Source organism: Pseudarthrobacter sp. Y6, assembly GCF_050156205.1.
Classification (GTDB): Bacteria; Actinomycetota; Actinomycetes; order Actinomycetales; family Micrococcaceae; genus Arthrobacter.
Genome location: NZ_CP189574.1, coordinates 1928843 through 2040706, shown reverse-complemented (window position 1 = coordinate 2040706; position 111864 = coordinate 1928843). Strand labels below are relative to the sequence as shown.

Annotated in this window: 105 protein-coding genes, 7 tRNA genes, 1 other RNA gene, 3 pseudogenes and 2 riboswitches (2 of these 118 only partly in view); of the genes and pseudogenes, 32 read left to right on the top strand and 84 right to left on the bottom strand. The window is 65.0% G+C overall.

Annotated elements, in window-relative coordinates:
- The 7 genes from ACQCSW_RS09775 to ACQCSW_RS09745 all read right to left on the bottom strand — a co-directional run.
- Positions 1 to 192: the beginning of a carbohydrate ABC transporter permease gene (locus ACQCSW_RS09775; protein WP_426990548.1), read on the bottom strand. Its footprint begins 693 nt before the window's first position; the window shows 192 of its 885 coding nt (coding positions 1-192); its start codon is at positions 190 to 192; the stop codon falls past the left edge of the window.
- Positions 189 to 1106, bottom strand: coding sequence for a carbohydrate ABC transporter permease (locus tag ACQCSW_RS09770; RefSeq protein ID WP_426990547.1), 918 nt, complete (start codon positions 1104 to 1106; stop codon positions 189 to 191). The genes ACQCSW_RS09775 and ACQCSW_RS09770 overlap by 4 nt, the downstream gene beginning before the upstream one ends.
- Before the next feature lie 3 nt (positions 1107 to 1109).
- Positions 1110 to 2459, bottom strand: coding sequence for an extracellular solute-binding protein (locus tag ACQCSW_RS09765; protein ID WP_426990546.1), 1350 nt, complete (start codon positions 2457 to 2459; stop codon positions 1110 to 1112).
- 132 nt (positions 2460 to 2591) lie between these two features.
- Complete coding sequence (locus ACQCSW_RS09760; RefSeq protein ID WP_426990545.1) at positions 2592 to 3794, bottom strand: ROK family transcriptional regulator; 1203 nt, start codon at positions 3792 to 3794, stop codon at positions 2592 to 2594.
- Positions 3795 to 3975: 181 nt separating this feature from the next.
- Positions 3976 to 5136 carry a class I SAM-dependent methyltransferase gene (locus ACQCSW_RS09755; RefSeq protein WP_426990544.1) on the bottom strand — a complete coding sequence of 387 codons (1161 nt, stop codon included), beginning with the start codon at positions 5134 to 5136 and terminating at the stop codon, positions 3976 to 3978.
- Between the two features lie 17 nt (positions 5137 to 5153).
- The gene (locus tag ACQCSW_RS09750; RefSeq protein WP_426990543.1) at positions 5154 to 6233 is read right to left on the bottom strand and encodes an FAD-dependent oxidoreductase; all 1080 of its coding nucleotides are present in this window, start codon (positions 6231 to 6233) and stop codon (positions 5154 to 5156) included.
- Positions 6234 to 6251: 18 nt separating this feature from the next.
- Complete coding sequence (locus ACQCSW_RS09745) at positions 6252 to 6605, bottom strand: zinc ribbon domain-containing protein YjdM (RefSeq protein WP_426990542.1); 354 nt, start codon at positions 6603 to 6605, stop codon at positions 6252 to 6254.
- Positions 6606 to 6689: 84 nt separating this feature from the next.
- On the opposite strand from ACQCSW_RS09745, the gene ACQCSW_RS09740 reads away from it, so the two are divergent.
- Positions 6690 to 8009: a class I SAM-dependent methyltransferase gene (locus ACQCSW_RS09740; RefSeq protein ID WP_426990541.1), complete on the top strand. Its 1320-nt coding sequence runs from the start codon at positions 6690 to 6692 to the stop codon at positions 8007 to 8009.
- Between the two features lie 73 nt (positions 8010 to 8082).
- Here the strand turns inward: ACQCSW_RS09740 and ACQCSW_RS09735 are convergent.
- From ACQCSW_RS09735 to ACQCSW_RS09675, 13 genes are all read right to left on the bottom strand, one after another.
- Positions 8083 to 8158: transfer RNA gene (locus tag ACQCSW_RS09735), tRNA-Ala, on the bottom strand.
- A 141-nt stretch (positions 8159 to 8299) separates the two neighbouring features.
- Positions 8300 to 8372: transfer RNA gene (locus ACQCSW_RS09730), tRNA-Ala, on the bottom strand.
- A 100-nt stretch (positions 8373 to 8472) separates the two neighbouring features.
- Positions 8473 to 8874 (bottom strand): ribosome silencing factor, encoded by a 402-nt coding sequence (gene rsfS / locus ACQCSW_RS09725; RefSeq protein ID WP_354251589.1) that lies wholly within the window; start codon positions 8872 to 8874, stop codon positions 8473 to 8475.
- Positions 8875 to 8921: 47 nt separating this feature from the next.
- The gene (locus ACQCSW_RS09720) at positions 8922 to 10220 is read right to left on the bottom strand and encodes a hypothetical protein (RefSeq protein WP_426990540.1); all 1299 of its coding nucleotides are present in this window, start codon (positions 10218 to 10220) and stop codon (positions 8922 to 8924) included.
- 7 nt (positions 10221 to 10227) lie between these two features.
- On the bottom strand, positions 10228 to 10914 hold the full coding sequence (gene nadD / locus ACQCSW_RS09715; RefSeq protein WP_426990539.1) for a nicotinate-nucleotide adenylyltransferase: 687 nt from the start codon (positions 10912 to 10914) through the stop codon (positions 10228 to 10230).
- On the bottom strand, positions 10898 to 11128 hold the full coding sequence (locus ACQCSW_RS09710) for a hypothetical protein (RefSeq protein ID WP_426990538.1): 231 nt from the start codon (positions 11126 to 11128) through the stop codon (positions 10898 to 10900). Before ACQCSW_RS09710 ends, nadD begins: the two co-directional genes overlap by 17 nt.
- 75 nt (positions 11129 to 11203) lie before the next feature.
- A complete protein-coding gene (locus ACQCSW_RS09705) occupies positions 11204 to 12556 on the bottom strand; it encodes a glutamate-5-semialdehyde dehydrogenase (protein WP_426990537.1) in 1353 nt (450 codons plus the stop codon).
- Between the two features lie 26 nt (positions 12557 to 12582).
- A complete protein-coding gene (gene proB / locus ACQCSW_RS09700; RefSeq protein ID WP_426990536.1) occupies positions 12583 to 13731 on the bottom strand; it encodes a glutamate 5-kinase in 1149 nt (382 codons plus the stop codon).
- Between the two features lie 10 nt (positions 13732 to 13741).
- Complete coding sequence (gene obgE, locus ACQCSW_RS09695) at positions 13742 to 15331, bottom strand: GTPase ObgE (RefSeq protein WP_426990535.1); 1590 nt, start codon at positions 15329 to 15331, stop codon at positions 13742 to 13744.
- A 116-nt stretch (positions 15332 to 15447) separates the two neighbouring features.
- A complete protein-coding gene (gene rpmA / locus ACQCSW_RS09690) occupies positions 15448 to 15711 on the bottom strand; it encodes a 50S ribosomal protein L27 (RefSeq protein ID WP_056340543.1) in 264 nt (87 codons plus the stop codon).
- 61 nt (positions 15712 to 15772) lie between these two features.
- Positions 15773 to 16081: a 50S ribosomal protein L21 gene (gene rplU, locus ACQCSW_RS09685; protein ID WP_018773353.1), complete on the bottom strand. Its 309-nt coding sequence runs from the start codon at positions 16079 to 16081 to the stop codon at positions 15773 to 15775.
- A 272-nt stretch (positions 16082 to 16353) separates the two neighbouring features.
- Positions 16354 to 17937: a bifunctional hydroxymethylpyrimidine kinase/phosphomethylpyrimidine kinase gene (gene thiD / locus ACQCSW_RS09680; protein ID WP_426990534.1), complete on the bottom strand. Its 1584-nt coding sequence runs from the start codon at positions 17935 to 17937 to the stop codon at positions 16354 to 16356.
- Positions 17920 to 18017: riboswitch (TPP riboswitch) on the bottom strand. It overlaps the preceding gene by 18 nt.
- A gap of 101 nt (positions 18018 to 18118) precedes the next feature.
- Positions 18119 to 21439 carry an Rne/Rng family ribonuclease gene (locus ACQCSW_RS09675; protein ID WP_426990533.1) on the bottom strand — a complete coding sequence of 1107 codons (3321 nt, stop codon included), beginning with the start codon at positions 21437 to 21439 and terminating at the stop codon, positions 18119 to 18121.
- A 454-nt stretch (positions 21440 to 21893) separates the two neighbouring features.
- On the opposite strand from ACQCSW_RS09675, the gene ACQCSW_RS09670 reads away from it, so the two are divergent.
- Entirely contained in the window at positions 21894 to 22568 is a 675-nt protein-coding gene (locus tag ACQCSW_RS09670) for a vitamin K epoxide reductase family protein (RefSeq protein ID WP_426990532.1), read from the top strand.
- Positions 22569 to 22677: 109 nt separating this feature from the next.
- On the opposite strand, the gene ndk is transcribed toward ACQCSW_RS09670, so the two are convergent.
- Genes ndk through ileS form a run of 4 tightly spaced genes read right to left on the bottom strand, consistent with a single transcriptional unit; the run spans position 22678 to position 28287 of the window.
- Complete coding sequence (gene ndk / locus ACQCSW_RS09665) at positions 22678 to 23097, bottom strand: nucleoside-diphosphate kinase (RefSeq protein ID WP_426990531.1); 420 nt, start codon at positions 23095 to 23097, stop codon at positions 22678 to 22680.
- Positions 23098 to 23137: 40 nt separating this feature from the next.
- A complete protein-coding gene (locus ACQCSW_RS09660; protein ID WP_426990530.1) occupies positions 23138 to 23584 on the bottom strand; it encodes a DUF4233 domain-containing protein in 447 nt (148 codons plus the stop codon).
- Between the two features lie 2 nt (positions 23585 to 23586).
- On the bottom strand, positions 23587 to 24945 hold the full coding sequence (locus ACQCSW_RS09655; protein ID WP_426990529.1) for a bifunctional folylpolyglutamate synthase/dihydrofolate synthase: 1359 nt from the start codon (positions 24943 to 24945) through the stop codon (positions 23587 to 23589).
- Between the two features lie 3 nt (positions 24946 to 24948).
- Complete coding sequence (gene ileS / locus ACQCSW_RS09650; RefSeq protein ID WP_426990528.1) at positions 24949 to 28287, bottom strand: isoleucine--tRNA ligase; 3339 nt, start codon at positions 28285 to 28287, stop codon at positions 24949 to 24951.
- Between the two features lie 355 nt (positions 28288 to 28642).
- On the opposite strand from ileS, the gene ACQCSW_RS09645 reads away from it, so the two are divergent.
- Positions 28643 to 29647 (top strand): endonuclease/exonuclease/phosphatase family protein, encoded by a 1005-nt coding sequence (locus ACQCSW_RS09645; protein ID WP_426990527.1) that lies wholly within the window; start codon positions 28643 to 28645, stop codon positions 29645 to 29647.
- A 55-nt stretch (positions 29648 to 29702) separates the two neighbouring features.
- On the opposite strand, the gene ACQCSW_RS09640 is transcribed toward ACQCSW_RS09645, so the two are convergent.
- Complete coding sequence (locus ACQCSW_RS09640; RefSeq protein WP_426990526.1) at positions 29703 to 30491, bottom strand: SDR family oxidoreductase; 789 nt, start codon at positions 30489 to 30491, stop codon at positions 29703 to 29705.
- Between the two features lie 64 nt (positions 30492 to 30555).
- A pseudogene (locus tag ACQCSW_RS09635) lies at positions 30556 to 30714 on the bottom strand (DUF488 domain-containing protein); the annotation flags it as partial.
- Between the two features lie 42 nt (positions 30715 to 30756).
- Between ACQCSW_RS09635 and valS the strand changes: the two are divergent.
- On the top strand, positions 30757 to 33372 hold the full coding sequence (valS, locus tag ACQCSW_RS09630; RefSeq protein ID WP_426990525.1) for a valine--tRNA ligase: 2616 nt from the start codon (positions 30757 to 30759) through the stop codon (positions 33370 to 33372).
- A gap of 343 nt (positions 33373 to 33715) precedes the next feature.
- On the opposite strand, the gene ACQCSW_RS09625 is transcribed toward valS, so the two are convergent.
- The 6 genes from ACQCSW_RS09625 to ACQCSW_RS09600 form a co-directional block, all read right to left on the bottom strand.
- Positions 33716 to 34330 (bottom strand): disulfide bond formation protein DsbA, encoded by a 615-nt coding sequence (locus tag ACQCSW_RS09625; RefSeq protein ID WP_426990524.1) that lies wholly within the window; start codon positions 34328 to 34330, stop codon positions 33716 to 33718.
- A gap of 69 nt (positions 34331 to 34399) precedes the next feature.
- Positions 34400 to 35680 carry an ATP-dependent Clp protease ATP-binding subunit ClpX gene (gene clpX / locus ACQCSW_RS09620; RefSeq protein ID WP_056340575.1) on the bottom strand — a complete coding sequence of 427 codons (1281 nt, stop codon included), beginning with the start codon at positions 35678 to 35680 and terminating at the stop codon, positions 34400 to 34402.
- A gap of 184 nt (positions 35681 to 35864) precedes the next feature.
- Complete coding sequence (locus ACQCSW_RS09615) at positions 35865 to 36524, bottom strand: ATP-dependent Clp protease proteolytic subunit (RefSeq protein ID WP_111909014.1); 660 nt, start codon at positions 36522 to 36524, stop codon at positions 35865 to 35867.
- 37 nt (positions 36525 to 36561) lie between these two features.
- Positions 36562 to 37185, bottom strand: coding sequence for an ATP-dependent Clp protease proteolytic subunit (locus tag ACQCSW_RS09610; RefSeq protein WP_426990659.1), 624 nt, complete (start codon positions 37183 to 37185; stop codon positions 36562 to 36564).
- 237 nt (positions 37186 to 37422) lie between these two features.
- The gene (gene tig, locus ACQCSW_RS09605; RefSeq protein ID WP_111909013.1) at positions 37423 to 38814 is read right to left on the bottom strand and encodes a trigger factor; all 1392 of its coding nucleotides are present in this window, start codon (positions 38812 to 38814) and stop codon (positions 37423 to 37425) included.
- Between the two features lie 85 nt (positions 38815 to 38899).
- Positions 38900 to 38974, bottom strand: a tRNA-Pro gene (locus tag ACQCSW_RS09600).
- Between the two features lie 148 nt (positions 38975 to 39122).
- On the opposite strand from ACQCSW_RS09600, the gene ACQCSW_RS09595 reads away from it, so the two are divergent.
- Positions 39123 to 39196 (top strand) — tRNA-Gly (locus tag ACQCSW_RS09595).
- Positions 39197 to 39255: 59 nt separating this feature from the next.
- Here the strand turns inward: ACQCSW_RS09595 and ACQCSW_RS09590 are convergent.
- The 3 genes from ACQCSW_RS09590 to ACQCSW_RS09580 all read right to left on the bottom strand — a co-directional run bounded on the left by ACQCSW_RS09590 (position 39256) and on the right by ACQCSW_RS09580 (position 41750).
- On the bottom strand, positions 39256 to 40161 hold the full coding sequence (locus ACQCSW_RS09590) for an Fpg/Nei family DNA glycosylase (RefSeq protein ID WP_426990523.1): 906 nt from the start codon (positions 40159 to 40161) through the stop codon (positions 39256 to 39258).
- Complete coding sequence (locus ACQCSW_RS09585) at positions 40161 to 40667, bottom strand: ribose-5-phosphate isomerase (RefSeq protein ID WP_426990522.1); 507 nt, start codon at positions 40665 to 40667, stop codon at positions 40161 to 40163. The genes ACQCSW_RS09590 and ACQCSW_RS09585 overlap by 1 nt, the downstream gene beginning before the upstream one ends.
- Before the next feature lie 66 nt (positions 40668 to 40733).
- Positions 40734 to 41750 carry a hypothetical protein gene (locus ACQCSW_RS09580; RefSeq protein ID WP_426990521.1) on the bottom strand — a complete coding sequence of 339 codons (1017 nt, stop codon included), beginning with the start codon at positions 41748 to 41750 and terminating at the stop codon, positions 40734 to 40736.
- 109 nt (positions 41751 to 41859) lie between these two features.
- Here ACQCSW_RS09580 and pepN point away from each other — a divergent pair, with 109 nt between their 5' ends.
- Together pepN and ACQCSW_RS09570 are read left to right on the top strand one after the other, a co-directional pair.
- Positions 41860 to 44427 carry an aminopeptidase N gene (gene pepN, locus ACQCSW_RS09575; RefSeq protein WP_426990520.1) on the top strand — a complete coding sequence of 856 codons (2568 nt, stop codon included), beginning with the start codon at positions 41860 to 41862 and terminating at the stop codon, positions 44425 to 44427.
- Positions 44428 to 44436: 9 nt separating this feature from the next.
- The gene (locus ACQCSW_RS09570) at positions 44437 to 44910 is read left to right on the top strand and encodes an OsmC family protein (RefSeq protein ID WP_426990519.1); all 474 of its coding nucleotides are present in this window, start codon (positions 44437 to 44439) and stop codon (positions 44908 to 44910) included.
- 79 nt (positions 44911 to 44989) lie between these two features.
- Here the strand turns inward: ACQCSW_RS09570 and ACQCSW_RS09565 are convergent, their stop codons facing one another.
- On the bottom strand, positions 44990 to 45982 hold the full coding sequence (locus ACQCSW_RS09565; protein ID WP_426990518.1) for an epimerase: 993 nt from the start codon (positions 45980 to 45982) through the stop codon (positions 44990 to 44992).
- Positions 45983 to 46113: 131 nt separating this feature from the next.
- Here ACQCSW_RS09565 and ACQCSW_RS09560 point away from each other — a divergent pair, with 131 nt between their 5' ends.
- Positions 46114 to 46806 carry a mechanosensitive ion channel family protein gene (locus ACQCSW_RS09560; protein ID WP_426990517.1) on the top strand — a complete coding sequence of 231 codons (693 nt, stop codon included), beginning with the start codon at positions 46114 to 46116 and terminating at the stop codon, positions 46804 to 46806.
- A gap of 4 nt (positions 46807 to 46810) precedes the next feature.
- Entirely contained in the window at positions 46811 to 47263 is a 453-nt protein-coding gene (locus ACQCSW_RS09555) for a globin (RefSeq protein WP_426990516.1), read from the top strand.
- Between the two features lie 45 nt (positions 47264 to 47308).
- On the opposite strand, the gene ACQCSW_RS09550 is transcribed toward ACQCSW_RS09555, so the two are convergent.
- A complete protein-coding gene (locus ACQCSW_RS09550; protein ID WP_426990515.1) occupies positions 47309 to 47965 on the bottom strand; it encodes a hypothetical protein in 657 nt (218 codons plus the stop codon).
- Between the two features lie 63 nt (positions 47966 to 48028).
- Here ACQCSW_RS09550 and ACQCSW_RS09545 point away from each other — a divergent pair, with 63 nt between their 5' ends.
- The gene (locus tag ACQCSW_RS09545) at positions 48029 to 49009 is read left to right on the top strand and encodes an acyl-CoA thioesterase (protein ID WP_426990514.1); all 981 of its coding nucleotides are present in this window, start codon (positions 48029 to 48031) and stop codon (positions 49007 to 49009) included.
- Positions 49010 to 49117: 108 nt separating this feature from the next.
- Here ACQCSW_RS09545 and ettA read toward each other — a convergent pair whose 3' ends face one another.
- The 3 genes from ettA to ACQCSW_RS09530 form a co-directional block, all read right to left on the bottom strand.
- Positions 49118 to 50800, bottom strand: a complete 1683-nt coding sequence (ettA, locus tag ACQCSW_RS09540) for an energy-dependent translational throttle protein EttA (protein WP_426990513.1) — start codon at positions 50798 to 50800, stop codon at positions 49118 to 49120.
- 46 nt (positions 50801 to 50846) lie between these two features.
- Positions 50847 to 51404, bottom strand: coding sequence for a DUF6993 domain-containing protein (locus tag ACQCSW_RS09535; RefSeq protein ID WP_426990512.1), 558 nt, complete (start codon positions 51402 to 51404; stop codon positions 50847 to 50849).
- A gap of 108 nt (positions 51405 to 51512) precedes the next feature.
- Positions 51513 to 52094, bottom strand: coding sequence for a single-stranded DNA-binding protein (locus tag ACQCSW_RS09530; protein ID WP_426990511.1), 582 nt, complete (start codon positions 52092 to 52094; stop codon positions 51513 to 51515).
- A gap of 214 nt (positions 52095 to 52308) precedes the next feature.
- Here ACQCSW_RS09530 and ACQCSW_RS09525 point away from each other — a divergent pair.
- Positions 52309 to 52381 (top strand) — tRNA-Arg (locus ACQCSW_RS09525).
- Between the two features lie 329 nt (positions 52382 to 52710).
- Here the strand turns inward: ACQCSW_RS09525 and ACQCSW_RS09520 are convergent.
- The 3 genes and pseudogenes from ACQCSW_RS09520 to ACQCSW_RS09510 all read right to left on the bottom strand — a co-directional run.
- Positions 52711 to 52992, bottom strand: a complete 282-nt coding sequence (locus ACQCSW_RS09520; protein ID WP_426990658.1) for a hypothetical protein — start codon at positions 52990 to 52992, stop codon at positions 52711 to 52713.
- Positions 52993 to 53063: 71 nt separating this feature from the next.
- Positions 53064 to 53945: a hypothetical protein gene (locus ACQCSW_RS09515; RefSeq protein ID WP_426990510.1), complete on the bottom strand. Its 882-nt coding sequence runs from the start codon at positions 53943 to 53945 to the stop codon at positions 53064 to 53066.
- 701 nt (positions 53946 to 54646) lie between these two features.
- Positions 54647 to 55343, bottom strand: a pseudogene (locus ACQCSW_RS09510) (sugar phosphate isomerase/epimerase family protein); the annotation flags it as partial.
- 87 nt (positions 55344 to 55430) lie between these two features.
- On the opposite strand from ACQCSW_RS09510, the gene ACQCSW_RS09505 reads away from it, so the two are divergent.
- A complete protein-coding gene (locus ACQCSW_RS09505) occupies positions 55431 to 56519 on the top strand; it encodes a LacI family DNA-binding transcriptional regulator (protein WP_426990509.1) in 1089 nt (362 codons plus the stop codon).
- Between the two features lie 269 nt (positions 56520 to 56788).
- A complete protein-coding gene (locus tag ACQCSW_RS09500) occupies positions 56789 to 57058 on the top strand; it encodes a hypothetical protein (protein WP_426990508.1) in 270 nt (89 codons plus the stop codon).
- On the opposite strand, the gene map is transcribed toward ACQCSW_RS09500, so the two are convergent.
- Positions 57045 to 57812, bottom strand: coding sequence for a type I methionyl aminopeptidase (gene map / locus ACQCSW_RS09495; protein WP_426990507.1), 768 nt, complete (start codon positions 57810 to 57812; stop codon positions 57045 to 57047). The two genes, ACQCSW_RS09500 and map, sit on opposite strands and share 14 nt — an antisense overlap.
- Positions 57813 to 58061: 249 nt before the next feature.
- Here map and ACQCSW_RS09490 point away from each other — a divergent pair.
- Positions 58062 to 58547: pseudogene (locus ACQCSW_RS09490) on the top strand (DNA alkylation repair protein); the annotation flags it as partial.
- Between the two features lie 15 nt (positions 58548 to 58562).
- Here ACQCSW_RS09490 and mptB read toward each other — a convergent pair.
- Positions 58563 to 60119, bottom strand: a complete 1557-nt coding sequence (gene mptB, locus ACQCSW_RS09485) for a polyprenol phosphomannose-dependent alpha 1,6 mannosyltransferase MptB (RefSeq protein WP_426990506.1) — start codon at positions 60117 to 60119, stop codon at positions 58563 to 58565.
- Positions 60120 to 60281: 162 nt separating this feature from the next.
- Here mptB and orn point away from each other — a divergent pair, with 162 nt between their 5' ends.
- The 3 genes from orn to def all read left to right on the top strand — a co-directional run bounded on the left by orn (position 60282) and on the right by def (position 61804).
- Complete coding sequence (gene orn, locus ACQCSW_RS09480; RefSeq protein WP_354251630.1) at positions 60282 to 60914, top strand: oligoribonuclease; 633 nt, start codon at positions 60282 to 60284, stop codon at positions 60912 to 60914.
- 128 nt (positions 60915 to 61042) lie between these two features.
- Positions 61043 to 61115: transfer RNA gene (locus ACQCSW_RS09475), tRNA-His, on the top strand.
- 116 nt (positions 61116 to 61231) lie between these two features.
- On the top strand, positions 61232 to 61804 hold the full coding sequence (gene def, locus ACQCSW_RS09470; protein ID WP_426990504.1) for a peptide deformylase: 573 nt from the start codon (positions 61232 to 61234) through the stop codon (positions 61802 to 61804).
- A gap of 18 nt (positions 61805 to 61822) precedes the next feature.
- On the opposite strand, the gene ACQCSW_RS09465 is transcribed toward def, so the two are convergent.
- From ACQCSW_RS09465 to rnpB, 4 genes are all read right to left on the bottom strand, one after another.
- Positions 61823 to 62620: an HNH endonuclease family protein gene (locus tag ACQCSW_RS09465; RefSeq protein WP_426990503.1), complete on the bottom strand. Its 798-nt coding sequence runs from the start codon at positions 62618 to 62620 to the stop codon at positions 61823 to 61825.
- 125 nt (positions 62621 to 62745) lie between these two features.
- Entirely contained in the window at positions 62746 to 62949 is a 204-nt protein-coding gene (locus ACQCSW_RS09460; RefSeq protein ID WP_426990502.1) for a hypothetical protein, read from the bottom strand.
- A gap of 79 nt (positions 62950 to 63028) precedes the next feature.
- Positions 63029 to 64507, bottom strand: coding sequence for a glyceraldehyde-3-phosphate dehydrogenase (locus ACQCSW_RS09455; protein ID WP_426990500.1), 1479 nt, complete (start codon positions 64505 to 64507; stop codon positions 63029 to 63031).
- 268 nt (positions 64508 to 64775) lie between these two features.
- Positions 64776 to 65162: RNase P RNA component class A (gene rnpB, locus ACQCSW_RS09450), an RNA gene on the bottom strand.
- Positions 65163 to 65218: 56 nt separating this feature from the next.
- On the opposite strand from rnpB, the gene ACQCSW_RS09445 reads away from it, so the two are divergent.
- Positions 65219 to 65983 carry a YaaA family protein gene (locus ACQCSW_RS09445; RefSeq protein WP_426990499.1) on the top strand — a complete coding sequence of 255 codons (765 nt, stop codon included), beginning with the start codon at positions 65219 to 65221 and terminating at the stop codon, positions 65981 to 65983.
- 60 nt (positions 65984 to 66043) lie between these two features.
- On the opposite strand, the gene ACQCSW_RS09440 is transcribed toward ACQCSW_RS09445, so the two are convergent.
- Complete coding sequence (locus tag ACQCSW_RS09440; protein ID WP_426990498.1) at positions 66044 to 66799, bottom strand: zinc ribbon domain-containing protein; 756 nt, start codon at positions 66797 to 66799, stop codon at positions 66044 to 66046.
- 127 nt (positions 66800 to 66926) lie between these two features.
- Positions 66927 to 67850, bottom strand: coding sequence for a Nif3-like dinuclear metal center hexameric protein (locus tag ACQCSW_RS09435; protein ID WP_426990497.1), 924 nt, complete (start codon positions 67848 to 67850; stop codon positions 66927 to 66929).
- Positions 67851 to 67949: 99 nt separating this feature from the next.
- Here ACQCSW_RS09435 and msrA point away from each other — a divergent pair, with 99 nt between their 5' ends.
- The 3 genes from msrA to epsC all read left to right on the top strand — a co-directional run bounded on the left by msrA (position 67950) and on the right by epsC (position 70099).
- Positions 67950 to 68474 (top strand): peptide-methionine (S)-S-oxide reductase MsrA, encoded by a 525-nt coding sequence (gene msrA, locus ACQCSW_RS09430; RefSeq protein WP_426990496.1) that lies wholly within the window; start codon positions 67950 to 67952, stop codon positions 68472 to 68474.
- A gap of 65 nt (positions 68475 to 68539) precedes the next feature.
- The gene (cysK, locus tag ACQCSW_RS09425) at positions 68540 to 69475 is read left to right on the top strand and encodes a cysteine synthase A (RefSeq protein ID WP_354251639.1); all 936 of its coding nucleotides are present in this window, start codon (positions 68540 to 68542) and stop codon (positions 69473 to 69475) included.
- Between the two features lie 39 nt (positions 69476 to 69514).
- A complete protein-coding gene (gene epsC / locus ACQCSW_RS09420; protein WP_058932136.1) occupies positions 69515 to 70099 on the top strand; it encodes a serine O-acetyltransferase EpsC in 585 nt (194 codons plus the stop codon).
- Between the two features lie 16 nt (positions 70100 to 70115).
- On the opposite strand, the gene ACQCSW_RS09415 is transcribed toward epsC, so the two are convergent.
- Positions 70116 to 70949, bottom strand: a complete 834-nt coding sequence (locus ACQCSW_RS09415; protein ID WP_426990495.1) for an oxidoreductase — start codon at positions 70947 to 70949, stop codon at positions 70116 to 70118.
- A gap of 124 nt (positions 70950 to 71073) precedes the next feature.
- Positions 71074 to 72510, bottom strand: a complete 1437-nt coding sequence (gene gndA / locus ACQCSW_RS09410) for an NADP-dependent phosphogluconate dehydrogenase (protein WP_354251642.1) — start codon at positions 72508 to 72510, stop codon at positions 71074 to 71076.
- Positions 72511 to 72682: 172 nt separating this feature from the next.
- On the opposite strand from gndA, the gene ACQCSW_RS09405 reads away from it, so the two are divergent.
- Positions 72683 to 73411 carry a FadR/GntR family transcriptional regulator gene (locus ACQCSW_RS09405; RefSeq protein WP_111909578.1) on the top strand — a complete coding sequence of 243 codons (729 nt, stop codon included), beginning with the start codon at positions 72683 to 72685 and terminating at the stop codon, positions 73409 to 73411.
- A 32-nt stretch (positions 73412 to 73443) separates the two neighbouring features.
- Here the strand turns inward: ACQCSW_RS09405 and ACQCSW_RS09400 are convergent, their stop codons facing one another.
- Genes ACQCSW_RS09400 through ACQCSW_RS09390 form a run of 3 tightly spaced genes read right to left on the bottom strand, consistent with a single transcriptional unit; the run spans position 73444 to position 76243 of the window.
- Entirely contained in the window at positions 73444 to 74532 is a 1089-nt protein-coding gene (locus tag ACQCSW_RS09400) for an L-idonate 5-dehydrogenase (protein WP_426990494.1), read from the bottom strand.
- Complete coding sequence (locus ACQCSW_RS09395; protein ID WP_426990492.1) at positions 74532 to 75302, bottom strand: SDR family oxidoreductase; 771 nt, start codon at positions 75300 to 75302, stop codon at positions 74532 to 74534. Before ACQCSW_RS09395 ends, ACQCSW_RS09400 begins: the two co-directional genes overlap by 1 nt.
- Positions 75299 to 76243: an NAD(P)-dependent oxidoreductase gene (locus ACQCSW_RS09390; protein WP_426990491.1), complete on the bottom strand. Its 945-nt coding sequence runs from the start codon at positions 76241 to 76243 to the stop codon at positions 75299 to 75301. The genes ACQCSW_RS09395 and ACQCSW_RS09390 overlap by 4 nt, the downstream gene beginning before the upstream one ends.
- A 73-nt stretch (positions 76244 to 76316) precedes the next feature.
- Between ACQCSW_RS09390 and ACQCSW_RS09385 the strand changes: the two genes are divergently transcribed.
- Entirely contained in the window at positions 76317 to 77381 is a 1065-nt protein-coding gene (locus ACQCSW_RS09385; RefSeq protein ID WP_426990490.1) for a D-2-hydroxyacid dehydrogenase, read from the top strand.
- Between the two features lie 220 nt (positions 77382 to 77601).
- On the opposite strand, the gene ACQCSW_RS09380 is transcribed toward ACQCSW_RS09385, so the two are convergent.
- The 8 genes from ACQCSW_RS09380 to ACQCSW_RS09345 form a co-directional block, all read right to left on the bottom strand.
- A complete protein-coding gene (locus ACQCSW_RS09380; RefSeq protein WP_426990489.1) occupies positions 77602 to 78951 on the bottom strand; it encodes an MFS transporter in 1350 nt (449 codons plus the stop codon).
- Between the two features lie 179 nt (positions 78952 to 79130).
- On the bottom strand, positions 79131 to 79928 hold the full coding sequence (locus ACQCSW_RS09375; protein WP_426990488.1) for an IclR family transcriptional regulator: 798 nt from the start codon (positions 79926 to 79928) through the stop codon (positions 79131 to 79133).
- A gap of 266 nt (positions 79929 to 80194) precedes the next feature.
- A complete protein-coding gene (locus ACQCSW_RS09370) occupies positions 80195 to 80485 on the bottom strand; it encodes a hypothetical protein (RefSeq protein WP_426990487.1) in 291 nt (96 codons plus the stop codon).
- A 10-nt stretch (positions 80486 to 80495) separates the two neighbouring features.
- Positions 80496 to 80960, bottom strand: a complete 465-nt coding sequence (locus ACQCSW_RS09365) for a GrpB family protein (protein ID WP_426990486.1) — start codon at positions 80958 to 80960, stop codon at positions 80496 to 80498.
- Between the two features lie 85 nt (positions 80961 to 81045).
- A tRNA-Val gene (locus ACQCSW_RS09360) sits at positions 81046 to 81121 on the bottom strand.
- 102 nt (positions 81122 to 81223) lie between these two features.
- Entirely contained in the window at positions 81224 to 82144 is a 921-nt protein-coding gene (locus ACQCSW_RS09355; protein ID WP_426990485.1) for an NAD-dependent protein deacetylase, read from the bottom strand.
- Positions 82145 to 82150: 6 nt separating this feature from the next.
- Positions 82151 to 82645 carry a peroxiredoxin gene (locus ACQCSW_RS09350; protein WP_426990484.1) on the bottom strand — a complete coding sequence of 165 codons (495 nt, stop codon included), beginning with the start codon at positions 82643 to 82645 and terminating at the stop codon, positions 82151 to 82153.
- Entirely contained in the window at positions 82642 to 83061 is a 420-nt protein-coding gene (locus ACQCSW_RS09345) for a DUF3052 domain-containing protein (protein WP_426990483.1), read from the bottom strand. Before ACQCSW_RS09345 ends, ACQCSW_RS09350 begins: the two co-directional genes overlap by 4 nt.
- A gap of 398 nt (positions 83062 to 83459) precedes the next feature.
- Between ACQCSW_RS09345 and aceE the strand changes: the two genes are divergently transcribed.
- The 6 genes from aceE (at position 83460) to ACQCSW_RS09315 (ending at position 91449) form a co-directional block, all read left to right on the top strand.
- Complete coding sequence (gene aceE / locus ACQCSW_RS09340; protein WP_426990482.1) at positions 83460 to 86228, top strand: pyruvate dehydrogenase (acetyl-transferring), homodimeric type; 2769 nt, start codon at positions 83460 to 83462, stop codon at positions 86226 to 86228.
- 185 nt (positions 86229 to 86413) lie between these two features.
- Positions 86414 to 87658: a PucR family transcriptional regulator gene (locus ACQCSW_RS09335; RefSeq protein WP_111909348.1), complete on the top strand. Its 1245-nt coding sequence runs from the start codon at positions 86414 to 86416 to the stop codon at positions 87656 to 87658.
- Positions 87659 to 87745: 87 nt separating this feature from the next.
- Entirely contained in the window at positions 87746 to 88675 is a 930-nt protein-coding gene (locus ACQCSW_RS09330) for an ACP S-malonyltransferase (protein ID WP_426990481.1), read from the top strand.
- Positions 88672 to 89733 carry a beta-ketoacyl-ACP synthase III gene (locus ACQCSW_RS09325; protein ID WP_426990480.1) on the top strand — a complete coding sequence of 354 codons (1062 nt, stop codon included), beginning with the start codon at positions 88672 to 88674 and terminating at the stop codon, positions 89731 to 89733. Before ACQCSW_RS09330 ends, ACQCSW_RS09325 begins: the two co-directional genes overlap by 4 nt.
- Before the next feature lie 81 nt (positions 89734 to 89814).
- Positions 89815 to 90060, top strand: a complete 246-nt coding sequence (locus ACQCSW_RS09320) for an acyl carrier protein (protein ID WP_111909351.1) — start codon at positions 89815 to 89817, stop codon at positions 90058 to 90060.
- Between the two features lie 153 nt (positions 90061 to 90213).
- Positions 90214 to 91449, top strand: a complete 1236-nt coding sequence (locus ACQCSW_RS09315; RefSeq protein WP_354250985.1) for a beta-ketoacyl-[acyl-carrier-protein] synthase II — start codon at positions 90214 to 90216, stop codon at positions 91447 to 91449.
- A 153-nt stretch (positions 91450 to 91602) separates the two neighbouring features.
- Here ACQCSW_RS09315 and ACQCSW_RS09310 read toward each other — a convergent pair whose 3' ends face one another.
- From ACQCSW_RS09310 to ACQCSW_RS09235, 16 genes are all read right to left on the bottom strand, one after another.
- Positions 91603 to 92106 carry a DUF3145 domain-containing protein gene (locus ACQCSW_RS09310; RefSeq protein ID WP_354250984.1) on the bottom strand — a complete coding sequence of 168 codons (504 nt, stop codon included), beginning with the start codon at positions 92104 to 92106 and terminating at the stop codon, positions 91603 to 91605.
- A gap of 274 nt (positions 92107 to 92380) precedes the next feature.
- The gene (locus ACQCSW_RS09305; protein ID WP_426990479.1) at positions 92381 to 93307 is read right to left on the bottom strand and encodes a tyrosine recombinase XerC; all 927 of its coding nucleotides are present in this window, start codon (positions 93305 to 93307) and stop codon (positions 92381 to 92383) included.
- Positions 93308 to 93358: 51 nt separating this feature from the next.
- Positions 93359 to 94543 (bottom strand): DNA-processing protein DprA, encoded by a 1185-nt coding sequence (dprA, locus tag ACQCSW_RS09300; protein ID WP_426990478.1) that lies wholly within the window; start codon positions 94541 to 94543, stop codon positions 93359 to 93361.
- A gap of 13 nt (positions 94544 to 94556) precedes the next feature.
- Positions 94557 to 96101: a YifB family Mg chelatase-like AAA ATPase gene (locus ACQCSW_RS09295; protein ID WP_426990477.1), complete on the bottom strand. Its 1545-nt coding sequence runs from the start codon at positions 96099 to 96101 to the stop codon at positions 94557 to 94559.
- On the bottom strand, positions 96102 to 96458 hold the full coding sequence (locus ACQCSW_RS09290; RefSeq protein ID WP_111909355.1) for a YraN family protein: 357 nt from the start codon (positions 96456 to 96458) through the stop codon (positions 96102 to 96104). It lies immediately after the preceding gene.
- A gap of 123 nt (positions 96459 to 96581) precedes the next feature.
- On the bottom strand, positions 96582 to 96908 hold the full coding sequence (locus ACQCSW_RS09285; protein WP_111909356.1) for a DUF2469 domain-containing protein: 327 nt from the start codon (positions 96906 to 96908) through the stop codon (positions 96582 to 96584).
- A gap of 78 nt (positions 96909 to 96986) precedes the next feature.
- Positions 96987 to 97742: a ribonuclease HII gene (locus ACQCSW_RS09280; RefSeq protein ID WP_426990476.1), complete on the bottom strand. Its 756-nt coding sequence runs from the start codon at positions 97740 to 97742 to the stop codon at positions 96987 to 96989.
- 2 nt (positions 97743 to 97744) lie between these two features.
- The gene (gene lepB / locus ACQCSW_RS09275) at positions 97745 to 98611 is read right to left on the bottom strand and encodes a signal peptidase I (RefSeq protein ID WP_426990474.1); all 867 of its coding nucleotides are present in this window, start codon (positions 98609 to 98611) and stop codon (positions 97745 to 97747) included.
- On the bottom strand, positions 98612 to 99289 hold the full coding sequence (lepB, locus tag ACQCSW_RS09270) for a signal peptidase I (protein WP_426990473.1): 678 nt from the start codon (positions 99287 to 99289) through the stop codon (positions 98612 to 98614). It lies immediately after the preceding gene.
- 84 nt (positions 99290 to 99373) lie between these two features.
- Positions 99374 to 99733: a 50S ribosomal protein L19 gene (gene rplS, locus ACQCSW_RS09265; protein WP_056349088.1), complete on the bottom strand. Its 360-nt coding sequence runs from the start codon at positions 99731 to 99733 to the stop codon at positions 99374 to 99376.
- A gap of 242 nt (positions 99734 to 99975) precedes the next feature.
- Positions 99976 to 100833: a tRNA (guanosine(37)-N1)-methyltransferase TrmD gene (gene trmD / locus ACQCSW_RS09260; RefSeq protein ID WP_426990472.1), complete on the bottom strand. Its 858-nt coding sequence runs from the start codon at positions 100831 to 100833 to the stop codon at positions 99976 to 99978.
- Positions 100834 to 101379, bottom strand: coding sequence for a ribosome maturation factor RimM (rimM, locus tag ACQCSW_RS09255; RefSeq protein ID WP_426990471.1), 546 nt, complete (start codon positions 101377 to 101379; stop codon positions 100834 to 100836). It lies immediately after the preceding gene.
- Positions 101380 to 101492: 113 nt separating this feature from the next.
- Positions 101493 to 101735: an RNA-binding protein gene (locus tag ACQCSW_RS09250; RefSeq protein ID WP_056349097.1), complete on the bottom strand. Its 243-nt coding sequence runs from the start codon at positions 101733 to 101735 to the stop codon at positions 101493 to 101495.
- Between the two features lies 1 nt (position 101736).
- Positions 101737 to 102153 (bottom strand): 30S ribosomal protein S16, encoded by a 417-nt coding sequence (rpsP, locus tag ACQCSW_RS09245; protein ID WP_111909386.1) that lies wholly within the window; start codon positions 102151 to 102153, stop codon positions 101737 to 101739.
- A gap of 212 nt (positions 102154 to 102365) precedes the next feature.
- The gene (locus tag ACQCSW_RS09240; RefSeq protein WP_426990470.1) at positions 102366 to 102803 is read right to left on the bottom strand and encodes a hypothetical protein; all 438 of its coding nucleotides are present in this window, start codon (positions 102801 to 102803) and stop codon (positions 102366 to 102368) included.
- Positions 102804 to 102916: 113 nt separating this feature from the next.
- Entirely contained in the window at positions 102917 to 103792 is an 876-nt protein-coding gene (locus ACQCSW_RS09235; RefSeq protein ID WP_426990469.1) for a VOC family protein, read from the bottom strand.
- A gap of 155 nt (positions 103793 to 103947) precedes the next feature.
- A riboswitch (TPP riboswitch) is annotated at positions 103948 to 104055 on the top strand.
- Between ACQCSW_RS09235 and thiC the strand changes: the two genes are divergently transcribed.
- Positions 104050 to 105867 carry a phosphomethylpyrimidine synthase ThiC gene (gene thiC / locus ACQCSW_RS09230; RefSeq protein WP_426990468.1) on the top strand — a complete coding sequence of 606 codons (1818 nt, stop codon included), beginning with the start codon at positions 104050 to 104052 and terminating at the stop codon, positions 105865 to 105867. (Overlaps the previous riboswitch by 6 nt.)
- 4 nt (positions 105868 to 105871) lie before the next feature.
- Here thiC and ACQCSW_RS09225 read toward each other — a convergent pair whose 3' ends face one another.
- Together ACQCSW_RS09225 and ffh are read right to left on the bottom strand one after the other, a co-directional pair.
- The gene (locus ACQCSW_RS09225) at positions 105872 to 106606 is read right to left on the bottom strand and encodes an alpha/beta hydrolase (protein WP_426990466.1); all 735 of its coding nucleotides are present in this window, start codon (positions 106604 to 106606) and stop codon (positions 105872 to 105874) included.
- Positions 106607 to 106709: 103 nt separating this feature from the next.
- The gene (ffh, locus tag ACQCSW_RS09220; RefSeq protein WP_426990465.1) at positions 106710 to 108290 is read right to left on the bottom strand and encodes a signal recognition particle protein; all 1581 of its coding nucleotides are present in this window, start codon (positions 108288 to 108290) and stop codon (positions 106710 to 106712) included.
- 88 nt (positions 108291 to 108378) lie between these two features.
- On the opposite strand from ffh, the gene ACQCSW_RS09215 reads away from it, so the two are divergent.
- Complete coding sequence (locus tag ACQCSW_RS09215) at positions 108379 to 109782, top strand: glucose-6-phosphate dehydrogenase (protein ID WP_426990464.1); 1404 nt, start codon at positions 108379 to 108381, stop codon at positions 109780 to 109782.
- Between the two features lie 108 nt (positions 109783 to 109890).
- Here ACQCSW_RS09215 and ACQCSW_RS09210 read toward each other — a convergent pair whose 3' ends face one another.
- Positions 109891 to 110229: a P-II family nitrogen regulator gene (locus ACQCSW_RS09210; protein WP_160671771.1), complete on the bottom strand. Its 339-nt coding sequence runs from the start codon at positions 110227 to 110229 to the stop codon at positions 109891 to 109893.
- Complete coding sequence (locus ACQCSW_RS09205; RefSeq protein ID WP_426990463.1) at positions 110226 to 111575, bottom strand: ammonium transporter; 1350 nt, start codon at positions 111573 to 111575, stop codon at positions 110226 to 110228. The genes ACQCSW_RS09210 and ACQCSW_RS09205 overlap by 4 nt, the downstream gene beginning before the upstream one ends.
- Positions 111576 to 111801: 226 nt before the next feature.
- Here ACQCSW_RS09205 and ACQCSW_RS09200 point away from each other — a divergent pair, with 226 nt between their 5' ends.
- Positions 111802 to 111864: the 5' end (the start) of an MFS transporter gene (locus ACQCSW_RS09200; RefSeq protein ID WP_426990461.1), read on the top strand. 1179 nt of this gene lie beyond the right edge of the window; only the first 63 of its 1242 coding nucleotides appear in the window; the start codon lies at positions 111802 to 111804; the stop codon falls past the right edge of the window.

Sequence of the window (111864 nt, the reverse complement as noted above, 5' to 3'; positions counted from 1 at the left end):
GAGCCGGGCCTCATGCCCGGCGGAGGCATCAAGGGACGCAAACACCAGCCAGAGCAGCGGCAGAACAAAGCAGGCACCGATCAGGGTCAGGGACACGTCCGCCGGCGTCCGGGCACGCTGTTGGGCACGGGAAACGGCGCCCGTCCCGGACTGCAGCTGCCCCCGGGCGGAGGTCCCCGCCGTCGTCGTCATGGTTTGCCCTCCCGCAGGAGCCGGACGTAGGCCGCACCGAACACCAGGCCAATGAGGATCAGCACTGACGCCACCGCGGTGCCGTAGCCGATGTCGCCGAACTTGAAGGCCTCCAGGTACGCCAGCACCGGCAGCGTGGTGCTGGCGTTGGCGGGACCGCCCGCTGTCATGACCCAGATGAGGGTGAACACCGCCAGCGTCTGCAGGGTGATGAGCATGAGGTTGGTGGCGATGCTGCCACGGATCATGGGGATGGTGATGAAGGCCAGCCGCTGCCAGCCACCGGCACCGTCCATCAGCGCGGCCTCCGTGACCTCCCCGGGGATGTCATTGAGCGCGGCGCGGTAGACCAGCATGGAGAACGCCGTGCCACGCCAGATGTTGGCAAGCAGAATGGCAACCATCGGGAACGAATACAGCCAGTCGGTCTGTCCGAACCCCAGTCCGCCCAGCAGCTGGTTCAGGGTCCCGTCCCGGCTGAAATAGGCGTAGGCGGCGAAGGCGGCCACGATCTCGGGCAGCACCCACGCAGCCACCACCGCAGTGCCGACGACTGCGGCCACTGGGCGGCGGGCCCGCCGCATCAGCACGGCGATGGTAAGTCCCAGCAGGTTCTGGCCCAGGATGGCCGAGCCGCCCACAAACAGGACGGTCAGGCCAAGCGAGAGCGGCAGCATCGGATCGGACAGGAGCCTGGCGTAATTGTCGAACCCAATCCAGCCGGGGCTGCGGGCATTGCGGCCGGTCAGGGCAGCATTGGTGAATGATGCGTGGAAAGCCCACAGCACGGGGCCGGCCAAAAACACTAGGAGCAGAACCACTGCCGGGACTACCGGGAGCAGCCGCGCCTGGCGCCGGAGTCCGGGGCGACGCCGCCGGTGGCCGGTCTGGTCACGCCTTAGGGAAACCGCCACAGGTTACTTAGCGACCGTCTTGGCCTCACCCACGATGCCCTTCACCGCCGTGTCATAGTCGGCGGCCGCCTGCTCCGGGGATTTCGCCCCGGTAATCACAGCTTCCGTTGCCTCTTGGACGGCCGCCGAGATCCGGGGGTATTCGGCGGTTGCGGGACGGTAGTGCGTAACGGCCACAAGCTCGGACACGTCCTTCACAAAGGGGTTGGCCGCCTGGTAGCCGGAATCTGCGGCGACATCCTTCCGCACGGCGATCTGGGAGCTGGCGACGTTGAACGCCAGGGAGTTCTTCTGGTTCAGGGCCGTCGCGAGGAACTCAAACGCGAGGTCGGGGTTCTTGGTCTCCGCTCCTACCGCCAGGGTCCATCCGCCGGACATGCTGACGCCGCCGGGCGCCTGGCCATTCTGGGTGGGAAAGGCAGTCACTCCCATGTCCTGCCCGTACTCGGCCCATTCGTAGCTGCCGCTTTTCTGCCAGAAGGACGGCGTGTAGGAACCCTCGACTGTGGCGCCCATCTTGCCCTGCGGCAGCCATTCGCCGAAGACCTTCTTCCACACATTCGCGTCGAGGGCCTCCGCCGGTGAGACGGCCAGTTTTTCGTCGTAGAGGGTCTTGAGGAACCCCAACGAGTCGGTGAACCCCGGGGAACCGACCACCCACTTCCTGGCGTCGGCGTCGTAGAGTTCGGACCCGGTTCCGTAGAGCAGTTCGTAGAAGCTTTGCATCACGGTGCCTTCACCTGTGGCCTTGCCGGCGTACATGTTGAACGGCACCACAGTGGCGTCACTGGCCTTGATCTTCCGGGCAGTGTCCAGGATGTCCTGCCAGGTGCGGGGCTCCCAGGGGACGCTGACGCCCGCGGCGGTGAGCACCTTTTTGTTGTACCAGATACCCCGGGTGTCGGTGCCCAGCGGGACCGCGTACGTGCCGCCGTCGTCCCCCAGACCTGCCGCCTTGGCGCCGTCATCGAAGGTATCCCAGTCCTCCCACCCCTCAAGGTGGCTGTCCAGCTTCAGGAGGTACCCGGCGTCGACGTCGGAACGGACCTTGAAGGTGTCCTCATAGAAGACGTCCGGGGCGGTGGAGGTCGAACGGAGGGCGAGGGCAAGCTTGGTGCCGTAGTCGTCGTCGTTCGCCTGGATGGGTTCCAGGGCAACCGTGACGCCCTGGTTGGCGGCTTCAAACTCCTGCTTGGCCGCCTGGAAGAGGGTGTCCAGGGCAGTGAAGGAATCGGTTTTTTGGTAGACCACCTTCAGTGTCTTGGTCTCAGCTTCGGGGCTGGCGGGGGAACACGCCGTCAGCACAAAGCCCGCTGCAGCGATGAGTGAGGTGATTTTGAGGGCCAGACGCATGGTGCTCCATTCAGTCAATGGCTGCCGTCCCCTGTGTCTGCGGGCCCCGGCCGCGGCGATATCCACATGCTAGATGGGGCTCCTGCCACTGGCAAGGAGGCCCCGGTCAGACGTCCGGTTCAGACGTCCGGTTCAGACATCCAGGAGAAGCCGCTGCGCCCGGGGCGCCAGTGTATGCTCCAGGACCAGGCAGGCGGCTCCAATGGCGCCCACGTCCTCACCGACTCCCGTGCCGACAACCTCGATGGTGTGGATCAGGCGGGCCGCGCTGTTGGCGTCCACCAGCGCCGGGATCTTCTCCAGGTAGCGGTCAGAGATCCGGCTCCAGAAGGGTCCGCCGAACACAACCCGTTCCACATCCAGCGTGTTGGTGACCACGGAGACGGCCCGGGCTACCAGCACGGCCGACTTGTCGATGATTGCCAAGGCCTTGGCGTCGCCGGCATCGGCGAGATCGCACAGCTGCGCGAAGCTCTGCTGCACTTCGGCTCCGCTGGTGTGCTTTCCGGAGCCGTTCAGGATGCCGGCGGCAACGGCCTCCGTAACGAGTACCTGAGGGATGGCCGAGGACTTCACGCAGCCGCGAAGTCCGCAGTCGCAGCCCGGACCATCGGGATCCACTACGATGTGGCCGATCTCGCCGGCGTTTCCTGATGTTCCGCGGACCACCTCATCGTTGAGGACGATGCCGCAGCCGATACCGGTGCCCATGTACATAAAGATGAAACTGCCCGAGCCGCTGGGCCCGCCGGCCCATGTTTCGGCGACGGCGGCGCTGGTGACGTCCTTATCCACCAGGACGGAATAGCCGGTGGCCTTGGCCAGGGCGTCCCGAAGTTCCACGCGGTCCCAGCCTGGCAGCAGCGGCGGATCCACCACGGTGCCATTGTCCAGGTCGATGGGGCCCGGAACGGCCAGGCCCAGGCCGGCGATCCTGCTGGTGTCCACGCCGGACTCGGCAACCAGCTGTTCAATCTCGGTGGCCATCGTGGACATTACGGCGGCAGGATCATTCCCGCCGGGTGTTTTGATCCGTGAATGCTGTACAACGGCGCCCACGAGATCGAGGACCACGAACGTGGTGACGGCGGGGTCCAGGTGGACGCCGATGGCATACATGCCGCCCCGGTTGAGGCGAAGCATGGTGCGCGGTTTGCCGGGGCCGCTGCCTTCTTTGCCGGCTTCGACGATCAGGTGCTGGTCCAGCAGGCGGCGGGTAATGTTGGAGATAGTCTGCGGCGAGAGGCCGACAATCTGGGCGAGCTCAACGCGGCTCAGTCCGCCGGATGACCGGCGGATGGCATCCAGGATGACCGTGAGGTTAAAGTCCCCCATGCGCGGAAGATTAGTCCCGCGCCGTGGCGCCGAGGACTGGCGGATTTCTGGCACGGTCTCCCCTAGGTTTTCGGCCGCGTATTCATGATGTCTGAATGGTACGTTACCTCCTGATCAACGCCCAGAGCCGGAGGCGGGGCCGCGCCGCGGCCGGGGGCGCCACCTTGCCGTGCTGGCGCGCCTACGGCCGTCTGGTACTGACCGCCACCGTGAACTTTGGATTGCCGCCCCTCACAGTGGTGGGACCCACCAGCCGCTCCAGCGCCGGGAGGTACTGCAGGTGCCGGTTGAAGACCGTCCACAGCTCACCGCCCGGAGCCAGGACCCTGGCTGCCGCCTCGAACAGTTTGATGCCCGCTCCGGCATGCACACTGGCGCCCAGGTGGAAGGGCGGATTCAACAGGACCAGCTCGGCGCTTCCGGCCGGGAGGGTGCTCATCGCGTCATCCTGGAGGGTGGTAATCCGCTCCTCGAGGCCGTTGGCCCGCGCCGTGGCCCGGGCGGAGGCGACGGCGGCTGCGGACCGGTCCGTGGCTGTGACCCTTGACGCCGGGTTCTGGCGGGCGTACATGGCAGCGAGGATGCCGGTGCCACAGCCCAGATCGATGGCGTGCCGGGCCTGCGGCATCTCCGGGAGGAAGGTCAGGAGGAACCTGGTCCCGATGTCCAGTTTCGCGCCAGCGAAGACGGCGCCGTGCGCAGCAACGTCCAGGTCCAAATCGGCAAGGCGTTCGACGGCGGGACTCCACCCGGGCGCCTCAGTTTGCCGGGCGCCGCTGGCCAGGATGATCCGGGACTTCTGCCGCGCCAGCTGCGGTTGGACCGTCTCGAAGTGGCGTGCCAGGACCGCGTTCATTCCCAGGGACATGTGTTTGATCCGCCCGCCGGCGAGCAGCACCACGTCAGGGGCGGCATAACGCGCCACAGCGGCTGCGATTTCTTCAAGCTCCGCCAGCGTCCGCGGCAGTTGAAGCAGCACCAGCTCCGCGCCGGACAGCAGTTCCTCCCCCAGCGGCAATTGTTCGAACCCCGTGGCGGCAACGGCTCCGGGATCCGCCGCTGCGAGCCCCACGGCCGCAGCGTTGTTCCGCAGGGCGCGCTCCCCCGTGATGAGATCCTCGTGCACACGGACCCGCCGGACACCGAGCGCGCCCAGCGCACCGAGGGTGAGGGCACCGTAGCGGTCGCCGATCACAGTGAGCCGTATATCCGGATTCAGGCCCTCTGCGGCGGCTTCCAGCAGCAGCCGGTCCGTGGCGTCCCAGGCCTGAAGATTCGGGGCTTCGACGTCCGGGTGGCGCCGAAGCGTGCCGAAGATGTCCGCAAGATTGTTCTGTGCCACTGGTTCCTGCCATCTGGTCATGTGCTGGTTGCTGATGCGGTTGGTGCAAGCGCGGGCAGCTTGAGGATGGCCGTGACGGCTGCCCGGCCCGCCCTGTTTGCGCCGATGGTGGACGACGACGGTCCGTACCCCACCAGATGGACGCGCGGCTCGATTGCCACCTGGGTCCCCTCCATGGCGATGCCGCCGCCGGGTCCCCGGAGGTGCAGCGGCGCCAGGTGTTCGAGCTCGGCGCGGAATCCCGTAGCCCACAGGATGACGTCGGCACGGAGCAAGCTCCCATCGGTGAGCCGGACGCCGTCGGGCTCTATGGCGGTGAACATCGGGCGACGGTCCAGCGCACCCCGTTGTGCTGCCGCCCTCAGTGCGGGCGTCCAGATGAGGCCGGTAACGGCCACCACGCTTTGCGGCGGCAGGCCCTGCCGCACGCGTTCCTCCACGAGGGCGACGGCGTTGTGGCCGGCCTGGGCGTCGAACGCGGCGTCACGCCAGTCCGGTACGCGCCGGGTGAACCAGCTTGTGCTGGTCACCTGCGAGACCTCATCCAGCAGCCCGACGGCGGAAATTCCGCCGCCCACCACGATGACATGCAGGCCGCGGAACTCCTCGGCGGAGACGTAATCGGCCACGTGCAGCTGCCGGCCCCTGAACGTGGCTCGGCCCGGGTAGATGGGCCAGAACGGCCTGGTCCATGTGCCGGTTGCGTTGATGACAGCCTTCGCTGACCAGTGGCCGCTGTCGGTGCTGATCCGCAGCCGTCCTGCCGGATCGGCGTCTTCCCTTGCGACGGAGGTGACCTTGACCGGGCGCACGACCTCAATCCCGAGTTCCCGCTCGTAGCCGGCGAAGTACCGGCTCAGGAATTCCGAGCTGGGTTCCGCGGGGTCCACGTCTGGCTTCGCGATGCCGGGAAGGGCGCTGATGCCGTTGACCGTGGCCATGACCAGGCTTTTCCAGCGGTGGCGCCAGGCGCCGCCCGGGCCGTCCTCGGCGTCGAGGACTGTATATTTCTGGCCCCGGCGCTGCAGGTGGTACGCGGCGGAGAGTCCCGCCTGGCCCGCGCCGATGACCACAACGTCGGTGGTTCCGCTGTCCATGCTCGTGACCGGTTTCGGCTAGACCTTCTTCACCACGGAGGATTTGAGCTGCATCGGCCCCACGCCGTCCACCTTGCAGTCGATGTCGTGATCGCCCACGCCGTCCATGAGCCGGATCCCACGGACCTTGGTGCCCACCTTGATGACACCGGAGCTGCCCTTGATTTTCAGGTCCTTGATCACCGTGACCGTGTCGCCGTCGGCGAGGACATTGCCCACGGCGTCCTTGATGACCCGCGGCCCGGACTCTGCCGTCGCCTCCGCCGCCTCGGCGGACCACTCGTGGCCGCATTCCGGGCAGACCAGGAGCGCACCCATCTCGTAGGTGTAAGCGCTGGAGCATTCGGGGCACGGAGGCAACGTCTCATTCACTCCCCCATGATAATCGCGGCACTGCACTGACAGGCGCGCGCCGCCGTCGTACTGTTGGGCCTAGGCAGAAGAAAGGCGAGGACCATGAGAACGGAAAAAGGGGCAGCGTCGCTGCTGGCGAACGCACTGGGCATCGTCCTGGGGACGTCGGAGATACCGCTGAGGCTGCGGGCGTGGGACGGGTCCGAGGCGGGGCCGCCCGACGCCCCGGTCCTCGAATTCAGGTCAGGCCGCGCCCTGCGCCGGATCCTGTGGTCGCCGGGGCAGCTCGGGCTCAGCCGCGCATACGTCGCCGGGGACATCGACGCCCCCGGCGACATCTTTGCGGCCTTCACAGCGCTCAGCTCGGTGGGGAAGTTTGCCGAGCCCGGCCCCTTCCGGCCCCTGACTCCGCGTGAACTGGCCACGCTGGTCAGCACGGCCGTCCGGCTGGGCGCGCTGGGCCCCAACCCTGCTCCGCCGCCGGAGGAAGCAAAGGTCACGAGGAAGGGACGGCTCCACACCCGGCAGCGCGACGCCGCGGCCATCTCGCACCATTACGACGTCGGCAACGACTTTTACGCCGTCGTGCTGGGACCGTCGATGGTCTACTCGTGCGCTGTGTGGGCGGATGGACCCGACGGCGGCGCCGCCCTTGCCGGCCGCGGCCTTCCGGCCGGACTGGATGATGCACAACAGGCCAAGCTGGACCTTGTCTGCCGGAAGCTTGGCTTGAAGCCCGGGATGAGGGTGCTGGACGTGGGCTGTGGCTGGGGCAGCTTCGCTTTGCACGCGGCGCAGCATTACGGCGTCACGGTGGTTGGGGTGACGCTCTCCACGGAACAGGCGGTGCTGGCGCGCAAACGTGCGGCCGACGCCGGTCTGACCGAAAACATCGACATCCGAGTCCAGGATTACCGGGATATCTCCGACGGACCGTTTGACGCCATCAGCTCCATCGGCATGTCCGAACACGTGGGCCGCGAACAGACACCCCACTATGTCGAGGTGCTGCACGGGTTGCTCCGTCCCGGCGGCCGGCTGCTCAACCACGCCATCTCGTGGAACGCCGGCCCCACCAAGCCGGACCCGGATTCTTTCATCCCCCGCTACGTCTTTCCGGACGGCGAGATGATCAGCCTGGGCAAGATGGTCAGCGCGTTGGAGACCGGCGGGTTCGAGGTGTTGGACGTGGAAGCCCTGCGCTTGCACTACGCCCTGACCCTGCGGGCCTGGGTACGCAGGCTCGAAGAGAACTGGGACGAAGCCGTCCGGCTCACCAGCCTAGGCCGGGCGCGGGTGTGGCGGCTCTATATGGCCTCAAGTGCCCTGGGCTTTGAAACCGGGATCACGGGCGTCAACCAGGTGCTGGTCCAGCGTGCCGGCGGGGACGGGCCGCCGCTGCGCCGGACTGACTGGATCTGAGCGCTCACCACTCTGGACACAAAAAATGAGCCGCCCGGCGGGGTGGCTCATTTTGTGGACCTTGGGTCCTGTTTGGTGGAGCTGAGGGGACTCGAACCCCTGACCCCCTGCATGCCATGCAGGTGCGCTACCAGCTGCGCCACAGCCCCAAACTTGCACTCCTCCGGGTTAAGACCGCCCGAAGCAACCTGATTAGCTTAATAGAAATCCTCGCGCGGCGCCAATCGGGAGGGCTTTTGCCTGCAATAAAAAAATCCGCCGGAATCTTTCGATTCCGGCGGATTAACCGGTGGAGCTGAGGGGACTCGAACCCCTGACCCCCTGCATGCCATGCAGGTGCGCTACCAGCTGCGCCACAGCCCCGGACCTTCGTTACTCCGTGGTCTCCCCGGAGCAACTCAAATATCTTAGACCAGCTTTTCCGAAAATTCCAAATCGGGCATATTCGGGCCGGCAAGGCCTGCTATTCGGCGTCGGAAGCCGCAGTCGCCTTGGCTGAAGTGTCATCGCCCAACTGCAGGTCAACTACCGGGCAGTCCTTCCACAGGCGCTCCAGGGCGTAGAAAACGCGGTCCTCTTCATGCTGGACGTGGATGACGATGTCCGAGTAATCCAGCAGTACCCAGCGTCCGCCTGAGCGGCCTTCGCGGCGTACTGGACGAAGGTCCTGCTTGGAAAGCTCTTCTTCGATGCCGTCAACGATGGCGTTGACCTGGCGCTCGCTCGGCGCGGATGCGATGAGGAAGACGTCTGCCAGTGCCAGGCGTTCGCTGACATCGAGCGCCACAATGTCGTGGGCAATCTTGTCTGCGGCTGCCTTGGCGGCTTGGCGGGCAATGGCTATGGATGAATCTGATGCAGTCATGGGACTCCTTGTAGTTTTCTAAAGCTTCGTAAAAGGGCGTTGCCTGGTCAGCTGGAGATACCGCTGACGATGAGGATGACGCCGGAAATAAGGGCCACGATCCCAAAAGCCAGGACGAGGACCTGCATAAGCCTGAGCCGCTTCGCGCGGGCCAGGCCTGCCGTTGCCGCATCCAGCGGCTCCAGCCCATGCGCTGACCGGGCCGGGATGCGCGGCAGGTCATCGAACAGATCGTCCGGCTCCCCTGCTGGCATATCGGCCACGACCGGCTGCACGGGCACGACCCGCTTCGGTTCCGCGGCGGCCCTGGCAGCAGCTTCTGCACGGGCGATCACCCGGGAACGGCCCGAAGCGGCTGCCTCCCCAGAACCCGCGGCTGGCGCCGTTGACGTAGTAAACGGCCGGCGGCCCTTGCCGCCAGGCCGGCCCTTGGATCCGGGCTGGGTCACCACCGGTACATAGGAGGTCGCAGGGGGTTTCATGACAGGACGGTCGACGCCGGGCGCCTGCACGAATTCCAGCGGCGTCACCATGGCTAGGTTGTCGGCCGTGGCCGGGCCAGTCCGGGGAACGGACTGGGTGGCCGCGGCCTGCGTATTGGCAGCCTGCATCGGTGCTGATACTGGCTGTGCAGGGACGGCCTGCTCGGCCAGCTTCTGCTTGGCCATCGCCCGGCGGTTGAGCACTGCCGCACGCTCGGCCAAAGCGATCTGTTCCGCAAGGATGTCCGGATCCACCGCTTCGGGGTCCAGGGAGGCGATGTGTTCCATCTTGGCCAGTTGGTTCATGGCCTGCTCGGCAATGAGTGTGCGGGCTGCGAGCGCCTGCTCCACGCTCATGCCATCCGGAACGCCTTTGCCGTTGGCCCGCACAGCGGGCCCGGCCTTATCGGCGGATACAGCGTTGTCGTGATCTGGCTTCGTTGGGCCCGGCTTGGCTTGGACTGTTTTGGCCTGGCCTGGCTTGGGTTGGCTCGGCGCAGGTTGGCTTGGCAGGGGCTGCCCCATGGGGGCGGGAATGATGGGATTGGCCGAAGTGACGGACTGTTCCTTCAGCTGCTGGAGCCGTAACTGCCTGCGGGTGGGAGGGCCGCCGGCGGAAAGCTGGCCCTCTTTCTCCTCAAGTTCTTTGATGGCACGCAGCGCCGCGCGGTCGCGGGCACGGATCTGCGAGGACCGCTGCGCCTGGGACTGCTCGGGCACAGAGTCCATCGGGGCGTCAGCCGCGCGCCGTTGTTTTGAGGCAGGCGAAACCTGGCCCGGGCCGTTAGACCCGGGAGCCGTGTTCTCATCTCTGGCCTCCCGCAGTTCGCGGCGGCTGCGGACGGGGGGCTGTTCCTGACTCATTGAGGACTCATTCAGTACTGGCTGGCTCGTCTGTTTCGGTAATTCTGACATCCTGGGGATCTGATCCCTCGGCGTACAGACCATATTTGGCGATGTATTGGACCACTCCGTCCGGCACGAGGTACCAGACGGGGTTGTTCCTTGCTACGCGGGCACGACAGTCCGTGGACGAGATGGCCATGGCGGGCACCTCGAGGAGGCTGACGTCTTTGCGGCCCATACCATCAAGGACATGTCCCGGCCGTGTCACGCCCACAAAATGGGCAAGGGACCACAGCTCATCGATGTCCTTCCAGGACAGGATCTGCGCCAGTGCATCCGCACCGGTAATGAAGAACAGATCCGCATCCGGACGCTGGGTCCGGAGATCCCGCAAGGTATCAATGGTATACGTGGGACCGGGCCGGTCAACATCCACCCTGCTGACAGTGAAGCGCGGGTTCGATGCCGTGGCGATCACCGTCATAAGGTAGCGGTGCTCAGGCTCGCTGACCTGCTTGTGCGACTTTTGCCACGGCTGTCCAGTGGGAACGAAGACCACTTCATCCAGGCCGAACTTGGCGGCCACTTCGCTGGCTGCAACAAGGTGGCCGTGGTGGATGGGATCAAACGTCCCACCCATCACTCCCAGCCGCAGCCGCCCTTGCGCACCGTCACGGTGCAGAACACGCGAAATGTCAGTGGCCTTGGCCATGGTCGTGCTTGTTGGGGTGCTGGCGGTGCGGATCGGCGTGCTCTTCCGCTACGGTGTGCCGGTTGCCCAGGTTGGAGTAGGACCACGTCACGAACATCAACACCAGCAGGATGGTGAAAATGGATACGCCGAAGACCCACGGCTCAGCCCACAGCGGAGCGGGTTCGTGTTCTCCGCCTTCGGCGACGGTCATGGCGATCTGCTGGAGCAGCATTTTCTCCCCTAAGGTTCAAGGATATGGCAGCGGATTGTCCCGCTGTTCCGGACTTCTCTCTATATTACCGCGTTGCTACCCGCGGACCTGGCCCTCGCCCTGCACGATCCACTTAGTGGTGGTGAGCTCAGTCAAGCCCATCGGGCCGCGGGCATGAAGCTTCTGCGTGGAGATGCCAACCTCGGCACCCAGGCCCAGCTCGCCGCCGTCGGTAAAGCGCGTGGACGCATTGACGATGACCGCGGCAGAGTCAACCTCGGCGATGAACCGTTCCGCGTTGGCGAGGTCGTTGGTGAGGATTGCTTCGGTGTGGCCGGTAGACCATGTCCGGATGTGCTTGACGGCGTCATCCAGGCTGTCCACCATGGCCACGGCCAGGTCCAGGTCCATATACTCGGTTCCCCAGTCCTCATCCGTTGCCGGCTCGGACTCAATGGATGAAGGCAGGGCTGCGCGGATGCGCTCGTCGGCGTGGAGAGTGACGCCGGCACCGCGCAGCGCGGCGGCGACGGCGGGCAGGACCGTGGACCGCGAATGGACCAGCAGGGTCTCCACGGTGTTGCATACACTGGGCCGCTGGGTCTTGGCGTTCAGCAGGATCTCCACCGCCATGTCCTCGCTGGCAGATTCGTCGATGAAGATATGCACATTGCCCTCGCCGGTCTCGATGACAGGCACGGCAGCGTTCAGCACCACGGACTGGATCAGGTCCCGGCCGCCGCGCGGAATCAGGACATCAACGCGGCCGCGCGCCCGCATCAGCGCATTCGCACCTTCACGGCCGTACTGGTCCACAGTCTGAACGGCGTCCGCCGGCAGCCCGACGGAGTCCAGGGCTTCGCGGAGGATCTGGACGAGTGCTTCGTTGGTGAAGGCGGCAGCAGTACCGCCGCGGAGGATGACGGCGTTCCCGCTCTTGAGGCCAAGACCGGCAATGTCTACCGTGACGTTGGGGCGGGCCTCGTAAATGGCGGCCACCACTCCCATGGGCACGTTGATCTGGCGCAGGCGCAGCCCATTGGGTAGCGTCTGGCCGCGGACCACGTTTCCTACCGGATCCGGCAGGCTGGCCAAGTTCTCCAGGGAAGCCACGAGTCCGTCGATCCGGCTTTCGGTCAGGGTGAGGCGGTCCAGCAGGGCCGCCGACGTGCCGTTGGCTTTGCCGGCCGCAACATCCTTGGCGTTGGCGGACAGGATGAAGTCCTTCCGGTCCAGCAGTGCAGCACCGATTGCCCGGAGGCCACTGTCCTTCAAGGCGCGGTTGGCCCCGGACATCTGGCGGGCAGCCTGCCGTGAGCGGTCAGCGACGGCGTGGACGGCTGCCTCAACCTCCGCCGGAGTGGGGGCACTCCCCTGTTCCGGCCCGGAAGGAACCGCATTCGAATCGTTGGAATTGCCAGGGGCTTGGGAAATCAGTGCCTCAGTCATCCTTCAAGTCTAAGCGAGCGGGCCGCTCAGACCAGAACCAGGTCGTCGATATGGACAACCTCACGGTCGAATCCGCGGCCCAGGGACTCGCCCAGTTCCACTGTGGAGCGGCCCAGCATCTGGGGAAGCTCATCGGAAGAGTAATTAACCAAACCGCGCGCGATGACGGTACCGTCGCCGGCCACCATCTCGACGGCGTCGCCGGCTTCGAAGGTGCCGTCCACCGATGAAATTCCGGCGGGGAGCAGCGAGTAGCGATTGTCCCGCACAGCATGCACGGCGCCGTCGTCAAGAAAGAGCCGGCCTTGGACATGCGCCAGGTGGGCGAGCCACATCATCCGCACGGACTTCCGGCCGCTGTTGACGGTGAACCAGGTCCCCACGTCCTCACCGGCCAGGGCGGCTGCGGCGTTGGCGGTGGAGGTGACCAGCGCCGGGATGCCGGAATCGGCGGCCATGATGGCAGCCTCGACTTTAGTCTGCATTCCGCCGGTGCCTACGCCTGCCTTGCCCGGCTTCCCGATGGTCACTGCCTCAAGATCTTCGGGGCCGTCCACCTGGGGGATGCGCTTGGCGCCCTTGGCGGGCGGGCCGTCGTATATCGAGTCGACGTCGGACAGCAGGATCAGGGCGTCAGCACGGACCAGATGGGCCACGAGCGCTGAGAGCCTGTCGTTGTCGCCGAAACGGATCTTGTGCGTAGCGACCGTGTCATTTTCATTGACCACCGGCACCACGCCGAGGTTGAGGAGGCGGTTCAGTGCACGGAACGCGTTCGCGTGGTGGCTGCGACGCATGAGGTCATCTGCCGTCAGCAGCACCTGGCTGACGGTGACGCCGTGGGCGCCGAAAGCGTGCGTGTAGCGCGCCATGAGCAGGCCCTGGCCCACGCTGGCGGCGGCCTGCTGGGTCGCAAGGTCACGCGGACGCTTCACCAGGCCGAGGGGCGCAAGGCCTGCGGAAATGGCTCCCGAAGAAACCAGGATAATTTCCGTGCCGGCGTTATGTTTGGCGGCCAAGACATCTGAGAGGGCTGTCAGGGACTCTTCCGAGATGCCGCCCTTGATGCTGGTCAGCGACGACGACCCTACTTTGACAACGATCCGGCGGGCCCGGGCGAGCACACTGCGGTCGTCTTTGGGTTCCTCGATGATTACTGCGGAATTTTCGGTCATTTCAGCGGCCTCACTCATCATCTTCAACGTCCAGTCCACCCTCCGTGACCGGCTTGGCAGCGCGGCGGCTGCTGACCGATTCGGTCCAGATGCCGGCCTTGCGCTCGGCTTCGAGCTCGGCGCGGGCGGCGGCCTTGGCATCCTTCCGTTCCTGCTGCTCGTCACGCTTCTGGCCACGGGTGGGGCGGTCGCCGACGTCCGCGAAACGGATATCCGTGCCACGCGGTGATGCGAGCATTTCGGCTCCGGCCATCATGGTGGGCTCCCAGTCGAAGACAACGCCGTCATCTTCGCCGATCACGACTGCGTCGCCCGGCTTGGCGCCCTGCTTGAACAGTTCGTTTTCGACGCCGAGCTTGGCCAGGCGGTCGGCGAGGTAGCCGATGGCTTCCTCGTTGGTGAAGTCGGTCTGCTTGACCCAGCGGACAGGCTTGTCGCCCAGGACGCGGAAGAGCGGTTCGAGGTTCTTTTCCTCGCGGCGGATCTTGAAGCCGGCTTCGTTGACGGCGCGGGGCCGCAGAATCGGCGGCTGGACCTTGGGCGGGGCGGCCGCGAGGGCGGCACGGGCGGCCTGGACGATTTCCGCCATGGCGAAGCCCAGCTGGCGGAGACCCTCGTGGCTGGTGGCCGAGATCTCGAAGACCCGGTAGCCGCGTGACTCGAGTTCGGGGCGGACGAATTCAGCCATGTCCTTGCCGTCCGGGAGGTCCACCTTGTTCAGGGCCACCAGCCGCGGACGGTGGTTCAGCGGAACCACTTCGCCGTCGGCACCCGCGTAGCTCATGTCTACGGAGTACTTGTCCAGTTCGGCCTCGATGATGGCCAGGTCTGCCAGCGGGTCGCGGTCCGATTCCAGCGTGCCGCAGTCGAGCACGTGTACCAGGGCGGCGCAACGCTCCACGTGGCGCAGGAAGTGGTGGCCAAGGCCCTTGCCTTCGCTGGCGCCCTCGATGAGGCCCGGAACGTCTGCAATGGTGAAGCGGACATCGCCGGACTGGACAACACCCAGGTTCGGGATGAGGGTGGTGAAGGGGTAGTCGGCGATCTTGGGCCGCGCGGCGGACATGGCCGCGATCAGGCTGGATTTGCCGGCAGAGGGGAAACCAACAAGCGCGATGTCGGCGATGGACTTCAGTTCCAGCACAATGTCACGGGCGTCACCCTCGATGCCCAGCAGGGCGAAGCCCGGGGCACGGCGCTTCTGCGAGGACAGCGAAGCGTTACCCAGGCCGCCCTGGCCGCCGGCGGCCGCCACGTATTCTGCGCCTTCGCCGACCAGGTCTGCCAGGACGGTGCCGTCCTTGGATTTGACCACGGTGCCGTCGGGCACGGGCAGGATGAGGGTCTCGCCGCTCTTGCCGCCGCGCCAGTCGCCCATGCCGGACCCGCCGTTGGTGGCGTGGCGGTGCGGGGAGTGGTGGTAGTCGAGCAGGGTAGTGGTCTGGTGGTCAACGCGCAGGATGACGTTGCCGCCGTCGCCGCCGTTACCGCCGTCGGGTCCACCCAGTGGGATGAACTTCTCCCGGTGGACGGAGACACAGCCGTGGCCGCCGGTACCGCCGGATACGTGCAGTACTACCCGGTCTACAAAGCTCGCCACGTGGATCTCCTCAGTGCTGTTTCCTGGACGCCCAAGGGCGCCAAGACGATTGTAATGCGGTTAAAAGAATAGTGGAGCGGACCAAATGGCCCGCTCCACCGTTTCAGAACTATTTGTTACTCTGCAGCTGCAGCAGCAACGATGTTGACGACGCGGCGCCCGCGGCGGGTGCCGAACTGGACGGCTCCCGGAGCCAGTGCGAACAGAGTATCGTCGCCGCCACGGCCAACGCCGGCGCCCGGGTGGAAGTGGGTGCCACGCTGGCGGACGATGATCTCGCCTGCGGAAACTACCTGGCCGCCGAAGCGCTTGACGCCGAGGTACTGGGCGTTGGAGTCACGACCGTTGCGAGTGGAACTCGCGCCTTTTTTATGTGCCATTTGAAATGCCTGCCTTTAAATTCTGGGGAATCTGCTGAAGAACCTGAACAGTAACGAAGAGTTACTTGATACCCGTGATCTTGACCTTGGTCAATTCCTGACGGTGACCCTGGCGCTTCTTGTAACCGGTCTTGTTCTTGAACTTCTGGATGACGATCTTCGGACCACGGAGGTCTTCGAGGATCTCAGCCGTAACCGTTACCTTGGCCAGGTCCGCAGCAGCAGAGGTGACTTTGTCACCGTCTACCAGGAGCAGTGCGGGCAACTCAAAGGTGCTGCCGGCTCCACCGGGGACGCGGTTCAGGGTAACGAAGTCTCCAACGGAAACCTTCTCTTGGCGGCCGCCTGCGCGGACAATCGCGTACACCACTTGGGAACTCACTTCTCTCGACGTTTATTACTAAATTTGCGTGCTGAACCCGTTTCCATAATTGGCTGGGCTCTCGCTGTGCCTCAACGCCGTGGGGTCGTAACCCAAGTGTTGGCGTAAGCACCGAAGATCAAGAATACGCTAATTTTGCCTTCGGCCGCAAATGAGGCTGGTTACGGTCCGTTGTCTGTGATAGGACCCACAAGCAGGTACTGCACTGACAATCCAAAACCGTGCCTGACTATCGTACAGGCCGCGCGGGCCCAAGACCGTCAGGCGTGAATACGCGGCGCGTCGAAGAATTCCACTTCGAACCGGCATGACTGCCTGAACGCCACCAGCATCGCCGCACGTTCAGCCGCGGATGCGCCTCGTCCGGCATCATCAGCCAAGGCGATCGCGTCGCGGGTGGCCTGCGCGAAGTCGTCGTCAGCATAGGCACGCAGCCAGTCAGCATAAGGATGCGCCGCCGGTGCAGCGGCAGCCAGGAACTCCGCGTGGAGGGTCTGCCCCACCTCGGCGTACAACCAGAAGCACGGCAGCACCGCCGCCATGAGGACCGCGTAACTGCCGGAGGCCGAGGCTGCCAGCAGGTGGTCCACATAGGACTTGGTGACAGGTCCAAGGACGGATTCCACGGTCCTGGTGCTCAGCCACGTGCGGTGCAGTTCAGATTCGACCTCAAGGCATTGCCGGGCCGACTTTGCCCAGAACAGCTGGGCAGCTTCCGTGGGGGCCAGCGCACTGGCCCGGGCGAGGACGCGCGAATAGCCGTTGAGGTAAATGGCATCCTGGGCGAGGTAATAGGCGAACTGTTCTTCAGCCAACGTGCCGGCCGCAAGGTCGCGGATGAAGTCCAGTCCGTAGATGGCCTCCAGATCCGGTGCCGACGCCCGCCGCAGCGTCTGAGCGAATTCCCCGACTGCCGGAACCTCCTGCATGTGATGGAAGTGGTTGATGGGGCCCTGGCCCCCGCCCACCTCCAACTGGTCCGAGGCCTGCAGCGCGCCAACCAGCCAAGGCTTAACTTTCCGCAGTGCGGCCTCCCAGTCCCCCAGCCTGGCCTGAGCCGTAGCCATGGCCGACGACAGCGAGCAGCCGGTGCCGTGACTGTTGCGGGTGGGGATCCTGTCCCCGCTCACTTCCACCACCTCCTGGGCGAGCAGCCCGGCGGCGTTGACCAGGGCATCCGGGCACGCACCGCCGTCGAGATGGCCGCCCTTGACCAGGACGGTGGCACCGGTCGCGGCGGACAACCGCTGCCCTTGCCCGAGCGCATCAGGCCAATCCCGCGCCTGCGGCTCCCCCACCAGGATGGCCAGTTCGGCCAGGTTTGGGGTGATCAGGTCCGCGAGCGGGAGCAGCCCCCGCAGGGCTGCCTCGGCAGACTCGTGCAGCAGCCGGTCTCCGCTGGTGGCCACCATCACAGGATCAAGAACGACGACGGCGGGACGCACCCTTTCCAGCCAGTCCCGCACCACGCCAATCACCGCAGCGTCGCCCAGCATGCCGATCTTGACCGCGTCGATGGTGATGTCGTCGCTGATGGCATCGAGCTGCTGGCCCAGGAAGGTCGCCGGCGGGACGTGAACCGCCTGGACCCCCTGCGTGTTTTGGACTGTCAGAGCGGTGATGGCCGCCATGCCGTAGCCGCCAAGAGCCGCAATGCTTTTGAGGTCGGCCTGGACGCCCGCGCCACCTGAGGGATCCGAGCCGGCAATGGACAGCACACGGGGGACCTCACGCAGCACCTGGACCGCAGAAGAGCGGCCTAGTGCAGGCCGGACCTCAGCGGGGGTTGCCGTGGTTGGGGGCGTTGCAGGAGGAAGGACAGAAGTTGAAGCCAAAGGAGACATCCCTTCGCCGGTGCTAACCGGACAGGTTCAACGGGTGTGGATCTCAGCCGGCTCTCTGCGCGGCACCCCGTGTCAGTCACCAGCCTAGCGTTCCTCGGGACTTAACGCCGGACGCCCGGACGCAGCCTGTGATCCACAGGCACGTCCGGGCGCCGCTGTATTGGCTCGCCCTAGTGTTCGGTCAGAGCTCCGAGGCCGGAACCCCTACGCCCAGGATGATAGGCGCATTGGTGACCGCCGGCTTGTCAGCCACAGGAGCCCTGACGGGCTCCGGGGCCTTGGCGGCATGCATGTGTCCAGCGGCAGCCCCCGGAACGGCTTCGTGATGCTCCACGGACGTGGCGTTGGCTGCGCCCTGGGCACGACTGGCACTCCGGTTACGCCGCGGACGGCGGGCGCGGGGCTGCTCGGTGTGGTCGGAGTAGTCCTTCTCCGCCACGGCAGGCTGCTGCTGCTGACGGGCAGGTTCGGCCGGCTGGCTTTCAGTTGCCTGGACTGCCGACGGCTTGCTTTCCGCTACAGGGGCCGGCTCGCCAAGGTGGGCGAAGGCCTCCGCGAGGCGGTCAAGTGTCAGGGCAGGTGCGTGCGGATGGTCTTCGTGGTGCTCTACGAACGGCAGCACTACCCGCTCGCCGCCGAACGTCAGCACAGCTGCCGGGCGGCCGTTGGAGTCCGTCTCGGACCGCTCAGCCGGAGCCTGCACCGGCGCAGCGGGCAGCTGGCCCGCGGCGGCTGATGCGTGAGCCACTTCGTCGTCGTGCATGTGCGCAGCGTGGGCTGCGGCCGCAATGTTCGCAAGCGCTGCCCGCGTGGCCTCAGCCTTGGCATGGCGCTCGGCGTCACTCGGTTCCGGGTGGACCGTGTGGATCTGCACCGGAGCTGCCGGTGCAGATTCCAGCGGCTGGCCGCCGCGTCCGCGGCGGCGCTTCCGGTCAGTGCGGCCACCCGGCTGGCTGTCCGGGCGCTGGCTGTCGGTGCGCTGTGTGTCGCTGCGCAGGTTGTCTGTGCGCTGGCTGTCAGGGCGGTGATCCGCGCGCTGCACGTGGTGCTCGGCGGCTACGGTGTTGGCGCGGCGGTGTTCCACGGGGTCGTTGTGGGTGACGATTCCGCGGCCTGCACAGGTTTCGCACTGCTCCCCGAAGACTTCCAGGAGCCCGGTGCCCATCCGCTTGCGCGTCATCTGCACGAGGCCCAGCGAAGTCACTTCGGCCACCTGGTGCTTGGTACGGTCGCGGCCCAGGCATTCCACCATGCGGCGGAGGACCAGGTCGCGGTTGGATTCGAGGACCATGTCGATGAAGTCGATGACGATGATGCCGCCGATGTCGCGGAGACGGAGCTGCCGGACCACTTCTTCAGCTGCCTCAAGGTTGTTCTTGGTGACGGTTTCCTCGAGGTTGCCGCCGCTGCCGGTGAACTTGCCGGTGTTGACGTCCACCACGGTCATGGCTTCGGTGCGGTCGATGACCAGCGAGCCGCCGGAAGGCAGGAAGACCTTGCGTTCCAAGGCCTTGTGGATCTGCTCGTCGATCCGCCACGCGGCAAAGATGTCCTGGTCCTTGGTCCACTTTTCCAGGCGGCCCACGAGGTCGGGGGCAACGTAGGTGACGTAGGCCTCGATGGTGTCCCAGGCCTCTTCACCGGAGACGATCAGCTTCGAGAAGTCCTCGTTGAAGACATCACGGACCACCTTGATGGTGAGGTCAGGTTCGCCGTAGAGCAGCTCCGGCGCGAGGATCTTGGTGGACGTGGACTGGCCTTCGATGCCCTCCCACTGCGCCCGCAGGCGGTTGATGTCGTGCGTGAGCTCCTCTTCCGAAGCTCCTTCGGCGGCGGTGCGGACGATGACGCCGGCGTGCTCGGGCAGGCGGTCCTTGAGGATGCGCTTGAGACGGTTGCGTTCGACGTCGGGCAACTTACGGGAGATGCCGGTCATGGAGCCGCCGGGCACGTAGACGAGGTAGCGGCCGGGCAGGGAGATCTGGCTGGTCAGGCGTGCGCCCTTGTGGCCCACAGGATCCTTGGTGACCTGGACCAGCACGGTGTCCCCGGACTTCAGCGCATTCTCGATCCGGCGCTGCTTGCCTTCGAGGTTAACGGCCTCCCAGTTCACTTCACCGGCGTACAGGACGGCGTTGCGGCCGCGTCCGATGTCAACAAACGCCGCTTCCATGGACGGCAGGACGTTCTGCACCTTGCCGAGGTAGACGTTGCCGATCAGGGAGTCCTGCTGGGTCTTGGAGACAAAGTGCTCGGCCAGGACGCCGTCTTCGAGGACGCCGATCTGGATTCTGTCGTCGCGCTGGCGGACGATCATCTGCCGGTCAACGGATTCACGGCGGGCCAGGAACTCGGCCTCGGTGATGACGGTGCGGCGGCGGCCGGTGTCGCGGGATTCGCGGCGGCGCTGCTTCTTGGCTTCGAGGCGGGTGGAGCCCTTGACGGACGTGACGCGGTTGTTGACCGGCGCTTCGGTCGCGGCGCGCGGCGCGCGGACACGGGTCACCGTGTTGGGCGGGTCATCGCCCTCTCCCCCGGTCAGCTCCAGGTCCTGGTCGCCGCGGCGGCGGCGACGACGACGGCGGGACGTCACGCCCTCATCGGCCTGTCCGGCGGATTCCTCATCTGCTTCTTCGACTGCGCCGTCGTCGCCTTCGGTGTCGGCATCAGCATCGCTGTCGCCGGTGCGGCTGCGCCCGCGGCGGCCACGGCTGCGGCGCCGGCGGCGGCCGTTGGCGTCGTCCTCTTCGCCGTCTTCGGCGTCGTCCGCTTCCGGTTCTTCCACGGCTGCGGCCGGTGCGGGCCGGACCGCGGTGCTGAGGTCAGGGGCCTGGAACAGGACCGACGTGGTGGACACCGGCTCGAGGAACAGTGAACTGAACGGGCTGGCAGGCTGAGCAGCAGGTGGTTCGTCGGCCGGAGCAGCAGCGTTGGCGGGGGCGACGGCGGTTGCTGCGGTTGCGGCGGCCTCCGCAGCAGCGACTTCCTGCGCTTCCGGGGCCGGCGCTGCTGCAGCTTCAGGGGCTGCCTGCTCCTCAGGAGCTCCTTGTTCTGCAGCCGCGGAAGCAACGTCGGGGGCCGAGGTTTTGCGTGTGGCAACGCGGCGACGGCGGACAGGCTTGGTCTCGGCGGCAGCCTCAGGGGCTGCGGCGTCGGCCGCGGGTTCGACGGCGTCAGCCTCCACGGCGGCGGGCTCGGCAACCACGGCGGCGGCAGGTGCTTCCGCGGCTTCAACAGCGAAAGCCGGCAACGGTTCGGCGCTGTCCACCTTCTTACGTGCGCGGGTCCGGCGAACCGGCGCCTTAGGTTCCGGTGCGGCGTCCTCAGCGGCCGGGACCGCGGCGTCTGCTGCAGGCACAGCCTGGGCGGCAGCGTCAGTCACTGGTGCGGTCTCTGCGGCCTTCGGCGCTGCCTTCCGACGCGTCCGGGTGGCCTTCTTGGGCGCTTCCGCAACCTCGACGGCGGCTTCATCATTAACGGCTGGTGCTTGTTCGTTTTCCATATGTGGCAACACTCCTGCCCCTGACGTACCGCCACATCCGGCACCCATTGGGGCACATATTGTCAAAACCCGCAGGCGTTGACAGAAGTCAAGTGGATACTCCCAGGTTCGCACCGGCAGAGGGGTGCGGCAGCCCGTGGGAGCCGTCGGCTGTGTCCTGAAACCCGTTGTTCTACACGCCACAACCAGGTGCCGACCAATGGAATTGCGGGAAGCCGGATCAGAGAATCCGAAGCCTGCCCTGCTCATCATTGGCGGTCTTGAAACAAGCCACCGGACCGGAGTCCGAATGTGGGTCGGCCTCCAGCCATGTTCATTCTCTCACACCCGGGCTGAAAGACGGCGGAACCACGGGCAACGGATCAGTCCGTGAGGCCGCTGACTGAATGCTGCTTCCAGCCAACGGCGTTACAATCGGGGCAAGGAGCACCCGAAGCAAAGGACGCCACACACCATGCCCAGCATTTCCTCCCACGGCACCGACACGCCGGCTGCCTCCCCTGCGGCGGAGCCGTTGCCCGCCACGCCCGGGACTGTGCCGCCGATGGCGCGTAACCGGCCGCTCGGCTGGCTGATGGTCATCACCGGCGCCATCGGCTGGCTGGCCTCGGGAACGCTGGTCCTGGAAAAGCTCGCCGTCCTCGAGGATCCGAATCACGTAACGGCCTGCGACGTTAATCCGTGGATCTCATGCGGTCAGGTCATGCAGACGTGGCAGAGCTCGGTGTTCGGGTTCCCCAACATGTTTATTGGCATCGTCGCGTTCGCCGTCATCATCACCGTGGGCATGGCCCTGCTGTCCGGCGCCACCTTCGCCCGCTGGTACTGGACAGGACTCCAGGCCGGCGTCACACTCGGCTTCGCGTTTGTGGTGTGGCTCTGGTCCCAGGCACTTTACGACATCCACGTCCTGTGCCCGTACTGCATGATCGTCTGGGCCGCGATGATCCCACTCTTCGTCTGGGTAACCATCCGCAACGTCGTCCACGGCATCATCCCCGTCCCGGCCGGTGCGGCAAGGGTTTTCGGCGACTCGGGCTGGATCATCACGGCGCTGCTCTACGTGGCGGTCATCGCCACGATCTTCTTCGCCTTCATCCAGGTGTTTGCCGGAACCTCGGGCTTCTAAGCCGCCCCACAATACGCACAAAAGGCGCGAACTGGCACGTAATACCCTCAAATCTCGGATTTGAGGGTATTACGTGCCAGTTCGCGCCTTTACTTGGTGGGTGCTGGATTTAGTCCTGGAACCAGATCTTGATTTCGCGCTCGGCCGAGTCCACAGAGTCGGAGCCGTGGACCAGGTTCTGCTGGACCTTCAAGCCCCAGTCGCGGCCGAAGTCACCACGGATGGTGCCGGGAGCTGCCGTGGTGGGGTCGGTGGTGCCGGCGAGGGACCGGAAGCCCTCGATGACGCGGTGGCCTTCGAAGATCGCGGCGACAACCGGTCCGCTCAGCATAAATTCAACGAGGGGCTCGTAGAACGGCTTGCCCACGTGCTCTTCGTAGTGCTGCTCCAGCAGTTCCCGGCTGGCCTCAACCTTCTTCAGTTCAGCGAGGGTGTAGCCCTTGGCCTCTATCCGGCCCAGGATGGCGCCACTGAGGTTGCGGGCGACGCCGTCGGGCTTGATCAGTACCAGGGTGCGCTCAATGGTCATAGCTGCTCCAATGCGTAAGGGGGTGGGTTTCGGAACAATTCTACGAGGCTTCCGGGGCGTCCCCGTGCGACGCGTTCCACTCGGCCTGTTCGCGTTCGCGCCGGGCGGCCTCGGAATCGATCCTGATGCCGGTGCGGATTCCATACCACCAGGCCAGGCCGAACAGCGCGCCAACCAGGAACATCATGGGCTCAACGATGCCCGTCAGGATCAGCACAATCTGCAGGACCCAGCCCAGTCCCACGCCCCACGGCTTGGACAGCACCGCACAGGCCAGGATCATCACTACGCTCAGTGCGATGCCGATCCCCAGGATCAGCGCCGGCGGAAACTCACCGCGCTTGAGCCCAAAGACGGCCAGCGTTGCGAAGAACACCACAAACGCCTCAAGCAGCAGGACGGTGGAGGCAAACATCACCTTGGTGGACCGGCGCTTCTTGGGCATTCCCGGACGCCATTCACGTTGGGCCTTGGTCAGCTTGGCCACGGCTAGGCCTCCGTCTTTCCGAGCAGGATCCGGGCTTCCGCCACCAGGGTGATGGACCCCGTGACCAGGACGCCGCCGGAGAGGTCATCGTTGGCTTCGGCGCGTTCCACAGCCCATTCGAGGGCATCGTCGAGTTTCTCCGCGATGTGGATGTTATCTTCGCCGAAGCCCATTTCCACGGCCAGTTCGGCCAGTTCGGCCGCGGGCACTGCCCGTGGCGAGTTGGACTGGGTAAAGCAGTATTCCTGGGCGATGTCGCCCAGGGATTCCTTGAGCTGGCGCAGGATCTCCTCGGCGTCCTTCTCCTTCAGGACTCCCACTACCGGCACAAGCCGGGTGAAGGTGAAGGCCTCCTGGATGGCCTCGGCCGAGACCCTGATGCCGTCCGGGTTGTGGGCCGCGTCCACGATGATGGTCGGTGCCGTGCGGACAACCTCAAGGCGGCCCGGGGACGTGACGGACGCGAAGGCTTCCTGGAGCACCTCGGCGTCAAGTTCCTTCTCGCCGCCGAAGAAGGCCTCGAGGGCTGCCACAGCCACTGCGGCGTTCTGGGCCTGGTGCGCGCCGTGCAGCGGCAGCAGCAGTTCCGGGTACCGGCCGGCGATGCCCTGGATGCTCACCACCTGGCCGCCCACGGCAACCGTCCGGGATTCGACGCCGAACTCGACGCCTTCAAACCGGAACGGGACTGCCACGTCCTTGGCTTTCTCAAGCAGCACCTGCGCAGCATCAACGGGCTGCGAGGCACTGATGAGGTAACCGCCGGGCTTGATGATGCCGGCCTTCTCGTAGGCAATGTCCTCGGTGGTATCGCCCAGCAGGTCGGTATGGTCCAGGGAGATGGGGGTGACCACCGAAACCAAGCCGTCGCCAACGTTGGTGGCATCGGTGATGCCGCCCAGGCCCACCTCGATCACGGCCACGTTGACGGGCTGGTCCGCGAAGATCGCGAAGCCCAGGATGGTCAGGCACTCGAAGTACGTGAGCCGGGGCTCCCCCGCCGCGGTAAGTTCGTCGTCGACGATCTGGAGGTACGGGCGGATTTCGTCCCAGATCCGGACGAACGTTTCATCAGAGACGGGGTGGCCGTCGATGCTGATCCGCTCGGTGACTTTGGACAGGTGCGGGCTGGTGTAGCGGCCGGTGCTCAGGCCGTGCGCGCGCAGTCCGGCCTCAATCATCCGGGCCGTGGAGGTCTTGCCGTTGGTGCCGGTCACATGGATGATCGGGAACGCCTTATTGGGCTCCCCCAGCACGTCCATAGCCCGGAACAGCGGCGCGAGACGCGGCTCCATCTTGTTTTCCGGTGCACGCCCCAGCAGCTCGGCGTAGACACTTTCCACGGAGAATTCGTCAGTCATAGCTCAGGCCTCTGCTTTTTCAACGGTGATGCGTGGTTCGCCTGACTCAGCCGGAACTGTGGCCAGCTCCAGGGTCAGGGTTTCGGTCTTGACCAGCTCGGCGTTCGCCAGCAGTGCGTCCAGCAGGGTGGGAACGGCCGTGACGGTGGTCCGGATCCGGTCGCTCACGTTCAGTCCGGCGTCCTTGCGTGCCTGCTGGATGGCGCGGACCATGTCGCGTGCAGTCCCTTCGGCCTCAAGTTCGGGCGTGACCTCGGTGTTGAGCACCACAAAGCCGCCGCCCGGCAGGACAGCTACGGCTTTTCTGGCAACGGCAGTACCGCCCTCTGACCCTGTCACCACTGTCTCCAGGGTGTATTCCTGGGGTTCCAGCTCCAGGCCTCCGGCGATGACCACTCCAGCATCGGAAACCGACCAGTCACCGGACTTGGCGCCCTTGATGGCCTGCTGGACGTTCTTGCCCAGGCGCGGTCCCGCGGCGCGGGCGTTGACCACGAGCTTCTGCTCGATGCCGAACTCCTCCGGGGAGGCGCTCTCGGCGTCCAGCAGGCGCACGGAGCGCAGGTTCAGTTCATCAGCGACGACGGCGGCGAAGCCTCCGAGGGCATCCGCGCCGGGTGCCACAACGGTCAGTTCCTGCAACGGCAGCCGCACGCGCAGGTTGGCGGCCTTGCGCAGCGAAGATCCGGTGGAGCAGATCTGCTGCACGCGGTCCATCGCTTCCACCAGCGAAGCGTTGGCCGGGAACAGGTCAGCGTCCGGCCAGTCAGCCAGGTGCACGGAGCGGCCGCCGGTGAGGCCGCGCCAGATCTCCTCGGAGACCAGCGGCAGCAGCGAGGCGGCCACGCGGGACACGGTTTCCAGCGCTGTGTAGAGCGCGTCGAACGCGTCAATGCTCTCGTCAAAGAAGCGCTGGCGGCTGCGGCGGACATACCAGTTGGTGAGCATGTCCAGGTAGCTGCGGAGCTCGTCACAGGCACCGGAGATGTCGTAGCTGTCCAGCTGTGCGGTCATGTTGCGGACCAGGTCGCCGGTGTTGGCCAGCAGGTACTGGTCCAGGGTGTCGGCGTAGCCGTCGTACCGGAGCTTCGCGTTGTATCCACGCCCGCCATCGGCGGCGTTCGTGTAGAGCGTGAAGAAGCTGTACACGTTCCACAGCGGCAGGATGACCTGGCGGACGCCGTCGCGGATTCCCTGTTCGGTGACCACCAGGTTGCCGCCGCGCAGGATCGGGCTGGACATCAGGAACCAGCGCATGGCGTCGGAACCGTCGCGGTCCAGGACCTCGGACACGTCCGGGTAGTTGCGCAGGCTCTTGGACATCTTCTGCCCGTCGGAGCCCAGCACGATGCCGTGGCTGATGACGTTCCGGAAGGCCGGACGGTCAAACAGTGCCGTGGACAGGATGTGCAGCATGTAGAACCAGCCGCGGGCCTGCCCGATGTACTCCACGATGAAGTCCGCCGGGTTGTGCGTGTCGAACCAGGCTTCGTTCTGGAACGGGTAGTGCACCTGGCCGTACGGCATGGAGCCGGAGTCGAACCAGACGTCCAGGACGTCCTCCACGCGGCGCATCACGGACTGGCCCTCTTCGGGGGTCCGTGGATCGTCCGGGTTTGGGCGGGTCAATTCGTCGATGAACGGGCGGTGCAGGTCAACCTGGCCGGCCTTGTTCAGCGGCAGGCGGCCGAAGTCGGCCTCGATTTCGGCCAGGGAGCCGTAGACGTCGGTGCGCGGGTATTCGGGGTCGCTGGACTGCCACACCGGGATGGGGCTGCCCCAGTAGCGGTTGCGGCTGATGGACCAGTCGCGGGCGTTGGCGAGCCACTTGCCGAACTGGCCGTCCTTGACGTTGCCGGGGATCCAGTTGATGTCCTGGTTCAGTTCGGACATGCGGTCCTTGAACTTGGTGACTTCCACGTACCAGGAGGACACGGCGCGGTAGATCAGGGGGTTGCGGCAGCGCCAGCAGTGCGGGTAGCTGTGCTCATAGCTGGCCTGGCGGACCAGCCGGCCCTGGGCCCGCAGCACCTGGGTGATGGGCTTGTTGGCCTCGAACACCTGCAGGCCCACGATGTCGTGCAGGTCGCCGTGGCTGAACAGCGGCAGGAACTTGGCGCCTTCATCCACGGAAAGGACCACCGGGATGCCGGCCTCTTCACAGACCTTCTGGTCGTCTTCACCGTAGGCGGGGGCCTGGTGGACGATGCCGGTGCCGTCGGTGGTGGTGACGTAGTCGGCCACGAGGAAGCGCCAGGCGTTCTGGGTGCCGTACTTTTCGGCGTCGCTGAAGTCGTTCCAGAGCGGCTGGTAGGCCAGGCCCTCGAGTTCGGCGCCGGTGTGGGTTGACGTCACGGCGGCCTCGGCGGAGTCCGCATCCTCATAGCCCAGGTCCTTGGCGTAAACAGCCAGCAGGTCAGCGGCCAGGAGGAAACTGCCGGTGACCGGCGCGTCCGGAGACGCCGCCTTGACGCCGTTGGGTCCGGCGGGCAGCACGGCATAGGTGATGGAAGGCCCGACGGCGAGCGCCAGGTTGGTGGGCAGCGTCCAGGGCGTGGTGGTCCAGGCGAGCGCCTGGACGCCCGCGAGCTGCTTCGACAGCTCCGTCTCCCCTGCCGTGATGGGGAACGTCACCGTGACTGTCTGGTCCTGGCGGTTCTTGTAGACGTCGTCGTCCATGCGCAGTTCATGGTTGGACAGCGGCGTCTCGTCCTTCCAGCAATACGGCAGCACACGGTAGCCGTTGTACGTCAGGCCTTTTTCGTGCAGCTGCTTGAAGGCCCACAGGACCGATTCCATGTATTCGACGTTGAGCGTCTTGTAGTCGTTGTCGAAGTCCACCCAGCGGGCCTGGCGGGTGACGTAGCTCTTCCACTCATCCGCGTACTTCATCACGGAGGCACGGCAGGCGTCGTTGAACTTGTCGATGCCCATGGCCTCGATCTGCGTTTTGTCCGTCATGCCCAGCTGCTTCATGGCTTCCAGCTCGGCAGGAAGTCCGTGGGTGTCCCAGCCGAAGCGGCGTTCCACCCGGCGGCCGCGCTGGGTCTGGTAGCGGCCTACGAGGTCCTTGGCGTACCCGGTCAGGAGGTGGCCGTAGTGCGGCAGACCGTTGGCGAAGGGAGGGCCGTCATAGAAGACGAATTCGTTGCTGCCGGGCTGCCCGCCGGGGGCGTCGGCGCTGCGCTGGTCGATGCTGGCCTGGAAGGTGCCGTCCCGGTCCCAGTACTTCAGGATGCGCTCTTCGATCTCCGGGAACTTCACGGAGGCGGAGACACCAGCGGCAGCGCCGCTCGAAACAGTAGCCGAAGGGGAAGCTGAGGCTTTGGGGTAATACGTCATTCTCGACATCCTGGGTTGAGCTGGTGAACCGTTCAGCCGTTGCTGTCCGATTCCGTTCAGGATGCGAGGACGGCTCCTGTGCAGTCCTGGGACTGCACGCTTGCCGCGGTACCACCTCACTTACCGTCACTCCACCACGCTCCGGGGGAGCTGGTGTTACGCCGGCCGCTCATTACTGCTGTGACGGGCTTACCCGTCCGGTTCTAGTGACACCGGCTGCCAGATGCCTGGCGGTCAGTGCGTTCTTCCGGAAGCTCACCGGTGATAGCCGGGTCGTAGCCAGCTTTCAGTCTACTATCGCCGGGCTGTCCACCGCCATTCTCCTGCGCGGTCCTGTTTGCCTAGACTCGTAGCCATGACTGCTTCCGCCCGCCGCTCCACAGCCATGGCTGCGGCCTGCCGTTGGCTGGCACTCCTGGCCACGTTGCCGGTGCTGGTCCTGTCAGTGCTCCGGGCAGTCCCGGTCGAATGGCCGGTGCTCGCAGTCCAACTGCTGTCCTTCACACCGTGGCTGGCGGTTCCCGCTGCAGTGGCCGTGGCCCTGGCGGTTGTGGGGCGGAGCAGGTGGCTGCAGTTGTCCGCCGGCGTGCTGCTGCTGTGCCAGGCGTTCTGGCTTTTCCCTTCGGACACAACGCGTCCTGCTGCTGCGTGGGCTGGCGCCACCGTGCCGCTGACGGTTATGAACATTAATTCAGAGTTCGGCGAGGCCGACGCCGGCGGGATCGTTCGTCTTGTCAGGGATAACGGCGTGGCCCTGCTGACGGTCCAGGAACACACGCTGGGGCTTCAGGACAGACTTTCCGCGGCAGGCCTGGACGTGGTGCTGCCGTACCGGATCAGCGAACCGACTAACGACGCCGGTGGCAGCGCCGTGTACTCGCGCTATCCGATGGAACTGGTCGGCCATGTGCCGGACACCCCGTTCAAGATGCCGACCGTCCGTGTCATGGCTGAGGAGCACGGCGTGGTGGCCGTGCTGGAGGTGACTAACGTCCATGTGCTGCCGCCAGTGGATGTCAGGGTTGCCCAGTGGCGAAGCGACCTGGCGGCGGTGGGCAGGGTGGCCGAACGGCCGGGTAACCGGCTGTTGATCGGTGATTTCAACGCTACGTATGACCACGCCGAGTTCCGGGCGCTCCTTGGCACGGGCCCGGACGGTCCAGGACTGGTTGATGTCGGGACAGCGTCCGGGTCGCGTCTCACGCCCACCTGGCCCATGGAAGGTCCGCTGCTGCCAGGTATTACGATCGACCATCTGGTGACGACACCGCAGGTGGGGAGCACCGGCTACCAGGTCCGGCAGGTGCCGGGAACGGATCACGCCGCAGTCATGGCCACGCTCACCATCCCGGCCACCTAAGCACCGGTCAACCACGCCGCGAGGCCGTCCCGCTGATCACCCGTTTCGGATCAGTTCAGCCTTTGCGGATCAGCTTGTGGTTGGCGGCCTGTGCAACGGGCCGGATCACAATCTGGTCCAGGTTGACGTGGTGGGGCGCGCTCACGGCGTAGCGCACCACGTCTGCGACGTCGGCTGCAGTCAGGGGCTTCTCAACGCCCTGGTAGACCTTCGCCGCAGCGCCCTTGTCACCGAGCCGGTTGAGGGCGAACTCCTCGGTGTGGACCAGTCCGGGGGCCACCTCAATGACACGGATGTTGTGCTCCGCCTCCTCCAGCCGGAGCGCGCCTGTCAGTGCGTGCTGGGCAAACTTGGCGGCGTTGTAGCCGCCGCCGCCCTCGTAGGCCACCAGTCCGGCGGTTGACGTCAGGTTCAGGACAGTGCCTTCGCCGTTGGTGCGGAGCATCGGCAGGAACGCTCGGGTGAGCTTCATGGTGCCGAGGACGTTGACCCGGTACATCCACTCCCAGTCCTCAGTGTTGGCAGCGCCCACCAGGTCAGCGCCCCGCGCCCCGCCTGCGATGTTGATGAGCGTCCCCACGCCCCCCGCTTCGGTGACACGGGCAAGCAGCCCGGTGACGTCGTCGTCCTTGGTGATGTCCGCGGGAATTCCGACGGCGCCGGTTTCAGCTTCCAGCGCGGCCAGCCGTTCGGCGCGGCGTGCCACCGCGAACACCGTCCAGCCGTCCGCCCGCAGTGCCCGCACCGTCGCCTCGCCGATGCCTGTGCTGGCGCCCGTGACGACTGCCGCCCTGTTCTGGAGTGAAGCGTTTTGTGCTGCTGTGTTGCGTGAATCCTCAGTCATGGCACCACCCTAACGGCATCGCCGCTATGGGTGCCCGAGTATGAACTCGAGTAGTACCCGTGCGTGCAATGTCCTTCAGCCAGAGGTCCAGTTGAGCGGCTTCCTTGCTGACCCCGCGGGGCCAGAGCCTGTCCACCAGAACCCGGCAGCCGTCGTCGACCGCCGGCGCGTCATAGATGCGCTTGATCCCAAAAGTCTCCGCCGTTGCGCCCATCTCCCGCATGCTACGGCAGGCCGCGCCACCGGAACATGAAACAATTGCCAGATGGCTGAAGACACTCAGGGTACAGACACGCCCTCCACCGCCCCTATCAACGTTCCGGACAAGCCCGCCCTTGAGGGGCTCGAAGCTGCCCTCACGCAGCGCTGGCTTGCCGAAGGGACCTACAAGTTCAACCCGGACACAACCCGGGAGCAGGTCTACTCGATCGACACTCCCCCGCCCACCGCGTCGGGCTCCCTGCACGTGGGGCACATGTTCTCCTTTACGCAGACTGACGTGCTGGCCCGCTACCAGCGGATGATCGGCAAGAACGTGTTCTACCCCATGGGTTGGGATGACAACGGCCTGCCCACCGAGCGCCGCGTGCAGAACTACTACGGCGTGCGCTGCGATCCGGCCATCCCTTACGACGCCGGCTACCGCGCCCCGTCCCAGCCCGCCAAGAACCAGCGCGATTTCGACGTCGTCTCGCGCCGGAACTTCATCGAGCTGTGTGAAGAACTGGCGGTGGAGGACGAGAAGGTCTTCGAAAGCCTGTTCCAGCAGCTCGGTCTTTCCGTGGACTGGCAGCTGACGTACCGGACCATCGATGACGCCTCCCGCGAAGTCTCCCAGCGCGCCTTCCTGGCCAACCTGGCAGCGGGCGACGCCTACATGGCCGAGGCCCCCACGCTGTGGGACATCACCTTCCGCACGGCCGTGGCCCAGGCGGAACTCGAAGACCGCGAAGTTGCCGGCGCGTACTACCGCTACCCGTTCTTCACTGAAGACGGCGAAAAGATCTACGTCGAGACCACCCGCCCTGAACTGCTGGCAGCCTGCGCCGCCCTCGTGGCAAACCCCGACGACGAGCGGTACCAGCCGCTGTTCGGCAAGAAGGTCACGTCCCCGGTCTTCGGTGTTGAGGTTGAGGTCAAGGCCCACCCTCTGGCTAAGGCGGACAAGGGCTCCGGCATCGCCATGGTATGCACCTTCGGTGACCTCACTGACGTCACCTGGTGGCGGGAACTCCAGCTGCCCACCCGCGCCATCGTGGGCCGGGACGGCCGGATCATCGGCGACACCCCGGACTGGATCACCACCGATCCCGGCCGCGCCGCCTACGAAGCCATCGCGGGCAAGACAGTTTTCAGCGCCAAGGAAGCGGTGGTGGAGCTCCTGGCTGCCGAAGACCTGATCGACGGCGAGCCGAAGAAGATCATGCACCCCGTGAACTTCTACGAAAAGGGCGACAAGCCCCTCGAGGTTGTCACCTCACGCCAGTGGTACTACCGCAACGGTGGCCGCGACGAAGAGCGCCGTGCACGCCTGATTGCGCGCGGCCACGAGATCGACTTCCACCCCGCCTTTATGCGCTCCCGCTTCGAGAACTGGATTTCGGGACTGAACGGTGACTGGCTCGTGTCACGCCAGCGCTTCTTCGGTGTGCCCATCCCCGTCTGGTACCCGCTGGACGCTGACGGCAACCCGCAGTACGACGCGCCCATCGTGCCGTCGGACGAGCAGCTGCCGGTGGATCCCGCCGCCGACGCCGCGCCGGGCTACGACGAGGCGCAGCGCGATGTTCCGGGTGGCTTCACCGGCGACGCCGACATCCTGGACACGTGGGCCACGTCTTCCCTGACACCGCAGATTGTGGGCGGCTGGAGCCGCGACGAGGACCTGTTCGCCAAGGTGTTCCCGTTTGACCTGCGGCCCCAGGGCCACGACATCATCCGTACCTGGCTGTTCTCCTCGGTGGTCCAGGCTGACGCGCTGCAGGACGCTGCACCATGGAAGCATGCCGCCATCTCGGGCTGGATCCTGGACCCGGACCGGAAGAAGATGTCCAAGTCCAAGGGCAACGTGGTGGTTCCCACCGACGTGCTGGACGAATTCGGCTCCGACGCCGTCCGATACTGGGCCACGTCCGCCAAGCTCGGCGCGGACACGGCCTACGAGATTGCGCAGATGAAGATCGGCCGCCGCCTGGCCATCAAGCTGCTGAACGCCTCAAAGTTCGTCCTGAACCTGGGCGCGACGGAGAACTCCGTGGTCTCCACCGATCTTTCGGTCCTGACCAACCCGTTGGACCGCGCCGTGCTGGCCCAGCTGGCCGAGGTGGTGCGTCAGTCCACCAAGGCGTTTGAGAACTACGACTACGCCCGCGCCCTGCAGATCACCGAGAGCTTCTTCTGGCAGTTCACGGACGATTACGTGGAGCTCATCAAGGACCGCGCCTACGGTGCCGCCGGCGACTCTGAGCAGGCATCCGTGCTGGCAGCACTCGCCACCAGCCTGGACACCCTGCTGCGCCTGTTCGCCCCGTTCCTGCCCTTCGCCACCGAAGAGGTCTGGGGCTGGTGGCGCAACGGCTCCGTTCACCGTGCACAGTGGCCCACCGCAGTGGACGTGGACGGCGACACCACCCTGCTCGCCACCGTTGGCACGGCCCTCAGCGGTGTCCGCAAGGCAAAGTCCGAGGCCAAGGTCAAGCAGCGCACCGAGGTGCTCTCCGCCACCATTACGGCTTCCGAATCCCTGGCCACGCAGCTGAAGGCCGGCCTTGGCGACCTGAAGGCGGCCTCGAACGCCCGTGAACTGACCCTCGTGGCCGGCGAGGGCGAACTGACTGTCAGCGACGTTGTCCTGGCCGCTCCGGAGGAGCCCAAGGCCTGACTGGATGTAGCCCCGTTTCGGGGCAACCGCCCCGTTTTTGGGCAAAGGGGAAGCCCCATCAGCGTTTTGCCGTTGGTGGGGCTTCGACTTTTCGGCCATCCTGGTGACGTCTTTGATGGTCTGGCAGGATCCTTGGATCTTCAGGTCTTCCTACCTCGTCACTGGTAGCTTGTATCTGACTTTGCCGATGGCTGCGTCGGATACATATCACTGAATCTTTGGTTCCTGCGTCCCTCTTCTTTCGAAGTGGGTAAGAACCATTGTTGTCCCGACGGTTTGGATGCGCAAGAGCCCCGGAAGAATTACATCAGAGTAGTTCTTCCGGGGCTCTTTGTTGTCGGCGTCAGCCGAATTCGGGGCGTTCGCTGCGGCTGCGCTTGATCTCGAAGAAATGCGGGTAGGAGGCGAGCGTGACGGTGGCATCCCACAGCTGGCCCGCCTGTTCGCCGCGCGGGATGCGGGTCAGCACGGGGCCGAAGAAAGCCGTTCCGTTGAAGGCAACAACCGGCGTTCCGACGTCCTGGCCCACCAACGAGATGCCCTCCTCGTGACTGGCCCTCAGCTGGGTGTCAAAGGCGTCCGTGGTGGCAACGTCTGCCAAGCCGGCCGGGAGTCCGCACTCGGCCAGCGCCTTGCTGATGACAACGCCGAAGTCCTTCTCCCCGCCAAGGTGGATCAGTGTGCCCATGGCGTCGTAGAGCGGCTTCACAATGTGGTCACCGTGCTGCTCCTGGGCCGCGATGATGACCCGGACAGGGCCCCACGCCCTGTCCATGTCTGCGCGGTACGCGGGTTCCAGGTCGCGGCCCTCGTTCAGGACAGACAGGCTCATCACATGCCACACCGTTTTGATGTTGCGGACAGCCTCAACCTCGCCGATCCAGCGTGACGTGATCCAAGCGAACGGGCACAGCGGATCAAACCAGAAATCGGCCTGGTTGATGGTTGCGTCAGTCATGCGTGAGTCCTCTGGTTCCTGGGCGTGCGGGGATGGAAGGCGGAAGTGTCAGGCGGGGTGGCGGACGCGTCAGGCGGACTTGCGTCGCTTGGTCACGTGCGGAATGAGGGTGGGCTCGGCCTTGCTGAGGACAACGTCAGCGGTGATGACCACGCTGGCCACGTCTTCGCGGCTGGGGAGGTCGAACATGACCGGGAGCAGCACTTCCTCCATGATGGCCCGGAGGCCGCGAGCACCCGTGCCACGCTCAAGGGCCTGGTCGGCGATGGCATTGAGGGCGTCGTCATCGAAGACGAGTTCCACGCCGTCGATCTGGAACATCTTCTGGTACTGCTTGACCAGCGCGTTCTTCGGCGTGGAGAGGATCTGGATGAGGGCGTCGCGGTCAAGGCTGGAGACTGTGGTGATCACGGGCAGGCGGCCGATGAATTCCGGGATGAGGCCGAACTTCAGGAGGTCCTCGGGCATAACTTCGCCGTAGGAGTCCACCTTGTTGCTGGCATCGTTGAGTGGGGCGCCGAAGCCAATGCCCTTGCGTCCGGAACGCGAACCAATAATCTCTTCCAGCCCGGCAAAGGCGCCCGCCACGATGAACAGCACGTTGGTGGTGTCGATCTGGATGAATTCCTGGTGGGGGTGCTTGCGTCCTCCCTGCGGCGGAACGGAGGCTACGGTTCCTTCGAGGATCTTCAGGAGCGCCTGCTGCACGCCCTCACCGGAGACGTCCCGGGTGATGGAGGGGTTCTCGCTCTTGCGCGAAATCTTGTCGATTTCGTCAATGTAGATGATGCCCTGTTCGGCCTTCTTGACGTCGTAATCCGCCGACTGGATGAGCTTGAGGAGGATGTTCTCCACGTCCTCCCCCACATAGCCGGCTTCGGTGAGCGCGGTGGCGTCGGCAACAGCAAACGGAACATTCAGCCGCCGCGCCAGTGTCTGGGCCAAGTAGGTTTTACCGCAGCCGGTAGGGCCGATGAGGAGGATGTTGGACTTGGCGATTTCGACGTCGTCGTGGTGGCCGCCCTCGGCGAGGCTGCCGCTCTTAGGGGCGTGGCCGGCCTGGATCCGCTTGTAGTGGTTGTAGACGGCGACGGCGAGCGAACGCTTGGCAGGTTCCTGGCCGATGACGTATTCCTGCAGAAAGTCGAAGATCTCGCGGGGCTTGGGCAGTTCGAAACTTCCCAGATCGGCGACTTCCGCAAGCTCTTCCTCAATGATTTCGTTGCAGAGCTCAATGCATTCGTCGCAGATGTAGACACCGGGCCCGGCAATGAGCTTGCGTACCTGCTTCTGGCTCTTTCCGCAGAAAGAACACTTCAGCAGATCCGTGCTCTCGCCAATCCGAGCCATATGTGAACCCCTTTAGTATCTTGCTGCCAGGCAGCTGTGCACCGTTGCTGAAAAATCCGGACCTGCCTGGGAGGGCCGGCCGTGACAACTTCCACTCTAGGTCACATTCGGCCTCAAGGGTGGAAAGAGAAGGCCGGTGCGGCCCAAAAACAAACTGGACCGCACCGGCCTTAGAAGAGCCTTACTACCTGGTGATTGCCTGCGGCTTCATCTTGCGGGAATCAAGCACCTGGTCAATGAGACCGTAATCCAGGGCCTCGGCGGCGGTCAGGATCTTGTCACGCTCAATGTCGTTGTTGACCTGCTCCGCGGTGCGGCCCGAGTGGTGGGCCAGCGTGTCCTCAAGCCAGGCGCGCATCCGCATGACTTCCGCGGCCTGGATCTCAAGGTCCGAGGCCTGCCCACCCTGGCCGCCGGAGAGGGCAGGCTGGTGGATCAGGACACGGGCGTTGGGCAGGGCCAGGCGCTTGCCCGGGGTGCCGGCTGCGAGGATCACGGCGGCGGCGCTGGCGGCCTGGCCAAGGCAGACGGTCTGGATCTCCGGCCGGATGTACGTCATGGTGTCGTAGATCGCGGTCATGGCGGTGAAGGAGCCACCCGGAGAGTTGATGTACAGCGTGATGTCACGGTCCGGGTCGGTGGACTCGAGGACCAGCAGCTGGGCCATGACGTCATCAGCGGAGGCGTCATCGATCTGGACGCCGAGGAAGATGATGCGGTCCTCGAACAGCTTGGTGTAGGGGTCCTGGCGCTTGAAGCCGTAAGGCGTGCGCTCTTCGAACTGGGGAAGGACGTAACGGCTGGTCGGAAGATTACCGGCAGTCGATCCGAAGTTGTAAGTCATTTTTGTTGCTCCTGATCTAAGTGTTCTAAGTGCCGGGTTACTTCTCGGATGCCGACTCGCCGGACGTACCGCTGGCGGTTCCGCCGCCGCCGGAGACGGAACCGGCGTGGGCGGCGATCTTGTCGAAGAAGCCGTATTCGAGGGCTTCGGGGGCGGTGAACCACTTGTCACGGTCGTTGTCCTTGAGGATGGTTTCCACCAACTGTCCGGTCTGGTCCGCGGTCAGTTCAGCCATGACCTTCTTCATGTGCAGGATCAGCTCGGCCTGGATCTTGATGTCCGAGGCCGTACCGCCGATGCCGCCGGAGGGCTGGTGCATCAGGACGCGGGCGTTGGGGGTGGCGTAGCGCTTGCCCTTCGTGCCGGAGGAGAGCAGGAACTGGCCCATGGAGGCGGCCAGGCCGGTGGCGACGGTGACGACGTCGTTCGGGATGAACTGCATGGTGTCATAAATGGCCATGCCTGCGGTCACGGAGCCGCCGGGAGAGTTGATGTAGAGGTAGATGTCCTTTTCCGGGTTCTCGGCGGACAGGAGCAGCAGCTGCGAGCAGATGGCGTTGGCGTTGTCGTCACGCACCTCGGAGCCCAGCCAGATGATGCGCTCTTTCAGGAGGCGGTTGTAGATGTAGTTGTCCTGGCCGGCCGGATCTACAGTCGCCATCCGGGGGGTCTCTGCGTGCTGTGACATGTGTACTTACCTCTCGCTGGTGACGGTGACATCACTGAACTTCACTACTTGGACACTAACCGGTTTGTGGGACGATTTGTTCGCCGGAATCGCGCTGTTCGCTGACGGCGCACGATCCCTGCGACTGCCCATTACTACTGCCCATTAACGAAGGCAGCCCCCGGACCAGTAGGTCCGGGGGCTGCCTTCAGTCGCACTACCAGGGGCGTGCTAGAACTTCACTGCTGCCGGGTCGTCACTCGGGGTGGCCTCGGTCTCGGCGTTGGTATCTTCAGCGGCCTCGGCCTCAACGGCGGGAGCCTCTTCTTCGCCGCCGGGGCGGACGAAGTCGCTGAGGTCAACAGTCTTGCCGGCGGTGTCGGTCACCGTGGCCTGGCCCAGGACAACAGCCAGTGCCTTCCGGCGCCGGACCTCAGAAACCATCATGGGAACCTGGCCGCTCTGATCGATGATCTGGGCGAACTGGTTCGGGTCCATGCCGTACTGGCTGGCAGCGCTGACGATGTAGTCGATCAGCTCAGCCTGACTGACGTTGACTTCTTCCTTTTCGGCAATGGCGTCGAGGATGACTTCGTTCTGGAAGGCGCGGGCAGTGTTGGCCTTGACCTCTTCGCGGTGCTCCTCGGTGTCGTGTTCGCCTTCACCGTGGCCGTTGCCCTCCTTGAAGTGGGTTTCGAGCTGCTCTTCAACAACGGAGTCCGGAACCGGAACCTCCACGAGCTCAACGAGCTTGTCCAGGACCTTGTCGCGGGCCTCTACGCCCTGCTCAACAACCTTGGACTCGGCGGCCTGCTTGGCCAGGTCCTCGCGGAGTTCGGCCAGGGTGTCGAACTCAGAGGCCAGCTGGGCAAAGTCGTCGTTGGCTTCCGGAAGCTCGCGCTCCTTGACGGCCTTGACAACAACCTTCACCTGGGCGGACTCGCCGGCGTGGTCACCGCCCACCAGGGTGGTTTCGAAGATGGCGTCTTCGTCAACGCTGAGGCCGGTCACGGCCTCGTCCAGGCCCTCGAGCATGGTTTCCGTGCCCACCTGGTAGGACAGGCCGGACGCGGAATCAACGTCGGCGCCGTCAATGGTGGCGGTGATGTCGATGGTCAGGAAATCGCCGTCGGCCGCCGGGCGGTCCACGGACTTCAGCGTGCCGAAGCGGCCGCGCAGTTCATCCAGGGCCTTGTCAACGTCTTCATCGGAGGATTCCGCTGCAGCTACCTCGACTTTGATGCCGGCGTAGTCGGGAAGTTCGATCTCCGGACGGATATCAACCTCGGCGTGGAACTTCAGTTCCCCGTCCGTGGAGCTGGGGTCCGGAACTTCGGTGATCTCCACCTCGGGACGGCTCAGGGGGCGGATGCCGGACTCCTGGACTGCAGCCTGGTACCAGCCGTTGAGCCCTTCGTTGATGGCCGTCTCCAGGACGTAGCCGCGGCCAACGCGCTGGTCGATCAGCTTGGACGGGACTTTGCCTTTACGGAAGCCAGGGACCTGGATCTGCGAAGCAACAGTCTTGTATGCCTCGTCGATGCTGGGCTTCAATTCCTCAAAAGGGACCTCAACATTGAGCTTGACCCGCGTGGGGGTGAGGTTCTCGACAGCGCTCTTCACGGTCTAAGTACTCCTGGGTTTGTGGGATGGGTTTCTGCAAACGCATTTTTCTGCCCGGGCCGCATGCACGGCCCGAGCCGCAGAGTCGGGGTGACAGGATTTGAACCTGCGACTTCCTGCTCCCAAAGCAGGTGCTCTAGCCAAGCTGAGCTACACCCCGTAAGTGCACAGGCAAGTCTACGGTGATCCGGGCGTTCTTTGCACATTTGACACGTGGGGCATGAATTAGGTTTAGTTGTATCCGGCTTCAACAGCCAGCCCGAAGAAACGCAGTACAGCCTGATGCAACAGCTGAGCTGCATTTTTCCGGGGACGTAGCTTAATGGTAAAGCCTCAGTCTTCCAAACTGATTACGCGGGTTCGATTCCCGTCGTCCCCTCCACATAAGCAGGGCCCCTCAGTTGAGGGGCCCTGCTTTTTTGTTTGGCTGACTTTTGTTGGCTACTGCTGGCAGCCGGGGCACCAGTACAGCTTGCGGCCCACCATTTCGGTGATGGCCACCGGCACGGCACAGACCCGGCAGGGCTGCCCTTCTCGCTTGTACACGAAGTGGGCGTCGCCGCCCGAGGGCAAGACCGCCCCTGGTTCCCAGAATCCCGCCGGCGTGGTGATGATCCGCCCGTCGCGGACGCCGTCGGCCATCACTGAGGCCGTGTCGTCCCACAACAGACCGGCAGCGCTGCCGGAGAGTCCAGTACCCGGCAGCCACGGATCCATCCGCTGCCGGAACAGCACTTCGGCCCGGTAGACATTCCCGACGCCGGCAATCACCTTCTGGTCCATCAGCAGCGCTGCGATCGGCGTCTTGCGGGACAAAAGGCCCGTCACAAATCGGGTCCTGTCCGCGGGATGGTTATGCAGCGGGTCCGGCCCCAGCCGGGCCTGGACGGCCCGCGTTTCTGCCTCGGTGATAGCCGCGCAGGTGGTGGCACCGCGCAAGTCTGCCCAGCCATGGCGGCTGACCAGCCGGACGCGCACAGCGCCCCGGGGCTCGGGCGGGCCTGCGTACTCAACCGTCTCGGTTTCGTCGACAATTTCGCGGTCATCGAAAACCTCGCGCTCCCCGATCTTCCGCGGGGCGCCGATGCTGGAGGCCCCGGTGAAGGTCGCGTCGCCGCCGAAGTCCCAGGCACCATAGAGCCCCAGGTGGACGTGCAGCACCACGGCGTGGTCGAAATGCAGGAAGAGGTGCTTGCCGTGGGCGTGCGACTCGGTCAGGACCTTGCCGTCCAGCAGGGCTGCACCGGCCACGAACCGGCCCTGCGGGCTGCTGACGGACAGCGACTCGCCGGTAAAAACGTCCCCGAACTGTTGCGCCAGGCGGCGGACTGAATGCCCTTCGGGCACTACTCGATGACCTCGCCGGTGGATTCGTAAGCCGCAATCTTGCCGATGCGGCGGACGTGCCGCTCGTCGTTGCTGAAGGGCTCAGCCAGGAAGGCCTCGATCAGTTCGGTCGCTTCTTCGACAGTGTGCTGGCGGCCGCCCACGGCCACCACGTTGGCATCGTTATGTTCACGCGCCAGAGTGGCGGTGGAGTGGTTCCAGGCGAGTGCTGCGCGGACCCCCTTGACCTTGTTGGCCGCAATTTGTTCCCCATTGCCCGAGCCGCCCAGGACAATGCCCAGGGCATGGGTTCCTGCCTGCTGGTCAGCCACGACGGCGAGCGCTGCGTTGATGCAGAAGGGCGGGTAATCGTCCAGGGCGTCATATTCCTTGGGGCCGTGGTCCACCACGTCGTAGCCCTTGGCCGTGAGGTGGCTGACCAGGTGGGCGCTGAGTTCCATACCTGCGTGGTCGGTAGCGATATGTACCCGCGGGAAGGCAGGGGAAGAAGTCACAGCAGTATCCATTCGTTTCGGCGCCGGGGGCGAGCAGCGCTGGTTCAGGCCAGGGTCAGATCATCACGGACAAGGCTACTAGGACTCAGACTCCGGAGCACGTTCACCGGACGCGCGCCCCTGCGCCCTGGCAGCCACGCGGGTCAGGACTTCTGCCAGCCGGGCCGCGGATGCCGCGCTGCCGCCGCTGACCGCTAGGTTGCGCCCATCGGTTTGATGAACGACGACGGCGGGGCCGCTGCTGACCAGCATCGCGGCGGTGCCGCTGTGGTTGCGGTAGCCCCACCCGCCGTAGTCGGCGGCTCGGACGTCCGCGGCGCTTGCGGTGGAGATCGCGGCCGCCGGCACATCCATGACCGGCAGCACGCCGGCCACCAGGACACGCAGACCGCGGCGGTCGGCCTTGACGCGGGCGCAGAGGAAAGCAGCGGCCACCACGGCGAGGGCAGCCACCAGGGCCCCGAGCCAGGGCAGCGCCACAGCGATCAGCGCGGCCGGGAACAGGCTGGCCACCGCGATCATCACAAAGACGGAACTGCGCGCGTGCACCCACATCCGGAAGGTGTCTCCGGCAAGCTCCGTGTCAAGCTCGCGGGCGAGGGCCAACTCCAGGGCCCGGTCATCCTCGGACGACCACTGCCTGTCGGCTTTGAACACGAACCCCATGATGACGCCCAGCGACAACGCCGCCCCGCTCCCGAGAGCGAGGACCGTGAGATCCACCCGGGACTCCCGGGCGTCGGCGAGGCCGGCCTGGCCCACCAGCCCGCCCGCGAGGACGCTGGTGATGAACAGGCTCAGGAACAAACCCGTTCCCATCATGATCCGGCGCATAACAGCGGGCCGGGACAGCGGTACCGCCTGGAATAGCACCAGCCAGCCTGAGGCGATGATGAGCAGCGCGCCGCCGCCCGCATAGGCGCCGAACGGGGCAAAGGAGGCGCCGCCGTCGGCCGTCCAGCTGATCGCTACGGGGTCCGGAAGATCGGGCCGCAGCAAAAAGGCGCAGAACACAAAAGCCGCCGCCAAGACCACGGGAAAGCCCACCGCGAAGCGCAGTGCCTTGGTATCCACCGAATCCCGGAACTTTCCCATGCGTTAACGCTACTCCCGCCGGAGGCCGTGACAGAATGACTTCACTGTGCCGGTGCAGGCCACCGCCCCCGGCAACCGCAACCCCTTCTGGAGGCCCCACTTGCCAGGTATGAACCTGACTCGCGCCGAAGCCCGCGAGCGTGCCGAACTCATCAACGTTGACTCCTACGATGTCATTCTGGACCTGACCCGGGGCGAGAAGGTCTTCGGGACCACCACCACGGTGAAGTTCACGGCAGTGCCCGGATCCGCCACGTTTATCGATGCCGTCACCCACGCCGTGCACAGCATCACGCTCAACGGGCGCGCCTTGGACCCTGCGGCTGTCTCCGACGGTATCCGGATCCAGTTGCCGAACCTGGCCGGCTCCAACGAGCTCACGGTGGTGGCCGACGCGCCGTACATGAACACCGGCGAAGGCCTGCACCGTTTTGTGGATCCGGTGGACAACGAGGTGTACCTGTACACACAGTTCGAGGTTCCCGATTCGCGCCGGATGTTCGCGGTGTTTGAGCAGCCTGACCTCAAGGGCACCTTCAGGTTCACGGTCACGGCGCCCTCGCACTGGGATGTCATCTCCAACTCCCCCACCCCTGCCCCGGTGGAGGCCACGCCCGGGGACCACGGCGGTGCCCGCTCGGTCTGGACGTTCGCTCCCACGCCGCGGCTGTCTTCTTATGTCACCGCCCTGATCGCCGGCCCGTACCAGTCGGTCCGCAGCGAAGTGGCCAGTTCCGACGGCCGTGTGATCCCGCTGGGTGTTTTTGCCCGGAAGTCCCTGATGCAGTATCTCGACGCGGACAACATCTTTGATCTGACGCGTCAAGGCTTCGAATTCTTCGAGGTGCAGTTCGGCTTCCCGTACCCGTTCGAGAAGTACGACCAGCTCTTTGTGCCCGAATTCAACGCGGGCGCCATGGAGAATGCCGGCGCGGTGACCATCCTCGAAGGTTACGTTTTCCGGAGCAAGGTGACCGGGGCGCAGATCGAGCGCCGGGCCATCACTGTGCTGCACGAACTGGCCCACATGTGGTTCGGCGACCTGGTGACCATGCGCTGGTGGAACGACCTCTGGCTCAACGAATCCTTCGCCGAATACATGTCCCACCTCGCGGCCGTCGAAAACACTTCCTTCACGAGCGCGTGGACCACTTTCGCCTCGGTGGAGAAGTCCTGGGCCTACCGCCAGGACCAGCTGCCTACGACGCACCCGATCTTCGCCGACATCAACGACCTGCAGGACGTGGAGGTCAACTTCGACGGCATCACCTACGCCAAGGGCGCCTCAGTCCTGCGCCAGCTGGTGGCCTGGGTGGGGCCGGAGCAGTTCATGGCCGGGGTCCGGGAGTATTTCGCCAAGCACGCCTGGCAGAACACCGAGCTCAGCGACCTCATGGTGGAGCTGGAGAAGGCCAGCGGCCGCGACCTGGACCAGTGGGGCCGCCTCTGGCTGGAGACCGCCGGCGTCAATACGCTCAAGCCGGAGCTCTCCGTGGACGACTCCGGGACGCTGACATCCTTCACCATCGTCCAGTCCGCCGTCGACGAGTGGCCCACCATCCGTCCGCACCGGCTCGCCGTCGGGTTCTACAACCTGAACAGCGCGGGCAAGCTGGAGCGCGTGCACCGCGAGGAGCTCGACGTCGACGGCGAGCGCACCGACGTGCCGGCGCTGGCGGGACTGGCGCAGCCTGACCTGATCCTGGTCAACGACGACGATCTCGCCTACGCCAAGGTTCGGCTGGACGAGAAGTCCCTCGCCACGGCAACGGCGCACCTGAAAGACTTCAGTGCGAGCCTGCCCCGGACCTTGGTGTGGAACTCCGCCTGGGATGCTGCCCGCGACGGCGAGACCCCGGCGCGCCGGTACGTGGAGCTGATCCTGGCCAACGTGGCCGCGGAATCCGATTCGTCGGTGATCCTGGTCCAGCTGCGCCAGCTGGCCACCACGCTGAACTTCTATGTGGCTGAGGAGCATCGCGAGGCCGCCACGGTCGCCGCCGTGGACACGCTGTGGGACCTGGCAAGCGCAGCACTTGGCGGGTCCGACGCCCAGCTGCAGTTTGTGAAGTCGTTTGCCCTGCTGGCCCGCAGCTCACGCGAGCTGGACACCGTCGCCGGGCTCCTGGACGGCACAGCGACCTTGGACGGGCTGGCCGTGGACCAGGACCTCCGCTGGGAGCTGCTGGCCTCGCTGGTGGCCGGTGGCCGGCTGGGCCAGGCTGTTATCGACGCCGAACTGGAACGCGACAACACCGCGAGCGGACAGAACGCCGCGGCCCTGGCCGCGGCGGTCATCCCCACCGCCGAAGCCAAGGCCGCCGCCTGGGACTCGATCGTAGTTACGGGAGAACTCTCCAATGCGCTCCAGGGTTCAGCCGTCACTGGCTTCATGCGGGTGCTGGACCGTTCGCTGCTGGAGCCGTACGCGGAAAAGTACTTCGAGGCTGTTCCCGGGATCGTGGCAAACCGCACGCACGCACTCGCCCAGCAGATCGTCGTCGGGCTTTACCCGGCATTGCTGACCACGCAGGCAACGGTAGACCGCACGGATGCTTTCCTCGCCGGCCTTCCGGCAGACAGCGCCGCCCTGCGCCGCATGATGCTGGAAAACCGCGACGGCGTGGCCCGGGCCCTGCGGGCACGCGCGGCCGACGTTCTGCCGGGCGAGCTGTAGGCCCGCGCCATGAGCCTGGGCGAGCACCACTATTCCCTGACGGTGCAGTGGACCGGCAACCTGGGACAGGGAACGTCGTCGTACCGTGGCTACTCACGGGACCACGACATCGTGATCCCCGGGCTGCCGGTCTTGAAGGGGTCAGCCGATCCGACATTCCATGGGGACCGTGAACGCTACAACCCGGAGCAGCTGCTCCTGGCTGCGCTGGCGCAGTGCCACATGCTGTCCTTCCTGCACGTGGCGGTGCGGCACGGGGTGGTGGTGACCGACTATCAGGACGACGCCACCGGTGTTATGCGCCTGAACCGCGATGGCAGCGGACAGTTTGAGTCCGTCACGCTGAACCCGCGGGTGACCGTGGCGGACGCGGCCCATGTGGATCTCGCAGAACAGCTTCACCGCGAAGCCAACGCGGTCTGTTTCATCGCCCGGAGCGTCAATTTCCCCGTGCATCATTCACCCGTAACTGTGGTGGCCTGACAGTCCAACTACGTAGCAGCACATGTCGTTTTGGCGGCTCAAAACGACATGTGCTGCTACTCAGTTCAGGGGGCTGGACTCAGCGGCTTCGAAGAAGCTCCGCTGCGAGCCGCATTTCGGTGGCGGGCGTGAGCCCTGCCTTGCGGTCGCGGTCCAGGCCGCGGCGGCGTTCGTCCGCCAGCGTGTCCGCCAGCGTGTCCTGCCAGGGCCTTATGGCCAGCCCCGCGGCCCTGGCGGCGTGGTTGCTGCGGCTACAGAACCCCTCGTGGCCGGGCGGCAGCCACAGCGGGAGGGAATCCGGTCCGGCCCAGTAGTCGATCCCGCGTTCCAGGAGCCAATCCTCCGGGGCCTTGAGAACCTCGCCCCGGTATTCGGCCACTGTTGTGGCCCCCTCCATGTACTCGCCAAAGGGCACCTGGTCCCCCACGGCGTTCAGCGGCCCGGTCATCCCACGCTGGGCAGCATCGAGGACCCACACCGCGAGGTCCCGCACATCAATCATTTGCGTGGCGTGGCCGGCGATGGCCGGGACCACGGCCGGGCCGTTGTCCCTGGCAAACCTTGCGGGCCAGTAGCCATACCGGTCCGTCCCGTCGCCGGGCCCGCCGATGAGGCCCGCGCGGCAGAGGTGCGCCCTGTCCCCCGCGGCTTCCAGGGTGGCCTGTTCAATCGCTGACTTGGATTCCCCATAGTTCTCCGGAGCGGATTCCGTGCCGGGCGGCAGGGGCACCAACAGCTCAGCGTCCTCAGCCGCTCCCGGCATTGAATGGTCAGCGTAGACGGAGCAGCTGGACACAAACGTCCAGTGGGCAGTCCTGTGGGCCAGGGCTGCCAGCGCCTCCTTGGCCGGAACAGGATGGCGGGCCACGTCAATGACCGCATCCCAGTCCCCAGCCACCTGTGTATAGCTGTTCGCGCCCAGTGAACGGTCCGCTTTTACCCACTGGACACCGTCTGGCGGTTCCGTCGCCGATCCGCGGGCAAGGCAGGTGACTGTGTGACCTGCGGAAACGGCCTGCCGGGCGATTTCAGACGAAAGAAAGGCGGTTCCGCCCAGAATGAGGATGCGCATACGGACACGCTACGGCGCTAGGGTTGAAAGAGAACAGAGCCTTATGCCGCGGGCGAACCTGTGCATGGGCCGACATCATCCCGGCCGCCGCCGGTGACCCCCGAGGAGTTTTGCCCTTTATGTTCAGCACGATGTCAATTGCCCCATCCCTCGCATCCGAGCCCGACGGCGTCAGCATTACGGGCATTGTGATCAGCCTTGGCGTCGGAATCACGATCTGGCTGGTGGCCACCTTCGTAATCTCCCGGATCAGCAAGCGGGTGGCGTCGGGCACCAATTTCTTCAAGAAACCGCACTTCAAGTGGGTTGCCCCCGCCCTCCGGGCCCTGGATCACGAGCGCCGCGTGCAGCGGGCGGAAACCATCGGTTCCCTGCTCAACAGCATCGTGGGAGTTCTGGTGGCCGTGATCACCACCATGTATGTGCTGCAGAACCTGGACATCGATATCGCCCCGCTGCTGACCAGCGTGGGGATCCTGGGTATCGCCATCGGTTTTGGCGCCCAGCAGCTGATCCGCGATTTCCTCGCCGGCATCTTCATCACGATTGAGGACCAGTATGGGATCGGCGACGTGATCGAAACCAGCGAAGTGGTGGGTGTGGTCGAGTCTATGGGGCTGCGCATCACCCGGGTCCGCTCAGAGGACGGCGCCATCTGGTACCTCCGCAATGGCGAGATCCTTCGCGTCGGCAACCGTTCGCAGGGCAACTACGTGCCGGTCCAGGACTCGGCGGTGCAGGACTTGCCGGAGGCCGCGCCGGACACTGCCCTGAGTGCGCCTGCCACCGAGGCGAAAAAGACAGAGCAAAAGGCCGGAGAATAGAGACATGAGCACACCCTCCGAGCCGCAGCAGCCACGCCAGCTTATGCAGAACGATCCATTCAGCCAGCCCGGCTATACGGACAACTTCTACGATGCCGTGGGCGGACACGGGACGTTCGTCAAGCTGATCGATGTCTTTTACGACGGCGTTGCCACGGACCCAGTGTTGCGCCCGATGTACCCGGAGGAGGACCTCGAGCCGGCCAAGCGGCGGTTCCTGATGTTCCTGGAGCAGTACTGGGGCGGGCCCACCACGTACGGCGAGGAGCGCGGCCACCCGCGCCTGCGGATGCGCCACATACCGTTCCGGGTCACACCCGAGGCCAAGGACCGCTGGCTGTTCCACATGCGGACGGCCGTCGATTCCCTGGAACTGCCTCCCCTGCACGAGGGAACACTCTGGGACTACATGGAACGTGCCGCATTATCCATGGTGAACAGCCCCTCGGACGCCTGACGCGGACTTGACGCCTTAGCGCGGACGACGACGGCTGGCCGGGTACTAGAGGCCACTGCCGGTCCGCGCCAGGACGTGGCCGCGCGGACCGCTGAGGCGGAACCAACGGCCCGCCCGGTAGAGCTTCTGGTCCGCGTCTGCGAGGAATCCCAGGGTGAGGGCCGCGAAGGCGGCTCCTGCCGGAAGGCCGGAGTCATCCAGGGCCCGGCCCCACACAGCGGCGCGTGCGTTGTTGACGATCAGTGCCCCCGGCTGGGCCGGCATGATGCCAGCCACTTCGGTGATGCCGGCTTCAGCTGCGCGCCGGAGTTCGGCATCCGAGAACGCACCCACCAGCTCCCAGCCAGTACGCGGCGCGCTGACCCCCGTCCACGATTCGGTGACGGTGGACGCCGGAACCGGCAGCTCAACGTCATCCTCCCCTGCCCTGGCAAGCCGGTCAAGGACGGCTGAGAGCGGCACCGTCACGTCTATCGCGGAAGGTTCCGCCAGCGCCATGGTGCGCAGGCCAAGGATGGTGGGGGTGGATTCACCCAGCAGCCGGGGCCGCAGCACGCACACGTAGGCCGCGAGAACGGAACCTGCGGCCTGAAGCCGGATGGCGCCGTCGTCGACCGTCTTGGCACGGGTGGTGAAGGTGCGCAGATCGGCGAGATCACGCGGATCGGCGAACCGGAAGGACTTCGTAAGTAGGTCAGACACATTAAGAACACTACCGGCTGAAGCTTGGTTGAGCAGCGGCGGGGCGACGTCTAGAGTCAATCCATGACTGAAGCCGAAACCGGACTGCTGGCGCCACCCAGCGGCGACCCCACCGAAACGCTCATCCAACTCCTTAACCTCGGTGAGCTTGAAGGCGCCCGGACCGATGAGGACATCTTCCTTGGTCCATCGCAGCAGCAGCCCCGGCAGCGCGTGTTCGGGGGGCAGGTGCTGGCCCAGTCGCTGGTCGCTTCCATGAGGACGGTGGACCCGGAGCGGTTTGTCCATTCCATGCATGGCTATTTCCTCCGGCCTGGCGACGCCAACAAGCCCATCACGTTCGGTGTCCAGCGCCTGCGTGACGGCCGGTCCTTTTCGGCCAGGCGTGTCCATGCCTACCAGGAAGGAGTGCCCATCCTTTCGATGATCGCGTCCTTCCAGGACCTAGACGAAGGCCTCGACCACGAATCCAAGATGCCCGCCGGCATTCCCGATCCTGAGTCGCTGCCGAGCACGGCCGACCTGCTGGGCAAGTTCGACCACCCCATCGCACAGCATTGGGCTTACGAGCGGCCCTTTGACATCAGGCACGTTGACCCGCCGCTGTACGTTTCGGCCAAGGGCAAGAAGGAGGCCCGGAACGCTGTCTGGATGAAGACGTTCGGGCCCATGCCCGATGATTCAAACCTGCACCGGGCCGCCCTGGCCTACGCGAGCGACTACACGCTGCTGGAATCCATCCTTCGCCGCCACGGGCTGAGCTGGATCACGCCCGGGATGAGTGTCGCCAGTCTCGACCACGCCATGTGGTGGCATCGCCCGGCCCGCGTGGACGAATGGTTGCTGTACGTCCAGGAATCCCCCAGCGCCCAAGGAGCCCGCGGCCTCGCCACGGGCAAGATCTTCAACCGGGCCGGGCAGCACGTTGCCTCGGTAGCGCAGGAGGGCATGGTCCGGGTGCCCACCGACCTGAAAAACAAGGTAGTTGGCGCCTTCCAGTCCAAAGTCCTGGAGCACCAGATCCGCAAGGCCGGGCGGGCCTGACTTTCCAGCAGGCAGCAGAAGGGCCGGCGCCCCTGACGGGGTGCCGGCCCTTCTTTGCGCCGATACCGACCGCGGCCGGTATCGGTCGCGGTCGGTACGGCAGCGGGATCAGTCGCGGGTGAGGCGGCGGTGGGTCACACGGTGCGGCTTGGCCGCATCGGGTCCGAGCCGCTCTACCTTGTTCTCCTCGTAGGATTCGAAGTTGCCCTCGAACCAGTACCACTTGGCGGGGTTCTCCTCGTCGCCTTCGTAGGCCAGGATGTGGGTGGCCACCCGGTCCAGGAACCAGCGGTCGTGCGATACCACTACGGCGCAGCCGGGGAACTCCAGCAGCGCGTTTTCAAGGCTGCTGAGGGTCTCGACGTCGAGGTCGTTGGTGGGTTCGTCAAGGAGCAGCAGGTTTCCGCCCTGCTTGAGGGTCAGGGCAAGGTTGAGGCGGTTGCGCTCACCACCGGAGAGTACCCCGGCCTTCTTCTGCTGGTCCGGGCCCTTGAAGCCGAAGGCGGCAACGTAGGCGCGGGACGGCATTTCGACGTGGCCCACCTGGATGTAATCCAGGCCGTCGGAAACAACTTCCCACAGGGTCTTGTTCGGGTCGATGCCGCCGCGGTTCTGATCAGCGTAGGAGATCTTGACCGAATCGCCGATCTTCAACTCGCCGCCGTCGAGCGGCTCCAGGCCCACGATGGTTTTGAAAAGCGTGGACTTGCCCACGCCGTTGGGGCCGATGACGCCTACGATGCCGTTGCGGGGAAGAGTGAAGGACAGGCCGTCGATCAGGGTGCGGTCGTCGAAGCCCTTCTGCAGGTTCCGGGCTTCCAGGACCAGTCCGCCCAGGCGGGGGCCCGGCGGAATCTGAATCTCTTCGAAGTCAAGCTTGCGGGTGCGGTCAGCTTCGGCAGCCATCTCCTCGTAGCGGGCCAGCCGGGCCTTGGACTTGGTCTGGCGGCCCTTGGCGTTGGAGCGTACCCACTCGAGTTCCTCGGTGAGGCGCTTGGCCTGCTTGGCGTCCTTCTTGCCCTGGACTTCCAGGCGGGCACGCTTCTTCTCCAAGTAGGTGGAGTAGTTGCCCTCGTAGGGGTACAGGTGGCCGCGGTCAACCTCGGCGATCCATTCCGCGACGTGGTCAAGGAAGTACCGGTCGTGGGTTACGGCCAGGACTGCGCCCGCATAGTTGGAGAGGTGCTGTTCCAGCCACAGCACGCTCTCGGCGTCCAGGTGGTTGGTGGGCTCGTCCAGGAGAAGGAGGTCAGGCTTCTGCAGCAGGAGCTTGCAGAGCGCCACGCGGCGGCGTTCACCGCCCGAGAGCAGTGTCACGTCGGCGTCCGCGGGCGGGCAGCGGAGGGCGTCCATGGCCTGCTCAAGCTGGGAGTCGAGGTCCCAGGCGTCCGCAGTGTCAATGGCCTCCTGCAGGTGACCCATTTCTTCGAGCAGGACGTCGTAGTCAGCGTCGGGGCTGGCCATTTCCTCGGAGATCTCGTTGAAGCGCTGGATCTTGCCGTAGATCTCGCCAACACCTTCCTGGACATTGCCCAGGACGGTCTTTTCCTCGTTCAGCGGCGGTTCCTGCAACAGGATCCCCACGGTGTAGCCGGGGCTGAGCCGGGCCTCACCGTTGGAGGGGATGTCCAGTCCGGCCATGATCTTCAGGATGGTGGACTTACCGGCACCGTTCGGGCCAACAACACCAATTTTGGCGCCCGGGAAGAAGGACATGCTTACGTTGTCAAGAATGAGTTTTTCGCCAACTGCCTTGCGGGCATTGGTCATTGTGTAGATAAATTCCGCCATGGTTCCAAATCTAGTGGGTTGGCGGGCTTAACTCACATTCGAGGCGTCAGGCAGCCGCCCCCACGAAGCACTTGCCGCTGGCCAAGGCCGGCAGAACGGTGACAGTGACGTTGCCGTCGCGGACCTGTCCCACCACACAGTCGGTGCCCTCCAGAACAGCGGCTTCAATGGCATCAGCTTCAAGCCCGGTGGGCGTCCGGCTAGCCGACACTTCAAGCGCGGCCGGGGAAATCCCGGCGCCGGTCAGGGCATCGGTCACCTGGACTGTGGCTGGCTTTGGTGTCCCCGCGGCCAGCCTGCCCAGCGCATCCGTCACCGTCTGCTTCATCACGGCCGTGGCCGGGTCCTCCGCCGGGGACGTCGCGGCCGGCTGGGTGGAGCCCGTGGTGGCCAGCCCCGAGGGGGTGGCCACTTCGCCGGGTGCGGCAGCGCCCTGACCGGATCCCGTGGGGGAGCCGCCGGTGCAGGCCACAAGGGCAAGAACCATCAGGAGGCTTCCGGCGAGCGCGGCGGGCGCCCGTCCCGCACGTGACCCAAACCGCCGGGAACGGGTGGTCCGGCTGGTGATTGGGGTTGCCTGCCGGTTGTCCGTCGCGCGATTCATGCCGCCATTCTGCCACGCGGCCAAGCCTGGGACGGAACGGTCCCGGCACGGGCGGACTGCCGGCACCGGGACCGCCCGCGTCCCGTGCGGTATCCAACGCCAGCACTTTCAGACGGTGGATCCGGCGAGCTCGCCTGTTTCAGCGTCCACCGGGATGTGGTTCCCCTCTGCATCCTCGTGGAAGACTGCCAACGCTGCAGCGTCGTCGTCAGCGTGCTCCCCTTCCTCCGGGTCTCCTCCGTCCTCGTCAGGATCGGAGGGGCCGATGCCGCTGCCCTCCGCTGCCGCATCCTGCCCTGCCGCGCCTTTGTCTGAGGCGACGTGCAGTCCGGTGTCGCTGGTACGGATGTAGTTGGCCGAACCCCGCTTGAGGTCGTGCCCCACGGAATCAGCATCGATTTCGGCCGAATGGTAGACCCTGCCGTCCTTCTCCCAGCTGCGCAGCTTGAGCCGGCCAACGACGATGACGCACTGGCCCTTCTTGATGCTGCAGGCCATGTTCCCTGCGAGCTGACGGTAGCCCTGGACGTTGAACCAGTTGGTGTGCGTGTCCACCCAGGTACTGGTAGCGCGGTCAAAGCGCCGCGCCGTTGAACCGAGGCGGAACGAGGCTGTGCCAACGCCGCCCGGAGTTGTGGAGGTCTTGATATCCGTGGCAACGAAGCCCCGGAATGTTTGGTAGTCACTCATCGTCTTGTCCTGTCTCGAAAGGTGGTGCCTTAGCGGCAGAACCAGCTTCCCGCGGACGGCTTCGGGCCGCGAGGGACAACTTCGCGCATGTGCATAACCCTGCCTGAAACCGCCTTGTTGAGGACAAGATCCAGTAGCGGGCTACGCTGACGCGGCTGCACGTCGGGGCAATGTAGACTTTTTATGCGCCGGATTTCTGGTCGTGGCGCCACGTGCCCCAGTAGCTCAGGGGATAGAGCAGCGGCCTTCTAATCCGCCGGTCGGGGGTTCGATTCCCTCCTGGGGCACAAGTTGAAGCGGCTCTGACCCGCGAAAACGCGGATCAGAGCCGCTTTGTTGTTTTGGCAAGCTCAGGCAATCCACCGCTTACCCACCGCTTTGGTCCCCGCCGTTGGCCGAAAGTTCCGCTTGATGCAGTGCTTTGATCGCTTTTTCTCTCGCACGCAGGGCATGCTTTTGCTTGAATCGGTAATTATCCACAGCGGCACGGGCAAGTCCTTGCTCATCCTTCTGCCAGCGAGCGTGCTTTCCACCTGCGAGCAGGTTTCCACCAAAGAATGTCGAACTTGTCGTGCGTCAGGGCGTAGCGCGCCGACCCCGCGGTGTTTTGAACGCTTCACGGCCCGCGGTCGTGGTTATGGAATGAAGATGTGGCCGCCCGTGTCCGCGCTGCACAGCGGGCAGATGATCGTCGTGGAGCGGGACGTGGCCTGTCTGGACGGAGTCGCGGTAGGAGCCCAGGAGTTTGGCCAGGGGGGAGTCCGGCGCGCTTGGCCTTGAGGTCGTACAGGGCGTTGTCGATCGCGGCGAGGGCCTGGTGGACACGCCCGAGCGGCCGAGGCGCCGGCCCAGAGGAGCTTGGTGTAGAACTTGCCGATGTCGTTGGGCGCCCGATGATGCCTTCGGCGACCTCCTTGGCCCAACTTTGATGGTGCCCCTGTTTCTGGGAGGGCTTGGCGGTGGCTTTTACTACGGTGCGGAACGCGTACCTGCGTCCGTGCCCGACCCCGACGTTGGAACGAAGTTCCAGTCGAAAGACCCGTTGTCTCGGAGTGTCATCCGAAGGAACCCGTGAGTGTTGCTGAACCGCTTCACGATGTACGACGGACTGTTAGTGAAGGGGCGGAGACCGATACCTCCCGTGGAAACCTGGAACGCTGTCATCCCGTCACTGACGCACCGGTCAGCGTTGTTCACCGGACATGACCGTTCGTAGTTGTGTTGTGACCCTGACAGGGTCAGGCGGACCCGGTGCTTCCACATCACGTCGATCCATGGCTTGTGGTCAGCGGCCCGCCTATGTTCGTCCGTGTTCGACGTGAAGTACGGTTCGTGGTAAACGACTGCCAGGTGCTTGCCCGCCGCCTCAGCAGCAGCGAGGTCGTTGTCCAGCCACGTCGTCAATTCCCGGGCCTGCACGGGGTTGTACCGCCAGTGCGCGGACGACAGGAACGCGAAGTGCCAGTTCCCGAAGTCCTTCGAGTACGGTTCCCCATTCCCGATGAACCCACGCTGCTGGTTGATCGCAGCCTTCTCCGGAGACCCCGGGCATTCTCCATTCATGAAGTTGTCGAGGTCTTCGTTGCGGCCGGGTTGCCAGTCGTGGTTGGGGGCGGACACCCAGTACAACTTGGGCTTCGTGCCACCCCACAGCGGCGTCCAGTAGTTCACGTAGTCGGCGCAGCTCGGGGTGTCGTACTGGAAGTCCCCGAGCCCTAGGAACGCGTCAATCTCGTTGTTCTGCACGAGCCGGGTGATCGCCGCACCGTTCTTACCGGACGGGCTGTCAGGCTCAAAGGTCTTGACGCCGTTCATGTCACCGACAGCAGCGATCCGAACAGGTTGCGGCACTCCCTCAGCAGTGTTCCCACCGCCGATAGCGAGGGACGCGGCCCAAAGGCCAGTGACGCCTAGGAGGAAAGCGGACGTTCCAGCGATAACACGATTGCGGCGCATGGGCGCGCGCCTCCCTTCGTGGGGGGTGTGTACTACTTCGGGCAAATTGGGGGTACGCCCGGTATGTCTACTTTCAAGTGTAGAACAACCCCGGGACGATCACAGGACATCACGGTTCTGGTCGGCGCACGGGGTCCCGTTCGCGGTGCGGGTACCAGTCCGGTACTTCGTGGTCCGAGTCGCCCACAGCACGTACCACGCGAACACCTACACGACACTGATAACGAGAGTGGAGCGCAGCAGGGTTGTTTCTGCCACGAACAACTCCACCGACGTACACAGCAACCCGAAAGACAGCGCGAGCGTCAACGTCAGCAACTTCTGAACCTCAGTGGGGGCCCGGCGTGACAGCGCGGCGTAGGGGATAACCCGCTGAGTGTTCCCCCATGGCCTCCATATCTGAGTGGATTCGCCTTCCAGAAGCCGCTCCTCAGATGAAGAACGCGCCCCTGTCCGCGAACCCACAGACTGATCCTGACTTCGGCGGTACCGGTACCGGTACTACTCGAGGATGGTAGGAGGACCACCGAGCGCCACGGAGGCCATGTTGAAAGCCTGCCGTGGCGCCAGCAGGAGCCCAGCGCCCTGAATCAGTCTCAGGCGTACGGCAACACGAGTTCCGCGTAGGGTTCCTTGACGGTCTCCACGACAGCGTCGCCGTCGGCGTCCCAGATCTCCTGATTGAAGATTTCAACCTCGACGTCGCCGGTATACCCGGCGTCCCTGACCCAGGTGCTGATCGTGGCGAAGTCGATGACGCCGTCGCCCATAAAACCCCGGGACAGCAGCGGATCAGCCGCGATGGGCATGTTGAAGTCGCACACCTGATAGGAGGCGATCCGGTCTTCGCGGCCGGCACTTTCGATCTGCGCCTTCAGTTCCGGGTCCCACCAGACGTGGAAGGTGTCGACGGCGACGCCCACAGCCTGCGCATCAAACGGGGTTGCAAGATCCAGGGCCTGGCCCAGGGTGGAGATAAACTGCGCGGTCCGCTGCGTACATGGGGTGCAGTGGCTCCAGCACCAGCCGGATGCCGTTCTCGACGGCGAACGGGGCCAGGTCCGCGAGGCGGTCAGCAACGCGCTGGCGGGCAGCCACCACGTCCTTCTCCCCCGGCGCCAGACCGCCGACCACCAAGAAGAGTTCCCTGGTGTCCAGCGCCACGGCTTCGAGGATCGCCGCGCGGTTGCCGGCCAGGGCGGCGGCCTGGCCGTCGGCGTCGTCCGCTGTCAGGAACCCGCCGCGGCACAGGGAGGAGACCCGGAGGCCGGCATCCTTGATCAGCTTGGCGGCTGGCAAGCGCTTTCCCTGGGTATCTCCAAACTGCCATACTGAAGTCGGCGCCCTCAGCGCTGTAAGTCTGTACGAACAGGAGAAGCTGTGGCTGCAAGTACCCTCACCGAGGTGGCCCGGCTGGCGGGCGTTTCGCCGGCCACCGCCTCCCGCGTGCTGAACGGCTCCGCCCGGATACCCGGCAAGGATATTGCGGACCGGGTGCGCCAGGCTGCCGAATCCCTCGGCTACATTCCCAACGCCCAGGCACAGGGGCTGGCCAAGTCCAGCTCCGGGCTGATCGGGCTGATCGTGCACGACATCGCCGATCCGTACTTTGCAGCCATTGCCCGCGGCGTCCAGGAAGCCGCGAGGGAACAGCACAAGATGGTGCTGCTGGCCACCACCGAGGACGCTCCTGAGAGTGAAAAGGAAGCCGTGGCTGCATTCGCCGCGCGCCGCGCCGATTCCATTGTGATCGCAGGATCGCGGACATCCCGCGCCGAGGACCGGGAGGGCAACACCGAACTCGCTGCGGAACTGGACCGCTACTGCCGCAACGGCGGCCACGTGGGCGTGATCGGCCATGGGATTGTGGGCGCCACGGCAGCGGACGGCTACCACGTGGTGAGTGTGCCCAATGAGGAGCTGGCCGCGCAGCTCGCGACTGGGCTGGCCGCGTCGCGGGAAGAAGACTTCGTCATCGTCGGCGGCCCGGAAGGGCTGTTCACGTCCGACGACCGGATCCGTGGGTTCCAGCGCGGCCTTGCCAGCGCAGGCGTGACTGCCGCGGACGTCATCCGCACGGACTTCAACCGTGCCGGCGGCTTCGAGGCCGGCCTTGCCCTGGCTGCACGGATCACAGCATCCCAACCCGGGAGCGAGACAAAAAGGCTCTGCATCTTTGCCGTCAACGATGTCATGGCAATCGGGGCCGCCGCCGCGCTGCGCTCCCAGGGACTGCGGATCCCGCGCGACGCCGCCGTTGCCGGTTTCGACGATATTGAGACCCTGCGCGATTTCCGACCGGCCCTCTCCACAGTGCACCTTCCCCTGGAGGAGATCGGACGGCAGGCCGCACGCAGCGCAGCGGGCCTGCCGTCCGACGGTGCCGGATCGTCCCCGATAACCGGCCACGCCATACTCCGGCGCAGCACAGAAGTGGCACAACCGAGCAGCGCCGAGTCGGTGGCCTGACCAGTATGGTTGATGGGCCAGCCCCGTGCCCGGCCTGACGACAGCCGCGGCGCAGTGGAACGACGTCGAGCGGTTGTTCAGCCGCCCCGGGGAACCGTCCCGCTGCTCGTGCCGGTTCTTTGCCCTCACCGGTCCGGAGTACTCCGCGCTGGAGCCCCCGGACCTGCTACCCAAGTGTGCTTCGCTCCCGGGTCCTCCGACTGGCGGAACCATCAGGAGGGCCCGATTCCGCACCAGCACCACCCGACGCGCCCGGCGGGGTGTGGTCAGTGACCTGCTTTGTGGTCGCCGCCGGCCACCGCCGGAGCGACGTGGCCGACGCCCTGCTGCGCGCCGCCGTCGAGCATGCCCGGCTCAATGGTGCAGACGTTGTGGAAGGCTACCCGGTGGACCGCGCACAGCGGCCCAAAGCGGGACCCGCAGACCTCTACCACGGCACGCTGAACCTTTTCCTGCGCGCCGGGTTCACAGTGGTCAGCAGTGCCGTCCCGGGGCGGGTCGTGGTGCGCCTGAGCCTAACCGGACCTAAGGGAGCGTAAGGATCAGCGGGCCATCGGCAGTGATGGCCACCGTGTGTTCGCTGTGGGCAGCCCGGCGTCCGTTGGCGGAGCGCAGCGTCCATTCGTCGTCGTCGTGGTAGTAGTCGTCCTTGCGGCCCAGGATCAGCATGGGCTCGATGGCGATGACCAGCCCCTCGGTGAGCTTGATACCGCGTCCCGGCCTGCCGTCGTTGGGCACCGGCGGTTCGGCATGCATGGTGCGGCCGATCCCGTGGCCGCCGTGGTCAGCCAGCAGACCGTAGCCCGCCCGCCGCGCTGCGCCGCCGATCGCGTAGGCAAGATCGCCCATTTTGTTGCCGATCCGGGCTGCCTCGATCCCGCGTGCCAAGGCGGCCTCCGTGGCATCAATGAGGGCCTGGTCCACAGGATCGGGTGTTCCCACGATGAAACTTATGGCCGCATCGCCGCACCAGCCCTCCAGGAATGCCCCGCAGTCCACGCTGAGCAGGTCACCGTGCTGGAGTTTGTATCCGTCGGGGATCCCGTGGACCACAGCGTCATTCACGCTGGTACAGATCACTCCGGGAAACGGAACTGAGGCCCAGCGCGGGTGGTAGTCCAGGAAGGCCGGTGTGGCTCCTGCCGTGGCAATCGTCTCGGCGGCCAGCGCATCGAGGTCACGCAGGGTGACGCCCACTCCGGCCGCCTCACGCACCGCCGCCAGCGTATTGGCCACCACCCGCCCGGCTTCGCGCATGAGGGCAATCTGCTCGGGAGTCTTGATCATGGACATGCAGGGAACCTCCGACGTCGGGTGGCACGGTCCAACGGAACGTGCAGTTTGTCTGGTCCCACTCTAGGGCCGTCCCGCTGAGGATGGACCGGCCGGCATTCAGGTCGCCGGCGCCTCGCTAAAGTTGCACCATGGACGGATTATCGCCGAACGAGGAATCGCTGGACAAGGAACCTTCCGACGCGGAAGCTCCGTCCACGGGGAATCCGAACCGCGAGCTGTTGGACACCGTCCGCGCGCTCCACGGTGCGCGAGGAACGCTATGCGGTCATTGACCTGACGAGCCTCCGAGTGGTGGCCCATGACCAGCTGATGCTCCCTGTCTATGAGGAGATCATCCGCACCGGCACGTGGTGGGACTTCGTGGACGGGGTATCGCATCGTATCTTCGGGCTTCTTCAGGCCCACCGGCCCATGATGACCGAATTGCTGCTGGCCTGGAGTACAGACCAGGACCTCTGGATCAGGCGGTCGGCCATCACCTCGCAGTTGAAGGCCAAAGCCCGCACGGATCAGGACCTGCTGCGGGCAGTGATCGAGCCGAACCTGGCGGACCCGGAGTTTTTCATCCGGAAGGCCATTGGCTGGGCGCTTCGTGAATACGCCAAGACCGACCCGGATTGGGTGCGCAATTTCGTGGTGGAAAAGGGCACACAGTTGAGTCCACTGTCCCGGAAGGAAGCCTCGCGGCATCTGGAACAGGGCACGACGGCGGGAATCATCGGCGCCGGATAACCGCGCCTGCGGAGACTAGATAACGGGGCGTTCGGTCACCGGCTCGGCCGACTTGCGGAAAAGACGTTTGGTGCTTGGATCCATGAAGATCAGGTACAGGGCAAAAAGCAGGCCGGTAATCGCCGCCGCGAAGCGGGCCAGTACCAGGGCAAGTCCCAGGTCCTCGGTCTGGAGGTAGGGAAATACTTCCAACTGGTCAGAAATGGCGTAGATCATGAAGAACGACACGATGAAATACAAAGCCTTGACCTGCCAGTCATTGCGGATGCCTGTCACCGCAAACAGCGGGATGAGCCATACCACGTACCAGGACTGGATCATCGGCGCCAGCACCACCACCGCCGCAAAGCCTAAGGTGAGGCGGCGAATCAGCCGCTCATGCTCACCCTTGAAGATCTGGAAGGCGACGATGCCTACGGCAAGTATTTTGCCGGCGTCGAACACCCAGTCTGCGAGCGTCCACCCGTCGAGGCCGAAGGCATTCGAAACGGAAGCGACCACCAGCCCCACCAGGCCCACCGGCGCGTACCAGATGAAGAGGCTGCCAGGGGCGGACAGCCCATTGATCCAGCCGAAGCCGAAACCATTGACCAGGCTCAGGCCATACAGAATGGCCAGGCTCAGCCCTCCTGTCAGTCCCCAGAACAGGAATTTCCGGGGCCAGCCAGCGTTCTTGCCTGCCCAGATCAGGCCGATGAACGGCAGGAAAACGATGGTGATGGGCTTGACGGCGATGGAAAGGGTGACGAGGACTATGCCCAGCACCACGCGTCTGGTGGCCGCGTAGTACAGCCCGGCAAGGGCCAACCCGATCATAAGGGCATCGTTGTGGACACTTGCGATGAAGTTGGTGAGGAACAGGGGGTTGGCCACAGTGAGCCAGAGGGCGCGGTGCGGATTGACGCCGTGAAGCTCGGCCAGCTTGGGCACATAGATGATGCAGAGGACCACACCAATCAGCGCAACCAGTCTGAAAAGCATCACGCTGGCCTCGGGCTGGACGTTGGTGGACCAGACCACAAACTGTTCAATCCACAGGAACAGCTGGCCGTACGGCACGGGAGCTTCAGTCCATTGTTTGTCGGCGCCGAGCTGGAAATAGTTGGACAGCGCCGAGATGCCGTTCTCGTAGGGGTTGAATCCCTCCACCATCAGCCTGCCCTGACCAATGTAGGCATACACGTCACGGCTGAAGAGCGGGACGGTGAACATCAGTGGAAGGCCCCACGCTGCGATGGCCTGCAGCGTTGCCTTTCGCGCCGCCGGCCCCCACACGCGGATCCGCTGGCCGAGCCTCAGCCAGGAGCGGACCAGGAGCATGCCGCCCACCGCAACCAGCACGATGGCCAGGGCAACGCCGATGGCCTCCGTGCGCATCCAGATAAAGATCGGTACCCGGCGGAGTTCGGAAACAGGAGCCAGCCAGCCGACGCCGAGGGATCCGATCACCATAAGGACCGAGCCGACAAGACCGGCAACGATGGGGGACCTGGCGTTATCCACTTCTGCCGCAGCGGACTCCGGGATCACGCTGGCGGCCATCTCCCCCGTTGCAGGCACAGGCGCCGTCATCTCAGGATCGTCCAATCTCTTTACACTCGGCGCTTCGGCCCCGCGGGCGGCAGTGGCCGCCCGGGCCGCGCAGGCACAGCACAGCGGCAAAATCCTCGCCCCCATGTACCCGAAATCCTAGCATCGGACGGTTGCGCCGGAGCTAAACGGTAGGCTGGTCCGGTGCCTATATCTAACGAACGCATCGTCTGGATCGACTGCGAAATGACCGGCCTGGACATCAAGAACGACGCCCTGATCGAGGTGGCGGCGCTGGTGACGGACTCAGAGCTCAACATTCTCGGCGACGGTGTGGACGTGGTGATCAAGCCCGAGGATGCTGCCCTCGCCCAGATGAACGACTTCGTCAGGGACATGCACACCCGGTCCGGGCTGCTCAAGGAACTGCCGCACGGCAAGACCATGGCCGAGGCCGAAGCCGCCGTGATGGAATACATCGAAAAGTGGGTGCCGGACCCGCGCAAGGCACCGCTGGGCGGCAACTCCGTGGGGACCGACCGCGTCTTCCTCTCCCGCGACATGCCGGCCGTTGTGGAACACCTGCATTACCGTGTGATCGACGTGAGCACCATCAAGGAACTCTCCCGCCGCTGGTTCGCCCGGGCTTACTTTCAGTCCCCCGCCAAGAAGGGCGGCCACCGCGCCCTGGGGGACATCCAGGATTCCATCGACGAGCTCCGCTACTACCGCGAGGCGGTTTTTGTTCCGGCTCCCGGCCCTGACAGCGCCACGGCCCGCGAAGTCGCCCAGCGCATCACTGCCACGCCCGGCACAGCAGGTACCCCGAAAAAGTAATCTGCACCACGTTTGGTGGAATTTTCCGCAAAAACCCCAAAAACGGCACAAGCACCCTCTAACAGCAGGTAAGCTATTTGAGTTGCCTTTCCAGAACACCGGATCACCGGTAAATCTGCGGGCACATGGTGGGCTTAGCTCAGTTGGCAGAGCGCCTGGTTGTGGTCCAGGAGGTCGCGGGTTCAACCCCCGTAGCTCACCCTCATGGGGCGGCAGTAACAGCCGTCCATTTGGAGGCCGTACCGGATATCCGGTGCGGCCTCCATTTTTTTGCAGAAACGCCGGCGCCACGCCGCACGCACGAAGGGCCGCCTGACATGACAGTTCTGCCAATCACCGTCTGGGGAGAACCGGTGCTGCACCGCCGCGCCGCCGAGGTGGAGGTTTTCGACGACGACCTGCGCACCCTGATCGCGGACATGTTTGAAACCAACGACGCTGCCAACGGCGTGGGCCTGGCGGCGCCGCAGGTTGGTGTTGGCAAGAGAATCTTCATCTACAAATACGCCAATGACGACGGCGCACCCTCCACCGGAGTCCTGGTCAACCCGGTACTGACCCTGTCCAAGATCTCTGGCGCACTGCCAGACCCCGAGGAAGAGGAAGAGGGCTGCCTCTCGTTCCCGGGCGGCTCGTACCCGCTCAAGCGTGCTGAGTGGGCACGGGTGGAAGGATTTGACGGCTATGGGCAGCCGGTTGAATTCGAAGCGACGGGCTGGTTCGCCCGGGTCATCCAGCACGAATACGACCACCTCGACGGAAAACTTTATGTCAACCGCCTCATGGACCGCTATGCGCGGAAGGCCATGAAACAAGCCAAGAAGAGCGGCTGGGGCGCGCCCGGGCTGACCTGGATGCCTGGCGTAGATCCGGACCCGTTCGGCCACTGATCCGACGCAGGCCACGCATTACCGGGCGCTGATGGTTGGCTGGTCCGGGCAGGAGTCCAGGACGCGCTTCATCGCATCCTTCTCCGGCTGCGTGACCCACAGCCCATATGACGCCTTCACCGAGATCTGGCGGGCAACGTAATGGCAGCGGATGTTCTTGTTCTTCGGCAGCCAGGTGGCAGCGTCGCTAGCGCTCTTTTGCTGATTGGCGGGACCGTCCGCGGCGATGAGGTTCAGCGGATCGTTGGCCAGGCTCTGGCGTTGCTGCGGGGTCAGCCCCTGTGCGCCCTTCTGCCACGAGTCACCGAGCGCCACGACGTGATCGATCTGGATTTCCTTGCTGCTTTCCGGGCCACGCCGGAACTCCACGGCTTTCCCCGTGTACGGCTCCTGGATGGCCCCTGACGCTACCCTGCATTTGGATCCCTCCGTGAAGCCGACGGCGGTCAGGTCCCTGCGGAGGATGTCATTGCGGGTGTCGCAGCCGTTCCGGTCCACGTCCAGCCAGGCCTGCCCGAAGGCCTCCCGCTGGTAGTTGTCCTTGGGAGCCCGTCCCTTGACGGGCAGCCCCTCGAGGGTGGCCAGGGCACTCCCCTGCGGTACAGCGTGAACCGGGACCACGGGCTTCATCCAGGTACCGTCGAAAACAGGCGCCTCGCTGGGACCTGCGATTGCTGGTTCTGCCGCTGCAAACTGGCCCGCAGTGAAAAACCACCCTGCAGAGCCCACTGCAGACAGGGCCAGCACCGCCAGCAGAGCCCAGGCCTGCCTCGAGCGGCGGCGGGCACGGCGGTAGGCACGCCAGCTGACGGTCATGGGCAACCGGCTCTTCCGGAGATGTAATGCACCAGAAGAGCCTAGGCCACCCCACTGACACCCAGGCGGATATCCACAATGGGGAGGACGAGTGGCCCGGGTGATCCGCCTACTGCTATGGCCGGCTACTGCTCCCGGGCTACGCGGCGCAGGTCTTCTTCGGCAACCTGGAGGAGCCCTTCGAGCTGGCGCACTCGGTCCTCGCCTACGTCACCGGAAGCCCGGGACGCGCGGGCCTGCTCCAGGAGCCTGATGGCTTCTTTGTGGTTGGCCTTGGCGACGTCGAGGGCGTGTTCAAGGGTGGTCTCGTGGAGAGTTTCGTTATCCATGCCACCAGTGTGGTCCCGATTCCCGGCTGATTCCAGCGAATCAGCCGGGAATGTCGGGCAGCCAGCCCGGCAGACGGGCCTAGACGGCGATTGCGGCCAAAGCAGCAGCGGCTTCCTTGGCGGGGAAGGACGGCGGGTTGACGCCGGCCATCTCTTCCATGACGCGGACCACCTGGCAGCTGTAGCCGAACTCGTTGTCGTACCAGACGTAAAGAACCAGGTTCTTGTCGTTGGAGATCGTGGCCAGGCCATCAATGATGCCGGCACGGCGGGAGCCAACGAAGTCCGTGGAAACAACTTCGGGTGAGTCGATGTAGTCGATCTGCTTGCGCAGGTCCGAGTGAAGCGACATCTCACGGAGGTAGTTGTTGACCTCGTCCTTGGTGGTTCCGTTCTCCAGGCTCAGGTTCAGGATGGCCAGGGAGACGTCAGGGGTGGGGACGCGGATGGAGCTGCCTGTGAGCTTGCCCAGCAGTTCGGGCAGGGCCTTCGCTACGGCCTTGGCGGCGCCGGTTTCGGTGATCACCATGTTCAGCGCGGCGGAGCGGCCGCGGCGGTCGCCCTTGTGGAAGTTGTCGATCAGGTTCTGGTCGTTGGTGAAGGAGTGGACCGTCTCCACGTGGCCGTGGATCACACCGAACTTGTCGTTGATGGCCTTCAGGACCGGGGTGATGGCGTTGGTGGTGCAGGAGGCTGCGGACACGATCTGGTCTGTGTCCTCGATGGTGCCGTGGTTGATGCCGTGCACAATGTTCTTGAGTTCGCCCTTGCCCGGTGCGGTGAGGAGGACGCGGGCAACGCCCTTGCTCTGCAGGTGCTGGGACAGGCCCTCCGCGTCGCGCCAGCGGCCCGTGTTGTCCACCACCAGGGCGTTGTGGATGCCGTAGGCGGTGTAGTCGATCGTGGCGGGGTTCTCCGAGTAGATGACCTGAACCTGGACACCGTTCGCGGTGATGGTGTTGGCGTCTTCGTCCACACGGATGGTTCCCTCGAAGGAGCCGTGGACGGAATCGCGGCGCAGAAGGCTGGCGCGCTTGGTGAGGTCCTTGTCCGAGCCGCGGCGCACCACGATGGCGCGCAGGCGCAGGCCGTGGCCGCCGCCTGCCTTTTCGATGAGGAGGCGCGCCAGGAGGCGGCCGATCCGGCCAAAGCCGTACAGCACGACGTCGGTGCTGGTGCGGTCATCGCCGCCACGCTTGCCGACTACCTCGGCAAGCTCGGCGCGGAGGAACTCTTCCAGGGTGGCGCCGTCGCCTTCTGCCTTGAACTTCTCTGCCAGGCGGGCGACGTCGATGGCCGCCGCACCAAGTTCCAGCTGAGCCAGGATGTTCAGCAGCGGTGCGGTCTCTTCGAGCAGGAGCTCGGTGTTGCTCATGCGGCGGGCGAAACGGTGCGCCTTGAGGATGTTCATGGTGGACTTGTTGATCAGGCTGCGGCCGTGAATGCTGGTCACCACGTTGTTTTCGCGGTACAGCCGGCCAATCACCGGAATCATGGCCTCGGCGAGAGCCTCCCGGCCCATCCACGTATCAAGACAAGAATCTGACGTCTGGCTCACAGAACTACCTTCCTCGGTTCAGCCGCATACGTCGTCGTACGCGGTTGGCGGCCACCTGATGTTGTCCAGGGGCTCTGGCACCGGCAGGATGCGGTCCATCCCGGGTGCCGTGGAGAAGCGTAAAGAAAAACCACCGGCTGCGAACGCAGACCCGGCGGCAGAACTTCTACGTTCGCTCTCTATTCTAGGCTGGAGCGACACCGCGGACCGCCGCAACCAGCGTGAAATCACTCACATGCGGGGCGGGTCGGTGCCCGGCTGGGGGTGGTGGATGGGTTGACCGATACGCCGGGTTCTGTGCTCCCGTGCCGTTACCAGCGCGGGAGTAGCGGCCATCCATCTACGGACGCCGTTGCCGACGCCCTCCAGCGGCCTACCCGGACACTCGGGCGGGCAGCCCTCAAACGTGTCCTGTCTGGCCTTGCTCCGGGTGGGGTTTACCTAGCCTTCCCGGTCACCCGGGAAGCTGGTGGTCTCTTACACCACCGTTTCACCCTTACCTGCTGAGCTTCCGTTGCCGGAAGACGCAGGCGGTCTGTTCTCTGTGGCACTGGCCTGCGGGTTACCCCGAGTGGGCGTTACCCACCACCCTGCCCTGCGGAGCCCGGACGTTCCTCGAGCCACTTGCGTGACGCGCGGCCGCCTGGTCAACCCATCCGGAGCCAGTCTACCGCCGGAAGGAGGCACCGCCGTCGCCGGTAGGATCGTACGGTGCTGATTCTGCTTCCCCCCTCCGAAGGCAAGACCCCCGCGGTCCGCGGGTCCGCCGTCGACTGGCCGTCACTGAGCTTCCCCGAACTCAACACCTACCGGGCCAAGGTCCTGGAAGCGCTGGGGACGGTCAGCGCACATGAAGATGCCCTCGCGCTGCTGGGCGTCGGCGCATCGCTGCAGGACGACGTCGAACGCAACACCCGGCTCCACGCCGAACCGGCGGCTCCTGCGCACCAGATCTACTCCGGCGTTCTGTACGACGCCCTCAGCTACAAAACCCTGACGCCGGCGCAGCGCCGGAAGGCCGATGTTTCGGTGCTGGTGATCTCGGCACTGTGGGGTGCCATCCGCTTCGCCGACCAGGTGCCCGCCTACCGGCTGTCGATGGGAACGGCACTGCCCGACGTCGGCCGCCTCGCCTCGTTCTGGAAACCGCAGCTTTCGGCGGCCCTCGCGGAGTCGGTGTCCGGGCATCTGCTCGTGGACTGCCGCTCCAGCACCTACGCCGCAGCGTGGGCACCGCCGCCGGCTCAGACGGTGGCCGTCAACGTATTCACGGAGGTCAACGGGGTGCGCAAGGTGGTCAGCCACTTCGCCAAGCACACCCGCGGCGAGCTGGCGCGGCACCTGCTGGCCCGACGCGGCAACGCCTCGCAGACCCCGGTGCAGCTGCTGAAGGCCGCGCGCGAAAAATGGGCTGCGGAGCTGGTGGATGGTTCAGCGCGGAAACCGCATGCCCTGAACATCATCCTGCCCAACTAAGTCGCATTTAATGTCGCCATGGGCGCCCATTACGACATCTGCTGCGACCTACATGGGCTGCTAGTTACTTGGGGCGGGCGTGTTCCACTCGGCGGAGCGCACCAGAATGGCTCCCGAATCCGGGCAGAACACAATTTCATCTGCGGCGGCGGCCTTGATCTCGGCCAGGTCGCCGGGGCTCAACTTCATTCCGGAGGCCTCAGAGGTTCCGTGGAACAACCGGGCGGCGCCTACTCCCCGCTTTGCCAGCGTCTTTTCGTAGATAGCCAGCATCCCGGCGTCGAGTCCCTCAGCGAATTCGGCACGCTTGCCGCGGACAACGGTCGCTTCGGCGGCCACTTCGGCCAGGGCTTCATCGAGTTCGGCGCGGATGCCGCCGAACGAGCCCTGGACGTTGTCCACGATGAGCTGCTGGGCAGCCTGACGCTCACGCAGCGAGTCAAGGCGTTCCAGGACTTCCAGCTCCACGTCTTCAAGGTCGGAGCGGCGCTTGTTGAGGGAGGCGATGTCCTTCTGCAGGGCCACGAGGTCCTTTGACAGCCCGGTTCCGCTGTTGAGCCGGGCTTCGTCGCGTTCGATGCGGGAGGCGACCTGTTCGACGTCGGCCTCGGCGCGCTTCAGCTCGGCTTCGGCGTCGTGGACGGCCATCTTGGCGGAGCCGAGTTCACCGTTGGCGACGGACAGTGCCGATTGCAGGTCCTCGATCCTGGGATCGGTTTCCAGGGCGCGGCGGCGGTTGGACAGGGACCTGAGCTTTGCGTCCAGCCCCTGCAGTTCGAGCAACTTCAACTGTTCCGCCGGTGCTGCCTTGGCCACTATTTACCTCCGCTAAATCCAATCCGGCCGAAGCCGGGCACCGTATCGGCGCTCTATAGACTCTAGCGCCTAGCGTTCTCTCCTGCCTCGCTACGTCCCCACCGGCGAGGGACTTCGCACGCCAGGCTTAGCCAGGGGTCAGAATGAAGTCCCACGGATCGCTGTTGGTGGTGCTTACCTGGATCTCGACGTCGTGGCCCTGATCGGCGAGCACATTGCCCAGTGCCGACGCCGCGGCCGGTAGCCACAGCCATTCGCTGGCGAAGTGCGAGACGTCAATCAGGTACGGGCGGCCGTTCACTGCCGCTTCGCGGGCTTCGGACACCGGATGGTGCCGGAGGTCGGCGGTGACATAGACGTCGGCGTTGTTGGCCCGCACCTCGCTGAACAGGGAATCCCCCGCGCCGCCGCACACCGCAATGCGCCGCACCAGGCCGTCCCTGTCCCCTGACACGCGGACTCCCCCGGCCACCGACGGCAGGATGCCGAACACCCGGGCAGCGAAATCGCCCAGGCTCATCACGTCCGCCAGGTCCCCCACGCGTCCGATGCCTTCTTCGGGCAGTCCGTTCGCGGCGACCGTCAGCGGGGCAACGCCTTCCAGTCCCAACGCATCAGCCAGGACGTCGGAAACGCCCCCGACGGCGGAATCACCGTTGGTGTGAACGGTCAGGAGTGCGGTTCCAGACTCGATGAGACGGTGGATGGCCTGCCCTTTGGCGGTGGTGGCCGCCACTGACGTGACGCCTTTGAGGAGCAACGGGTGGTGGGTAATCAGGAGCTCGGCACCCCATTCCACGGCTTCCTCGATCACCGTAAGCGTGGGATCAACGGCGAACATCACCCTGGTAACGGGCGCCGAGGGGTGCCCTGCCACAAGCCCGACTTCGTCCCAGTTTTCGGCCAGCGACTCGGGCCAGAGTTCCTCTGCCGCCAGCAGCACCTGCCCCAGTGTGGGAGCAGCCGGACCATCCGCTGTGGCGTCCTCGACGAAATGCGTGCCGTCGTCGTGCTTGTCCGCATGTGTGACGCCGATGTCTGCAGGTTCCATACCCCCAGTTTTACCCCATCCGGCCATTTGCCCGGCATGTGTCACAGTCTCGTAAGGTGGTCAGGGAATCATCCGGCGCGCTCAACCATTGAAGAGGTCATGAAAACTTTTGTTCTTGGCGGGGGCTGCTTCTGGTGCCTTGACGCTGTCTACCAAAAAACCAAGGGTGTCACGTCGGTGATTTCCGGGTACACAGGCGGCCACGACCCCCAGCCGGACTACTACTCCGTCTGCGGCGGGACTACGGGCCACGCTGAGGTAGTGGCCGTCACTTTTGACGAGGCCGTCATCCCGGCCGAGGTCATCCTGGACATGTTCTTCGTGCTGCACGATCCCACCACGCTCAACCGCCAGGGCTACGACGTGGGCACGCAGTACCGCTCGTCAATGTTCTATGAGACCACCGAGGAGAAGATTCTGTTCGAGGAAGCCATCGAACGGAACCAGGCGCTGTGGTCGCACCCGATCGTGACCGAGGTCAGTCGGCTGCCACGGTTCCATGCCGCAGAGGACGTCCATCAGGACTATTACGCCAAGTATCCCGAGCAGGGTTACTGCCAGGTGATCATCAATCCCAAGCTCGCCAAGGCCAGGAAATATTACTCTGCATGGCTTAATGCTTAGCAGCGGCCGCTCAGCCATCGTTAGGCTGACCTCAGTATTCACACTTGAGAGATAGGCATATCTACATGGCACGGATCTATGACGATGTAACGCAGTTGGTCGGCGGCACTCCGCTGGTCCGCCTGAACCGGCTGACCGAGGGCCTGGGCGCCACTGTGGCCGTCAAGCTTGAGTTCTACAACCCGGCCAACAGCGTTAAGGACCGCATCGGCGTGGCCATCGTTGACGCCGCTGAGAAGTCCGGCGCCCTCAAGCCCGGCGGCACCATCGTTGAAGGCACATCCGGCAACACAGGCATCGCCCTGGCCATGGTGGGCGCGGCCCGCGGTTACAAGGTCATCCTGACCATGCCCGAGACCATGTCCACCGAACGCCGCGTAATGCTGCGGGCGTTCGGTGCCGAGATTGTGCTGACCCCGGGTTCCGAGGGCATGCGAGGCGCCGTGGAGAAGGCCCAGGAAATCGTGGCCAACACGGAGAACTCCATTTGGGCCCAGCAGTTCGCCAACGAGGCCAACCCTGAGATCCACCGCACCACCACCGCTGAGGAAATCTGGTCCGACACCGACGGCAAGGTGGACATCTTCGTGGCAGGCATCGGCACCGGCGGAACCGTCACCGGCGTCGGCCAGGTCCTGAAGGAACGCAAGCCTGAAGTCCAGATTGTCGCCATCGAACCAAAGGACTCCGCCATCCTGAACGGCGGCGCTCCCGGGCCGCACAAGATCCAGGGCATCGGCGCGAACTTCATCCCGGAAATCCTGGACACCAACGTCTACGACGAGGTCCTGGACGCCACCCTTGAGGATTCCGTACGCGTAGCCCGTGAACTCGGCGTTAAGGAAGGCATCCTCGGCGGCATCTCCTCCGGCGCCATCGTTTGGGGTGCCCTGGAACTCGCCAAGCGTCCGGAGAATGCCGGCAAGCTGATCGTGGCGGTTGTCTGCGACTTCGGTGAGCGTTACATCTCCACCGTGCTCTATGACGACATCCGCGGCTGATCAGCCCGTTGTCGCCCCGTTTCCTGTAGAAAGAACTTTGTGGGATTTTTCGCAAGACTGAAGGAAGACCTCGACGCCGCCCGGTCACACGACCCGGCGGCTCGAGGTTCTTTTGAGAACTTTTTCGCCTATTCGGGGCTGCACGCCATCTGGATCCACCGGCTGACGCACCGTATGTGGCAAACCCCGGGGCTGCGGTTCCCGGCGCGGCTGGTGTCGCAGCTGGGCCGCTTCCTGACCGGAATCGAGATCCATCCCGGCGCCACGATCGGCCGACGCTTCTTCATCGACCACGGCATGGGTGTGGTCATCGGCGAGACCGCCGAAATCGGCGAAGACGTGATGATCTACCACGGCGTCACGTTGGGCGGCCGCTCGCTGGCCAAGGTCAAGCGCCACCCCACCATTGAGGACCGGGTGACCATCGGTGCCGGAGCCAAGATCCTGGGACCCATCACCATCGGCCGGGACAGCGCCGTGGGCGCGAACGCCGTTGTGGTCAAGGACGCGCCGCCGGAATCGATTGTTACCGGAGTGCCCGCCAAGTGGCGCCACCGCGATGCCCAGCGCGAAACCAAGCCTGCAGTGGATCCGGCCGAGTACGACATCGAGTACCGGATCTGATCCTTCGCTGCTGCCGCTAGCCGGCAACACGCTTCAGGACTGCCATGACCACCGCATCATAGAGCCGGTCCGGCAGGACGCGCCGAAGGCCCACAATGGCTGCCGCTCCCCTGCCCACCGGATACCGGGTCCGGGGACGCGCAGCTGTGGCCGCGTGCAGCACGGCCGCCGCAATCACCGCCGGGGGCGTTGACGTTTCGGGCCTATCGGTAGTGGCCAGGACGTCCGCCATCTGCCGGGCCTGGGCAGCATACGGCCCCTCGCCGCTGCTGGCCAGCAGCCCGTCGGCAGAAATCCGGCCCCATTCGCTCAGCGTACCTGCCGGTTCAATGATGGCTACCTCGATGCCGTGCGGCTTGAGTTCCAGCCGCAGTGCGTCACTCATGCCCTCAACGGCGAACTTCGTGGCGTGGTACCAGGCACCCAGGGGCTCGTAGAATTTTCCGCCGATGGACGAGATGTTGATGATCCTGCCGCGCCCAGCGCTCCGCATGGCCGGTAGGACCAGCTGGGTCATCCTGGCAAGGCCAAAGACGTTCACATCGAATTGGCGCCGGCCTTCGGCCAGATCCACCTGTTCCAGCGCCCCGTAGGACCCGTAGCCGGCGTTGTTGACCAGGACGTCTATCCGCCCGCGCTCTTCCAGGACACGGCCGACGGCGGCACGCATCGAATCATCGTCCGTCACGTCCAGTGCCAGGACTTGGACGCCAAGCGCTTTCAGCGGCTCCATTCTGTCCACCCGGCGGGCGCCGGCGTAGACAATGAAGCCGTGGCTGCTGAGCTTCTTCGCCGCCTCGAAGCCGATACCCGTGGAGGCTCCCGTAACAAATGCGACTGGCTTGGGCATTCTGACTCCTTGGATGGACGGACACCGCGGCTGCTGCCGGAAACGCCAACGGCCGGCAGCTCCCAGAATATCCGGGAAGTGCCGGCCGCAGGGTTTGCAGCTTGATGCAATCAGAGCGTGGCGATTAGTGCGTGTCCACTGCTTCGATTTCGGACTTGTCCTCGCCCCACAGGGTGTGGAAAGTGCCCTCGGCGTCGACACGGCCGTAGGTGTGCGCGCCGAAGAGGTCACGCTGGCCCTGGATCACTGCGGCCGGCAGGCGCTTGCGGCGCAGGCCGTCGTAGTAGGCCAGTGAAGAGGAGAAGACCGGCACGGGGATGCCGAGCTGGACGGCGGTGGAGACCACGCGTCGCCATGCCGGCAGGACATCGGCGATAGCCTTGGTGAACGCCGGGGCGAACAGCAGGTTGGCCGGCTTGTCTTCGGCGGCGTAGGCCTTGGTGATTTCCTTGAGCAGCTCTGCACGGATGATGCAGCCGCCGCGCCACAGCGAAGCGATCTCGTCCAGCTTGAGGTCCCAGCCGTATTCCTTGGCTGCGGAGGTCAGCATGTCCAGGCCCTGGGCGTAGGAAACCAGCTTGGAGGCGTACAGCGCCTGGCGGACGTCCTCAACAAAGGTGTCCGGAACGTCGACGGCGATTTCCTCACCGGCGAGCAGTTCCTGGGCGATCTTGCGCTGCTCGGCCTGCGATGACAGGGCGCGGGCGAAGACCGACTCGGCGATGCCCGACGTCGGGGAACCAAGCTCCAGCGCGGAGATGACCGTCCAGCGTCCGGTGCCCTTCTGGCCTGCGGCATCCACCACAACGTCGACGAACGGCTTGCCGGTGCGGGTGTCAACGTGCCCCAGGACCTCGGCGGAGATTTCGATCAGGAAGGAAGCGAGCTCGCCCTTGTTCCACTCTTCAAAGATCTTGGCCTGGTCGGCGGGTTCGATGCCGGCGCCGGAGCGAAGGAGGTCGAATGCTTCGCCGATGACCTGCATGTCGGCGTATTCTATGCCGTTGTGGACCATCTTGACGAAGTGGCCGGCGCCGTCGGTGCCGATCCATGCGCAGCAGGGCTTGCCGTCAACATGCGCGGCGATCTTTTCCAGCAGCGGGCCGAGCGCGTCGTAAGACTCCTTGGAGCCACCGGGCATGATGGACGGGCCGTTCAGGGCACCTTCCTCGCCGCCGGAGACGCCGATGCCCACGAAGTGCAGGTCCTTCTTCGCCAGCGCAGCTTCGCGGCGGCGGGTGTCCTCGTAGTGGGAGTTTCCGGCGTCGATGATGATGTCGCCGGCTTCCAGCAGGGGTTCAAGCTGCTCGATGACCGAGTCAACCGGCTTGCCGGCCTTGACCATGATCAGGACACGGCGGGGCTTCTCCAGGGAGTCAACGAGTTCCTGCAGCGTTTCGGTGCGGACGAAGTCGCCATCCGTCCCGTGCTTTTCGAGCAGTGCGTCAGTCTTTTCGACAGACCTGTTGTGCAGGGCAACGGTGAAGCCGTTGCGGGCCAGGTTGCGGGCCAGGTTGGCGCCCATCACCGCGAGGCCGGTGACACCGATGTGTGCAGACATCAAAACTCCAATTTCGTTGTGCAATGGATGTGCAGATGGCTCCGCGTTCGCTGCGAAGCACGCTGTCACGAACCGATGGATCCTAATAAAGCATATATATTCAATCGGCTGGAGGGAAGCGGTGCCCACTTTGTGGAACGGGGCCAGTCGATCCCAGTTTAGGCTTGAGTCCATGTCGACCAGCCTGCACCACCGTGCCATTGAGAACCTTGGCACCCGGATCATCACGGGCGAGCTGCCCACCGGACACATCATGCTGGCCGAGCACCTTGAGGAAGAACTGAAGGTTTCGCGTTCCGTGGTCCGCGAGGCTGTGCGGGTTCTCCAGTCCTTGGGCCTCGTCGAAACCACGAAGCGGGTGGGGATCCGCGTGCTGCCGCCGAGCCGCTGGAACCCCTTCGATCCGCAGGTCATCCGCTGGCGGCTGTCCAGCGATGCCCGCGGAGCCCAGCTGCGGTCACTGATCGAACTGCGTTCCGCCGTCGAGCCCGCAGCTGCAGAGCTGGCGGCGAACAATGCACCGGCGCAGCTGCGGCGTGAACTGGTGGACATTGCCCATGCCCTGCGCGACGCAGGCCACACCGGGGACGCGCAGAAGTTCCTGGAGCTGGACATCGCTTTTCACTCGGTCCTGCTCTCCGGGTCGGGCAACGAAATGTTCGCCAACCTGATGGGGCAGGTGGCGGAGACCCTGACGGGGCGCACGGTCCACGGACTGATGCCAGACCACCCCCATGAGGGGGCGCTCCAGTGGCACGTCGACCTGGCCGAAGCGGTCGCCGCCGGGGACGCCGCAACGGCCCGGGACGCCTCTGAACAGATCATGCGCCGCACCACCTCCCGGCTGTCCGGAACCTGGACGGACCAGCCCCGGGTGTTCATCCCGGTCCGCCGGAACTGACCGCGCCCAGAACCAGCCCGTCCGTAATAGCGCTACTCCGGTTGGAAGTTGACGAGCACTTTTCCTGATTCGGCGGAGTTCCTGGCGACTTCGAAGGCCTCCAGTCCTTGGCTGAGGGGGTATTCGTGGGTGATGACGGGGCTGATGTGCAGGGTGCCGTCGGCGAGGGCGGTGACGACGTCGTCGATCTCGTCGTTGAAGCGGAAGGATCCGCGCAGGTCCAGTTCCCGGGTGATGGCCAGGGAGATCAGGACGGACTGGGGTCCGGTGGGCAGCAGACCGACCATGACCACGGTCCCGCCGCGGGCCGCGCCCTGGATGGCTGAGGCCAGGCCGTGATGGCTGCCCGAGGACTCAATCACCACATCGGCCTGCACCGCGGCGATCGACTCTGTGTCGCCGGCCTGCAGGACCGCGTCCGCCCCGACGGCGACGGCGATCTCCAACGGTTTGGCATGCATGTCGACGGCGGTGATCCGGGCCGCGCCGGCACGTTTAAGGGCCGCGACGGCCAGGGCGCCGATCGGGCCGCAGCCGATCACCAGCACGCTCTTCCCGGTCACGTCCCCGGCCCGGGACACGGCGTGCCAGGCCACGGAGGCCGGCTCGATCAGGGCCGCGGTGCGCAAGTCCACGTCCGCCGGGAGCGCCCGGAGCATCCGTGCCGGCAGGTTCACATACCGGCTGAACGCGCCGTCTGTGTGCGGGAACCGTGCCGCGCTGCCCAGGTACGTGCAGCCGGGCGACAGGTTGGGCCGGTCCGCCGGATACCGGACATCCCCCGCACCCGGGCCCGGCGTGGCCGGGTGGACCGCGACCGGGGTCCCCACGGCCGGACCTGTCCCGTCCGCCGCGGCGCGGACCACGGTCCCGGAAATCTCATGCCCCAGCACCATCGGCGCCTTCAGGATGGACTCCCCCGCCGCGCCGTGCAGCCAGTAATGCAGGTCCGACCCGCAGATCCCGCCATACGAAACCTCGACGACGGCCTCGCCCGGCGCAGGTGCCGCCAAGGGGACCTCCTCGATCCGCAGATCCCCCGCCGCATGCGCCACCACCGCCGGACCCGAGACAGGCAGCACGGATGCACCGATTTCCTGGGTTACCGCTGAGGTGCCCATCAGACCACCACCGTCATTCCGCCGTCGATAAAGATCGTCTGCCCGTTTACAAAATCCGACCCGTCCGAGGCCAGCCACACCGCCGGTCCGGCCAGGTCCCGGACCGTCCCCCACCGGCGCGCCGGAGTCCGGCCCAGGATCCAGGTGTTGAACTGCTCGTCATCGACCAGGTTCTGCGTCATCTCGGTGTGGATGTAGCCCGGGGCGATCCCGTTGATCTGCAACCCGGACCCCGCCCACTCCGCCGTCATGGCACGGGTCAGGTTCCGCAGCCCGCCCTTCGCCGCAACATACGGGGCGATCGTGGGCCGCGCCAGGTCCGTCTGCACCGAACAGATATTGATGATCTTGCCCTTGCCGCGCGGGATCATGTGCCGGGCCGCCTCCCGGCCCACCAGGAACGCGCTCGTCAGATCCGTTTTGATCACCCGCTCCCAATCCGCGACATCCAGCTCCAGCATCGGCACCCGGTGCTGGATCCCGGCATTATTCACCAGGATCTGCAACGGCCCCACATGCTCCTCCACCCAGGAAATACCTCGGGCAGCCTCAGCATCGCTCGTGACATCAAACGCGAGGCTATGCACCCGCCCCGGGGCAAAGTCCGCAGCCATGGCCGCTTCCGCAGCCTTCAACCGCTCCGCATTAATCCCGTTCAACACCACCGTCGCCCCGGCGTCAGCCAACGCCCGTGCCAATGCGTTGCCAATGCCCCGGCTCGAGCCCGTCACCAGGGCAACCCGCCCCGTCAGATCAAAAAGTACACTCATGGTGCAGCTGTCCCTTTCGTTGCGGTATCCGCAGGTTCCGCGATATTGATGTTGACGCTCAGATTCGAAATGGTCTGTCGGACCACGGCAAGGTCCTGATCGCCAAGGCCCTGGCGCTTGAGTTCGGCATAAAGCTCGACGCCGGCAGTCGCCATCGGCACGGCAGCGCCGGCCGCCCGGGCTGATTCGAGCACAAAGGACAGGTCCTTATGCATGAATTTCGCCGGGCCTGTTGGTGTGTAGTCCTTCCGGACCAGACGCGGTCCCACGTTCTCCAGCACACGGCTGCCCGCAAGGCCGCCGGACAGAACGTCGAAAAGCGCTGCCGGATCAATCCCGGAGCGCTCGGCAAGCTCGGCCGCTTCGGCGAGCGCCGCCGTCGTGGTTCCTACAATGAGCTGGTTGCAGGCCTTGGCGAGCGACCCAGCGCCCAGTGGGCCCATGTGCCTGACTGTGGTCCCCATCGCGTTGAAGAAAGGCTCGAGCCGCCGGAAATCGTCCGCGGCGCCGCCAGCCATGATGGCCAGTGTCCCGGCGGCCGCGCCCTTGGTTCCGCCACTGACCGGGGCGTCCACCACGGAGGCGCGGCCATGGCTTGCCTCGTGCACCCGGCGCCCGAAGTCATGGACCTTCGCCGGAGAGACGGAGCTTGTGACCACCACGGCCGTGCCGGCTTGCGGCGGAGTTTCTTCCCAGCTCGCCAGCAACCCCGCCGAAGCCTGCTCGATGAAGGACAGGTCCGGGAGCATAAAGGCGATGACTGGAAGGTCCCGCAGCGATGCAACGTCCGGCGCTGAGCGGCCACCCTGCGCCACGAACTCCTGCAGGGGTCCCTCGGATCTACTCCAAGCGGTGACCGCCCAGCCGGCGCGGAGCAGATTCGCCGCCATGGGCAGCCCCATCAGTCCCAGGCCTACAAAGCCCGCTGTTCTGTCTTCCATTTATAGGCCTCGACTCACATCGTTGTGTGGTTAATGAAGGGAAATCTGTCCAATATCCTAACCTCTATTCAGTATGATGAACACTATGACGACTCTAACCACCGTCGCGATCGCCGTCCCGCTCGAAGCAGAGCTGGTGGAGCGCATCCGCGCCGTAGACCCCTCCGTAACTGTTCTCTATGAGCCGGACCTGCTTCCGCCCGAGCGTTTTCCGGCCGACCACTCCGGGGATCCGGACTTCAAACGCACTCCCGCGCAGGAGGGGCAGTACTGGGCCATGCTCAACAGGGCGCAGGTGCTGTACGGCCTGCCCAATGAAAACCCCGCGGGCCTCGCCCGCATCGCGCGGGAGAACCCACGGCTCCAGTGGGTCCACGCCATGGCCGCCGGCGCCGGCGGTGCCGTCAAGGCTTCCGGGCTGGACCACGAAACCCTCCTCAAATTCAAGGTGACTACTTCCGCCGGCGTCCATGCCCGGCCGCTGGCAGAATTCGCTGCACTGGGAATCCTCAACGGCTTCAAGCGCAGCGCCGAGCTGGCCCAGGACCAGGCCGCCAAGGTGTGGCCCGAGCTTCGGACCCCCACCCGACTGGTCAGCGGTTCCACACTCGTGGTGACCGGCCTGGGCGAAATCGGCCTGGAGACGGCCCGGATCGCCCGCGCCCTGGGCATGACGGTCAGCGGCACCAAGCGGAATGTTGAGCCGATCGAAGGGATCGAGCAGGTTGCCGGCAACGACGGACTGGCCGGGCTGCTCGCCTCGGCGGACGCCGTCGTCAATACGCTGCCCGGCACGCCCTACACGGAAAAGCTGTTCAACCGTGAGGTGTTTGCCGCGATGAAGCCGGGAACGGTGTTTGTGAACGTCGGCCGCGGCACCGTGGTGGACGAGGACGCCCTGCTGGACGCCCTGGACAACGGCCAGGTCTCCTACGCCTGCCTTGATGTCTTCGCCGTGGAACCGCTCCCCGGGGACAGCCCACTGTGGAACCACCCCAAGGTTATGGTGTCGCCGCATACCTCGGCGCTCAGTGCCGCGGAGAACCGCCTGATCGCGGAGCGCTTCTGCAGCAACCTGCGCACTTTCCTCAACGGCGGCGACCTCCCCCACCTCGTGGACCCGGTCCACTTCTACTAAGGGGCAGCCCCCGGCCCGCACCAAGAGCCCCTGCCGTGGATCCTGGAAACAGGAATCCGCAGCGGGGGCTCTTTTGTGTCGGCGGTTGTGTCCGCGTCGTGTCGGCGGGAACAGCCAGCCGTGTGGCGCTGGGAACGTACATCTGGCTGCGTGGGCATTAACGCCGGAAGGTGGCCTCCCCGTTTCGGGGAGGCCACCTTTTAGAGTGAGTACGGTACGGCTAGCGTGCGTCCTCCACCAGGAGCAGGTCCCGGCCGTTGGTTTCCGGCGTGAAGAAGGTGGTGCCGAAGGAGATCAGCGCCAGGACCAGGGAGTAAATCGCGGGAACGAGCCAGGAGTGGCCGGTGGCAGCCAGGAGGGCCACACCGATCATGGGTGCGAATCCGCCGGCCAGGACGGCGGACAACTCCCGGCTCAGCGCCACTCCCGTGAAGCGGTGCTGGGAGCCGAATAGTTCCGGCAGCATGGCGCACTGCGGACCCAGCATGGACTGCACGCCGAGCGAAATGCCCACCACCATGACTACCCAGACGAGGGTGACATTGCCAAGCGTGACCAGGTAGAAGGCTGGCAGGGCGATGACAGCCTGGAAGAGGGCACCGTAGCGGTACACCGGAACGCGGCCGAAGCGGTCGGACAGGGCGCCGAAAGTGACCACCATGACCGCTGCGAATCCGGCGGCAATGAGGAGGCCGGTGGGGCCGATGAACTTGTCGCCGGCGAAGATTCCGGCGGGCATGCTGATGAAGGACACCAGGAGGGCGGAGTAAATGGAGGAGTTTCCGTTTTCTCCCATGCGCAGGCCGATGCCGATGAGCACGTTCTTCTTCGAGTGCTTCCAGATCTGCACCACGGGGTTCTTGACCACGGCCTTGTGCTTTTCCAGTTCCTGGAAGACCGGCGTTTCCTTGAGCCGGAGCCGGATGAAGACCGCGATGACGATCAAGATGACGCTCGCCAGGAACGGAACGCGCCACAGCCAGCCCTGCAGCACTTCCTTGTCGGCCAGTGCCATCAGGGCGAAGGTGCCTGCGCCGAGCAGGGTGCCCAGCTGGATGCCGACGAACGGCAGTGCGGCGAAGAATCCGCGACGGCGGCGCGGGGCTACTTCTGAAATCAGGGTGGTGGCGCCTGCCTGCTCGGCACCGGCGCCCAGGCCCTGAAGGATTCGAAGGGCCACCAGGAGCACTGCGCCGACCATTCCCGCCTGTTCAAAGGTGGGCAGGAGCCCGATGGCGAAGCTGGCCATGCCCATCAGGCCGATGGTCAGGATCAGGACCATCTTCCGGCCGAACCGGTCACCGATGTAGCCGAAGATAACGCCGCCGAACGGCCGGGCAGCAAAGCCCACGCCGTAGGTAGCGAAGGAAGCGATCACGGCGCCGCTTTCCCCCAGCGGTGAGAAAAAGAGCGGTCCAAAGATCAAGGCCGAGGCGAGCCCGTAGATGTAGAAGTCGTAGTACTCCAGAGCGGAGCCTACTGAACTGGCAAGAGTCGCCCTTCGCAGCTGCTCTGGATCGACGGCGGCGCCGTCCACGTCAGTCTGCGGCGATGTAGTACGAGTTGTCACAAGAACTCCCTTAAACACACTCCAGACCCCCGTTGGCCTGGTGGGTTAGCGACGACACCTGTTGGGTGGATCACTATGCTGAACAGCGTACAGCAAGTTGAACACGTAGCAAGTGGTTGACGGATATTTTGTTCACAACCGGGGTTATGAACATTAATAGGGCCGTCCGGGCGGGGCACTCAGCCCATGGGATTGCCCAGGGACCGCGCCAGTTCGTTCAGTTCCGTGACCATCTGGGAACCTTGTTCCGCGGAGTATGTGGCCTTAAGCGCAGTGACCGACAACCCGAGACTCGGGCCATGGGCGCCGCGCGTCGGCACCGAGACAGCCAGGCAGACTACTCCCGTAGTGGATTCCTCATCTTCGAACGCATAGCCCTGTTCGCGGATGGTGGTCAGCTGGGCCTTCAACTCGGCCCCGGTGCGGAGGGACTTCGGGGTCAGCACCGGAAGCTCGGCGTCATCGGAAAACATTGCGTCGACGTCGTGGTCATGAAGGCGGGCAATCAGGGCCTTGCCCACGGCACACAGGGACACCGGCATCTTGTCGCCGATGTTGGACGTCAGTCGGACCGCCGGATGGCCCTCGTAGCGGGCCAGATAGATCACGTTGGTTCCGTCCAGCATGGCTATGCGTACTGTCTCCCCGGAAAGGGTCGGCGCCTGCTCGCAGAACCGGTAGAACTCCTGCACTTCGTCGAGCCGGCTGAGATATGCGGCACCGAGTTCCACGAGCTTGCGGCCCAGCGTGAATTCGGCGCCCTGGCGGCTGATCAGCCTGGCTTCTTCCAACGCCATCAACAGGTTGGAGGTGGACGACTTGGGGATCCCCAGCTCGCGGGCAAGGTCGCTCAGCGTCAGCCTTCCGGTAGCAGAGGCTGCCAGCGCGTCCATGACGGCGGCGGCACGCGTGACCGCCGGCGCGGGCGATGTGCTCCCTAAACCCTCAGAGGAGCGGGGGGTGCGGGAATCGGCCATGATTCTCCTTCGATCGGCACGCCGGGGCGCTTCGCGTAGATGTGTTCATTCTGCTGAACAGTAACCATCATAATGTCTTAGCGGCGATTCAGGGCCCGAGACGAGGCGCCGTCCGCCGCACCAAGCACCCCGGTTCGCGTGGCATTTGTTTGTTTCAGGAAGTTCACGGTATATTCATTTCAGACCCTCCACCGCGGCATCCCCCAATAGTCGCGGTGGAGGGTTTTCCAATGCCTAAAATGTTGTGTTGGCATATCCCGCCGGGTTCAGGCGACGTCCACCACGGATTCCCTCAGCCTCCAGCCGCCACCAAGGCCGTCGCGCTCCAGCATCATGGTGGTCAGTGCGGAGTGCGGATTGCGACCCAGCCGCACCTGGACCTGCAACACCTCAACATCCACGCGGCCCAGCCCTTTGGGCATACGGCGCTGCACCTCCCACCAGCTCACACGTTCAAACCAGCTCACTGCGTCGGCACCGACGGCCCATTCCCTGCCGCTGCTGACCACCGCCGTCGGGCTGCCGTCCCTAGCCGTCTTAACCACCACATATTCCATAGCGGGAACACTAGGGACAGCCCCCGACAATATGGCTCCCTAGCGGAATTGAGCCAGAAGGGCGCTGATCGTTTTGCCCTTGGCATCGGAGTAGTCCTGCATAAAAGTCCATTTCTGATCCGCCAGCCTGCAAATTCACCTGGTGGACCTTGTGCTTCAACAGGCGGTGTTCCAACCACCCCGGCTCCCGGAGGTGGTGGAGGAAGCCGACGGCCTCAAGCTGGGGGATGTACGTTTCCTCAGCGGCGGAGTCTTTGACGAGCAGGACAATGTCAATGACTGGCTTCGAAGCAAGCCCGGGAACAGATGTCGAGCCGACGTGCTCCAGTGTGCTGCTTGTGGAGCCCAGTGCGGAAAGGATGTGGTCGCGGACGTCGCAAAAGATCTCCGGACACCCTACGTCGTATGCCACGAGTTCCACGCGGCCATTAAGGGAATCCCTCCCGCGCAGATACTCGACCCCATTCACACTCATGGGCCGACCCTACGCCCTGAACCGCGCAGGGCAACAAAAAACCCCGCCGTTCCCAGCCGCTCGGGCCAGAAACAACGGGGTTTGGTGGTGGGTCCTACCGGGATCGAACCGATGACATCCACGGTGTAAACGTGGCGCTCTACCAGCTGAGCTAAAGACCCAAACTGCCGGCTCTTCGCACCTCAGCGCGTCAACCAACGAACATAAACTCTACCTGACGGGCGGGAAGAAAAGCCAATCGACACACTCGGCCCCCGCACGGATCAAAGAACGGGGAGTTCGACGGCGAGCCAGGTCAGTGCCTCGCTGACGCCTGCGTGAAGCTTGATGGTGGCGTACTGGTCGCCCCGGGTATCGCCTCTGTTGATGATTACCACGGGCTTGCCGTCCTTCGCCGCGTGACGGACGAACCGCAGTCCGCTCATCACGGTCAGCGATGATCCCGCAACAAGCAAAGCGGCGGCACTGTCCACCATCCCGTAAGCGGCTTCCGCGCGTTCCCTGGGCACGTTCTCGCCGAAGTAGACAAAGTCAGGCTTGAGCATTCCGCCACAGGCGGGGCAGGCAGCGACCACAAAACTGCTGATCAGCGCCACGTCCTCAACAGTGGCGTCGGCGTCGGGCGCCACTTCCACCAGGCCGGACGTTGTGGCGCCCGCCAGGAAGCCGGGATTCAGTTCTTCGAGCACCTCGGCTAGCAGGCGGCGGGTGTACGTGCGTTTGCAATCCAGGCAGACCACCAGGTCATAACGACCGTGGAGGTCAATGACATTCCGGCTCCCGGCGTCTTCATGCAACCGGTCCACGTTCTGCGTGATCAACCCGGTGAGCAGGCCCCGCCGTTCCAGTTCTGCCGCCGCACGGTGCCCGGGGTTTGGATCCGCGTGCCGCAAGTGGGACCAGCCGATGTGGTTCCGTGCCCAATAGCGCTGGCGGTTGGCGTCCTCGCGCACAAACTCCTGGTATGTCATGGGCGAACGTGGCACGGCACCCGGCCCACGGTAATCCGGTATGCCCGAATCGGTGCTCAGCCCTGCGCCGGTCAGCAGCGCCAGCCGCTTGCCGGACAATAACTCCCGGACCCGTTCCAGTCCTTGAAGGTCCGCACTGGACAGCGCAGCAGGGTCAGCGGCCGGCAGGCTAGCGAAGCCCGTCAGGCCGATACCGTGCCGCTGCTGGTCCATGCGGCGTCAGGCCTGTTCCAGACCTGCCAGAGCATCCTGGTACTCGGCGAGCACGCGCGCCTGCCCACGCGGATTCACCACAACGTAGCGGATAGTTCCGGCTGCATCGATGATGAACGTCCCGCGCCCAGCCATACCGCTCTCCGGGTCGAAGACACCATACGCGGTAGCGACAGCGCCGTGCGGCCAGAAGTCGGCCAGAAGATCAAAGCCGTAGCCTTCCTTCTCGGCATAGGCCCGCAGGCTGAACTTGCTGTCCACAGACACTGCCAGGACGGTGGCCCTGGCATCCTCGAACGCGGCCAGGTTGTCACGGATTTCACAGAGCTCACCGGTGCAGACACCCGAAAATGCAAACGGATAAAACACCAGCACAACGTTCTGACCCCGAAAGGAGGACAACCGGACTGGTTCTCCGAACTGGTTCACCAGCTCAAAGTCCGGGGCAAGCTCCCCCACCGCCGGAACAGTCTGCCCGGCTACGGCAAGAGCTGCCGTCACTTGTTCTTCCTGCTGACCAGACGGGTGGCGCTCCAGTCCTTCGACACACCTGCGGAGGTGGTGAGGTGCAGGCCCGCAGTGGGCGCCGCTTCCTGGATTTCCGCCGGCGACACATACCCGGTGCGCCCGGACTTTGGCGTCAACACCCAGACAACACCGTTTTCACTCAGCGTGGTCAGGGAATCCATGAGGGTATCGACCAGATCCCCGTCGCCATCCCGCCACCAAAAAATGACGGCGTCTACAACGTCGTGGTCGTCCTCGTCCAGGAGCTCGAACCCTGTCAGGTCCTCAATATCATCACGTAAGTCGAAATCGACGTCGTCGTCGTAACCGAACTCCTGAATCAGATCCCCGTTTTTGAAACCCAATTTTTCCGCCACATTTACCGAAGTGGCGGCGTCGGCCTCGCTCACGTGTTCCTCCAATGCCTAATACATGCAGTGCGCATAGTGATTTCCATTACTCCCAGCCAACACCCTTTGTGCCTGCGCTTCAAGCTGCCACCACCGCGATCCGCCATATTCTGCGTCACATCCGGCACTGTCAGCCTGCGTTGCAGCGGCTTTCGTCACACAACCAGTATGACGGCGAAATACAACCGGGACGCCAAGGACGCGGCTACGCATCGCGCTGGAGTCACAGCTAGAGTGACTGGTGACAACTATGCCTGCGGGGCGACCGCCTGGAACTCAATGGCAGACATAGGCGTGATAGGACCCTGCCCGGCGCACATGACCGGGCTGTTGTAACCGATACGTCGCACACGTCGTCTTCATGCCGGACAGTCACCCTGCCCGGTATGTGGGCGCCGATGCATGCGCGCAAAGAGAGGTTGGACGTGGCTGCAGGAGAAGATACCTCCCATATCCTCAGCGGGTTGACAAACCAGCTGCCTGATCGTGATCCGGAAGAGACCGCCGAATGGCTGGAGTCCCTGGATGCGCTGATTCAGGAACAGGGCACCGAGCGTGCCCAATACATCATGCGGAGCCTGCTCCAGCGCGCCGGCGCCCAGAGCGTGGGCGTGCCGATGGTGACCACCACGGACTACGTGAACACCATCCCCGTGGACCAGGAAGCTCCGTTCCCCGGCAACGAGGAGTTCGAGCGCCGGTACCGGGCGTACATGCGCTGGAACGCCGCCATCATGGTGCACCGGGCACAGCGGGCCAACATCGGCGTGGGCGGACACATCTCCACCTACGCCGGCGCAGCCACCCTGTACGAGGTCGGCTTCAACCACTTCTTCCGCGGCAAGGACCACCCCGGCGGCGGTGACCAGGTCTTCTTCCAGGGCCACGCCTCCCCCGGCATGTACGCCCGCGCGTTTATGGAAGGCCGGCTCTCCGAGGAGGACCTGGACGGATTCCGGCAGGAAAAGTCCAAGGAAGGCCACGCGCTCTCCTCCTACCCGCACCCGCGCCTCATGCCGGACTTCTGGGAATTCCCCACGGTGTCCATGGGCATCGGCCCGATGAACGCGATCTATCAGGCCCAGTCCAACCGGTACCTGCACAACCGCGGCCTCAAGGACACCTCGGACCAGCAGGTCTGGGCGTTCCTGGGCGACGGCGAAATGGACGAGCCCGAATCCCGCGGCCTGCTCCAGCTCGCCGCCAACGAGAACCTCGACAACCTGAACTTTGTCATCAACTGCAACCTCCAGCGCCTCGACGGCCCCGTCCGCGGCAACGGCAAGATCATGCAGGAACTCGAAGCGTTCTTCCGCGGCGCAGGCTGGAACGTCATCAAGGTCGTCTGGGGCCGGGAGTGGGATGACCTGCTCACCCAGGACGCCGACGGCTCGCTCGTGAAGATCATGAACGAGACCCCGGACGGCGACTACCAGACCTACAAGGCCGAGTCCGGCGGATTCGTCCGCGAGCACTTCTTCGGCAAGACCCCGCAGACCAAGGACATGGTCGCGGACCTCTCCGATGACGAGATCTGGAACCTCAAGCGCGGCGGCCACGACTACAACAAGGTCCACGCCGCGTACAAGGCAGCCACCGAATTCAAGGGCAAGCCCACCGTGATCCTGGCCAAAACGGTCAAGGGCTACGGACTCGGACCCCACTTCGAGGGACGCAACGCGACCCACCAGATGAAAAAGCTCACCCTCGATGACCTGAAGAAATTCCGCGACCACCTGCGGATCCCGGTCACCGACGAACAGCTGGAGAAGGACCCGTACCAGCCTCCGTACTACCACCCGGGCACCGATGCACCGGAGATCCAGTACATGATGGAACGCCGTGCCCAGCTAGGCGGTTCTGTTCCTGAGCGCCGTTCCAAGCACCAGGAGCTCGCCCTCCCCGAAGCAAAAACGTACGAGGTTGCCAAGCGCGGGTCCGGGAAGCAGCAGGCCGCCACCACCATGGCGTTTGTCCGGCTCCTCAAGGACCTCATGCGGGACAAGAACTTCGGCAAGCACATCGCGCCGATCATCCCCGATGAGGCCCGCACGTTCGGCATGGACGCGTTCTTCCCCACGGCGAAGATCTACAACCCCAAGGGCCAGAACTACCTGTCCGTGGACCGGGACCTGGTCCTGGCGTACAAGGAATCCGCCCAGGGCCAGCTGATCCACCCCGGCATCAACGAAGCCGGTGCGGTCGCGGCGTTCACCGCCGCAGGAACGTCCTACGCCACCCACGGCGTACCGCTGATCCCGGTGTACGTGTTCTACTCCATGTTCGGCTTCCAGCGCACCGGCGACGCCTTCTGGGCCGCCGGGGACCAGATGGCCCGCGGCTTCATCATCGGCGCCACCGCAGGCCGCACCACCCTGACCGGCGAAGGCCTCCAGCACGCCGACGGCCACTCCCCGCTGCTGGCCTCCACGAACCCGGCAGTGGTCACCTACGACCCCGCCTACGGGTACGAGATGGGCCACATCATCCGGGACGGCATCGAGCGCATGTACGGGCCCGATTCGGCTGACCGGAACCTCATGTACTACCTCACGGTCTACAACGAGCCCATCACGCAGCCCGCGGAACCCGAGGAGCTCGACGTGGAAGGTGTCCTCAAGGGCATCTACCTCGTGGCTCCGGCGAAGATCGATGGTCCCCGGACCCAGATCCTGGCCTCCGGCGTCTCCGTCCCCTGGGCCATCGAGGCCCAGCGGCTGCTCGCCGAGGACTGGGGTGTCTCCGCCGACGTCTGGTCCGTCACGTCCTGGAACGAACTGCGCCGCGACGGCATGGCCGCCGAGGAAGAGGCCTTCCTGAACCCGGGCAAGCCCGCCCGTGTTCCGTTTGTGACCCAGCAGCTTGCCGGTGCCACAGGGCCCGTGGTGGCGGTCTCGGACTACATGAAGGCGGTGCCGGACCAGATCCGCCAGTTTGTGCCGAACGAGTTCGCCACGCTGGGCGCGGATGGCTTCGGCTTCTCCGACACCCGGGCAGCAGCCCGCCGCTTCTTCAAGAACGACATCCACTCCATCGTGGTCCGTTCCCTGGAACTGCTGGCGCGCCGCGGCGAAGTTGATGCCCAGGCCCCGGCCCAGGCAATCGAGAAGTACAAGCTGCACAACGTCAACGCCGGTTCCACCGGTAACGCGGGCGGCGAGTCCTGATCAACTCCTGCTGACCTGCTGTCAGCGGAAATGAACGACGACGGCGACCCTCACCGAAAAAGGCGAGGGTCGCCGTCGTCGTTCCCCTGCGTTTCTGTACAGGAGCCCGCCTGCGATGCAGGTCCACCAACGTTGTAGCCTTTGCACAAATGGAGCTTGCCGGGCATGCACCGTATGCTCGAAGGATGCCAGAGCCAACCACCCCGCCCGTGAAGCGCAAGCCGTCCTCGCGCAGCATGACACCGGAGAAATCCGAAACCCTGAAAAAGCTCCGGGCCAGCGTGGGTCAGCTCTCCACAACCACCCTTCGCCAGCTGGAGAAGTCGCTGCCGTGGTATTCCCGGCTCAGCTCCGATGAGCGCTCAGCCCTGGGCATGGTGGCGCAAAACGGCATCGCAGCGTTTGTCACCTGGTATGAGCGGCCCAGCTCGCCGTCGTGGATCCTCTCCGACGTTTTTGGGACGGCCCCCACAGAGCTGACACGCTCCATCAGCCTCCAGAAGGCGCTCCAGCTCATCCGGATCGTGGTTGAAGTGGTGGAAGACCAGGTGCCGGTCATCGCCCCCGAAGCTGACCAGCCCTCCCTCCGCGAAGCGGTACTGCGGTACTCCCGGGAAGTGGCCTTCGCCGCGGCAGACGTGTACGCGCGGGCGGCCGAGTCCCGCGGTTCCTGGGATACGCGGCTGGAAGCGCTGATCGTGGACGCCATCCTCCGTGGCGAAAACACGGACGCGCTACGGTCCCGGATCGCCGCCCTGGGTTGGAAGGCACAGGAGAGGTTCACTGTTATGGTGGGCAATTCGCCGTCGGAACCCAGCGCCAGCTACGTCAGCGAACTGCGCCGCCTGGCAGGCCGCTACGCCGAGGACGCGTTGGTAGGCATCCAGGGCGACCGCCTGATCCTGATCCTTGGCGGCGTCCAGGACCGCGAGACCGCGTACCTGAAACTCAGCGAAATGTTCGCCCCCGGCCCGGTGGTCTACGGCCCGGAAGCCGGTTCCCTGCTGGAGGCCAGCGGATCAGCGCAGTCTGCCTTTTCCGGCCTGACCGCCGCGAGGGCCTGGCCCGCCGCCCCCCGGCCCGTGGCCGCCGATGACCTGTTGCCGGAACGCGTCATCTCCGGTGACGAAGCGGCGCGCCGATCCCTGGTGAAGAACATCTACCGTCCGCTTGTCGCTGCCTCCAACGGGCTGGTCGAGACCCTGGGCACCTACCTGGAGTTGGGTCATTCCCTTGAGGCGACCGCCCGTGAATTGTTTGTGCACGCCAATACCGTCAGGTACCGGCTCAAGCGCGTCTGCGACGTCACGGGCTGGGATCCGCTCCTCCCCCGGGAGGCGTTTGTGCTGCAGGCGGCGTTGGTAGTCGGACGGCTTGCGGCGCCGCCAAAAGCCCCGGCGGAGCGTCATCCGGCGCGGAATCAGCCGTGAGTCGTTGTAGACTTCCTACAATCTGACCCCTTGAGCTTGGTGCAGAGAAACACCGCTGGATGACCCGTAATTTGGAAAGCTGGATACGTGCTTGCAATAGTCTGCCCTGGACAGGGCTCCCAGACCCCTGGTTTTCTGGCCCCTTGGCTGGAACTGCCTTCAGTAGCAGGCCATCTGGCCTCCCTCAGTGAGGTCGCGGGCATCGACCTGACAGCCCACGGGACTACCTCTGACGAGGAAACCATCAAGGACACCGCCGTTGCGCAGCCCCTGATTGTTGCCGCCGGGCTGGTCGCCGCAAAGTCGCTGTTCGACGTCGAACTCGGCACGCTTCCCGTGATCCTTGCCGGTCACTCCGTCGGCGAAATCACCGCCTCGGCCCTCGCCGGCGTGCTCACCGAGCAGGAAGCCATGACGTTCGTCCGTGAACGCGCCAACAGCATGGCCGCCGCCGCTGCCGTGACCCCCACCGGCATGAGTGCCGTGGTGGGCGGGGACCCTGCAGAGGTCCTGGCTGCCATCGAGGCTACCGGCGCGACACCGGCCAATGTCAACGGCGCGGGCCAGACCGTGGCAGCCGGAACCTTCGAACAGCTCAAGGCCCTGGCGGACAACCCGCCGGCCAGGGCACGCGTCATCCCGCTGAAGGTGGCCGGAGCGTTCCACACCTCACACATGTCCCCCGCCGTGAGCGCCCTGGAGTCGCTCAAGCCGAGCCTCAAGCCGCAGAAGCCGCAGGTGCCCCTGCTGTCCAACTTTGACGGCCGGGAAGTGACCGACGGCGGCGCCGCCGTCGAGAGCCTCATCGCGCAGGTCTCCCGGCCGGTCCGCTGGGACCTCTGCATGGAAACACTTGTGCAGCGCGGCGTCACCGGTGTCATTGAGCTGGCCCCGGCCGGCACCCTGGCCGGGCTCGCCAAGCGCGGCATGCCCGGCGTCAAGACGGTTGCAGTCAAAACCCCGGACGACCTCACGGCCGCACTGGCACTCTTCGCAGAACTGGAGGGAAATGCATGAGCGTTCCCACGATGAAACAGTTTCCCGTAAACGAATACAGCCGCATCATCGGCCTCGGGGCATTCCGGCCTGACGTCATCGTCACCAACGACGACGTCTGTCAGTGGATTGATTCCTCGGACGAATGGATCCGCCAGCGGACCGGCATCGTGACCCGTCACCGGGCCGCCGCCAACGTCAGCGTCATCGACATGGCGGAGGGCGCCGCCCGGGAGGCCCTGCAGCAGGCAGGCATCGAAGCCTCCCAGCTTGGTGCCGTCATCGTTTCCACCGTCACCCACCCGTACGCCACGCCGTCGGCCGCGGCCAGCCTGGCTGACCGCATCGGTGCGACGCCGGCACCTGCCTTCGATATCTCGGCCGCCTGCGCCGGGTACTGCTACGGCATCGCACAGGCTGATGCCTTGGTCCGCTCCGGCACCGCCACCTACGTTCTGGTGGTCGGGGCGGAGAAGCTTTCCGACGTCATCGACAACCGGGAACGCACCATTTCCTTCCTGCTGGGCGACGGTGCAGGCGCTGTTGTCATCGGCCCCTCGGACACCCCCGGAATCGGCCCCTCGGTGTGGGGCTCGGACGGCAGCAAGTGGGACGCCATCGGCATGACGCGTTCCATGCTGGATGTCCGAGACCTCAGCATGGCGGCCCGCCAGTCCGACGAGCCCGGCGACTTTGCCCTGCTCGAAGAAGCGCAGGAGCTCTACCCCACACTCCGCCAGGACGGGCAGACCGTCTTCCGCTGGGCGGTCTGGGAAATGGCCAAGATGGCACAGCAGGCCTTGGAGGCCGCTGGCGTCCAGGCGGAAGACCTCGTTGCGTTCATCCCCCACCAGGCCAACATGCGGATCATCGACGAGATGGTCAAGAAACTGAAACTTCCCGAATCCGTCACCGTGGCCCGGGACATCGCCGATGCCGGAAACACCTCGGCGGCCTCCATCCCCCTGGCCACCCACCGCCTGCTCAAGGAAAACCCTGAGCTCAGCGGCGGCCTCGCACTCCAGATCGGCTTCGGCGCCGGGCTGGTCTTCGGTGCCCAAGTAATCGTCCTTCCTTAGGAACGCCCCACACAGGCCGCATCCGCGGACTGCACCGTTTCCGGCACCCCCTGCCGGCAATAACAAGAAAAGGAGCCGTCAATGGCTAGCAACGAAGAGATCCTGGCCGGCTTGGCTGAAATCGTCAACGAAGAAACCGGCCTTGCCCCCGAGGCTGTGGAAGTGGACAAGTCCTTCACCGAGGACCTGGACATCGACTCCATCTCCATGATGACCATCGTGGTCAACGCCGAAGAGAAGTTCGGCGTGCGTATCCCGGACGAAGAGGTCAAGAACCTCAAGACCGTGGGCGACGCCGTCAGCTTCATCGCCGGCGCACAGGCCTAGCCAAGGCTTTCAGCCCCTTATGGCTGACTGGGCTGCCGGTCCGTGCTCAGGCCGGACCGGCAGTCCACCACATTTTTCGGCAGCCAGCTGCCCCACACGCGGGACCCCGCCGGATAACCGGATACGGCCTGCCCACCGACAGAGAGTGATCCAATGACACGCAAAGTAGTCATTACCGGTCTGGGTGCCACCACGCCCATCGGCGGCGACGTACCCACCATGTGGAACAACGCGCTGAAGGGGGTCTCCGGTGCCCGCACGCTGGAAGACGAATGGGTCGCCAAGTACGAACTGCCGGTCCACTTCGCCGCCCGCTGCTCCACTCCGGCCCTGGAGGTCCTGAGCCGCGTTGAGGCCAAGCGGATGGACCCCTCCACCCAGTTCGGCGTCATCGCCTCCCGTGAAGCCTGGGCCGATTCCGGCATCACCGAGATTGATCCCGACCGCCTAGCAGTCGCCTTCGCCACCGGCATCGGCGGCGTCTGGACCCTGCTGAACGCGTGGGACACGCTGAAGGAAAAAGGCCCCCGCCGCGTCCTGCCCATGACGGTGCCCATGCTGATGCCCAACGGCGTCGCAGCAGCCGTCAGCCTTGACCTTGGCGCCCGTGCCGGCGCCCACACCCCTGTTTCGGCCTGCGCGTCGGGCACCGAAGCCCTTCACCTGGGCCTGGAACTGATCCGCTCCGGCAAGGCGGACGTGGTGATGTGCGGCGGCGCTGAAGCAGCCATCCACCCCATGCCCCTGGCCGCATTCGCGTCCATGCAGGCGCTCTCGCGCCGCAACGATGACCCCCAGGGTGCCTCACGCCCTTACGATCTGGGCCGCGACGGCTTTGTGATGGGCGAAGGCGCCGGTGCGCTGGTGCTCGAGGCTGAGGAACACGCCATTGCCCGCGGCGCCCGCATCTACGGCGAACTGGCCGGTACCTCCGTGACGGCCGATGCCTACCACATCACCGCCCCTGACCCCCAGGGCCTGGGCGCCACCCGCGCGTTGAAGGCAGCCATGTTCGACGGCCGGATCCAGGCCGAGGACGTTGTCCACGTCAACGCGCACGCCACCTCCACTCCCGTAGGTGACAAGCCCGAGTACACGGCCCTCCGCGCATCACTCGGGAACCACATCGACAACGTCGCAGTGTCCGCCACCAAGTCACAGATGGGCCACCTCCTGGGCGCGTCCGGTGCCGTGGAAGCAGTACTCACTGTGCTGGCCGTTTACCACCGCAAGGCCCCGGTCACGATCAACCTCGAGAACCAGGACCCCGAGATCCCGCTCGACGTCGTCACGTCGGCGAGGGATCTGCCGGCAGGCGACATTGTGGCGCTGAGCAACTCGTTCGGCTTCGGCGGCCACAACGCCGTGATCGCTGTCCGCAGCATCTAGCCGCAGCGCGGGAACAGCAAGTACCGCAGACAAAGCAGAGGCCCCGCCATGTGGCGGGGCCTCTGCTTTGCTTTGGAGCGCCGTATTCCGATCCTGCACGGCTTCTGCCAGGACAGCGGACAGGAAGTACGACGGAATGACGTCCGGCGCCGGTCAACCCACCTGGTGCAGCCAGCGGACCGGCGCGCCCTCGGCTGCGTGGCGGAACGGTTCGAGTTCCTCGTCCCAGGCCTCACCCAAGGCCAAGGAAAGCTCGTGGTACACGGCGGAGGGATCGCCGGCGCCCGATTCGTAGGCGTAGCGGATGCGGTCCTCTGAGACCATGATGTTGCCGTGGACATCCGTCGTGGCGTGGAATATCCCCAATTCGGGGGTATGTGACCAGCGGCCGCCGTCAACGCCCTGGCTCGGCTCTTCAGTGACCTCGTAGCGAAGATGGGCCCAGCCCCGAAGTGAGGAAGCCAGCAGCGATCCCGTGCCTGGGTTTCCCGTCCAAGAGAGCTCGGCGCGGAACATTCCGGGCGCGGCAGGCTGAGGGGTCCACTCAAGATCCGTCCGCTTGTCCACGACGGATCCAATGGCCCACTCAACGTGCGGGCACAGTGCTGTTGGGGCTGAGTGAACAAAAAGCACACCACGGGTCATTGCAACAGACATTCCATCCTCCATAGCTGTAGGTACGTCTTCCCCAACGACCTCTGCCTGGATGAAACTGCCCGGTGCTGTACGTTCCAGCGGCGGTGTTCCCTGCCTGATTATTAAGCTGTGTCCGGACTTGCGGTAACGCGCGAAGCGAAAGAGCTTCAAGCGAAACTTGAAAGTTGCCGGACGTGACTCTTATTGTGCCGTACGCCGCGTAATTACGCCAGTGCGATTCGCCACAGGTGACACGGACCAGGATTACCCGGCCTTTACGGGAATCCCCCGGCTCTCAAGCCCGGGGATGTGCCTGCTGGTAGCTGCTCCGGAGCCGCTCAACGGACACATGTGTGTAGATCTGCGTGGTGGCGAGGCTGCTGTGGCCCAGGATTTCCTGGACGGCCCGAAGATCCGCGCCGCCATCGAGCAGATGCGTTGCCGCGGAATGCCTCAGCGCGTGCGGGCCGGTTGCTGACGTGTCTCCCAGAGCCTCGAAAAGAGCATTCACCACGGTCCTGACCTGGCGCTGGTCAACGCGGCTTCCTCTGGCGCCCAGGAAAAGCGCCGGTCCGCTGTGCCCCGTAACCAGGAGCGGCCTGGCCCTGCGGAGCCAATCGTCGACGGCCACAGCGGCCGGGACGCCGTAGGGAACCGTCCGCTCCTTGTTGCCCTTGCCGACCACCTGCAGGGTCCGGCGGTCCGGGTTGAGATCGTCCACATCCAGAGCGGCCAGCTCCCCCACCCGCAGGCCGGTGGCGTACAGGAGCTCCACCATGGCCCGGTTGCGCAACGGAACCGGTGACCCGTCAGCCGCGGCTTCCTCCAGGCTGTTCAGTAGCCTGAGGAGTTGTTGGGACTGCAGCACCTCGGGCAGGGACCTTTCAGCTTTAGGAGCCCTGAGACGGAGTGCAGGGTCGGTCTCGATGAGTTCTTCCCGCATGGCCCACGTGGTGAAGGACCGTGCTGTAGCCGATCTCCGCGCAAGGGTGGCCCGGGATATCCCGGCCTGGCTCTGCGCCCCCAGCCAGCGTCGCAGGGTGCCCAGCTCCAGGCCCGGCAGATCCGTGACGCCGTCGGAGGCGGCGTATTCCAGGAGGCTTCGAAGGTCCGACAGGTATGCCCGAAGCGTATGCCCGGACCGTGCCCGCTCGGCTGTCAGGTATCTGCCGAAGCCGGCAATGGCCTGCTCAAACGCCCGGGGCAGTTCCTGATTCTCCACTGTTCCACTGTCGCAGAATTCCGCGAGGAATCCCGTGCCGGACACAGGCAACTACGATGATTCCTTGGCCCTCTTCCAGCCGCCCCTTTCTGAAGCTGCGAGCCCCAGCAGGCCTAGCCTGCCCAACCCGGCCCGCACCGATTCCGCACTGAGGCCGGCAACTGCGCAGAGCTTGTCCACGGACGTGGTGGACCGCAGCGGCAGCGCATCAAGAAGGATCAGATCCTCCAAGGTCAGTCCGTCATGGTCGGCCGCATGCGCGGTCCCGGGCGCCGCAAGCCCCACGCCGCTTGGGGACGCCAGCTCGGCGATCTCGGCGGCGTCAGTCACGCAGACAGCGCCGCCATCCCGGAGCAGCCGGTGGCAGCCTGCGGAGTTGGCGCTGTGCACGGACCCCGGAACAGCTCCGACCGCCCGGCCAAGCGTCTCCGCGTGGTGGGCCGTATTCAGCGCACCGGACCGCCAGCGGGCTTCCACCACCACCGTCACGGCGGCCAAGGCCGCGATCAGCCTGTTCCGCTGGAGAAAGCGGTAGCGGGTGGGTGCCGACCCCGGCGGCACCTCGGCGAGCACCGCTCCCTGGTTGCAGACCGCCCGCAGGAGGTCCTCGTTGCCGGACGGGTAGAACCGGTCCACACCACCTGCCATCACCGCGATGGTAGGCACCGCCGCCGATCCCCCGGCCAGTGCTGCCCGGTGCGCGTGGGCGTCGATGCCGTACGCGCCCCCGGACACCACGGTGAAGCCCCGCTGGGCCAATGAGTAGGCCAGGTCCCCGGTCACCGAGGCGCCGTAGCTGGTGCTGTCGCGGGACCCCACCAGCGCCACGCTCCGGTCCGGGCGGGGAAGCTCCTGTTCCAGGCCCCGCCACCACAGACAGATGGGCTCCTGCATCCCAAGGTCGCCGAGCTGGGCAGGCCAGAGATCATCCGACGGGATAATCAGCCGGCCGCCAAGGCGTGCCATGGTGGCCAGGTCACGCTCGGGCGCCAGATCCGGAATGCGGGGACCCCAGCGTTTGAGGGCGGCAGCCATCCCCGCCCAGCTGGTTCCGGCGCCGTTGTCCGCCAGCAGACCCGTAATCTCCCGCTCCAGTGCCGGGCCGGCGGCCGCCTGGCCGGTAGCGATGCGCAGGGCGTCGGGCGCGCCTGTCGCCTGCACGAGCGCAAGTCCGGCAGCGTCCTGGGGTTCCATGAGCCGCGACAGGGCGGCCCGGGCGATCCGTTCGTTGTCCATGTGGTTCCTTCCTTCACGCAGCTGCCGAGGCAGCCTGCCGGAGGCCAAGGGCCTGGCCGATGTCGTTGGTGTCGGGCATGTCGCGGTGCGACAGGTCCGCCAGGGTCCAGGCCAGCCGCAGAACCCTGTCATAGCCTCTGGCTGTCAGCACGCCCCGCTCCAGTGAGTGGTCCAGGATCCGGGTGGCGCCGGCCGGCAACCGTAGGGCACCGCGCAGAATCCGGCCGGGCACCTGCGAGTTCGTTTCCATTCCCAGCGGCTGCAGCCGTTCAGCCTGCCGTCGGCGTGCGTCGCCGACCCGCCGGGCCACGGCGGCAGTGTCTTCTTCGGCGCCCGCCTGGCCGAAGTCGGCCAGTGACACGCGCTCTACCTGCAGCTGGATATCAACCCGGTCCAGCAGCGGACCGGACATCCTGGCCACGTAGCGGCGCCGCATCATAGGCGTGCACGTGCAGTCCAGGCCCTTCCCCGATGCCTTGCCGCAGGGACAGGGGTTGGCGGCAAGGACCAGTTGGAACCGGGCAGGATAGGCCGCCGTTCCTGCCGAGCGGTGAATGACCAGCTCGCCGCTCTCCAAGGGCTGGCGAAGGGCATCCAGGACGCGCCGTTCGTATTCCGGGGCTTCGTCCAGGAACAGGACTCCACGGTGGGCCCGCGACGCCGCACCCGGGCGGGGCAACCCCGATCCTCCGCCGATAATGGCTGCGGCTGTGGCCGAATGATGCGGATTTTCGAACGGCGGCCGCCGCACAAGCTGAACGGCGGATGAGGGAAGGCCGCAGAGCGAGTGGATGGCAGTGACTTCCATGGCCTCATTGTCGGCAAGGTCCGGCAGGAGACCGGGGAGCCTTTCGGCCAGCATGGTCTTGCCCGCGCCCGGAGGTCCGGTCAGGAGCAGATGGTGGGCCCCGGCAGCGGCCACCTCGAGTGCACGCCTGGCTTCGCCTTGGCCGGAGACGTCCGCCATGTCAGGAACGGTCTGAGCCCCCGGTTCGGAATCCCCGTGACCGGCCTCGTCCTCCGGTTCGAAGTCCAGAGCGAGCTCTTGCGGGTCTGCACCGAAATCGAGCGCCAGCCGCGCCAGCGTGCGGTACCCCCGGACGTTGGCTCCGGGGACCAGCGATGCTTCGCCGAGGTTGGCATGCGCGACCACCACGTCCGGATAGCCGGCCTGCACCGACGCCATCACTGCCGGCAGGATGCCGCGCACCGGCCGCAGCCGGCCATCCAAGCCGAGTTCGGCGATGAAGACGGTCCGGCCGGTGGCCTTGATGTCATTTGCGGCCCTCAGGACCGCCATGGTCACGGCAAGGTCGAAGCCGGAACCGCGTTTGGGCAGCGACGCCGGGATGAGGTTGGCCGTGATCTTCCGGCGGCTCAGCGGAATTCCGGAATTCTTGGCCGCGGAACGTATCCGCTCCTTAGCCTCGTTGAGCGCGGCATCCGGCAGGCCCAAGATCACAAATGCCGGCAACGTCTGGCCTATATCGGCTTCTACCTCGACGATGTACCCGTTCAAACCCACCAGCGCCACGGAGTAGGCCCGGCCCAACACCACCTACCCCACCCCCTTGAGGTGTTCCACCAGGGGTTCGCCGCCGCCGTCGTCCACCACGGCAATGACGTCCACGCGCCGTAGCGGCATCCGCAGCTCCCGGTCCCGGCACCACGCCGAACCAAGCCGATGCAGCCGGGCGAGTTTGTCTGGCCCCACGGCTTCGAACGGGTGCCCGTAGTCCAGGGAACGGCGGGTTTTCACCTCAGCGATGACCAGCGCGTCCCCGTCCAGGGCCACAATGTCTATTTCACCTTCGGTGCAGCGCCAGTTGCGTTCCACCACCAGCATGCCGAGCGATTCAAGATAGCCGGCGGCGAGCTCCTCGCCGCGCCGGCCCAACAGGTCTTTGGATTTCATTTCTACCTCCGCAACCAGCCTGCAGTGGCAGGACGGCGGAGGACAGGACACTATTCGCGTATGTGAGTAACCCGGGAAAGTCGCCCCATTGCGGCAGAGCTGTGGAGGAGCAGTGGGCCGGCGTCAGTTGCCGAGGTCAACGTCCTTCGGCAAGGCGAGTTCCTCGTTGCGGGGCAGTTCTTCGACGTTGACATCCTTGAACGTGAGGACGCGGACCGTCTTGACGAACCGTGCCGAACGGTACACATCCCACACCCATGCATCCTGCAGCGTCAGATCGAAGTAGACCTCGCCGTCGGCGCTTCGGGCCTGCAGGTCAACATGGTTGGCGAGGTAAAAGCGGCGTTCGGTCTCGACAACGTAACTGAAGAGCCCGACAACATCGCGGTATTCACGGTAGAGCTGCAGCTCCATGTCGGTTTCATAGTTTTCAAGATCCTCTGCACTCATGCTTCCATCTTGCACCATCCAGGGCGCCGCAGTCGCAGCGTCCGCGCCGCGTCAGCCCCACACCAGTCCGGCAGGGAATCAGAGTTCGCCGCCCAGGAGGTTCCAACTCACCCGGTGGTACGGTGTGGCTCCTGCGGCGCGGAGCGCATCCCGGTGAATTGCCGTGGCGTAGCCCTTGTTGATGTCCCAGCCAAAATCGGGGTATTCACTGTGCAGGCCGCGCATCTGCTCGTCACGTTCCACCTTCGCAATCACGCTGGCTGCGGCCACGCTCAGGCACAGCATATCCGCCTTGATCTTGGTGTGGACGGGGGCAGTGCACGCGAAATCCAGGGGTGGCTCGTCAAACAGGGAAGGCTGCCCGGCGGGCGAGAGCCAGTTGTGGCTGCCATCGAGCAGCACCACATCAGGGCTGACTCCCGCAGCAAGGATGTCCTGCCACGCGCGCGTACCGGCGAGCCGCAGCGCAGCAATGATGCCCATCGCGTCGATCTCCCGCGCGGAGGCGTGCCCGACTGCCGACGCAACGCTCCAGCGTCTGACCAGCGGTTCCAGACGTTCCCGTTCGGAGGGGCCGAGGAGCTTGCTGTCCCGAACACCGGCCAAGGGCTTCTGGGTGTGGAGGTCCACGACGGCGATCCCGACGCTAACAGGTCCTGCCAGCGCCCCGCGGCCCACTTCATCCACGCCGGCCAGGTAGCGGGCACCTTGCGCTTTGAAGGTCCGCTCATGCCGCAGTGTCGGTGCTTTGGAGCGGACCCCGGCCGTCTGGCGGGCCGGAGCTGTGGCGGTGGCTGTGGCTGTGGCTGTGGTGACCGGTATCACTGCGGACATTGCTAGCCTCCCGCAGGCACGTTCTGGAAGACGGCCGGATAGTTGTCAAGGACAGTGATCCGGTTCAGCGGCCACGCGATGACGGCGGCTTTGCCCTCCACATCCACGAGGTCGACGAATCCGCCATTGGACTCCAGGTGCGAGCGGGAATCCGCGGAGTGATTCCGGTTATCGCCCATGACCCAGACTTTTCCTTCCGGAACAACGACGTCGAAGGCACGGATCTGCGGTTCCTCAGCCCCGTTGATATAGGTTTCATCAACAGGAGATCCGTTGATGGTCAGTTTACCGCCGTCGTCGCAGCAGATCACCTTGTCACCGGGAAGCCCGATGACGCGTTTGACGAGGTGCTGCTCGGAGTTGTCCGGCAGTAGTCCCACAAATGTCAGGCCGTCCTGGACCCACGTGAAGGGTCCATTCGGTTCATCCGGCGCGGTACTCAGCCAGCCCTTAGTGTCACGGAAGACCACAACATCGCCGCGTGAGAGGGAAAACGGCTCCGGAACGAGCAGGTTCACGAAGATGCGGTCGTTGACGTCCAGGGTGCTGACCATGGACTCGGACGGAATATAGAACGCGCGGAACAGGAAGGTCTTGATCAGGAAGGACAGCACCACGGCGATCACCACCACCGTGGCAACCTCCTTCAGCCAGACAAAGAGCTGGCTGGGCGCGGCGGGCTCGGTATTCGGTGCCGCGGATCGCCTGCCGGACGGCGGCGCCGACGGGCTGCCATCCGCCACGCCGTCGGCAATCACGTCGTCGGAGGTCACGCCGCCGGAAATCATGTTGGGGGACATACCGTCGGCGTCGGCACCGGGGGCGCCTTCGCGAGGCGGCTCGGGTGTCCGGGCATTGTTCTCGGGCATTTACTGTCCGTCCTCTGTTGTTGGTCCTGCCGCTGGCGGCCGTAGTACTGCAGCAAATCTATCAAGTGGCCAGATGATCTGGACCGGCCTGCCGATGACCCGGTCCGTTGGCACCATGCCACCGCCGGGCGCACCGAGCAGGCTGCGCGAGTCAGCGGACGCTGAGCGGTGGTCACCGAGCAGCCAGAGCCTCCCGTCGGGCACCACGGCGCTGAAGATCTGCGTGCTTGGACTGTCTCCGTCGAACAGGTATGGCTCGTCGAGGGCCTCGCCATTGACGGTGATCTTTCCGTGTGCATCGCAGCAGACCACGGTGTCCCCCGGCAGACCGATTACACGTTTTACGTACGTGGTGTCACTGCCGGCCAGGCCAAGCCACTGCCCGGCCGCTACAACGGAATCCAGAAGGGGGCCCTTCCCGCTGTTCAGCGGAGCAAACGAACCCTTGCCGTCGAAGACCACAATGTCGCCTCGACGGATGGGTTCGGCATGGAAGTCTGTCCTGGAGACCAGGATGCGGTCCCCGTTCGCAAGGACCGGCTCCATGGATTCGGACGGTATGTAATAGACGTCCAGCCACAGGGAACGGACCAGCCCACTGATAGCCACGGCCAGGAGAACTGCCAGGAACGCAAAACGCCAGCCCATTCTTCTGGGCTGGCGTTTTGTCTGGTCCATGATCCGTATTCCTGGGGCGCTGCTGCGAAGGGCTCCGGCGCTGGCCTGGTACGGCTGGGGCCTGCTTTGCAGGTCCCTGGGGACTTACTTCTTGGGCTGGAAGTCGCGCTTTTCCTTGATCTTCGCAGCCTTGCCGCGCAGGTCGCGCATGTAGTAAAGCTTCGCGCGGCGCACGTCACCCTTGGAGACGACCTCGATCTTATCGATGATCGGGGAGTGCACCGGGAAGGTACGCTCCACACCGACGCCGAAGGAGACCTTGCGGATGGTGAAGGTTTCGCGAAGACCGTCGCCGTGGCGGCCCAGGACGAAGCCCTGGAATACCTGGACACGGGAGTTCTTGCCTTCGATGATGTTCACGTGAACCTTGAGGGTGTCACCCGCGCGGAAGACAGGAACATCGGTGCGCAGCGAGGCTGCATCTACGGAATCGAGAATATGCATGATTGCACTCCTGGTGAACGCCACAGGTCATTCACTTTGGGTCACGGCGGGCAAGCCCGGAAGCACCGGAAATTACCGCCGAAAGTTAAGTGGGTCCGGTTCCTTCACTGATTGATGGTCCCGGGGTGTCCAGCTGTTGGTTGCGCTCCCCCTGTGGCAGGTGCGGACCCAGCAGACACAAAGACTAATTTTGCCACACTCTTAGGCCTACAGCCAATCGCCGTAGACCGCCACGCTCCGGTTCAGGCTGAGGTGTCGGTTCCGGTGTCCTGGCCGGTCCCGGCCTGCCGCCGCGCCCGGAGGTGACCGTCCACGAAATCGTACCCGAGGTCGGCGAAAGCCGTCCGGTCGGCACGTGGCAGCTTCCCGGCGTCGAACGTTTCCAGCAAGTCCGGGCGGCGTTCCGCCGTCCGCCGGTACTGCTCGTGGCGGCGCCACTGCGCGATCTTCCCGTGGTTGCCGCTCAGCAGCACTGCCGGGACCTCCCGGTCCCGCCAGCTGGAGGGTTTGGTGTACACGGGGTATTCCAGCAGCCCGTCCGAATGCGACTCCTCCACCAGGGAATCAGGGTTGCCCACCACGCCGGGCAGCAGCCTGCCGATGGCTTCGACCATCGCCAGAACGGCCACTTCGCCGCCGTTCAGCACGTAGTCGCCAAGGCTCATGGGGCGCACCGTGAAGTGCTCTTCCGCCCACTCGATGACGCGCTCGTCGATGCCCTCATAGCGGCCGCAGGCAAAAACCAGCTGCTCCTCTTCGGCGAGCTCATAGGCCAAGGCCTGGTTGAAGCGCTCCCCCGCCGGCGATGGGACGATCAACACCGGTTTGGCGGGCTTGCCGGCCGTGGTCTCGGCGCCTACTGCGGTTTCACCGGCTGCGGCGACAGCAGCCAACGCCTGCGCCCACGGCTCGGGCTTCATGACCATGCCGGCACCGCCGCCGTACGGGGTGTCGTCCACTGAGCGATGCTTGTCGGTGGTGAAATCACGCAGGTCATGGACGCGCAGGTCCAGCAGGCCGTCCTGGCGGGCCTTGCCAATGAGCGAGAGCTCCAAAGGCGCCAGGTACTCCGGGAAGATACTGACGACGTCGATTCTCATCTACGCATTTTCCTCGGGTTCGCCGGTGCCGGCTTCGCCGTCGTTGACCTCAAAGAGTCCGTCCGGCGGCGTCAGCAGGACAAAGCCGTCGGCCACATTAACCTCCGGAACGATCTGCTCCACGAACGGGACAAGGATTTCCTTGCCGTCCGACGTTTCAACCACGAGCAGATCCTGGACGGGCAAGGTGTGCAGGGCGGCGATCTTGCCAACTACCTGCGTGCCCACCCGAGCTTCGAGCCCCACCAGTTCGTGCTCATACCAGCCTTCGTCGTCGTCCTCGTCCAGCTCTTCGGTTTCGATGAAGAGCTTGGCGCCGCGCAGGGTCTCTGCCTGGTTGCGGGTCTCAATTCCCTCGAACGCGAGCAGCAGGATGTCCTTGTTCCACCGCGCACTCTCAACACTAAGCGGGCCGGCCGATGCAGGCTCCACCACAAACTCCGTACCGGGAACGAACCGGTCCCCCGGAGCGTCGGTCAGCACCTGGACCGTCACTTCGCCGCGGATTCCATGCGGTTTACCGATTCGTGCCACCTGAAGCTTCATCTGTTCCTCTGTTCCGGTTCTGGGATTATCCACGATGTTGTGGTGAAAGCACTCCGGCCCCTCCACCGTTGCTGGTGGAAGGGCCGGAGCAAAAAACTGATGTTGCCGAGCGCTTAGCGGCGGCGGTCGGTGTCGACGACGTCGACCCTGACCGGTTCGCCGTCTGCCAGTGCCGCCACAACGGTGCGCAATGCCCGTGCGGTGCGGCCCTGGCGGCCGATCACCCGTCCCAGGTCATCCTGATGAACACGAACCTCGAGGGTGTCCCCGCGGCGGTTGTTCTTCGAGCTGACCTTGACATCTTCCGGCGAATCAACGATTCCCCGGACGAGGTGTTCGAGCGCTTCTGCCAGCAATCTACTCAGCCTCGGTGGTCTCTGCTTCGGCCGGGGCCTCGGCTGCGTCAGACTGCTTTGACTTCTTGGTGATGGCTTCCGGGATAATCACGGAACCCTTTTCCGGGGCAACAAAAGCAACCTTCGGAGCCTTAGTCTTCAGGGTGCCTTCCTGGCCCGGCAGGCCCTTGAACTTCTGCCAGTCACCGGTGATCTTGAGGATCGCGGCAACCTGCTCGGACGGCTGTGCGCCGACGCCGAGCCAGTACTGGGCACGGTCCGTGTCCACCTCGATGTATGAGGGCTCTTCGGTGGGGTGGTACTTGCCGATCTCTTCGATGGCACGGCCGTCACGCTTGGAGCGTGCGTCCATGACGACGATGCGGTAGTACGGTGCGCGCATCTTGCCAAAGCGCTTAAGGCGAATCTTTACGGCCACTTTTGTGGTCACTCCTGTTTCAGAAAAGGGGTGAACCGACGTTCTGCACCCGTGGGGCGGGCCATACTTGAGGGTTCAAAGGACAGGATCCAGACGCGGAGAGAGGGGCCACGCAGATCGAGTACCTGTTTATTGTGCCAGATCAGCGTCCGGATTTCGACTTGACACGTAGGGATGGAGCCGCCGGGCGGACCCGGCAGGCCGCGGCCGGCCTAGGACGACCAGACATAGACCCCGGTGCGCGCGGCGTCATCGATCGAGTTGGCCAGCTCAGCGAACTGCTGGACATACGTCCGGGCCTCGGCCGCGCCGAAAGGCATGTCATCCTGGGCCGCCCACTTTTCAGCGACGTCGTCCAGGACATTGCCTTCACCCTCAGTCTCATAACTGAGCAGGTCCGCCAGCGCACGCACCATGGCCGGCGGAACCCCGAGGAGGGAATCACTGGCCACGTCAACCATGGCCAGTTCGTAGTCCGCACCTCCAGCATGCACCGCAGCACCGGCAAGGTCGCCCAGCTGTTCGATTTCGAAATCGCTGATTCCGGGAATCCGCAGGGCCTTGCCCGCCGGGGAGCCGCCCGCATCCAGGACGACAGCCCGCTTCAGCGCGGCATCGTGAGTGGAAACAAAAATTTCAGTGAAGCCCATGGGAACAGCCCTCATTCCGTCGACGGTGCGGCCCAGAAGGGCAGCATAAAGTGCCGCCCCGGCCGTTCAGAATCAGCCTAGTACAAGGCGCGCCACACATTTGGCATCCGTACTCAGCGGACGGCGACACGGATGCTATTGCGCCACGGATCCTCGAAGCGAAGCTCGGCGCCCGTGTGGTGCGAGGCCACGCCGGCGACCTTCAGGCGGTCGGCGAGCGCTCCGACGTCGTCCCCGGAAGGGACTTCGATGAGCATTTCGCCAAGGCCCAGGGTGTCCTTGCGGGGACCGGCGCCGCGGCTGTTCCAGACGTTCATGGCCATGTGGTGGTGATACCGGCCGGCGGAGACAAACAGTGCCTGCCCGTGCCAGCCTGCGGTCTTTTCGAAGCCCAGCGTGCCCACATAGAAATCGTGCGCCGACTGGACGTCACCCACCTGGAGGTGGACGTGGCCCACGCCGGCTTCGGCGGCCTGCTGGCCGTCCATGGATTCCTGGGTCAGGTGCTGCTCAAGGTAGCGCTGCGGCGGCAGTGCCAAGCTGTCCATCACCACATCCTTCCCGTTCCAGGACCAGTTTTCGCGGGGCCTGTCCCAGTACAGTTCGATGCCGTTGCCTTCGGGGTCATTGAAGTAGAAGGCTTCGCTAACGAGGTGGTCGGCGCTGCCGGTGAAGGACCGGGGTTCGTACTGGGCCGCGGTGGCTACCGTGGCAGCAAGCGAAGCCCGGTGGTCAAAGAGCAGCGCGGTATGGAACAGCCCGGCCTCGCCCCTGCCAGGCAGGCTCAAGGACGGGGCGGCCGCGAGATGGACCAGCGGGCGCCGGAGCCGGCCAAGGTAGACGCCGCCGTCCTGTTCGGCGACGACCTCCAGGCCGAGTGCACGCTGGTAGTAGTCGGTCATCAGCTTCATGTCGCCCACCTTGAGCATCACGGTGCCCATGGAGAGGTCGGCAGGAAGGAGATCCCGGCTGGTGGCTTCTGCAGTCATTGAACGCTCCCGGTCCGTTGGCCTTCGGGGTCGAAGGTGGCCATGACTCCATTTTACTTGAAGCTTCAATTTAATTCAAGTGGCTGGGCAGACAGGTTGCGACCGCATCCCCGTGACTGCTGTCACCAGGCCGCCCTCGGCCTGTGGTAGCTTCGACTTGACCACACGGGAGCCCTTGCAGGGGCTGAGATCAGGCTGACGCAGCCTGCGACCGTTGAACCTGTCCGGGTAATGCCGGCGAAGGAAGTGAGTATTCATTGAATACACAAGACACACAGCTGAACCCTGCCCAAAGTGAAGCCGACCAGGATCAAACGGTCCGGCCTGAAACCCAGTCACTGAAGTCCCACTCGCTGGCGTTCATCAATGATGACGCCACCGGGATCCGGGTTCCCGTGACCGAGATCGCGCTGGAACCGTCGCCGAACGGCGAGGCGAACGGGCCTTTCCGGACCTACCGCACGGCCGGTCCGGGCAGCGATCCGGTGGTGGGCCTCAACCCGTTCCGCTCGGAGTGGATCGCCGCCCGCGGCGACACCGAGCCCTACAGCGGCCGGGAACGGAACCTGCTCGACGACGGCAAGTCGGCAGTGCGCCGCGGCGCCGCCTCCGCGGAGTGGAAGGGCGCGCAGCCCGTGCCCCGCCGCGCCGTCGAAGGCAAGACCGTCACGCAGATGCATTACGCACGGCAGGGTGTGGTGACGCCCGAGATGCAGTTCGTTGCCCTCCGCGAGAACTGTGACGTGGAACTGGTCCGCAGCGAAGTCGCTGCCGGCCGCGCCATCATCCCCAACAACATCAACCACCCGGAATCCGAACCGATGATCATCGGCAAGGCCTTCCTGGTCAAGATCAATGCCAACATCGGCAACTCGGCAGTCACCAGCTCCATTGCCGAGGAAGTGGACAAACTCCAGTGGGCCACCCAGTGGGGCGCCGACACGGTGATGGACCTGTCCACCGGCGATGACATCCACACCACCCGGGAATGGCTCATCCGCAACTCCCCCGTGCCTATCGGTACGGTGCCCATTTACCAGGCGCTGGAGAAGGTCAATGGCGAGGCCAACGCTCTGACGTGGGAGATCTACCGGGACACGGTCATTGAGCAGTGCGAGCAGGGCGTGGACTATATGACCATCCACGCTGGTGTGCTGCTGCGTTACGTGCCGCTGACGGCCAACCGCGTCACCGGCATCGTCTCCCGGGGCGGCGCGATCATGGCGGGCTGGTGCTTGGCCCACCACCAGGAGAACTTCCTCTACACCCATTTCGACGAGCTATGCGAGATCTTCGCCAAGTACGACGTCGCCTTCTCCCTGGGCGACGGACTGCGCCCGGGAGCGACGGCGGACGCCAACGACGCCGCCCAGTTCGCCGAGCTGGACACCCTGGCGGAGCTCACTCAGCGGGCGTGGGAATTCGATGTGCAGGTTATGGTCGAAGGTCCCGGGCACGTCCCGTTCCACCTGGTGCGGGAGAACGTGGAACGCCAGCAGGAACTTTGCAAGGGCGCCCCGTTTTACACGCTTGGGCCGCTGGTCACGGATATTGCCCCGGGCTATGACCACATCACGTCCGCTATCGGCGCCACCGAAATCGCCCGGTACGGCACGGCGATGCTTTGTTACGTCACGCCCAAGGAACACCTCGGCCTGCCGAACAAGGACGACGTGAAGACCGGGGTGATCACCTACAAAATCGCCGCCCATGCAGCCGACCTTGCCAAGGGCCACCCCGGCGCCCATGAACGGGATGACGCCCTGTCCAAGGCCCGGTTCGAATTCCGCTGGCGCGACCAGTTCGCGCTGTCCCTGGACCCGGTCACGGCGGAGGCCTTCCATGACGAGACGCTGCCGGCCGAGCCAGCCAAAACGGCCCACTTCTGCTCCATGTGCGGCCCGAAGTTCTGCTCCATGAAGATCAGTCAGGACATCAGGGACGAATACGGTTCGGCAGATTCGCAGGCGGCCATCGCCGAGGCCTACAGCGGGATGCGCGAAAAGAGTGCGGAGTTCCTGGCCGCCGGCGGGAAGGTCTACCTCCCCGAGCTTCGAATCCCTGCCGGGAGCTGACGGCTCAGGAAGCCTGAACTGAGCGTGACCTGCCGACATCGGCGATGAAGGACCGGATGGCACGGTCACCTTCGGCAGAGTCCTGGGGCCGGTGCCCTCCCGCAGCGATGCGGTGCAGGGCACCGGTTTCCTGCAGATATCCGGCGATCTCCTCATAGAGCGGTTCCCACCCACCCGTCAGGACCATGGTGGGGACTCCCGGCACGATGTGCAGCGGGGCCTCCCAGGACGGCGCCTGCAACCGGAGCCGGCGCGCTGACCGTTTTTCCTCCGGCGTGACGGGTTCCTGCAGGTCCGCCGCGAACATTCTCCGCACGAACTCCCGCTGGAAGTCTTCATCGCTGAGTTGCTGCCGGACCTCGAACAGCGGTTGCATCAGGGCCATATGGGCAGACGTGGCCGGCAGTTCGGCGGTCAGGGACAAACACGCCGGTTCAACCAGCGTGAGGGAAAACACCAGATCGGGGCGTTCGACGGCGGCCACCATGGCCGCAATGGCGCCCTGGGCGTGGGCGACAACATGGCCGCCGGCGGCACCGCGGCCATCATCGGCAAGTGAGCGCAGGATGATCGCGGTGTCTTCAGCGAACGAGGACTCCAAGGGTTCAGCCACCGGGTCAAAGCCGTGCCGCCTCAGGAACAGGGCGTCGTACGTCAACGCCATTCCGTGCTGGCGCGGCCACGCCGCCGCACCGAAAGGTCCGGCGCCGTGCACGAACACTACCCGCTGTTTGAACATGACCCAACCCTATTCCACGGCGCCGACATCCCAATTGGGTAGCAGTAAGTGTCGTTATGAGTGTTCAAAACGACACCTGCTGCTACCCGGTCGGGAGGGGTGGTTACTTGCCGAGGAACTTGTCGAATCCCTTGGGCAGGTTCAGCTGTGAAGGGTCAAAGTCGCCGTCCTGCTGGCCGAACGCTGCCCCCGTGGGGAGAGCCTTCGCCGCGCCGGCCCGCCGGGCCTCGGCGTCCTTCAGCTCCTGGGCAGCCTTGGCAGGGTTGCCTGAGCGCGCCTTCTTCTTCGGGGCGTTCTTGCCGCCCTTCCGCGCACCGCCGGGGCCGCCCATACCGGGCATCCCGGGCATTCCCGGCATGCCGCCGCCCTGGGCCATTTTCTTCATCATCTTCTGGGCCTGGCCGAAGCGCTCCAGCAGACCGTTGACCTCGGAGACATGCACGCCTGAACCGCGGGCGATGCGGGCCCGGCGGGAGCCATTGATGATCTTCGGGGCGACGCGTTCGTGCGGCGTCATGGAACGGACGATCGCTTCGACACGGTCAATCTCGCGTTCGTCAAAGTTCTCCAGCTGCTCGCGGATGTTCTGCGCTCCGGGCATCATCATGAGCATCTTCTTCATGGAGCCCATGTTGCGGATCTGCTGCATCTGGGACAGGAAGTCGTCCAGCGTGAAGTCTTCCTGGTCGGCGAACTTCTTCGCCATCCGGGCCGCTTCGTCCTTGTCCCAGTTCTTCTCGGCCTGCTCAATCAGGGTGAGGACGTCACCCATGTCCAGGATGCGGGAGGCCATGCGGTCCGGGTGGAACAGCTCAAAGTCATCCACGCCTTCGCCGGTGGAGGCGAACATAACCGGCTTACCGGTGACCGACGCAACCGACAGTGCGGCACCGCCGCGGGCGTCGCCGTCGAGCTTGGACAGCACGATTCCGGTGAAGTTCACACCCTCGTCAAACGCCACAGCCGTGTTCACGGCGTCCTGTCCGATCATGGCGTCGATCACGAACAGCACTTCATTGGGGACGATGGCACGGCGGATCTCGCTCGCCTGCTCCATCATCTCGGCGTCAACACCGAGGCGCCCGGCGGTGTCAACAATTACGACGTCGTACAGCTTCTGGCGCGCTTCCTCGACGCCGGCACGGGCGACGGCGACCGGGTCACCGGCGGGGTGCTCCAGTTCCGAGGTGGCTCCGGGGTGCGGCGCGAAAACGGGCACCCCGGCACGCTTGCCTACAACCTGGAGCTGGGTGACGGCATTGGGCCGCTGCAGATCACATGCCACCAGCAGGGGGCTGTGCCCTTGGGCCTTGAGCCATTTGGCGAGCTTGCCCGCGAGGGTGGTCTTACCGGCACCCTGGAGGCCGGCCAGCATGATGATGGTGGGGCCGGTCTTGGCCAGGCGGATGCGGCGGGTCTCGCCACCGAGGATCTCAACGAGTTCCTCGTTGACGATCTTGACGATCTGCTGGCTCGGGTTCAGCGCCCCCGTCACCTCTGCCCCGAGGGCACGCTCACGGACGCGGGCCGTAAACTCACGCACCACGGGAACGGCAACATCGGCATCCAGGAGGGCTCGGCGGATCTCCCGGACGGTGGCATCGACGTCGGCCTCAGTGAGGCGGCCCTTGCCACGGAGATTCTTGAAGGTTGCTGTCAACCGGTCAGAGAGTGAATTGAACACGCGCCGCGCACTTCTTTCAGTGGATTTACAGGGGGGACTCGACTATCTAGGGTACCAAGTCGGGCTTGCCGGATGGCATGCTGGCAGAGTGACGAGCCAAACAAGCGTAAAAACCCTGCTCATTCTGGGTGCCTCAGGCGATCTGACCGGCCGCCTCCTGCTGCCGGGACTGGCCAGGCTGGTGGCGGCCGGCCGCGCCGATGACCTGTTCCTGGTGGGCGCCGGCTCCGATGCCTGGACGCCGGAACAGTGGCGGACCCGCGTCCACAAGTCCTTCGCCCCCGCCGCAGAGACGGCCGACGCGGCTGGAAAAAAGGCACTCACTGCCTTGGCGAAGGCCACTCCCTACCACCAGCTTGATGTTACGGCGGACGGAGCCCTGGCTGCATTGTTGGCCGGACTGGAAGGCCCCACCGCGGTCTATTTTGCGTTGCCTCCCCATGTCAGCCAGCTGGCCTGCGAGTCCCTGCACCGTGACCAGGTTCCGGCCGGAACACGGCTGGTAATGGAGAAGCCGTTCGGCGCAAGTGTTGCCTCGGCGCGTTCGCTCAACCAGACGCTCGCCGCGCTGGTGCCGGAGGACCACATCCACCGGGTGGACCATTTCCTGGGGAAAGCGACGGTGCTGAACATCCTGGGCCTGCGCTTTGCGAACAATTTCCTGGAACCCGTCTGGAACCGCGAGCATGTCGAAAAGGTCGAAATCATCTTCGACGAGGACCTGGCACTGGAGGGGAGGGCGAGGTATTACGACAATGCCGGCGCCCTGCGCGACATGATCCAGAGCCACCTGCTGCAGATCATGGCCCTGTTGGCCATTGAGCCGCCGGCCACCATCGGGGAGCGGGACCTACGGGACGCCATCGCAGCCGTGCTCCGCGCCAGCAGCATCAGCGCGCCGTACGCGAAATCCACGCGCCGGGCCACGTATACGGCGGGTTCGATTGCCGGCAGGAAGGTCCCGGACTATACACAGGAAGAGGGAGTGGATGCAGCCCGCGGGACGGAGACCCTGGCGGAAGTCCGGGTAGACATCGACAACTGGCGCTGGAAGGGGGTCCCGTTCATCCTGCGGTCGGGCAAGGCCCTCGGGGTGAAACGCAAGGAAGCCGTAGTCACCTTCCGCCCCGTCCCGCATCTTCCGGCAGGGTTCACGGGCGTGGACTCCCCCAACCAGCTGCGGATCGGGTTCGGGCCGGATACCCTGGCGTTCGACGTCGACGTCAACGGTCCCGGCAGCATGTTCAGCCTGAGCCGCACAACACTGAATGCCGAGCTGAGCGCGTCTGAGCTGCTGCCCTATGGCGAAGTGCTGGAGGGCGTCCTGAGCGGCGACCCGCTGCTCTCGGTGCGCGGCGACACCGCGGAGGACTGCTGGCGGATTCTTGAGCCGGTGCTGAAGGCCTGGCAGCGGGGCACGGTGCCGCTGGAAAAGTACGACGCCGGTACGGCCGGTCCCGCCGGATGGCCAGGTTCTGCGCCGGCTGGCTAAGCGCCGGCTGACCACAGGAAAAGAGCGGGCAGGGAACCTTTTGCTGTTCCCTGCCCGCTCTTTCGTTTGCAACGGCCGGCCTATGGATCAACCAGCCTGCCGAACTGCTTAGATGGCGGCGACGCCGCGTTCGCCGGTCCGGACCCTGACGGCTTCGAAGACGTCTACGGTCCAGACCTTGCCATCGCCCGCGCGGCCGGTGTTGGAGCTGGCGATGATGACGTCCAGGATGTCATCGGCCTGTTCGTCCGTGGCGAGGACTTCAACCCGGATCTTGGGCAGGAGGTCCACGTTGTACTCAGCTCCGCGGTAGACCTCAGTGTAGCCGCGCTGGCGGCCATAGCCGCTGGCCGAGCTGACCGTCAGCCCCTGGACACCGTAGGACTCCAGGCCTTCCCGGATGGCTTCGAGCTTCTCCGGGCGGACGATCGCGGTGATCAGTTTCATGCTTCCACGCTTTCCTTGCCTGCTGCAGGCAACGCCTGCTTCGCCTTGTCCGCCTGGCTGTCAGAGGCCGAGCCCTTGCCCGTGATCAGTTCGTGGAGCGGCTGGAAGCTCCCGCCCTGGCCGCCCACGCCAAACTCGTACGCCGTCTCGGCGTGCAGGCTGAGGTCCACGCCAACCGCTTCCTGTTCCTGGGAAACACGGAAGCCCATGGTCTTGTGGATGGCGAAGGCGATGATGGACGTGAGGATTGCAGAGTACGCAATGGCGACGCCGGCCGCCGCGAGCTGGGCCCAGAGCTGGGTCAGTCCGCCGCCGTAGAAGAGGCCACCGCCCACACCGTCCGTGGGGAGGGCGATGAAGCCCAGGGCCACCGTTCCGATGATGCCGGACACCAGGTGAACGCCCACCACGTCAAGGGAGTCATCGAAGCCCCAGCGGAACTTGAGGCCGACGGCCAGGGCCGAGGCGACACCGGCGACGACGCCGAGACCGAGGGCACCAACCGGGCTGACGTTGGCACATGCCGGGGTGATGGCCACCAGGCCGGCAACCACGCCGGAAGCTGCGCCCAGTGAGGTGGGGTGGCCGTCGCGGATTCGTTCGGTGATAAGCCAGCCGAGCATTGCCGCGGCCGGGGCTGCGAGGGTGTTGACCCAGATCAGGCCGCCCTGCTCAGCAGTGGTGGCCGCGCCGCCGTTGAAGCCGAACCAGCCGAACCACAGGATGGCTGCACCGAGCATCACGAACGGGATGTTGTGCGGGCGGTGGTTGGGGTCCTTGCCGAAGCCGCGGCGGTTGCCGATGATCAGGACGAGTACGAGGGCTGCTACACCGGCGTTGATGTGAACCACAGTGCCGCCGGCGAAGTCGATGGCCGGGCCGAGGGCCTGGCCAATGGCGCCTTCGGGGCCGAAGAGGCCGCCGCCCCAGACCATGTAGGCCAGGGGGCAGTAGACGAGGGTGACCCAGACAGGGACGAAGACGGTCCAGGCGCCGAACTTGGCGCGGTCAGCGATCGCGCCGCTGATCAGTGCCACCGTGATGATAGCGAAGGTGGCGGCGTAGCCGACCTTGATGAGCCCGTCGGGGCTGGTGATGCCTTCAAGGCCGAAGGTGGCGAACGGGTTCCCGACAATCTGCAGGAAGCCCTCGCCGGAGCTCATCGAAGCGCCCCAGAGCACCCAGACTACGCCGACCATGCCGATGGAGATGAAGCTCATCATCATCATGTTCAGTGCAGCTTTGGCGCGCGTCATGCCGCCGTAGAAAAATGCCAGACCTGGTGTCATGAACAGCACGAGTGCTGCTGCCACCATGAGCCATACGTGACCTGCGGTAAGTTCCATGGTGCACGTCCTCCCTATGATCGATGCTGCGGAATGCTCCGCCTTACTAACGCCTTTTGCGTCCTGCATCGAGTCTGTCGCTGCCGTGTTTCGCCCGCAGAGGATTTACATTGCTGGCTTGTTACAACAACCTCCCGGAAGTAAATGGTGCATATCAGGCTTGTTACGGTTATGTTTCACCACTGCCGCCGACCCTCGGCTGCCTACCCTGCAAGGAAACCGCCCCATGACGGCACCATCACGCGTGAGCCGCGCCACAACGCGGATTTTGTCCGTTATCCGCCCGCAA

Bases quoted from the DNA above. Each gene is read 5' to 3' on its own strand.
- ACQCSW_RS09335 (WP_111909348.1), top strand. From the start codon at position 86,414: ATGCCAGAGCCAACCACCCCGCCCGTGAAGCGCAAGCCGTCCTCGCGC.
- ACQCSW_RS09645 (WP_426990527.1), top strand. From the start codon at position 28,643: ATGACTGCTTCCGCCCGCCGCTCCACAGCCATGGCTGCGGCCTGCCGT.
- lepB (WP_426990473.1), bottom strand. From the start codon at position 99,289: ATGGACCAGACAAAACGCCAGCCCAGAAGAATGGGCTGGCGTTTTGCG.
- ACQCSW_RS09530 (WP_426990511.1), bottom strand. From the start codon at position 52,094: ATGAGTGACTACCAAACATTCCGGGGCTTCGTTGCCACGGATATCAAG.
- aceE (WP_426990482.1), top strand. From the start codon at position 83,460: ATGCATGCGCGCAAAGAGAGGTTGGACGTGGCTGCAGGAGAAGATACC.
- ACQCSW_RS09310 (WP_354250984.1), bottom strand. From the start codon at position 92,106: ATGTCTGTTGCAATGACCCGTGGTGTGCTTTTTGTTCACTCAGCCCCA.
- ACQCSW_RS09465 (WP_426990503.1), bottom strand. From the start codon at position 62,620: ATGACCGTCAGCTGGCGTGCCTACCGCCGTGCCCGCCGCCGCTCGAGG.
- ACQCSW_RS09315 (WP_354250985.1), top strand. From the start codon at position 90,214: ATGACACGCAAAGTAGTCATTACCGGTCTGGGTGCCACCACGCCCATC.
- dprA (WP_426990478.1), bottom strand. From the start codon at position 94,543: ATGGACAACGAACGGATCGCCCGGGCCGCCCTGTCGCGGCTCATGGAA.
- ACQCSW_RS09355 (WP_426990485.1), bottom strand. From the start codon at position 82,144: ATGGACCAGCAGCGGCACGGTATCGGCCTGACGGGCTTCGCTAGCCTG.
- ACQCSW_RS09710 (WP_426990538.1), bottom strand. From the start codon at position 11,128: ATGCTGCTCCAGCAGATCGCCATGACCGTCGCCGAAGGCGGAGAACAC.
- rpmA (WP_056340543.1), bottom strand. From the start codon at position 15,711: ATGGCACATAAAAAAGGCGCGAGTTCCACTCGCAACGGTCGTGACTCC.
- ACQCSW_RS09565 (WP_426990518.1), bottom strand. From the start codon at position 45,982: ATGCGCATCCTCATTCTGGGCGGAACCGCCTTTCTTTCGTCTGAAATC.
- ACQCSW_RS09580 (WP_426990521.1), bottom strand. From the start codon at position 41,750: ATGGGAAAGTTCCGGGATTCGGTGGATACCAAGGCACTGCGCTTCGCG.
- ACQCSW_RS09615 (WP_111909014.1), bottom strand. From the start codon at position 36,524: ATGACTTACAACTTCGGATCGACTGCCGGTAATCTTCCGACCAGCCGT.
- ACQCSW_RS09675 (WP_426990533.1), bottom strand. From the start codon at position 21,439: ATGGAAAACGAACAAGCACCAGCCGTTAATGATGAAGCCGCCGTCGAG.
- ACQCSW_RS09640 (WP_426990526.1), bottom strand. From the start codon at position 30,491: ATGACTGAGGATTCACGCAACACAGCAGCACAAAACGCTTCACTCCAG.
- ACQCSW_RS09390 (WP_426990491.1), bottom strand. From the start codon at position 76,243: ATGGAAGACAGAACAGCGGGCTTTGTAGGCCTGGGACTGATGGGGCTG.
- thiD (WP_426990534.1), bottom strand. From the start codon at position 17,937: ATGTCTCCTTTGGCTTCAACTTCTGTCCTTCCTCCTGCAACGCCCCCA.
- ACQCSW_RS09280 (WP_426990476.1), bottom strand. From the start codon at position 97,742: ATGTCCGCAGTGATACCGGTCACCACAGCCACAGCCACAGCCACCGCC.
- valS (WP_426990525.1), top strand. From the start codon at position 30,757: ATGGCTGAAGACACTCAGGGTACAGACACGCCCTCCACCGCCCCTATC.
- ACQCSW_RS09570 (WP_426990519.1), top strand. From the start codon at position 44,437: ATGAGCCTGGGCGAGCACCACTATTCCCTGACGGTGCAGTGGACCGGC.
- ACQCSW_RS09750 (WP_426990543.1), bottom strand. From the start codon at position 6,233: ATGGACAGCGGAACCACCGACGTTGTGGTCATCGGCGCGGGCCAGGCG.
- ACQCSW_RS09705 (WP_426990537.1), bottom strand. From the start codon at position 12,556: ATGACTGAGGCACTGATTTCCCAAGCCCCTGGCAATTCCAACGATTCG.
- ACQCSW_RS09720 (WP_426990540.1), bottom strand. From the start codon at position 10,220: ATGAGTCAGGAACAGCCCCCCGTCCGCAGCCGCCGCGAACTGCGGGAG.
- gndA (WP_354251642.1), bottom strand. From the start codon at position 72,510: ATGTCTGCACACATCGGTGTCACCGGCCTCGCGGTGATGGGCGCCAAC.
- ACQCSW_RS09535 (WP_426990512.1), bottom strand. From the start codon at position 51,404: ATGAATCGCGCGACGGACAACCGGCAGGCAACCCCAATCACCAGCCGG.
- mptB (WP_426990506.1), bottom strand. From the start codon at position 60,119: ATGACGGCGCCTGTGCCTGCAACGGGGGAGATGGCCGCCAGCGTGATC.
- ACQCSW_RS09385 (WP_426990490.1), top strand. From the start codon at position 76,317: ATGATGAACACTATGACGACTCTAACCACCGTCGCGATCGCCGTCCCG.
- msrA (WP_426990496.1), top strand. From the start codon at position 67,950: ATGAAAACTTTTGTTCTTGGCGGGGGCTGCTTCTGGTGCCTTGACGCT.
- ettA (WP_426990513.1), bottom strand. From the start codon at position 50,800: ATGGCGGAATTTATCTACACAATGACCAATGCCCGCAAGGCAGTTGGC.
- ACQCSW_RS09325 (WP_426990480.1), top strand. From the start codon at position 88,672: ATGAGCGTTCCCACGATGAAACAGTTTCCCGTAAACGAATACAGCCGC.
- nadD (WP_426990539.1), bottom strand. From the start codon at position 10,914: ATGGCCAAGGCCACTGACATTTCGCGTGTTCTGCACCGTGACGGTGCG.
- ileS (WP_426990528.1), bottom strand. From the start codon at position 28,287: ATGACGTATTACCCCAAAGCCTCAGCTTCCCCTTCGGCTACTGTTTCG.
- ACQCSW_RS09370 (WP_426990487.1), bottom strand. From the start codon at position 80,485: ATGGAATATGTGGTGGTTAAGACGGCTAGGGACGGCAGCCCGACGGCG.
- trmD (WP_426990472.1), bottom strand. From the start codon at position 100,833: ATGAGAATCGACGTCGTCAGTATCTTCCCGGAGTACCTGGCGCCTTTG.
- proB (WP_426990536.1), bottom strand. From the start codon at position 13,731: ATGACCGAAAATTCCGCAGTAATCATCGAGGAACCCAAAGACGACCGC.
- ACQCSW_RS09320 (WP_111909351.1), top strand. From the start codon at position 89,815: ATGGCTAGCAACGAAGAGATCCTGGCCGGCTTGGCTGAAATCGTCAAC.
- ACQCSW_RS09235 (WP_426990469.1), bottom strand. From the start codon at position 103,792: ATGACTGCAGAAGCCACCAGCCGGGATCTCCTTCCTGCCGACCTCTCC.
- ACQCSW_RS09375 (WP_426990488.1), bottom strand. From the start codon at position 79,928: ATGGCCGATTCCCGCACCCCCCGCTCCTCTGAGGGTTTAGGGAGCACA.
- ACQCSW_RS09555 (WP_426990516.1), top strand. From the start codon at position 46,811: ATGAGCACACCCTCCGAGCCGCAGCAGCCACGCCAGCTTATGCAGAAC.
- ACQCSW_RS09545 (WP_426990514.1), top strand. From the start codon at position 48,029: ATGACTGAAGCCGAAACCGGACTGCTGGCGCCACCCAGCGGCGACCCC.
- ACQCSW_RS09460 (WP_426990502.1), bottom strand. From the start codon at position 62,949: ATGGATAACGAAACTCTCCACGAGACCACCCTTGAACACGCCCTCGAC.
- ACQCSW_RS09670 (WP_426990532.1), top strand. From the start codon at position 21,894: ATGCCCAGCATTTCCTCCCACGGCACCGACACGCCGGCTGCCTCCCCT.
- ACQCSW_RS09405 (WP_111909578.1), top strand. From the start codon at position 72,683: ATGTCGACCAGCCTGCACCACCGTGCCATTGAGAACCTTGGCACCCGG.
- ACQCSW_RS09655 (WP_426990529.1), bottom strand. From the start codon at position 24,945: ATGACTGACGAATTCTCCGTGGAAAGTGTCTACGCCGAGCTGCTGGGG.
- def (WP_426990504.1), top strand. From the start codon at position 61,232: ATGACAGTTCTGCCAATCACCGTCTGGGGAGAACCGGTGCTGCACCGC.
- ACQCSW_RS09435 (WP_426990497.1), bottom strand. From the start codon at position 67,850: ATGGAACCTGCAGACATCGGCGTCACACATGCGGACAAGCACGACGAC.
- map (WP_426990507.1), bottom strand. From the start codon at position 57,812: ATGTCCATGATCAAGACTCCCGAGCAGATTGCCCTCATGCGCGAAGCC.
- rimM (WP_426990471.1), bottom strand. From the start codon at position 101,379: ATGAAGCTTCAGGTGGCACGAATCGGTAAACCGCATGGAATCCGCGGC.
- ACQCSW_RS09560 (WP_426990517.1), top strand. From the start codon at position 46,114: ATGTCAATTGCCCCATCCCTCGCATCCGAGCCCGACGGCGTCAGCATT.
- ACQCSW_RS09285 (WP_111909356.1), bottom strand. From the start codon at position 96,908: ATGAGTGCAGAGGATCTTGAAAACTATGAAACCGACATGGAGCTGCAG.
- ACQCSW_RS09365 (WP_426990486.1), bottom strand. From the start codon at position 80,960: ATGAGTGTGAATGGGGTCGAGTATCTGCGCGGGAGGGATTCCCTTAAT.
- ACQCSW_RS09760 (WP_426990545.1), bottom strand. From the start codon at position 3,794: ATGGGGGACTTTAACCTCACGGTCATCCTGGATGCCATCCGCCGGTCA.
- ACQCSW_RS09585 (WP_426990522.1), bottom strand. From the start codon at position 40,667: ATGGATACTGCTGTGACTTCTTCCCCTGCCTTCCCGCGGGTACATATC.
- pepN (WP_426990520.1), top strand. From the start codon at position 41,860: ATGAACCTGACTCGCGCCGAAGCCCGCGAGCGTGCCGAACTCATCAAC.
- ACQCSW_RS09240 (WP_426990470.1), bottom strand. From the start codon at position 102,803: ATGGGCTTCACTGAAATTTTTGTTTCCACTCACGATGCCGCGCTGAAG.
- ACQCSW_RS09210 (WP_160671771.1), bottom strand. From the start codon at position 110,229: ATGAAACTGATCACCGCGATCGTCCGCCCGGAGAAGCTCGAAGCCATC.
- ndk (WP_426990531.1), bottom strand. From the start codon at position 23,097: ATGACCATTGAGCGCACCCTGGTACTGATCAAGCCCGACGGCGTCGCC.
- clpX (WP_056340575.1), bottom strand. From the start codon at position 35,680: ATGGCTCGGATTGGCGAGAGCACGGATCTGCTGAAGTGTTCTTTCTGC.
- ACQCSW_RS09395 (WP_426990492.1), bottom strand. From the start codon at position 75,302: ATGAGTGTACTTTTTGATCTGACGGGGCGGGTTGCCCTGGTGACGGGC.
- ACQCSW_RS09290 (WP_111909355.1), bottom strand. From the start codon at position 96,458: ATGAAATCCAAAGACCTGTTGGGCCGGCGCGGCGAGGAGCTCGCCGCC.
- ACQCSW_RS09625 (WP_426990524.1), bottom strand. From the start codon at position 34,330: ATGACTGACGCAACCATCAACCAGGCCGATTTCTGGTTTGATCCGCTG.
- cysK (WP_354251639.1), top strand. From the start codon at position 68,540: ATGGCACGGATCTATGACGATGTAACGCAGTTGGTCGGCGGCACTCCG.
- ACQCSW_RS09205 (WP_426990463.1), bottom strand. From the start codon at position 111,575: ATGGAACTTACCGCAGGTCACGTATGGCTCATGGTGGCAGCAGCACTC.
- ACQCSW_RS09225 (WP_426990466.1), bottom strand. From the start codon at position 106,606: ATGTTCAAACAGCGGGTAGTGTTCGTGCACGGCGCCGGACCTTTCGGT.
- lepB (WP_426990474.1), bottom strand. From the start codon at position 98,611: ATGCCCGAGAACAATGCCCGGACACCCGAGCCGCCTCGCGAAGGCGCC.
- ACQCSW_RS09415 (WP_426990495.1), bottom strand. From the start codon at position 70,949: ATGCCCAAGCCAGTCGCATTTGTTACGGGAGCCTCCACGGGTATCGGC.
- ACQCSW_RS09740 (WP_426990541.1), top strand. From the start codon at position 6,690: ATGAGAACGGAAAAAGGGGCAGCGTCGCTGCTGGCGAACGCACTGGGC.
- ACQCSW_RS09400 (WP_426990494.1), bottom strand. From the start codon at position 74,532: ATGGGCACCTCAGCGGTAACCCAGGAAATCGGTGCATCCGTGCTGCCT.
- ACQCSW_RS09610 (WP_426990659.1), bottom strand. From the start codon at position 37,185: ATGGCGACTGTAGATCCGGCCGGCCAGGACAACTACATCTACAACCGC.
- rplS (WP_056349088.1), bottom strand. From the start codon at position 99,733: ATGCATATTCTCGATTCCGTAGATGCAGCCTCGCTGCGCACCGATGTT.
- rsfS (WP_354251589.1), bottom strand. From the start codon at position 8,874: ATGACTGCATCAGATTCATCCATAGCCATTGCCCGCCAAGCCGCCAAG.
- ACQCSW_RS09765 (WP_426990546.1), bottom strand. From the start codon at position 2,459: ATGCGTCTGGCCCTCAAAATCACCTCACTCATCGCTGCAGCGGGCTTT.